Here is a 108,358-nt window from a genome sequence, read left to right on the forward strand (position 1 = left end):
CGGTCAAGGGCACCGAGTTCATCGACGTGCTGCAGATGTTCCTGGACGATCCCGAGACCGAGTCGATCATCATGATCGGCGAGATCGGCGGCTCGGCCGAGGAAGAAGCCGCTGAGTTCATCAAGAATTCAGCAATCAAGAAGCCTATGGTCGGCTTCATCGCGGGTCGTACGGCGCCTCCGGGCCGTCGCATGGGCCACGCGGGCGCGATCATCTCCGGCGGCAAGGGCGGGGCCGAGGACAAGATCGCCGCGATGGAGGCCGCGGGCATCCGCGTGTCGCCGTCTCCGGCGAAGCTTGGCGAAACCCTGCTCGAGGTGCTGAAGAGCGCCTGAGGCACATAGTTTTTCAGCGTATGGGCGGTCCGCGCTCGGCTCCTTGATCAGAAGCTCCGCGGTCCGACCGGGAAGCGGACGAAATGGCGGACGACGCAGGTCTGATCAACGAGGTGCTCGCCGAGACCTCCTTCCTCTACGGCGGCAATGCCGCCTTCGTGGAGGACCTCTACGCGAAGTGGGCCTCTGATCCCGGTTCGGTGGAGCCCTCGTGGCAGGCGTTCTTCGCCTCCCTCGCCGACCGCGCCGACGAGGTGAAGCGGTCGACGCAGAAGCCCGCCTGGACACGACCCGCCGCGCCGGCCGCGCGCCCCGACTGGCTGTCCGCCATCGACGGCATGTGGCCCGCCGTCGAGGCCAAGCTGGGCGCCAAGGTCGCCGAGAAGAAGCCTGCCGCCACCCAGGACGAGGTGCGCGCCGCGACCCTCGACAGCCTGCGCGCCATCATGATGATCCGGGCCTACCGGATGCGCGGCCACCTGAAGGCCAACCTCGACCCGCTGGGCATCGCCGCCACGCCGGGCGACGCCTCCGAGCTGGATCCGGCCACCTACGGCTTCGCGGAAGCCGACTACGACCGGCCGATCTTTCTCGACTTCGTGCTTGGGCTGGAGACCGCCACCCTGCGCGAGATCCTCGGCATCCTGCGCCGCACCTACTGCGGCAACGTCGGCGTGCAGTACATGCACATCTCCGATCCCAAGGAGAAGGCCTGGCTGCAGGAGCGTATCGAGGGCCGCGACAAGGAGATCGCCTTCACCAAGGAAGGCAAGGTCGCCATCCTGAAGAAGCTGGTCGAGGCCCAGGGCTTCGAGCAGTTCCTGCACCGCCGCTTCCCCGGCACCAAGCGCTTCGGCCTCGACGGCGGCGAGAGCATGGTTCCGGCCCTGGAGCAGATCATCAAGCGCGGCGGCGCCATGGGGGTGAAGGACATCGTCATCGGCATGCCGCACCGCGGCCGCCTGAACGTCCTGGCCGCCGTGATGGGCAAGCCCTACCACGTGATCTTCCACGAATTCCAAGGCGGCTCGTCCGTGCCGTCGGACGTGGAAGGCTCGGGGGACGTGAAGTACCACCTGGGCGCCAGCTCGGACCGCGAGTTCGACCAGAACAGCGTCCACCTGTCGCTGACCGCCAACCCCAGCCACCTGGAGATCGTCAACCCGGTGGTGATCGGCAAGGTGCGCGCCAAGCAGGCCTTCACCCTGCGCGAGCAGCCCACCGCCGGCCGCGGCCACGTCCTGCCGCTGCTGCTGCACGGGGACGCCGCCTTCGCCGGCCAGGGCGTGGTGGCCGAGTGCTTCGCCCTGTCGGGCCTCAAGGGCTATGGCGTCGGCGGCACCATGCACTTCGTGGTGAACAACCAGATCGGCTTCACCACCAGCCCCAAGAACTCGCGCTCCTCGCCCTATCCGTCCGACGTGGCGCTGATGGTCGAGGCCCCGATCTTCCACGTGAACGGGGATGACCCGGAGGCCGTGGTCTTCGCCGCCAAGGTGGCCACCGAATACCGACAGCTGTTCGGCAAGGACGTGGTCATCGACATGTTCTGCTACCGCCGGTTCGGCCACAACGAGGGCGACGATCCGACGATGACGCAGCCCTTGATGTACGCGAAGATCAAGGACCATCCGTCGGTGCGCGACCTCTACGCCCGCAGGCTCGTGGGCGAAGGCGTCGTCTCCCAGGACGAGGTCGACGCCTGGGTCGCCGAGTTCAACGACTTCCTCGACAAGGAATTCGACGGCGGCAAGTCGTACAAGCCGAACAAGGCCGACTGGCTGGACGGCAAGTGGTCAGGCCTGAAGCTGCCCACCGCGGACGAGAAGCGCGTCACCGGGGTGCCGAAGCAGAAGCTGCTGGACCTCGGCCGCAAGATCACCACGGTCCCCGAGCGGATCAGCATCCACAAGACCGTGGACCGGGTCGTCCAGGGCCGCCGCGAGGCGATCGAGAGCGGCCAAGGCCTGGACTGGGCCACGGCCGAGCACCTGGCCTTCGCCACCCTCCTCGATCAGGGCTACCCGGTGCGCCTGTCCGGCCAGGACAGCGTGCGCGGCACCTTCACCCAGCGCCACTCGGGCCTGATCGACCAGAAGACTGAGGAGGTCTACTTCCCGCTCCGCAACCTCGGGCCCAACCAGGCGCACTTCGAGGTGCTGGACTCGGCGCTGTCCGAAGAGGCGGTGCTGGGCTTCGAGTACGGCTTCTCGCTGACCGACCCCAACACCCTGACCATGTGGGAAGCCCAGTTCGGCGACTTCGTGAACGGCGCCCAGGTGGTCATCGACCAGTTCATCTCCTCGGGCGAGCGCAAGTGGCTGCGGATGAGCGGTCTAGTGATGCTGCTGCCGCACGGCTACGAGGGCCAGGGTCCGGAGCACTCCTCCGCTCGCCTCGAACGCTTCCTCCAGCTCTGCGCCGAAGACAACATGCAGGTCGTCAATCCGTCGACGCCGGCCAACTACTTCCACATGCTGCGCCGCCAGGTGCTGCGGGAGTACCGCAAGCCGCTGATCGTCATGACGCCCAAGAGCCTGCTGCGCCACAAGCGCTGCGTCTCCACTCTCGCCGACCTGGCGGAGGGCACGACCTTCCACCGCGTGCTGGTGGACGGCGCCGAGGCGGGCTGCGACGTGGGCGGCGTCACGCTGAAGGCGGACGCCGAGATCAACCGGGTGATCCTCTGCTCCGGTAAGGTCTACTACGACCTCATTGAGCAGCGGGCGAAGACCGGCCGCGACGACGTCTACATCCTGCGCCTCGAGCAGTTCTATCCCTGGCCGATGAAGTCGCTGTCCAGCGAGCTGAAGCGCTTCAAGAACGCCGAGCTGGTCTGGGTGCAGGAAGAGCCGAAGAACATGGGCGGCTGGCAGTTCGTCGACCCGTGGCTGGAGCTCACGCTGGAACGCCTGAACGTCAAGTCCAAGCGCGCCCGCTACGTGGGTCGCCCGGCCTCGGCGTCCACCGCCGCCGGCCTGATGAGCCGCCACCTCAAGGAACTGGAAGCCTTCCTCACCGAAGCCTTCGCCTAGACCACCGAGACCTTAAGCCCCCCTCCCTCACTGTTTGTGTTGAAGACCTAAGGAGCGCACCGGCAATGGCCGACATCATGACCCCCGCCCTGGGCGAGTCCGTCACCGAAGCGACGGTGGCGCGCTGGACCAAGAAGGCCGGGGAGCCGGTGCGCAAGGACGAGATCCTCGTCGAACTGGAGACCGACAAGGTCAGCCTGGAAGTGGCCGCGCCGTCGGACGGGGTGCTGGAGAGCATCGCCTTCGACGAGGGCGCCACCGTCGAGCCGGGCGCCATCCTGGGCAAGATCTCGGAAGGCGGCGCGGCGGCCAAGCCGACCTCCTCGCAGGGCTCGGTGACCCCGACCGCTGCGCCGACCTCCAGCCCGGCGCCGGTTCCGGCCGGCGAACTGCAGCCGGAAGCCACGCCCGGCAAGGCGGCGCCGACCTCCTCGCCGGTCCCGGACATGAGCCCGTCCGCCAAGGCGAAGTCCGAGGCCGTCCTGGCCCCCTCCGCCCAGCGGATCGCAGCCGAGAACAATCTCGACGCCGGCGCGATCTCCGGCACCGGCAAGGACGGCCGCATCACCAAGGGCGACGCCCTGGCGGCGCTCGAAGCCCGCGCCAAGGCTCCGGCCCAGGCGCCGGCGCCGGCGGCTCCACGCGCCACCCACGAGCGCGAGGAGCGGGTCCGCATGACCCGCCTGCGCCAGACCATCGCGCGCCGGCTGAAGGAGGCCCAGAACGCGGCGGCCATGCTGACCACCTTCAACGAGGTGGACATGACCAACGTCATGGCCCTGCGGAACCAGTACAAGGACGTGTTCGAGAAGAAGCACGGCGTGAAGCTCGGCTTCATGAGCTTCTTCGTGCGCGCGGTGATCTACGGCCTGAAGCAGGTGCCCGAGGTCAACGCCGAGATCGATGGCCAGGACATCATCTTCAAGAACCACTACGACATCTCGGTCGCGGTGGGGACGGAGCGGGGCCTGGTGACGCCCGTGGTCCGCGACGCCGACCTGATGAGCCTGGCCGAGATCGAGAAGGAGATCGGCGCGCTCGGCAAGAAGGCCCGCGACGGCCAGCTGGCCCTCGAGGACCTGCAGGGCGGGACCTTCACCATCTCCAACGGCGGGGTCTACGGCTCGCTGATGTCGACCCCGATCCTCAACGCCCCGCAGTCGGGCATCCTGGGCATGCACAAGATCCAGGAACGTCCGATGGTGGTGAACGGCCAGATCGTCCCGCGCCCGATGATGTACCTGGCGCTGAGCTACGATCACCGGATTGTCGACGGAAAGGGCGCGGTGACCTTCCTGGTGCACGTGAAGGACGCCATCGAGGATCCGCAGCGCCTGCTGCTCGACGTCTGACCTGCGAACCGCACGCAATGCCTAGAGGCCGGCGGGGCGCGTGCTCCGCCGGCCTTTTTCGTGCGTCGTCAGGCGGCGCGTGACGAAGCCGCCGCAGCGCTGTCTTCGGACAGCCGAAAGGCCCCCATCTGGCCCGCGAGGCTGTCGGCCTCGGCGACCAGCGACTGCACGGATAGCGCAAGCATCGGCCGTCTCCACGCTGCTGCGGGTCAGCCGGTCGGCCCGCTCGATGGTCTCGGTCATCGCCCCCACGTTGCGCACCTGGGTGCGGGCGGCCTCCGAGATGTCGGCCACGCGCTCGGCGGCGAGCCGGACGCTCTCGATGACGTTGCGCATGAACTCCCCCGCCTCGTTCACATAGGCGACGCCGGACTTCACCTCGTCGGCCGAGGCGGTGATCAGGCCGCGCACGTCCTTGGCTGCGTTGGCCGAGCGGGTGGCGAGGTTGCGGACCTCGGTCGCGACGATGGCGAAGCCACGGCCCTGCTCGCCGGCCCGCGCGGCCTCGACCGCGGCGTTCAGCGCCAGCAGGTTCGTCTGGAACGCAATGTCGTCGATCAGGTCGATGATCTCGCCCACCTGCCGGGAGCGCTGCTCGATCTCGCCCATCGCCTGCACGGCGCGCTCGGCGATGCCCTCGCCCGAGATCGCCATGTCGGCGGCCTCGCGCGCGGCGGTGGCGGCGGCCTCGGCGTTGGTGGCGGTGGACTGCACGGCCGCGTCCATCTGCTGAACGGCGGCGGCGGTCGCCTGCAGCTCGTTCGCCTGCTGCTCGGCGCGGTGGGCGAGCTCGGTGGCCGAAGCCGCCAGCGCGTGCGCCGAGCTGCGTGTGGCGTCCGAAGAGGCGGAGGCTTCCCCAAGCGCGCCCGCCAGCTGGTCGGCCGCCCGGTTCAGGTTCTCCGCGACTGCGGCGAAGCGCCCGTCGTAGCGGTCGCTGGCGCGGCCTGTCAGGTCCCGCTCCGCAAGGGCGCCGGCGAGCTGGTCGATGTCGCCCAGGAAGCGGTCGGTGGAGTCGCAGAGCGCGTTCAACGCCACGCCCACGTTGGCGAGCTCGCCCAACTCCGGCCCGGTGGGCGCGCGGACGGAGAAGTCGCCGCGGCGCCCAGCTTCCGCGATGGCCGAGATCGCCTGGATCAGCTGCTCGGCCTGCCGGGCGCGGCGGCTCGCGCCGTCGGCCAGGTCGGCGTTCTCCGAACGCTGCCGGTGGATGGTGGCCTGGGTTTCCAGCAGGTCGCGCATGAGCTCGGCGATCTCGCCGCGGCCCTTGACCGTGACGTCGCGGGGCGGCGCGCCGGCGGCCATTTCGCGCGTCAGATCCTGCAGCCGACGGATGTGCCGGCGGACGTTATAGGACACGAAGAGCGCCACGAGGCCGCCCAGCAGGATGGTGGGGCCAAGGGAAATGAGGATCAGATCGTGCGCCTGGGCCGAGGCGTTCTCCATCTGGGTGCGCGCCTCGAAGGCGCTGGCGGTCAAGGCCATGACCGTGTCCTCCAGCTTGACGTCCAGCGCGCGGAGCGCGGCCGCATCGCCAGCGACCGGCGCTTGCAGGGCCTGGATGATCTCGGCTGCGCCGGCCTTGGCTTCGGGGTCGCCCTTTTCCACCACCACCTGCAGGTCGCTGATGGCGGCGTCCACCAGCTCGGTCTGCCGGGCGAGCGAAGCCGGGTCGCCGGCGGCGACCAGGCCGATCAGCTCCTTGAGCGAGGCCTGGCCGCTGCGGGCGTGGGAAAGCGAGGTGAAGGCGCCATCGTAGGTCTGCTTGCCGACCTCGGAGACCTCGCCGTTCTTGGCCATGCCGTAGAGGCCGACCGACACCGCCACGATCACCAGGGCCGCGCAGGCGCCGGTGACCTGCGCCCACAGCGGCAAGCGCTGGCGGAAGACCTCGTCGTGGGTCTCCGGCATCATCCGCTGCAGCACGTCCTTCCTGCGGATCAGGGCGTTGAAGACCACCGCGGCAAGGTGGGTCACGATCAAGACAATCAGGCTGTAGGCGGCGGCGCGGTGGCAGGTCAGCAGGACGTCCGCTAGGTCGAGGTTCGCCTCGATCATCGGCGGGACAGCGATCAGTCCCAGAACCTTGAACGCGTCCCCCCGCGCCCAGGCGAGCGCGATCCCGAGCGCCGGCAGGCCCACGATGATGGCCAGCATGCCCCAATGCACGAGGCGCGCGGCCCACACCTGCCAGGCGGGGGTGCCGGCGAGCGGGGGCGGAGACCGGTGGCGGGGCGCCACCGCCAAGCGCAAGCTACCCATTAGCAGGATACCGAGTCCACAATTTGCGTGGACCGCCAGTACCGCCTGGCCGTATTCCAGAGACGCCATCTGCTTGAAGAGCAGCATGACGGCGAGCTGCAGCCCAATCAGGCCGGCGACCGTCCAATGGATGAGCCGCAGCAGCCGCGGATAGCGCACTTCGTCCACGCTATTGATCCCCCGAGACAATCTCCCGAACCGAGTAGGAGCCGATGAGGGTTAACGACGCATAGCGCGTTCTGCGACAGGTTGCCGCATTTCGCATTTCACCGGTCGTTAAAAGCCTCCGCCCGACCTTCCACGGAAACGGACGGGGGGAGACCGCATGTTCAAAATCCGACTCCAGAGGGTCGCTCGATCGCTCTTGTTGGTGGCCGGCGCCAGCGTTCTGGCCTGGGCGTCCAAGGGCGTTGCAGACAGCTTGCCGTCGGAAGAGCTCGGCGCCCTGAAGAAGCAATACACGCGCCCGGCAGCGGTCCCCGCCCCCGACGACAATCCGATCACCCCCGCAAAGGTGGAGCTCGGCCGCAAGCTGTTCTTCGACCCGCGGATCTCCGGGTCGGGCGTCATCTCCTGCGGCAGCTGCCACAATCCCAGCCTCGGCTGGGAAGACGGCCTCGCCTTCGGGGTCGGCCACGGCGGCGGCAAGCTGGGTCGTCACACGCCCACCATTCTGAACGTCGCCTGGGGCGGCCCCTATTTCTGGGACGGCCGCGCTGCGACTCTCGAGGACCAGGCGAAGGGACCCATCGAGTCGCCGGCCGAAATGAACATGAGCCACGGAGACGCCGTGGCGCGGGTGAAGGGCATCGCAGGCTACCAGGCCGCCTTCGCGCAGGTGTTCCCAAACGAGGGCGTCACCATCGACACCGTAGCCAAGGCGATCGCCACCTATGAGCGCACGGTGGTGTCTGGCGAGGCGCCCTTCGACCGCTGGATCAACGGCGACGAGGACGCGATCTCCGAGAAGGCCAAGCGCGGCTTCGTGCTGTTCAACACCAAGGCGAACTGCGCGGTCTGCCACACCGGCTGGCGCTTCACCGACGACGGCTTCCACGACATCGGCATCTCCGGCACCGACGAGGGCCGCGCCAAGGTCGCGCCGCGGATCGAACAGCTGCGCTTCGCCTTCAAGACGCCGACGCTGCGCAACATCGCCGACCGCGCACCCTACCTGCACGACGGCTCCGCCCGCACCCTGGAGGCCGTCGTCGACCTCTATAACAACCCGACCCTGGAGCGCGGCAGCCGCTCCACGGAGGTGAAGCCGCTGGGCCTCACCGCCGAGGAGAAGGGCGAGCTGGTGGCCTTCCTCAAGACGCTGAGCAGCGAGGACCCGCCGCAGCCCTTCCCGAACCTGCCGAAATGACCCGACCTAGGACCCGCCCCATGACCAAGACCCGCACCGCCCTGGCCGCCGCGGCCATCATCCTGCCCAGCATCCTGGCCGGCGCCGCCGTCGGCGCGGCCTCGACGACCGTCGACCAGGCAGGGCTGGCCTTCAACATGCCGGCCCTGACCGTCAAGCGTGGCCAGTCGGTGGTGTTCCAGAACAGCGACCGCACCGTCCACAACATCACCGTGTCCGGCCCCGGCATGACCTTCAACGGCGGGCTGCAGAAGCCCGGCGACAAGGTCAGCGTGCTGTTCACGAAGGCTGGCGCCTTCAATGTCAGCTGCGGCATCCACCCCAAGATGAAGATGACCGTCACCGCCAGCTGAGCTGGAAATCGCGTCGCAAGCCTCGCCTCGGCGGCCCAAAACCTATATCTGGGCCGCACTTTTCCTTCGACACCTGCAGGCGAGTTACATGGCCCAGTACGACGTCGTCATCATCGGGGGCGGCCCCGGCGGCTACAACGCGGCGATCCGCGCCGGACAGCTGGGATTGAAGGCGGCGTGCGTCGAAATGCGCGGGACCCTGGGCGGCACCTGCCTCAACGTCGGCTGCATGCCGTCCAAGGCCCTGCTGCACGCCTCCGAGCTCTACGACGCTGCGAACACCGAGTTCGCCACCCTCGGCATCGAGGTGAAGCCCAAGCTGAACCTGGTTCAGATGATGAAGCAGAAGGCGGACTCGGTCGCCCAGCTCACCAAGGGCGTCGAGTTCCTCTTCAAGAAGAACAAGGTCGACTGGGTGAAAGGCCGCGGCCGCATCGCCGGCCCGGGCAAGGTCGAAGTCACCGGCGAAGATGGCGCGACCCAGACCCTTGAGACCCGCAACATCGTCATCGCCACGGGCTCCGAGCCGGCCGGCCTGCCCGGCGTCATCGTCGACAACGAGCGCATCGTCGACTCCACCGGCGCCCTCTCCCTGCCGGAAGTGCCGAAGCACCTGGTGGTGATCGGCGCGGGCATCATCGGCCTCGAACTGGGCTCGGTGTGGCGGCGGCTCGGCGCGAAGGTCACCGTGGTCGAGTTCCTCGACCGCATCTCGCCCGGCATGGACGCCGAGATGGCCAAGACCTTCCAGCGGGCGCTGACCAAGCAGGGCATGGCGTTCAAGCTTGGGACCAAGGTCACGGGGGCCAAGGCGTCGAAGAAGGGCGTCACCCTCTCCATGGAGCCGGTCGCCGGCGGGGCGGCCGAGGAGCTGGAAGCGGACTACGTCCTGCTGGCCATCGGCCGCAGGCCCTACACCGAGGGGCTGGGGCTGGAGACCGTCGGCGTGGCGCCGAACGCCCGCGGCTTCATCGAGACCGACCACTGGCGGACGACCGCGGCCGGCGTCTGGGCGATCGGCGACGTGACGCTCGGCCCGATGCTGGCGCACAAGGCCGAGGAAGAGGCCGTGGCGTGCATCGAGACCCTCGCCGGCAAGGCGGGACACGTGAACTACGGGATCATTCCCTCGGTCGTGTACACCGCGCCGGAAGTGGCTTGGGTCGGCAAGACCGAGGAGGAGCTGAAGGCGGAAGGGCGCGCCTACAAGGCCGGCAAGTTCCCGTTCACCGCCAACAGCCGGGCGAAGATCAACCACGAGACCGAAGGCTTCGTGAAGGTGCTGGCCGACGCCCAGACCGACGAGATCCTGGGGGCGCACCTGATCGGACCGTCCGTCTCCGAGATGGTCGGCGAGTTCGCCGTGGCCATGGAATTCCGCGCCGCGTCGGAGGACGTGGCCCGCACCTGCCACCCGCACCCGACGCGCTCCGAGGCGCTGCGTCAGGCCTCCATGGGGGTCGAAGGTTGGACGATGCAGGCCTGAGCCAGCAACGGGCGGGCGGCCTGACGGTGCGCCCCGCACGCCTGGAGGAGCTCCCGGCGTGCGCTGACCTCTATGTGAAGGTGCTGCGCGAGACCTTCACCTGGCAACGGCCCGAACGCCACCGCCGAGAGGATTTCGCCCGCGCCGCGCGCGAGGAGGAGATCTATGTGGCGGTGCTGGAGGACCGGCTGGTCGGGCTCGCCGGCTTCTACCGGCCGCAGAATTTCCTCCACTCGCTCTATGTGACCGAGCGCGGGCGGGGCATTGGAAAGGCCTTGATCGACTACGTCAGCGGCGTCGCCGACGGTCCCGTGTCGCTGAAGGTCCAGGAGCCCAACGTCCGCGCCCAAAGGTTCTACGCCCGCGAGGGTTTCGTCTGCACAGAACGCGGCCGAGACCCCGGCTCCGACGTGCGCTGGCTGCGGCTGGAGCGGCGGGTAGCGCAATCTTGACGTGACCCGCTCCGGTTGCGGCCGCATGCTCCGGGCCTCGTCCGAGAAGGAGGTTTCGTCACATGATCGCCCTGCTCATGGCCGCCGCCGTCTCTTCGGCCGCAGCCGACCTCCCCGTCCGCATCTCCCCACGGATGATCGCGCGCTCTCAGCTGAACTGCGGCCTCTGGAACGCCGAGCCTGTAAACCGCCGTGGACCGAACCCGCCGCGTGTCCAATCGCTGGGCGAGCTGCCGCCGGCGGACCAGGAACTCACAGTCCTGCGCATGGGACCTGACGGTTGCTCGCAGGCGGTCGTCGTTCGCCGCAACGTCCAGGGCGATGGTCGCTTCCCGGCGCCCCGCCGCTAGCTACGCCCGCGGGTGGGCGCTGGCGTAGGCGCTGAGCAGCGCCGCGGCGTCCACTTCGGTGTAGCGTTGGGTGGTCGACAACGAGGCGTGGCCCAGCAGTTCCTGGATTGAGCGCAGGTCGGCGCCCGCCCCCAGCAGGTGGGTGGCGAAGGAGTGCCGCAGCGCGTGCGGCGTGGCGCTGTCGGGCAGGCCTAGCCGACCGCGGAGCGACTGGACGGTCGCCTGCACGTGCCGCGGCGACAGCGGTCCGCCGCGCCGGGCTCGAAACAGCGGGGCTTCGGGTCCCAGGACAAAGGGACACTGGGCCAGATAGGCGTCCACGGCTTCGCGCACCGCCGGCAACACGGGCACGATCCGCGTCTTCGCACCCTTGCCGGTGATCCGCAGGCTGTCGCCCAAGGGCGCGTCGCAGCGTTTCAGGGACAGGGCTTCCGAGATCCGCAGGCCGCAGCCGTAGAGCAGGGTCAGCACCGCCTCGTCGCGGGCGGCCTCCCAGCCGTCGCGATCGGGATCGAGCGCCGGTTCCGCGATCAGGCCGCGGGCCTGGTCCTCGGTGACCGGCCGCGGCGCGCCGGGCTTCACCCGCGGCCCGCGCACCAGGGCGATGGCCGGGTTCGGCGCATCCAGCCGGCGATCGAGAAAGCGATGAAAGGTGCGGATGGCGCTCAGCGCCTGGGACAGGGACCGTGGCGACAGCGGCTTGTCGCCCTGCCTCAGGTGGGCGAGCCAGGCCCGCACCTCGCCCGCCGTCACCTCGGACAGACCCTTCACCGTCAGCGTCTCTCCGCGGTGCTGACACAGAAAGGCGATGTAGCGGTCCACCGCGAAGCCGTAGGCCTCCAAGGTGCGCGGCGAGGCGCGGCGTTCGTGCGCCAGATGCTCCAGCCAGAGCGCCCTGGCCGCGGCGGCGTTCAGAGGACCGGCCACCGCTCGGCCGTGCGCTCCACCACCCGGGCGAGGAAGGCCACCAGCTCGGCGCCCATGTCCGGGGTGAAGCCGTCGGGATCCTCAGAGCCGAAGGCGATCAGCCCCTGGCGTGCGGGCTCCCAGATCGCCAGCCGCACCATGGCCATAGACTGCACCCGCTCGGCGCGGCCTTCGAAGAGCCCCAGGGCGGTCGGCGCGAAGCCCATTCGATGCAGCGACTGGTGTCCCCCGAGCAGGAGGTCCACCTGGCCTTCCACCAGGGCCCGCCAGCCGGCCGGCGTGTTCTCCGGACCCTCCAGCGCCACGACGCCGGCGGTCAGGCCGAAACGCCACTGCGCCAGGTCGTCCACCCGGCGCGCAAGGTCGGCGTGGTTGCGGCTCTCGAGCAGGTCGATGACCGCCCCGTGGGTCTGGCCCTGGGCGGCGTAGTTCTCCCGCGCGGTGGCTTCGAGCTGCTGCCGGGCGCTCGCCTCGCGGCGGTGGGCGGCGTGCACCCGGGCGAGGGCCGCCGGCCCGAAGTCGACCACGTTCTCGGCGGCGAGCTTCAGGCCGAGCTCTGCGAGCAGCTCGCCGTCGGCGCGGACCAGCTCCGCGTTGTCCACCAGGTAGCGCCGGACCCCGGGCTCCAGCTGCGCGTCGTCCGCTCTCGCCTCGGCCCCGTCCATGCCCGTCCCTGGTTCTAGAGGATGGACTGGCCCGTCTTCGCCCAGTCCTTGAGGAATTGATCAAGCCCCTTCTCGGTTAACGGGTGCTTGAAGAGCGCCTGGAAGACGTCCGGCGGGATGGTGGCGCAGTCGGCGCCGACCATGGCCGCCTGGGCCACATGGCCGGGGCTGCGGATGGAGGCGGCCAGGATCTCGGTGTCGAAGCCGTAGTTGTCGTAGATCGTGCGGATCTCGGTGATCAGGTCCATGCCGTCGGCGCCGTGGTCGTCCAGCCGGCCGATGAACGGGCTGATGTAGCTGGCGCCGGCCTTGGCCGCGAGCAGCGCCTGGGCCGCCGAGAAGCACAGGGTCACGTTCGTGAGGATGCCCTCGCGGGCGAACTCGCGGGTGGCGATCAGGCCGTCACGGGTCAGCGGCACCTTCACCACCACATTGGGGGCGATGGTGGACAGCCGGCGGCCCTCGTCCAGCATGCCGGCGGTGTCGGCGGCGGCGACCTCGGCGCTCACCGGGCCTTCGACGACGGCGCAGATCTCGCCGATGACGTCCAGCATGTTGCGGCCGGACTTGGCGATCAGCGAGGGGTTGGTGGTGACGCCGTCCACCAGGCCGGTGGCGGCGAGGTCCTTCAGGACCGCCACGTCGGTGGTGTCGAGGAAGAGCTGCATGAGATGACCTTGCGAATGCGGGAGACGCTTGTAGCCGCCTTCCGGTCCGGCGCAAAAGGTCCCCGATGAGCCGTATCGCGTCCGTCCTGCTGCCCATGCCGCTTCCGGAGGCGTTCGACTACGCCGAGCCGGAAGGGCTGGACCTCGCCGTGGGCGACCAGGTGGCCGCCCCGTTGGGTCCCCGGCTGGTGCGCGGCGTGGTCACGGCAGTGCGCGACGCGGCCGGGGGCAACCGCCCGCTGAAGCCGGTGGCCGAGCGCCTGGACGAGCCCCGCCTCCCGCCGGGCACGATCGCCTTCGTGGAGTGGGCGGCCCGCTACGCCGTCGACTTTCCCGGCGGCCCGCTGGCCATCGCGCTCCGCGGCGCCCGCTGCCCCAAGCCCAAGCCCGTGCGGCTCGTGGAGCGCACCGGGGCTCAGCCCGCCAATCCGACGCCCGCCCGCCTCAGGGTGGTGGAGGCCGCCGCCACGCCCATGAGCCCCGCCGACCTGGCGCGGGCGGCCGGCGTCTCCTCGGGCGTGGTGAAGGCCCTGCTGGAAGAGGGCGTGCTGGCGCTGCGCACGGTGGCCCCGGTCGCCCGCTTCGACGAACCCGACCTGGCCCGCCCCGGCTCGGAGCTGAACGCCAGCCAGCGCGCCGCCGCCGACGCCCTGAACGGCCTCCTGGACGAGCAGGGCTTCGGCGTCGCCCTCCTCGACGGCGTCACCGGTTCGGGCAAGACCGAGGTCTACCTCGAGGCCGCCGCCCACGCGCTGGCGGCGGATCCAACGGCCCAGGTGCTGGTCCTGCTGCCCGAGATCGCGCTCACGCAGGCGGTGATCGGCCGTGTCGCAGCTCGCTTCGGCGCGCAGCCCGGCGAGTGGCACTCCGACGTGGCCCCGCCGGCTCGCCGGCGCGTCTGGGAGGCGGTGGCGAACGGCCGCTGCCGGATCGTGGTGGGCGCCCGCTCGGCGCTGTTCCTGCCGTTCGCCAACCTGCGCCTGATCGTCGTCGACGAGGAGCACGACAGCTCGTTCAAGCAGGAAGAGGGCTTCATCTACCACGCCCGCGACCTCGCCGTGGTCCGTGGCCGGATCGAGAAGGCGGCCGTCGTCCTGGCCTCGGCCACGCCGTCGCTCGAGAGCCTGCGCAACGCCGAGACCGGCCGCTACCGCTGGCTCAGGCTCGGCGCGCGCCACGGGACCGCCCGGCTTCCGGACATCGAGCTGATCGACCTGCGCACCACCCCGCCCGAGAGCGGCCGCTGGCTCTCGCCGCCCCTGGTCACGGCCATGGAAGAGACCTGGAAGCGCGGCGAGCAGACCCTGCTGTTCCTCAACCGCCGCGGCTACGCCCCGCTGGTGCTTTGCCGCGCGTGCGGCGAGCGGATGACCGCCCCCGACACCGACAGCTGGCTGGTGGAGCACCGCTATTCCGGACGCCTCGTCTGCCACCTGACCGGCTTTTCCATGCCCAAGCCCGAGCGCTGTCCGCACTGCGGCGCCCAGGACAGCCTGGTCTCCATCGGCCCTGGCGTGGAGCGGGTGGAGGAGGAGGCGCGCGCCCTGTTCCCGGAGGCCCGGGTGGCCGTCTTCTCCTCGGACACCGTCTACGACGCCCGCGAGGCGAAGCGGCTGGTGGAGAGCATGGCCGCCGGTGAGATCGACATCCTGGTGGCGACCCAGGCGGCCGCCAAGGGCCACAACTTCCCGAAGCTGACCCTGGTGGGGGTCGTCGACGCCGACCTCGGCCTCCGCGGCGGCGACCTGCGCGCAGCGGAGCGCACCTACCAGCTGCTGGCCCAGGCCACCGGCCGGGCGGGTCGACGCGACCGGCCGGGCAAGGCCCTGCTGCAGACCTACGCCCCCGACCACGCGGTGATGCAGGCGCTGGCCGCCCAGGACCGGGACGCCTTCGTCGCCGCCGAGATGGAGGAGCGGGCGTTCGCCAAGCTGCCGCCGTTCGGCCGCCTCGCGGCGGTGATCGCCTCAGGCGCGGACCCTGCCCAGCTCGACGCCTTCGTCCGCGCGATGGCCGAGGCTGCGCCCAACGCCGAAGGGGTGGAGGTCTATGGCCCGGCGGACGCCCCGCTCAGCCTGGTGCGCGGCCGTCGCCGCAAGCGCTTCCTCGTCCGCGCCGACCGTACGGTGGACCTGTCGGCCTACATGGCCACCTGGCGCGCCCGGGTGAAGCCTCCCGCAAGCGTCCGCCTGGCCATCGACATCGACCCCTACAGCTTCCTGTAGGACCGCTAGCTCGGCGCGAGGCCGCAGCCTAGCGGTCGCCGCCTTGGCCGGTGGCGGCGGCGATGAGGGCGCCGATGCGGTCGGTGGAGTCGGCGGCCTGGGTCAGCAGGGCCAGCGGACCGGCGCCCGGGCGGACGGCGGCGGAGACCTGGTTCGCGGCGGTCTGGGCCATGGCGAGCGCCTTGTTGCCCACCTGGTTCCAGCCGTTGACGGCCAGCTTCTGGGCCTGGGCGTCCTGGTAGATGAAGCCGTAGGTGGGGTAGGTGGAGCCGCCGAGGTCCCGGCTCGGGTCGTACCAAACCTTCACCTGGCTCCAGTCGCCGGCCGGCGAGACGTCGACGATGGTGACGTCCTTCTCGACCTTGCCGCGCGAGCCGTCGATGGGCGACCAGTTGGCGTGGGTGATCTGGACCACGCGGTCGGTGAGCACCTGGGACACCACGGCCACGTGGCCAAGGCGCATCCGCTCGGTGGGCTTGAAGCACAGCACGGCGCCGGTCTTCGGCTGGAAGCCGGTCTCGTACTTGCCGATCGCCTGCTGCCACCAGGTGCGGGCGTCGCCGAAGATCTGGATGCCCGACAGGAGGCGGGCGAACGGCACGCACTGCCAATAGGTGTCGGCCGCGGCGGTCACAGGCGTCATGCCGACGAACGCGGCGACGGCCAGGGAACCCAGCAGGGTCCTCAGCTGTTTACGCATGCTTGGGCACTCCCCGACGCTACGAGCGAAGGGATAACCCTAGCCCCCCGGCAGTGAAAAGAGGGTTTACGCGGCTGCGACCGCCGGTCGCCAGCCGTCATCGCGAGTCGGGCGGGCTCCGCGGGCGGCAATATCTGCCGGCGGCAAGAGCTTAGGAAGACAAAAGCGTTAACCGGCGGCCCGGCCATTAAGACAACTATGCCACAGGGGGTGTGGCGCCGCCCGAACCTAAGCTGTCGCCGCGCCGATACATCCCGCGTCTATACTGGTCCCGCGCCGCGAACACCTGACATCACGCGCTTGCAACGATCTGAAACAAGTGCTCGCCCGCTCGCCTGCGACGCGAAGGCAAGTCTTCGGCGGCCGAAGGCTGCGCCGTTCACGAAACCGCGAGCGCCGTGATCGCCTGTGGATAAGCGGCAAGTGACGGCCAAGCCCTAGCCGTGGCCGCGCGCCTTCCTAGATATGGCTTCGCCATAACTGGGAGAGAACGACAGCCGATGGACGCCATCACCCCCTTGCTCAGCGACCCGGCCGCCTGGGCGGCTCTGATCACCCTGATCGTGATGGAGGTGGTGCTGGGGATCGACAACCTGATCTTCATCTCGATCCTTTCGAACAAGCTCCCCGAGCACCAGCGCAGCAAGGCGCGGCGGGTGGGCATCTCGCTCGCCCTGATCATGCGGCTGGGGCTGCTGTCGACCATCGCCTTCATCGTCACCCTGACCCAGCCGGTCTTCTCCCTGCCGTGGCAGGGCCCGCTGAACAGCCATGGGGAGCCCTCGTTCGAGCTGCAGTTCTCGTGGCGCGACCTGATCCTGATCGCCGGCGGGCTGTTCCTGGTCTGGAAGGCGACCACCGAGATCCACGAGAAGACGGCGCCCGCCGACGGCCACGGGGTGATGGACACCGGCGGCCGCATGGTCGCCAACTTCGGCGCGGCGATCTTCCAGATCCTGCTGCTGGACCTGGTGTTCTCGATCGACTCGATCCTGACTGCCGTGGGCATGACCGAGCACCTGCCGATCATGGTCACGGCCGTCCTGGTGGCCGTGCTCGCCATGATGCTGGCCGCCGACCCCCTGGCCAACTTCATCCACAACAACCCGACCGTGGTGATGCTGGCGCTCGGCTTCCTGCTGATGATCGGCGCGGTGCTGATCGCCGACGGCTTCGGCGTGCACGTTCCCAAGGGCTACATCTACGCCGCCATGGCCTTCTCGGCCCTGGTGGAAGGCCTGAACATGCTGGCCAGGCGCGCCGCCAAGCGGCGGGCCGGCGGCGGGACCGATCCCACGTTGCATTAGGCCGCACCCGCGCGGGGAGGTTTTCGTTAAGCCTCCCCGTGCGGCTTATCTTAAGCTCGGCGTGCGAATCACTCCGCGCGCCGGCAGAGCGGCGCCGGAGGCCAGGCGCCAGGGGCCACCATGCCGATCAGCTATCTTTCGGCCGCGCAGATCACCAACCTTTCGACCACGCGGCTGCAGTCGCTGAACGACACCAAGCTGGGCGACCTGAAGTCGACCCAGGTGGCGGCGCTCACCACCACCGCCATCGAGGGCCTCTCGGCCACCCAGGTGAACGCCCTCTCTGCGACGGGGGTGAAGGGTCTCTCCACCACCCAGATCCAGCACATCACCACCGGGGTGGTGTTCGACACCGACCAGCTGATGGCGTTCTCGGGCGCGCAGTTCAATGCGCTGACCACCACGCACCTGGCGGCCTTGGACGAGACGCGCCTGGACGCGCTCGCCTCCACCCAGCTGGGGGCGCTGACGCTCTCCAAGTTCTCCGGCCTCACCTCGACCCAGGTGGCCTCGCTCACCACCACCCAGCTGCGCGGCCTGTCCTCGGCCCAGTTCATGGGCCTGAGCGACACCGACATCGGCGAGTTCACCACCACCCAGATCGCCGGTCTGGCCGCCACCCAGGTCGCCGGCCTGGGATCGGCCCAGGCGGCGGCCCTCACCACCACCCAGACGGCGGCGTTCAGCAGCCAGCAGATCGGCGCCCTGAGCACCACGGCGCTTTCGGCGCTGAACGGGACGCAGGTGGCGGGCCTGACCACCACCCAGCTCTCCGGCCTCAGCACCACCCAGCTGAAGAGCCTGACCACCACCGACTTCCAGGAACTCACCCAGACCCAGGTGGCGGCGCTGAACGCGACCCAGCTGGGCGCGCTGTCCGGAACGAACCTGGGGTCGCTCACGTCCACCCAGATCCAGGCGCTCACCTCCACCCAGGTGGCGGGCCTGACCACCAGCCAGCTGGGCGTGCTGACCACCACCGAATTCGGCAAGTTCAGCACCACCCAGATCGACCTTTTGACCTCGACCCAGCTGAGCGGCCTGTCGGTGGAGAACCTGTTCAGCCTCTCGGACACCCAGCTCCAGTCGCTCAGCACGACGAAGATCCAGGGGCTGACGGGCTACCAGGTCAGCAGCTTCTCCACGACCGACTTCCAGCGGCTGACCGACACCCAGGTCCGCGCCTTCACCGCGACCCAGATCGGCTCGCTGTCGGTGGAGAACTTCTCCTCGCTGGACTCGACCATGATCCGCTCGTTCGGCACGGCGCAGATCAAGGGCATCTCGGCCTACCAGGCCTATAGCCTGAGCGCGACGGACGCGACGGAGTTCACCTCCACCCAGCTGGCGGCCCTGTCGTCGGATCGCATCGGCGCCTTCTCCACCACGGCGCTCTCGGCGCTCAGCACCACCCAACTCTCCGGGCTCACCGCCGTGCAGCTCGGCGCCCTGACGCCCACCAAGTTCTATGCGCTGAACGCCACCCAGGTGGGCGTCCTGAACGCCACCCAGGTGAAGGGCCTGTCGTCCCCGGTGCTCAGCGCCATGTCCGCCGCCGACTTCCAGAAGTTCAGCGGCCTGCAGATCGCCAACTTCTCCATGGGCCAAATCGGCGCGCTCTCCACCACGGTGATCTCGAGCCTCGACGCCACCCAGATCCAGGCCATCTCGCCCCTCCAGATCCCGGCGCTCACCGTCACCCAGATCCAGGCGATGAGCACCACCCAGATCGGCCAGATGACCGCGGCCCAGCTCAACGCCATGACCGCCACCCAGGTCCAGAGCCTGCCGAGCTAGCGCTCGCCGCTCACCCTCAGGTGGAAGAGCGCGGCCTCGCCGGCGAGGGAGCCGCCCAGCAGGACGTCGTCGGGGCGGCTGGCCTCCAGGGCCGTGACCAGGACGTTTGAGCCCGAATCCAGGAGCCGCGGCGCGCCGGCCCGGCCGTCTCGCTCCAGCACCACCAGCATGCCCGAGGCCGTCAGGTCGGTGCGGCGCCACCGGTAGGGGTCTGGCTTGGCGCCCGCGGCCAGCGGCGGGGCGTAGTCGGTGACGTTGAACTTGCTCGCGGCCAGCAGCGTGCGCCCGTCCGGAAGCGCTGCGAGCGCCCGAACCTCCGACGCCCCGAGGCTGGGGTCCGTGTAGATCGGCTGCGTGGCGAGATCAGTCCCCACTGTGAGCACGTTGGCTTGAGCGTCCTCTCCGCAGCGGGCCGCGGCGGCGCCGCCCAGCAGCACCCGCCCGCCCGTGGCGAGCACGCGCGTCACCACCTGGCCCGGCAGCTCGCGGCGCGCCTTCAGGGCGCCCGTCCGGCCGTCACGCAGCTCGATCCAGGTCACCGGCCACACGCTGCACAGCGGTTCCTGCCAGTCGTCCAACGCCGCGGGCGGGCGGTCTGGCGGAGCCGCCGCACGATCGGTGTAGGTCAACAGGAGGTCGTCCCCGAACGGGCTCACCGTGGCCTCGGCGATATTCCCGCCGCTGGGCGGCGCCAGCTCCGCCATCACGCGCGGGTTCAGGGCGGCGTCCGTCTCGAAGAGCCTCAGCCGGCCCCCATGGCCGGCGGCTTGGCCCCGCAGGCTGAGATCGCCCACCACGAAGGCCGCCCGCCCGCCGCCGAGGGCGCCGCCGCCCAGGGTGAACGAGTCCAACCCCTCGGGCGGCTGGGCGCGCCACGTGGCCACCAGCTCTCCGGCGGGCGAGAGGGCTTCCAGCACCGGCGCGAAGCGGCCGCTCGAGCCCGCCGCATAGCCCGCCACGAGGACCGGCCCGCCGAGGTCGACCATCATCTGCGACGCGCCCACCTCGACGCTCTCGCGCCGCCAGGCGCCCCCCGCGCCCGAGAGCTGGCGCACGGCCCCAGCGTGGCGGCCGCGCGGGTCCGCATCCGAGATCAACCTCGCGACCGTGGCTCCGCCGGCGCGGACCAGGCCGATCACCTCTCCGCCGCGGGCGGTCAGAACCTCCACCTGACGCACCGTGGGGTTGGGCGCCCGGGCCGGGGGCTCGCGAAGGCCGCCGTCGCCCAGGATCACGAAGGGCGCCCAGAACCTCGGATGCAGCCAGGCGCGGCCGGGCGGCTGTTCGAGGAAGAGCTGCTGGGCGGCGGCGAGCGCATCCGACGGGGCCAGCCCCTCCGCCCGCAACCGCTCGAAGGTGGCGGCCACGACCCGGCGGCCGGTTTCGGAGTCCACCGGCCACAGGGTGGCGAGCGTCGCCGGTACGCCGGCGACGGCGAAGGCGGAGGACAGCGCCGGCAGGTCCTGGGCCAGCGCCTCCAGGTCGAAGTTGGCGGTGTTGCAGGCCGAGAGCGCCACGAAGCGGGCTCGAAGGTTGAGGTCGGCGATCTCGCTGGCCGTCAGCAATCCGTCGTCCAGGGGATCGTCGCCGGACACGGGAGTCAGCACGAGCGCCGGCTCCGCCAGCCCCTGCAGGTCCTCGCGGATCAGGCCGTGAGTTGCGAACGAGACATAGGCATAGGCGCCCAGCACCTGAGCGCGCAGACGCCGCTCCGTGGCGTCTGCGCCGAGCAACACCTGGCTCGACGCGAAGGCGCGGGCGGAGGCCAGCAGTTCTGGCCGGGTCTCCGGAAGCGGCGCCAGGCCCGCCACCCTTGCGCCCCGCGTGGCCAATGCCTCGCGGCGTTCGCCCGTCGGTGTCTCTCCCGAGAGCACCGGGTCGCCGACCCCGAGGAAATCGAAATCCCGACCGTTGGCGGGCGCCTTGCGGGCGGCGACAATCAGCGCCGCCGAGCCGGCGTAGCTGATCGCGTGCGAGCGGGCGACCCAAGGCGCCTGGGCAAGATCGTAACCACCGTCCTCGCGCTTCGGCGGGGCCGCGGGCAGCATCACGGAGAGGGGTGCGGCGAGGTTGGCGAGGCCCGGGAGCCAGACGATCCGGTCCCTGGCCCGAACGCAGCCGTCGAACGGGCGGAGATAGAGATCGTAGAGCCGGATCGCCGCCTCAACCGGGAACTGGCTGTCCAGTTGGTCCGAAGGGGCGTGGCCGGAGGTCAGCGCCTGCTGCACCAGCCGGCTGTCGAGCCTCGCCTTCTGAACATCGACCGCGGCCACACGCCACTCGGCCCGATCGCGCCGAACACAGGCATAGGCGAGGCCCTGCGGCGTGCGCGCCACGGCCAGCACCGCTTCGGCGTCGCCCAACACGCTCTGCAGGCGGCGCAGCGGCGTCACGACGCCGGGCCACGTCACGCCAGGCTTGCCCCCGGCCGCATCCGCCCGCGAGATCCGCACGGCGAAGTCGCGCAGCAGAAGCCTCGCGGCGGGGTCATGGGTCAGCGCCCCGCCCGATTCGGCGGCGGCCACGGCCCGCTCCGTGACGGCCTGGATCTGCTCCCGTTCCAGCCGATCGCGACGGGCGCGGAGCCGCAGCGCCTGATGCACCGCCCGCCGCTGCAGCTCGCCTTCTGCCCGGCTGAGCGCAGCCACGGCCTCCGCGTCAAAGGCGGAGGCTCCTCGTCCCGCGATCTGCATCAACCCGAAGGCGGCGTCCTTGTCCCCGGCCCCGCCGCCGATCTGCAACAGCAACGCGACCAGCAGCGGCTCCAGGGCCGCGTGGCCGCCGAAGCCACGCTCGGCGCCGAGCACCGCGCGGGCCGCGGCGTCGAACCGGGCGGCGCGCGCGGGCCCCGGTGCCGTCCGCAGCGCTGCGGCGACGAGGCTGTAGGGATCCGCCTCGACGGCGGCGGGAGGCGGTGCGGCGGGGTCACCGGCCAGAGCCGCCACCGCCGCTACGGTGGCCAGATATTCCGGCGTCTCGGAGGCCACCGGCTGGGCTTCCGCCAGGGCTCCGCGGGCGCAGGCGAGGTCGGACTCAGCCGCGCAGGTGGCGGCCTGGAGAAGCAAGGCCTGGGCGAGCAGCTCGGCGCGCGTGGCGGGCTCCAGCTCCAGGTCGCGGAGCAGGGACAGGGCGGCGTCGGCCGCCGCACGCGCGCCCGGCAGGTCGGCGCGGGCGCCCAGCAGCCGCGCCTCGGAGATGCGGTACAGCGCCAGGTCCAGGCTGCGGGCCGGCATGGCCTTTGGCAGGGTCTCTCGGGTGGCGCGATAAAGCCCGTAGGCGCGCTCGGCCTGGCCGGCGTCGAGGAGCGTCGTGAGACCACCCGCCAGAGCGCGGGCCACCGTCGCCGGCGACGCCTCGGGGTTGCGAAGCGAGGCGATCATCGACAGCAGCCGGTCCGCGCTCGCGGCGGCCTCGACCGGCCGCCCCAGGGCCAACTGCACCCGCCCCGCCAGCAGCTGTCGCTTCAGATAGAGTTCGCGGGCATAGGAGATCTCGCTCGCCCATCCGGGACCGGCGGGGATTTGCGCCGTCACGTCAGGCCGTCCGAGCGCCAGTCGGGCCTCGTCGACGTAGTAGGTGGCGGTCTGACCGAGCAGGGCGGACGCTGCGCCGTCCGGCACGGGTGCAGCCTTGGCCGCCGCGATGTAGTCCGGGATTCGCTGCGTAAGGCAGGTCCGCGAGCGGCTCTCGACGCAGACGTCGAGCAGGCGGCTGAGGATGAGCAAGCGCACGGCCGGATCGCGTGCTTCGGCTGTCTGCAGCGCCGCCCCTAACGCCGCCTGCGCGGCGAGGCTCCGCCCTTCGGCGTGCAGGGCGCCCGCGGTCTGCAGCGCCGCTGCAGGCGCGTCCGCGATGGCCCCCGCCCGCCGACAGAATGCAACTTGCGGTTAGCCACAGCCCAGCTAGGGTCCGGAGTAACAATGCTCTAGGGGGGCGCAAGGCCATGAAATCGTTCCGGATCGCCGCGATCGCGGCGGCCTTGTCGCTCGCATCATACGCGCAGGCGACCGCGCAGGAAGACCTGCTCGGCCGCAAGGCCCAGCTTTCGGGCGCGACGCGCGCCGCCAGCCAGCCGTCCCTGCCGGACATGCCGGAAAGCAGCGGGGTGGCGGTGGGCAAGGCGCTAGGCCGGCTTAAGCCTGAAGGCCGCGCCAACACACGCGGCGCCAAGGAGACCGGCATCTACCAACGCGCGGCGCCGGCGGTCGTCCTGGTCGTCGCGGAGGACGCCGTGGGCTCGGGCGTCCTGATCGGCGCCGATGGGCGTATCGTCACCAACCTGCATGTGGTCGGCGACGCCAAGGAAGTCGGCGTGGTGTTCAAGCCCAGCATGGAGGGCGCGGCGGTCGGCGACGCCGACGTGCGCGTCGCCAAGGTGATCCGTCGCGACGATGTGGCGGATCTGGCGCTGCTCCAGGTGGAGGCCGTTCCGCCCGGCGTGACCCCACTGGAGCTTGGGAACTCCACGACGCTGGAGGTGGGCGCCGATGTCCACGCCATCGGCCACCCGACCGGGGAGGCCTGGACCTACACCCGCGGCATCGTCAGCCAGATCCGTCGCGCCTACGGCTGGAAGGCCGGAGACAAGGTGCAGCACGAGGCGACGGTCATCCAGACGCAGACCCCGATCAACCCCGGCAACTCGGGCGGGCCGCTGATCGACGACAACCTGAAGGTGGTCGGCATCAACAGCTTCAAGGGTGAGGGCGAAGGGATGAACTACGCGGTGTCGGCGGAGGACGTGAAGTCGTTCCTGGCCCGCACCCAGGACCGGGTGAGCCAGACGCGCCAGGCGGCGGCGGAGACCTGCAAGGCCCAGGCGGTGGAGGAGGAGCCCTACGACAAGCCGAAGGGCACGCGCTTCCTGATGGACACCGACTGCGACGGCGAGGGCGACAGCGTGCTGATCGTGCCGAAGAGCAAGCGCGACCCGATAGTGGTCATCACCGACGAGGACGGGAACGGCGACCTCGACACGATGTATTTCGACGACAACCAGGACGGCGACTTCGAGACCGCCCTCTACGACACCGACGGCAACGGCAAGCCCGACCTGCGCGGCGACTTCCGCAACGGCGAGGACGAGCCCTACCGGATGGAGAAGATCTCCGAGAAGTAGCCCTAGAGGTCCTCGATCCCGCAGCCCAGGGCGTCGCAGATGCGGTCGGCGACGATGGCGCGGTGGCAGCCGCGGGCGTCGGCCTCGTAGCAGAGCAGGGCCGCCTTCTTCTGCCGGGCGATCTCGGTGGCCTTGGCGAGCTCCAGCTGGGCGGCGGGCTCGGCCAGGTGGTCCTCGAAGATGGCCCGCATCTCGGCGACCCGCCCCTTGCGCGCGGCGTCGCGGCCGGACTTGGGCGTGCCGAGCTGGCGCAGGTGGACGTAGTCGATGCCGGCGTCCTTCAGGCTGGCGGCCAGCAGGGTCTTGGAGAAGCCGGCCCGGCGGGAGGCGGCCACGGCGCGCACGTCGATCAGCACCTCGACGCCGGCCTGCTTCAGCCGCTCGATCACCTGGGCCTGGGTTTCGCTCTCGTAGCCGATGGTCGCCAGCTTCATGTCTTCTTCCGTGGGGTGAGGCCGCTATATGGGGCGTCGGAGGGATCCATGGACGCCAGGGTGGAGTACGAGCCGCAGGCGCGGTTGATCGAGCTTGCGCAGCGCGGGGGCGCCATGGCGGCGCTCGACTTCGGGCCGCCCGAGCGTTCGGTCGACATCGTCTTCTCCCACGCCAACGGTTTCAACGCCCGCACCTATCGCACGATCCTGGCGCCGCTGGCCGCCGAGCTCCGGATCCTGGCCATCGACCTGCGCGGCCACGGCGCCTCCACCCTGCCGGCGACCGTGGAGGGCCGAGCGGGATGGGACGAGTTCCGGGACGACCTGCTGGCCCTGCTCGAGGCGGCGACGGACGGCGCCGTGGTGCTGGCCGGCCATTCCATGGGCGGGACGTCCAGCCTGCTGGCGGCCGCCGCGCGTCCCGAGCGCGTCCGCGCGCTGGCGCTGTTCGATCCCGTGCTGGTGCATACGCCCGGTCAGCGCTCGGAGGACGACCCTGCCGTCGCCAATTCGCCGCTGGTCCAGGGGGCGCTGCGCCGTCGGGCCGAATTCCCGAGCAAGGCCGCCGCGCTCGAGGCCTACCGCGGGCGCGGGGCCTTCCGCACCTGGTCGGAGGCCCAGCTCGCCGACTATGTGGAGGCCGGCTTCCGCGACACCGCGGACGGCGAGGCGACCCTGACCTGCCGGCCCGAATGGGAAGCCTCCAACTTCCGTTCGCACAACTACGATCCGTGGGGCGCCTTCCAGGCCACCCGCTGTCCCGTGCGCATCCTGCGGGCGGAGCAGGGCAGCACGGCCAGGCTCGACGATCGCCTGCCGGAGCTCGAGGCGACCGGCCGTATCCGAGTGGAGACCGTCCCCGGCACGAGCCACTTCCTGCCCATGGAGCGGCCCGATCTCGTGCGCCAGACGCTGCGCAGCCTGACCAGCTAGAGGCTCAACCCGGGCGCAGCTTCGGCGTTGGCGGCCGCCAGCGCCTCTTCGCTGAGGGTGATGATCTTGCGGGTCTCCAGGTCGAAGGAGACGGCGATGGCCTCGGCCGAGCCCCAGGCCCTTCCGGTGTCGGGGTCCAGCAGCCAGTGCACCAGCCGCCGGAAGCGTGCGTCGCCGCCGGCCGGAGCGGAGCGCAGCTCCACGCGGTCGCCGGCTCGCGGCCAGTCGAAGTGCAGCAGGCGGTACTCCAGGGCCGCGCCGCCCACCTTGCCCTGGTGCTCGCCCTCGCCCGGACGGCGGCCGCCGAAGAAATGCGGGATGCCGTCCGAGATGCGGGCCATCATCAGCTCGGTGCGCATCCGGCCGAAGGTGTCGCAGTCGGAGGCCCGCACCGCGCCCAGCGCCGTGCGCTTCAGGCCAAGTTCGTTGGCCCGGGCCAGGCTCGCCTGGCTTTCCACGGGGGCGAGGCCGATGCTGCGCGGGGCGGCCTTGTCTGGAACGGTGATGGCGAGCTCCGCGGCGCGCCGCCGGATCCGCTCGGGCCAGCTGAAGGCGCAGCCGTCGCGGGGCGTGGCGTGCGCCACCACGGTCTGGAAGCTGGCCGCGACGTCGCCGTTCTGGTGCAGCAGGAGCAGCAGCAGCCGAGCGGTGTCGTCTCCGATCTCCACCACCCCGCCCATCATGTGCAGCGGCGCGCCGGGACGGGCCTCCTTGATGAAGCGGATGTGCTGCTCGCGGACGATCAGCGTCGCGCCCGCATGAGGCGCGAAGGCGTGCGGCATGCCGAGCTCGGCCGCGAGGCCGACGAGGCCTTCCATGGACTTGGCCACGTAGAAGCCGACGTTCAGGTGGCCCATGGCGTCGCATTCCCAGGTGGCGACGCTGCCCCGCCAGACTTCCACGCCCTCGCTCAACGCCTCGCTCCCCGGTTTGCGGCCGGGGAGCTTAGGGGCGAGCGCGGTCCGCGGCTAGCGCTTGCCCTCTACGGGATCGGCGCCCGGCCCGAGGCGGCCTTCGTTGGCCGAGGCGGGGGCGGTGGTGTCGCCTGCGCCTTGACGGGTCGGCGCGTCGGCCGCCGGATCGAAGCTGCGGCTCTCGCCGCCCTCGCCCGTGACGGCCTCCGTGCGGCCCGTGCGCTCCACCGAGTCGTCCTGCCGGACAGAGGGGTAGCGCTCGGCGCCGGCGTTGTCCTCGGCCGCGTTCAGCGGCTGGGCGGCGTTGCCTTCGCGGCCTTCGGTGTTCATCTCGTCGCGTCCTTCGGACATGTGCGGCTCCTTGGATGTCTCGCCATCAGAAGCGCCGGCGCGCGGCGGGTGTTCCCGTGTGGCCGCTCGCCCCCGCGCCGGGCGCGTGCGAAGATCGGCCGGGTTGGGCGAGGAGCGGCGATGGCGGACGGACGGGCGGGTAAGGTGCTCTACAAGCGGCACTCGGGCCTGGTTCGGCTCACCCACTGGCTGAACGTGCTCGCCATCAGCCTGCTGCTGATGAGCGGCCTGCAGATCTTCAACGCCCACCCGGCGCTCTACTGGGGCCAGAAGTCCACGTTCGCCGAGCCCTGGCTCTACATGGGCATGGCCGAGGTCAGGGGCGAACCGGTTGGCGTGACGCTCCTGGGGGACCGCGCCTATCGGACCACGGGCGTGCTCGGCTACTCCGGGGCGGAGGGCCGACGCGAGCCGCGCGGCTTCCCGGCCTGGGCGACGATCCCAAGCTACCGGGACCTTGCGAGCGGCCGGCGCTGGCACTTCTTCTTCGCCTGGCTGTTCGTCATCAACGGCCTCGTCTACCTGTCCGCCGCCCTGATCTCCGGCCACTTGCGCCGCGACCTGCTGCCCACCCGCGAGCAATGGCGGCTGAGGCACGTCTGGCGCGACGTGCTCGACCACGCCCGTCTGCGCTTCCCCAGGGGCGAGGCGGCCCGCACCTACAACGTTCTCCAGAAGCTGACCTACCTGGCGATGATCGGCGTGGTTCTGCCGCTGATCCTGCTGACCGGGCTCTGCATGTCGCCGGGTTTCAACGCCGGCGCGCCCTGGCTCGTCGACCTGTTCGGCGGCCGGCAGTCGGCGCGATCCATCCACTTCATCTGCGCCGCCCTGACCGTCCTCTTCGTGCTGGTGCACGTGGCGCTGGTGGCGCTGTCGGGGTTCTGGAACAACATGCGCGGCATGATCACCGGCCGCTACGCCATCGAGACCGAGGGGGTTCGCCCATGAGCGCGCCTGACCGCCGCCGCTGGCTGGCGGGCGCAGGCGCCTCGCTCGCCGGCCTTGCGCTCACCGCCTGCGACCGGCTGAACGCCCATCCCGGCTTCACCCGCGTGCTGGCCAGCGCTGAGGGGCTGACCCGGCGCGCCCAGCGGTTGGTCGTCGACCGAAAGGCCCTGGCCCAGGAGTTCACGCCGGAGGACCTCTCGCCCGACTTCAAGGCCAACGGCACCATTCGGCCGAGCTCCCCCGCCTATGCCGCCCACGCCGCAGCAGCCTTCGCCGACTGGCGGATCCTGGTGGACGGGCTCGTGGAGCGGCCGCAGTCGCTCAGCCTGGACGAACTCCGCGCCCTGCCCGCCCGCACCCAGATCACCCGACACGACTGCGTCGAGGGCTGGTCGGCCATCGGCAAGTGGACCGGCGCGCGCCTCGGCCCGCTGCTCGACCGCGCCGGGCTGAAGCCTGAGGCGCGCTACCTGGTCTTCCACTGCGCCGACCACCTGGGACCGAACCAGGACGAGAGCGACCGCTACTACGAGAGCATCGACCTGATCGACGCCTACCACCCCCAGACCCTGCTGGCCTACGCCATGAACGATCAGCCCCTGCCGGTGGCCCATGGCGCGCCGGTGCGGCTGCGGGTGGAACGGCAGCTCGGCTACAAGCACGCCAAGTACGTCCAGCGGATCGAAGCGGTGGCCGACTTCGCCCACATCCGCGGCGGCAAGGGGGGCTTCTGGGAGGATCGCGGCTACGAGTGGTACGCCGGCATCTGACGGCGCTTGGCGGCCGCCGGGTAAGCGGCCGATGATGCCCGCCTTCGGGAGGAGACAGCCATGAACGCCCCAGCCCAGTTCGACGCCACCAGCCGCGCCTGGACCTGCTTCGACGTCACCATCGAGGACCACGTCGCCCACATCCGGCTGAAGCGGCCGGAGGCGATGAACACCATGGTGCGCCCGTTCTGGAACGAGCTGCCGGCCATCGTGAACGAGATCAACGCCAAGGCGCTGGCCCGCTGCATTGTCATCTCCTCCACCGGCAAGCACTTCTGCGCCGGCATGGACCTGGCGGTGTTCCAGGGCGGCGGCTCCACGTCCGACCCGGCCTCCGAGGACCGGCACGTGAACGCCGAGGCGATGCGGTTTCACGTGAAGCTGCTGCAGGACGCCTTCTCCTGCCTGGACGAGGCGCGCATGCCGGTCATCGCCGCCATCCAAGGCGGCTGCGTCGGCGGGGCCGTGGACATGACCAGCGCCTGCGACATCCGCTACTGCACGTCGGACGCCTTCTTCGTGATCCAGGAGATCAACATCGGCATGACCGCCGACGTCGGCACCTTCCCCAGGCTGTGCAAGCTGATCCCGGAGGGCTGGGTGCGCGAGCTGGCCTACACGGGCCGCCGTCTGCCGGCCCAGCGGGCGAAGGAGATCGGCCTGGTCAACGAGGTGTTCGACACGCACGAGGCCGTCGTCGAGCACGCCCTGGCCACGGCCCGCGAGATCGCCTCGAAGGCGCCGTTGGCGGTCACCGGCTCCAAGGTGATGATCAACTACGCGCGCGACCACAGCATCAAGGACGCGCTCGACTACATCGCCGTGTGGCAGACCGCGATGTTCTCCGGCCCGCACATGGCCGAGGCTTTCAAGGCCAAGGCCGAGAAGCGCGACGCGAACTTCCCCGACCTCGCGCCGCTCCGCGGCGAAATGTGAGGCTAGGCCATGTCCTGGGCGAGCAGCTCGACCTCGGCGCCCGTGAGGTCGCAGCCGGCCATGCGGGCCTGGCCGAGGTCGGCTTCCAGGAAGCGGGCCCGAGGGGCGGAGGCTCCGCGAAAATCAGCGTGGCGTAGGGAGGCCCGGGTGAAGTCGGTGCGCACATAGCGACCTTCGGCGATCATCAGCGGCCCCATGCGGGCGCCGCGCAGGTCGGCGCGGGCGAGCTGGGCGCCCGTGAGCTTGGCCCCGCGCAGGTCGGCGTCGCGCAGATTGGCCCCGCGCAGATCGCAGCTGGACAGGTCGGCCCCCTGCAGCTCGACGCCCTGGAGATCCATGCCGAACAGCACCGACCGCGGGGCGACCAGGGCGGTCAGCTTGCGCTGGCGCAGGTGGCGCAGCGGACGGAAGTCGATCTCGGGCAGGTTCATCACCCGCCCGCGCGACCCGTCGCTCTGGCAATACGCTTCGTGCTCGGCCAGCACCTGATCGAGGGGGCGGTCATCGATGTAGACGAGCGGCGGCGGCGCGCGCAGCACGTCGGTCAGATCGGCGTCATCGAGCCGCGCGTGCTCCAGGTTCACCCCGGCCAGCACCGCCCGCTTCATAGAGGCGCCGGTGAGATCCGCTCCGCCGAGGTCGGCGCCGGACAGGTCGGCCCCGTCCAGCACCGCCTTGTGCAGGCGCGCCCCGGCCAGCAGGGCGCCAGCGAGGTTGGCGTCCGTGAAATCCACCGCCATGGCGATGGCGCCGGCCATCTGGGCGCCGGCGAGATTGGCGCCGGAGAGGATCGCGTAGTTCAGCTCGCCGGGCCGGTGCTCGTGGCGCAGCACGCGGAAGCCGTCCAGCTTGTCCTGCAGGGCGATGCGGCCTTCGCGCAGGTCGCAGCCGGCGAGGTCCGCGCCCGCCAGGTTGGCGCCGCGGAGACAGGCGCCCCGCAGATCGGCGCGCTTGAGATTGACCCGCCGCATGTCGGCTTCGCGGAGGTCTGCGCCGAACAGGATGGCGCGGGAGAGATTGGTGCGCGACAGGATGGCGCCGTCCAGCCGGGCGCCGGCGAGGTCCGCCTCGCGCAGGTCCAGGCCCTCCAGCGAGCAGTTGGAAAGATCGGCGTGGGTGAGCGACAGCCGTCGCCCGCCCGAGCGGCCGGCGAGATAGCGCTGATGAGCCTCCACCGCCTCGCGGAGCACATTGGCGTCCAGCGCCACATGGTGGGGTACGGCTTGGGTCGACATCGGGCCTGCTCGGGAAGCACCGTGCGCTCCGCCGGCTTAAGGAACGGTTGCGCGGTTAAGCATCACGAGCGCTTCCCTCCACGCCCGGAGTGGCCGAGAGGAACGGCGCATGAGCGTGGAACTTCCCCGGCCGCTGCGGGCGGCGCTGGAGCAGGAGCTCGAAGGCGTGTCCCGTCGCGGCCTCGCCGAGCGGGCGGCGCGGACCTCCGCCGCCTACCGCGCAGGTCAAGGATCGGCCGGCGTGATCCGGGATGTCGAAGACGCCCTCGCCTATGCCCTGGCGAGGCTGCCGGCCACCTACGCCGCCTGCGCCACGGTGTTCGCCGAGGCGGCGCGGATGGCGCCGGAATTTGCGCCGGCCGAGATGCTGGACGCGGGATCCGGCCCCGCGGCCGCCAGCTGGGCGGCGCTGCAGGCCTGGCCTGTTCTGCAGCAGGTCACCTGGCTGGACGCCAGCACGCCGTTCCTCGACTCCGCCGGGCGGCTGGCGGTGGAGGCGCCCCCGCCGCTCCGCGAGGCGCGCCGGCTGCGCGCGGACCTGACGGCGCCCGGACCTTGGCCCTCCGCGGATCTGGTGGCGGCGAGCTACGCCCTCGCCGAGATCCCGCCGGCCAAGCAGGTCGCCGTGGTGACCGCCCTTTGGGCGGCGGCCCGCGGCCTCCTCGTGCTGGTCGAACCCGGCACGCCGGCCGGCTTTGCTCGACTGCTGCAGGCCCGAACGGCGCTGGTCGCGGCCGGCGCGGACCTGCTCGCCCCCTGCCCGCACGCTCGCAGCTGTCCCCTCGCTGCACCCGATTGGTGCCACTTCTCGGTCCGCCTGCCGCGCAGCCGCGATCACCGTCTGGCCAAGGGCGCCGAGGCGCCGTTCGAGGACGAAAAGTTCGCCTACCTGATCGCGGCGCGGCCGGGGGTGGCGGCCGGCCCCCGGTCCGCCCGGGTGCTGCGCCACCCCAGGGCCAGCAAGCCCGGCCTTGAACTCAGGCTCTGCGGGGAGGCGGGCCTGGAGACCCGCCTCGTCGGCAAACGCGACAAGGTCGCCCACGCCCGCGCCCGGCGGCTGGGCTGGGGCGACGCCTGGGAGACCTGAGCCGCCTCAGGCTTGCTCGGCCGCGTGCCGGTTCTTCACCAGGTCATCCACGACGCCGGGGTCGGCGAGGGTGGAGGTGTCGCCAAGGTTGGAGAGGTCGTCCTCGGCGATCTTGCGCAGGATCCGGCGCATGATCTTCCCGGACCGCGTCTTCGGCAGCCCTGGGGCGAACTGCACGACGTCGGGCGCGGCGAACGGCCCGATCTCCCGGCGCACCCATCCCTTCAGCTCGGCCTCCAGGATATCGGTGGGCTCCACGTCGGCCTTCAGCGTCACGTAGCAGTAGATGCCCTGGCCCTTCACCGGATGGGGGAAGCCGACCACTGCGGCCTCCGCGACGTTCTCGTTCGCGACCAGGGCGCTCTCGATCTCGGCGGTGCCGAGGCGATGCCCCGAGACATTGATCACATCGTCCACCCGGCCGGTGATCCAGTAGTAGCCGTCCTCGTCGCGGCGGGCTCCGTCCCCGGTGAAGTACTTGCCGGGATAGGTGGTGAAGTAGGTGGTGATGAAGCGCTCGTGGTCGCCGTACACCGTCCTCATCTGGCCGGGCCAGGAGTCGGTCAGGCAGAGGTTGCCGGAGACGGCGCCCTCCAGGACCTTGCCGTCCGCGTCCACCAGCTGCGGCTTCACGCCCGGCAGCGGCTTGGCGCAGGATCCGGGCTTGGCGGCATGGGCCCCCGGCAGGGGCGTCATCAGGCAGGCGCCGGTCTCCGTCTGCCACCAGGTGTCGACGATCGGACACCGCCCTTCACCCACGACCCGGTGGTACCAGAGCCAGGCTTCCGGATTGATCGGCTCGCCCACCGTGCCCAGCAGGCGCAGCGACGATCGGGAGGTGCGGGTCACAGGCTCGTCACCCTCCCGCATCAGGGCGCGGATCGCCGTCGGCGCCGTGTAGAAGATCTCCACCTGGTGCTTGTCGATCACCTCCCAGAAGCGGGAGGAGGTCGGATAGTTCGGCACGCCCTCGAACATCACGGTCGTGGCGGCGTTGGCCAGCGGGCCGTAGACCACATAGCTGTGCCCGGTGACCCAGCCGATGTCGGCGGTGCACCAGAAGACTTCGCCGGGGCGGTAGTCGAAGACGAGCTCATGGGTGTGAGCCGCCCAAGTCAGGTAGCCGCCGGTGGTGTGAAGCACGCCCTTGGGCTTACCCGTCGAGCCTGAGGTGTAGAGGATGAACAGCGGGTCCTCGGCGTTCATCGGCTCGGGATCGCACTGGTCGGAGACGGTGGTCTTCAGGTCGGACCAGTAGGCGTCGCGGCCCTGCGTCATCGGCACGTCGCCCCGGGTGCGGCGGACCACGATCACGTCGGTCACGCCGGGGCAGGTCTTCAGGGCCTCATCGACGTTGCGCTTGAGAGGGACCACCCGGCCGCCCCGCAGCCCCTCGTCAGCGGTGATCACCACCTTGGAGTCACAGTCCTGGATGCGTCCGGCCAGGCTGTCAGGCGAAAAGCCGCCGAACACCACCGAGTGCACCGCGCCGATCCGGGCGCAGGCCAGCATCACCGCCGCCGCCTGCGGGATCATCGGCAGGTAGATGGTCACGCGGTCGCCCTTCCGGACGCCCTTGGCCTTCAGGACGTTGGCCCAGCGGCAGACCTCGGCGTGGAGTTGCTTGTAGGTGAGGACGTCGTAGACCTCGGGGTCGTCGCTCTCCCAGATGATCGCCGTTTGGTCGCCGCGCGTGGCGAGGTGCCGGTCGAGGCAGTTCACCGAGACGTTCAGCACCCCGTCGGCGTACCAGCGGATGCGGAAGTCCTCGCGCCGGAAGGACACGTCCTTGATCTCGGTCGGCGCCTTGATCCAGTCCAGCCGGCCCGCGACGTCGCGCCAGTAGGCCTCGGGGTCCTGCGCCTCGCGGCGCACCGCAGCCTCATAGCCGGCCTCGTCCATCCGGGCCCGCTTGGCCCACGCCTCCGGAACCGGGAAAGCCTCGCTGTCGGACATGGGTCGCACTCCCCGAAAAGGTTGTGGATCACTATGCGACCAGGCCCTTCCGGCGCAACACGCCGCAGCATGGGCGGTTGAGGCGACTCAGGGCGGCCGCCATGTTCGCCCGATGCATCGAACCGGTCGAACCCTGCTTGCGGTGGCCATGCTGGCGGCGATCGGCGGCTGCGGCCGCGGCGTCCCCGAGGAGGCGATAGCCAGCGCCGACGCCCTGTTCGACGCCGTCGTCGCCCGCGACCGAGTGGCCTTCGAGGCGGCGGTGGACCGACGGGCGGTGCGCGAGGATCTCCGCGCCCAGCTGGTCCAGGTGGCGCGGGCGAACGGCCTCGAGGTCGATGGCGGCCCCTCGGAGTTCGCCCTGGACAGGATGATCGCGCCCGAAGCCCTCCGCCTCGTGGACGGTGATGGGCGGCGCGTGTTCGAGGCCCCGAAGCCGGAGCAGGTGGCGGAGATGTTGCAGCCGGCCGGCAAGGGCCGGGTCTGCGTGCCGGGCGCCGGGACCGATTGCGTGCTCACCTTTGCGCGGCAGAAGGGGGAGGACGGACCTCGCTGGCGGCTGGTCGCGATGCGCGCCCAGGATCTGACGATCCGCGTTCCGAACAAAGAAACGCCCGGCGAGACGGCTCGCCGGGCGCAAGGGCGCTCAGGGGAGGGCTGAGACTAGAACTCTTCCCAGTTGTCGATCTGGGCCGCCGTCGCTGCGCCGGAGGCGTAGGCCAACTTCTGGCGGACCGTGCTCGTCGCGGGTGCGGGAGCCGGCGTTGCGGCCGGCGCCGAGGCCGCCCGCGTCGGTTTCTGCGCCGCGTCGCCCGTGTCGAACTCGCCGATCAGGCGGCGAAGCTCGGCGGCTTCCTTGCGGAGCGCGTGGGTGGCGGCGGTCGTCTCCTCCACCATCGCGGCGTTCTGCTGGGTGACCTGGTCCATGTTGTTCACGGCCACGTTGACCTCGTGCAGACCCGCCGACTGCTCCTGAGCCGAGGTGGCGATGTCGCCGACCAGGGAGTCGATGGCGTCCACCTGGCTGACCATCTGCTGCAGCGCCTCGCCGGTCTCGCCGACCAGGGCGACGCCCTGGCCAACCTGTTCCGTCGACGCGCTGATCAGCGTCTTGATCTCCTTGGCGGCGTCGGCGGAACGCTGGGCCAGCGCCCGGACTTCCGAGGCCACCACGGCGAAGCCCTTGCCGGCGTCGCCGGCGCGGGCGGCTTCCACCCCGGCGTTCAGGGCCAGCAGGTTGGTCTGGAAGGCGATCTCGTCGATCACGCCGATGATCTGGCTGATCTGGCCGGCTGACTTCTCGATTTCACCCATGGCGGAGACGGCGCGACGAACCACTTCCTCGCCCCGGGAGGCGCCGGACTTGGCCGTCTGCACCGCGGCGCGCGCGGTCTGCGCCCCCTCGGCCGACTTCTTGACGGTGGTGGTGATCTGCTCCAGCGCGGCGGCCGTCTGCTCCAGGCTTGCGGCCTGCTGCTCGGTGCGGCGGGAGAGGTCGTCCGAAGCGTTGGCGATCTGATCCGCGCCCACGCCGATCTGGCCGGCGTTGGCGGTGATGATCTGCATCGCCTCCTGCAGGCGCTCCATGGCGGCGTTGAAGTCCGAGCGGAGCTGTTCGTACTCCGGCGAGAACGGCGTCTTCAGCCGGTGCTTCAGGTCGCCCTGGCTGAGCCGCGCCAGGCCGTCCGCGAGGGCGTGGACCACCGCGACCTGCGCTTCCTGGGTCTTGGCGCGTTCGGCCTCCACCTCTTCGCGCATCGCCGCTTCGCGGGTCTGGCTCTCCTCCTGCTCGCGACGCATGGCGTCGATGCGCTGGAGGTTCTCCTTGAAGACGTCGAGCCCGCGCACGATGGCGCCCAGCTCGTCGCCCCGCTGGTGAGGGGCGAGGTCGACGGCGTAATCGCCGCCCGCCAGGATTTCGGTGGCTTGCGCGATGCCGTTGATCCCGCGGCGCACGCCCATGATGATCGCCACCGACAGCCAGGCCACCGCGATCATGGTGAGCACCGAGGCGCCCATCACGATCTTGCCGGTCAGGGCCGCCTGGGCGGCGCTTTCCTTGGCCCGCTTGTCGGCGTCGGCCTGAACGGTGTTGCGCGCCTGGGCGAGCGTGTCGGTCATGCGAGCGTAGTGTTCTTCGAAGGGCTGGACGAAGGCCACCGCGGTGGCGAAGTCCACGCCCATCATCGAGCCCACGACCTCGATCCCACCGCGGTAGTCGGTCAGGTCCTTGGCCACCTGGGTGAAGCGGGCCTGCTGAGCCTTGGGCAGCTCCTTCTTGAGCTTCTCAAGGTCGGCCTTGATGGCGTCGACATCGCCCATCAGCGCCTGCAGCTTGGCCGGAGCATCGGAAGGGCCGCCGGCGACAGCGCCGGCTTGGCTGGTCATCGCCTGGTAGATCTGCAGGTGGGCGCTGGTGATGCGGTTCGACAGCGCGGCGACGCGCAGGCTAACCGCCATGTCGTGCTGGACGATCTTGTCCAGGGCCTTGGCCTGCTGCTGCTGGCTATAGAATGCGCCGCCCGAGACGAGGGCAAGCACGACGACCGCGACCACCGGGGCGATCGCCATCTTCACGACGAGAGACAGGTCGGTGAAGCGAAGCATCTTCATGTTCGAGCTCCGGAAAGGAGGTGCGGCCCCGCTTCTGCGGGGCCGCTAGGGATCACCAGGCCTTGCTGACCGAGACGAAGACCCGACGTTCGGCTTCGAAGCCGTTGGTCTGCTTCTGCCGCTCGTGCAGGAGGTTCTGGCCGGCGACCGCGAAGGTCAGGCCGTTGTCGAGCTTATGGGCGACGCGGCCGCCGAGGGTGGTGAAGGCGTCCACCTCGGCGAGGCCGGTGCCGACCACGCGCGGGGAGTCGAACTTGCCCACGTAGTGAAGGAAGGCGTCCGCTTCCCAAGCCTTGTTCGACCAGCCGGCCGCGACGTTGCCGCGGTGCTTCGGGCTCATGCGCTCGAAGGCGGTGCCGCGGGTGGCGGGGTTCACCCCCCGGAAAGCCTCGTCCTTCACGTCGGTGTAGGTGTAGTCGGCGCTCCAGCGGAAGCCGGTCTTGGCGCGGCCCGAGGCCGAGAGCTCGAAGCCCTGCATCTCGGAGTCCGAGGTGTTGATGAACTGCACGCCCGGGAGGGTGGTGCGGGTCGGGGCGACGTCGAAGCTGCCGGTGCCCGGCAGGCCCTTGATGTCTTCCCACTGCTGCCAGAACACCCGGACGCCGGCCTTGGCGTTCAGGACCGGCAGGTTGCGGTCATAGGAGACCTGATAGTTCTCGACGATGCTGGGGCGCAGCGTCGGGTTGCCCACGAAGGCGAGGTTCACGCCCGGGCCGACCGGGATGATGCCGGACAGGCCGCCCAGCTCCACCAGGGTCGGGGCTTGCACGCCGCGGCCGTAGGAGAGGCGGATGGTGTCGTCCGCCGTCGGACGGAAGACCACCGCGGCGTTGACGCTGAGCTCCTTCACCTTGCGGTCCCAGAGCGCGTTGTTGGCGAGCGGCGCGCCAGGCGGGAAGGTCCCCGTGCGCTCGATTTCCATCGTGTCGTGGCGCAGGGCCACCGTGGTGGCCAGCTTGTCGCTGACCTGCCAGTTCCACATGCCCGACAGGGCGAACACGTCGTAGCCGATCTCGCCACCCTTGAGCGGAGCGGTGTTCAGCGTGTTGTTGCGGTACTCGGCGCCGACCCGGAAGGTGTGCGCCGCGCCGATCTTGAACAGGTCCTGGGCGCTGACGACGCGGATGCGGTTCTCCCACTCCGTGCGGCCGAGGATGATGTACTTGGCGGTCAGGTCGTTCTGGTAGGCGGAAACCTGCACCAGTCCGAGCTTGGTTTCAGAGGCGAGGGTCGCCTTGACGGAGGACACGAAGCTCTTGGTCGGCGAGTAGGCCGCACCGGCGATCGTGCTCTGCTGCACGTTCGAGTAGGAGCCCTCGACCCGCAGCTCGGTCTTGTCGCTCAGCTGGGCGACCGTATCGATCGCGGCGCTGACGTTCTCCGGCGCGTGCGTGCGCGTCATGTCGGTCAGGCCGATGGTGTTCTTCCACTCGTCCTGCTTCTCGGCGCCCAGCGAAATCCGAGCCGAAAGCCTCTCGCCGAGCTTGCCCGTGGCGACCAGGGACGCGCCCTTGTAGTCGTTGGTGCCCACCCTGACGCTGAAGGCGTCGACGTCATCGAACTTCGGGTTGAAGGTGATGATATTCACCACGCCCGACACGGCGTTGAAGCCGAACAGCGCGGTGTTCGGGCCCTTCACGACTTCGATCTGGCGGATTTCCTGCAGCTGGACGGGGATGTTCCGCCAGAAGGTCAGGCCGTAGTGGTCCATGTAGACCTGGCGGCCGTTGACCAGCACCAGGAGGCGCGGCGAGCTCGACTGGTTGTAGCCGCGGACGTTCACGTCCGTGTGGCCCGCGGAGAAGTTCAGCACGTCGACGCCCGCGACACGGCTGATGATCGTCGGCAGGTCGGTCGCGCCCGAGCGACGGATGTCCTCCTGCGAGATGATCTGCATGTCGGCCGGGGCTTCCGGCGCACGCTGCGGCGACCCGGTCGCGCTGGTGGTGACAGGCTCGTTGAACAGCTGCTCGAGCGAGCCGTAGTCAATGGATTGGGCGGCGGCCGGGAGGCCCGCCAGCGCCAGGCCGGCAAAGCCGGCGGCAAAGAGAAATTTCTTCATTGTTCCCAACTTTCTAGGCCGCTCAAATTTCTTTGATCATCATGCGGAACGCCGCCTTGAAGGCGGCCCCGACCGACGCTGCCGCCGCCCGGTTCACGGTGATCTCGACCTTGGGTGCAGTGGTGACGCCCATCACGCAGGCGCCGGAGCGGACGCAGGCCAGGTCGGAGCTGATCGTCACCAGCTTCTTGCCCTTGGCGGCCGAACCGACGGCGGCGTAGTTCACGCCCTCCGTGACGTAGAGCGCGTTCACACCGGCGACGCCGCCGACGTCGCCGGCTTCCACCGGCTTGCCGACGAGGGTGACGGTCCCTGCGCTGTACCCGCCGCCGATAGCGGCCATCACGGCGTTCTTCTCGGCGACGGACGCCGGCTTCGACGGATCGAAGACGACGCCGAGCGTCGCGCGGCCCGTGGGGCCGTTCTCGAGGAACGTGAGCGCACGGCCGGCGACCTGAAGGTCCTTGGCCGCGTCGGCCGACGCGACCCCGGGGCCGGCGAGAACGCCGACGGCCGTGATCAACGCGGCAGACTTACTTAGCGCGCTAAAAGTATTCCCTTGAATAAATCGCATTGCTTTCCTTGCCCCCCTCGGGCTGATCGCATGTGAAAAGGCATCTCCATGACTAAAAGGAAGGTTAATGACATGCACTTAGCAGGCTATTAGCAAGTCACGTCGCGAAGTGAGTCTTTGGTACGAAGGTATTACCTTGAGATCAGCGGCAGATGACTACCGCCGCACTACCCAGATCATTGGCGCTACATCTTGGTTTATCTCTTCAGAAACACAGTGTTTGCGCGCCCATGGTCAGGCGCTAGCAAGCTCTCGGGGGTCACAGCTGGCGCGAGGTCCGGCCCTACCGCGGGCCTACTGAGGTCCAGTCGACGCGATCCACCCGACGGATACCGCCGGTCGCCACTGTCGCGGACAGAATGTCGCATCCGTCCCCAGAGGCGTTGACCGGGCCCTCTGGCCGCAGGCTGAGGGGCGCTCCCCTACCGCCCGGCCGCCGGACCCGCTATCGACCGGCGGAACGGAAGGATTCCCCGCATGCTCCTGCACCTGTCCACCTGGGCCGAGATCGAGGACCAGCTCACACGTTCGCGCGCGGTGGTGATTCCGATCGGCTCCAACGAACAGCATGGCCCGACAGGCCTGCTCGGCACCGACTGGCTGTGTCCGGAGATCATCGCCCATGAGGCGCAGCGCCGGGCTCCTGACCTCCTGGTGGCTCCGACCTTCAACATCGGGATGGCGCAGCACCACCTGGACTTTCCGGGGACCATCGCCCTGCGGCCCTCGACCTTCATGCTGGCGATCGGCGACTGGTGCCGCAGCCTGGCGCACCATGGCTTCACGCGCCTGTACTTCCTGAATGGCCACGGGGGGAACGTCGCCACCATCGAGGCCGCCTTCTCAGAACTCTACGCCGAGGCCAGCTACGCCGGCCGCCCCCGGGGCTTCGCCTGCAAGCTCAAGAATTGGTGGGAATTGCGGGGTGTGATGGGCATCGCGAATCGGCAATTCCCCACGGGCCACGGCAGCCACGCCACCCCCTCGGAGATCGCTGTGACCCAGTGGGGCTATCCGGAGAGCATAAAGGCGGCGAATTACGCGCCGCAGGTCGCCCCCACAGGCCCGATCCGCGAAGCCCGGGACTTCCGCGCCCGCTACGCCGACGGCCGGATGGGCTCGGACCCCGCCCAGGCGACGCCGGAGAAGGGGGGCGAACTCGTCGCGGCCGCCGCCCAGGCGCTGATCGAGGAGGTGGCGGAGTTCGGCGCGGAGGATGCGCCGGCCTAGGCCTCAGAAGGGCGCGCCCATCCGCGACGGCATAGCGATGCGAGGCGGGCCCTTCGCCTTCGGACGGCCAGCCCAGTCGAGATCCTCCGGCTTGGTGATCGCCTTGGGGTCGGCGGGGGCCACATCCGCGGCGACCACCAGGTCCGGCTCTCCCTTCACGGCCTCGGCCGGCGGAGCGGCTTCCTCGACCGCAGCGGGCGCCTCAGGCGCGGCCGTCACTTCGGTGAGGCTGGCCGCGAGCGCGAGCTTGGCGTTGTCCTGCGGCAGACCCTCGAGCTTGGCGAGTTGCACCCCGAAGGACTCGCCGCCGGCATACCGCCCCCCGAAGGCGGGGGGCAGACCGGTAGCGCCGGTCCAGCGGTAGAAGATATGCGCGCCGATGGTGGCCACCTTCACGAGGGATGGGCTCCAGTAGGGCGCGACGTACTCGGCGTGGTAGTGCGTGGCGTTACCGACCTTCTTCATGACGTAGCCGTTGAGCGCCGCGATTGCGATCTTGCGCGCGCGTTCCCAGCCTTCATCGGCCGGCTTGCGCGCAAGCGCGCCGTCGCAGGTGAAGGTGAACTGGCAGCCCGAGGTTCGCTCCGACCCCTGGAACACCACGCCACATACCGTCTTCGGGAAGGCAGGGTGCCGCATCCGGTTCAGGACCACCTGCGCCACGGCGCGCTGTCCGTCCGCACTTTCGTAGGCGGCCTCGTAGTAGATCGCGGCGGTGAGGCAGTCGATGGCTCGCGCCTCGTCGATCACACCCTCGGACTTGAGGAAGAATGGCCGCGCCGCCGGGTTCGGCAGGTCCGACACCGGGTTCGACGCATTCCAAAGCCGCGCGGCCTCAGGCGAGAGGTCCTGCAGGCGGATCAGGCCCTCGGCCTCGGCCCCGACCGGCTGCGGATCGATCGCCAGGGCGGCCTGCTGCAGGCCCGCCGGCGGCTGCCCGGCCGTCAGCACGGGCTGGCCGCTGGTCGAGCGGGCGGCGAAGGTGAAGCCGGAAAGGGCGAGCACGGATAGTGCGATCACCGCGCCGAACGCCGCCACGATGACGAGCTGGCCGCGGTCGAGCGGCAGGCGCGAGGCCAGGATACGAATACGGGAAAGCAAGCGCCAACGCCCCCTACAGCTCGGCATGAGGCGCGACCCGATAGGCGAACGCCGCTCGAAACGCGAGTCTTTTCTTTAACCCGTGGTTAACCGTCTCGCGACGAAGGCTAGCAAATCCAGAGAGTTAACGCAGCGAACGAGAGTCCGTGAACTCGCCTAGGCGGTGAACACCTCGTGCCCGCGCAGCTCGACGGGCCAGGCCGCGAGGTGATCGCCCACACATGGCCCAGCCACGCATTTGCCGGCGAGATCGAACAGGGCTCCGTGTCCGGCGCAAAGGATGTGTTCGCCCGAGCGGGTCAGGTAGCGGTCGTCCATGGGCGCGAGCGGCCAGCCGGCGTGCGGACAGGAGTCGACCCAGCCGTCCACCCGCTCCCCCCGCCGGATGACGAAGCCGGCGAACAGCTTGCTCTCGGCGCGGAAGCGGAAGCTCTTGCCGCCCGGGTCCTGGATGTCGGCCAGGGCGCAGAGCCGGACCCCCGGGGGCGGTCGAGCCGGGTTGCCGCTAGAGGGGTTGGCCAAGGGTCGAGCGGAAGCGCTTGATCTCGACGCGGTCGAACAGCCCCGCCCTGGTGTAGGGGTCGTCGGCATTGAAGGCGCGCACCTCGGCCTCGCTCTCCGCTTCGAGGAAGAAGAGCGACCCGGCCATCTGGTCGTTCTCGTCCAGCATCGGCCCGGCCATACGGATGCGGCCGTGACGGTCGCGCGCCCAGGCGAGGTGCGCCTCGCGCGTGGCCATGCGCAGGTCGAGGCTGTCGGCCTTGTCGAAACAGGCCAGCATGTAGAGGGGCATCAGTTCTCCTCGCGCAGGGGACGGGACAGGAGGCCGCGGATGGCGTCGTCGACGCCCGCCTCGCCGGCCAAGATCGCGGCGACGGCCTCGCAGATCGGCACGTCGACGCCCAGGCGGGCGGCGAGCTGGCGCACGGCCGGCGCCGAGGCGACCCCTTCGGCCACCGAGAGCTTGCCGGAAAGCGCCTGCTCCAGGGTCTGGCCCTGGCCCAGCGCAAGGCCGACGCTCATGTTGCGCGACTGCGGACTCGAGCAGGTGAGCACCAGGTCGCCCAGGCCGCAGAGGCCGGCGACGGTCTCAGCTTTCCCGCCCAGGGCGACCGCCAGCCGGGTCAGTTCGGCGAAGCCGCGGGTGATCAGGGCCGCGTGAGCCGACCGTCCGAGGCCCCGGCCTTCAACGATGCCGCAGGCGATGGCGAGCACGTTCTTCACGGCGCCGCCGGCCTCGGCCCCGATCATGTCGGTGGCGAAGTAGGGCCGGAACTCGGGCGTCGCGATGGTCTCCGAAAGGTCGCGCGCGCAGCCCTCGTCAGGACAGGCGAGCGTGACTGCCGTGGGCAGGCCGCGGGCCACTTCACCCGCGAAGGAGGGACCCGACAGCACCGCCGCCCGCGCCTGCGGGAGCGTCTCGGCGAGCACCTCGGTCATCAGCTTCAGCGAGCCCTGCTCCACGCCCTTGGAGCAGAGCACCACCTGCAGGCCCTCACGGACGTGCGGCGCGAAGGCGGTCAGGGTGGCGCGCATGTGTTGGGCGGGCGGTACGGCGAGCACCAGGTCGCAGCCCGCCAGGTCGGCGAGTTCGCCCGTCGCCCGGAGGCCGTCTTCCAGAGCCACGCCCGGGAGGAATAGCCGGTTCTCGTGAGCCCCGTTCACGTCGGCGACCACCTCAGGTTCCCGGGCCCAGAGCGTCACGTGCAGACCGGCGCGCGCGCAGACCTGGGCCAGGGCGGTTCCCCAGGCCCCGCCGCCGATGACCCCCGCCGACCTCATGCCTTGGCTCCCTTGCGGCCCGCCACGTGCGTCGGGCTCGCCGCCGCCGCGGCTGCGTCGAGCGGCCATCGCGGCCGCGCGGCGGCGTCCAGGGGATCGGTGAGGCCGAGCGCCAGACGCTCGGCGCCGGCAAGCGCGATCATGGCGGCGTTGTCCGTGCAATAGGCGAGCGGCGGGGCGGCGAAGCTGAACCCGCGGGCGGAGGCGGTCTCCTCCAGCTTCTTCCGGACCGTGCGATTGGCCGCCACGCCGCCCGCCACCACAAAGCGCAGGCCGCGCCCATGGTGCTCGATGGCGTAGGCGTGCATGGCCCGGTCGCTCTTCTCCGCCAGTTGCCGGGCGATCGCCGTTTGGACGGCCGCGGCGAGATCGCGGCGATCGGCCTCGTCGCTCAGCCCCTCCGCCAGGCGGGCGGCGGCGGTCTTCAGCCCCGAGAATGAGAAGTCGCAGTCCTTGCGGCCGAGCAGCATACGGGGCAACGGGAACCGGTCTGGGTCTCGGCCCTCGGCCAGCGCCTCCAGGGCGGGGCCGCCGGGATAGGGCAGGCCGAGCGACTTGGCGATCTTGTCGAACGCCTCGCCAGCCGCGTCGTCGATCGTGGAGCCGAGCCGACGGCAGGCCCCGACGCCGTCCACCGCCAGCAACTGGCAGTGGCCGCCGGAGACCAGCAGCAGCAGGAAGGGATACGGGAGTTCGGCGCCCAGCCGGGCTGAGACCGCGTGCCCCTCCAGGTGGTTCACGGCCACCAGCGGCAGGCCGCGCGCCAGGGCCACAGCCTTGCCAAACGACAGGCCGACCATCACCCCCCCAACGAGGCCGGGGCCCGCCGTCGCGGCGACGCCCGTGAGCTCGTCATAGCCCACGCCCGCATCGCGCAGCGCGCGGCCGGCAATCGCCTCGATGCTCTCCACGTGGGCGCGCGCTGCAATCTCCGGGACCACCCCGCCGTAGGGCGCGTGTTCGGCGATCTGGCTGCCGACGACCGACGACAGCACCTCCACCTGGCCGGCGGCCAGGCGCACCACCGCCGCGGCGGTCTCGTCGCAACTGGTCTCCAGGCCCAGGACCAGGTGAGGAACGGTGGGGGTGTCGGTCATCCGGTTGCCGGGGGGCGCCCGCTCCTGTAGCAGGCGCTTCTTGTCTCGGCCTAGCAGGTAGACCGCCCACCGTGCCCACGCAACCGCCCGCCCCCTCAACCCAAGTGCGGATCGGCGCCCGCGGCTCGAAGCTCTCGCTGGCTCAGGCGGGCATGATGCAGCGCCGGATCGCCGCCGCCCTGGGCGCCGACCCCGAGAACCCGGCGGAGGTGGAGCGGGTGGCGCCGCTGATCGTCATCACCACCACCGGCGACCGGGTGCAGGACCGCCGCCTGCTGGAGATCGGCGGCAAGGGTCTCTTCACCAAGGAGATCGAGGAGGCGATGCTCGAAGGACGCATCGACTGCGCGATCCACTCCATGAAGGACATGCCGGCCGAGCTGCCGCCGGGCCTGTGCATCTCCGCCGTCCCGGAGCGCGAGGATCCCAGGGACGCCTTCCTCTCGCGCGGCCCGGAACGGCTGGAGGACCTGACCCAAGGGGCCCACCTCGGCACCGCCAGCCTGCGTCGCCAGGCCCAGATGCTGCACCGGCGGCCGGATCTGAAGGTCTCCATGTTGCGCGGCAATGTGGACACCCGCCTCGCCAAGCTGGAGGCGGGCGAAGCTGACGCCATCCTGCTGGCCTACGCCGGGCTCCGCCGTCTCGGCCTCGGCCACCTGCCCAAGAGCCTGATCGACCCGATCGAGTGCCCGCCCGCGCCCGGGCAAGGCGCGCTGGCCATCGAGACGCGGGAGCGCGACCGCGATCTGCCCTGGGTGCAGGCGCTCCGCCACGCCCCGACCGAAATCGCGGTCACGGCCGAGCGCGGGGCGCTCGCCGCGCTGGAGGCGTCGTGCAAGACCGCGGTGGGCGCGCACGCCTGGTTCGAAGGCGGCGCCCTCAAGCTCATCGTCGAGGCGCTGAGCGCCGACGGCGCCGAACGCTTCCGCCACGCCGGCGAGACCGAGATCTCCCAGCTGGCCGACCCGCGCGCGTCCGCTCGCGACCTGGGCTGGTCTCTTGGCCTGGCGGTGAAGGCCGAGGGCGGTGATCGGATCATCCTCTAGCGGCGGGATCGCCGCGCCTGCGGTGTTGATCCGAACGCTTCGCAGGCTCACCCTTTGCCTGGTCGTCAAAGCTTAAGATCGTTCCTGTAGGACCGCCGGATGCCCGGCCGCCGCCAACGTATCTGGATCACCCGCGCCCAGCCTGGCGCGGACGCCACCGCCGAGCGCGTGCGCGCCCTCGGGCACGAGGCGCTGGTCGCGCCCCTCCTCGCGGTCAAGACGCTGGACGACGTGGAGATTGACCTGACCGGCGTCGCCGCCCTCGCCTTCACCAGCGCCAACGGGGTCCGCGCCTTCGCCGACAAGTCTGGCGACAGGAGCCTGAAGGTGTTCGCGGTGGGCGCCGCGACGGCCTCGGCCGCCCGCGCCGCCGGCTTCCGCTCGGTGCTGTCGGCCGACGGCGATGTCGAAGCCCTGGCGGAGGGCATCGCGGCTCGGCGGGGCGAGCTGAAGGCCGCGGTGCTGCATCCAGGCGCGGCCGAACCGGCCGGCGACCTCGCAGGCGCCCTGGAAAAGCATGGAGTCGAAGCCCGCCGCCTGGTGCTCTACGAGACAGGACCCGTGGAGCTGACCGCCGCCCAGGCGCAGACCCTGACCCGCGCCGACGCCGTCCTTCTGCACTCGCCCCGCGCAGCCCAGGTCTTCGCCAAGGTCCTGAAGGCCCATCCCGCGCCGAAGCTCAGGGCGCTCGGGCTGTCGAAGGCGGTGATCAAGCCCCTGAGCCGCACGCCCCTCGCCGCCAAGGTCTTTCCGCCGTTCCCGCTCGAGGCGGCCCTGCTCAACCTGATCGAGCGGGCCCCCTAACCGCGGCCTTTCGGCGGAGGATGACCCAACCCAATTCCGCGCCCAGAAAACTGAGCGGCGCAACGTGACGCGGCGGCGCTTGGCGAGCGCGACGAGACCCGCTAAATAGGCGCCTCCCGGCGGTCAGGCCCCCTGCCCGCACCGTGGGCCGCCTTAGCTCAGCCGGTAGAGCGGCGCATTCGTAATGCGTAGGTCAGGTGTTCGAGTCACCTAGGCGGCACCACTCTTCTCCCCACAGGAAACACTGCGGCGACGGGCCGGTCCTTGACTGGCCCCGGGAAGGCAGGCTCGCATCCGGCATAAGGTCGAGGCGGGTCGTCACATAGGCCCGCACGGCGCCACACAACATGGGGAGAGCTCAGATGGCCGGACGGGTCGCAGGCAAGAAGGCCTTCATCAGCGGCGGGGCTCAGGGGCTTGGCGCGGCCATGGCCCGGCGCCTGGCCGAGGAAGGGGCGAAGGTCACCGTCGCCGACATCAACGCCCAGGGCGCGGCCGCCGTCGCCGGGGAGATCAACGCTGCGCAGGGCGAGGGAACGGCCTTTTCCTTCCCGCTCGATGTCACTCGCGAGGATCAGTGGATCTACGCCCTGGAAGAGGCCGACGCGGCGATGGGCGGGATCTCGGTGCTCGTGAACAACGCCGGCATCAGCCGCGGCGGCCACATCGAGGAGCTCAGCTTCGAGGACTGGAAGCTGGTGATGAGCGTCAACGTCGACTCGGTGTTCCTCGGGACCAAACACGCCCTGAAGTACCTGCGCCAGAACCAGCCCGGGTCGATCGTCAACGTCAGCTCGATCGCGGGCCTGATCGCCGCCCACAACACCCCGGTCTACAACGCCTCCAAGGCCGCGGTCTGGCTGCTCTCGAAGGGCATCGCCCTGCACTGCGCCAAGCAGGGCCTCGACGTCCGCTCGAACTCGATCCATCCCACCTTCATCGACACCCCGATCCTCGACCCGCTGCGCCAGCGGTTCGGCAAGGAGGAGGCCGAGGCCAAGCTCGCCCGCCAGGTGCCACTGGGCCGGATCGGCCACACCGACGACATCGCCAATGCGGTGCTCTATCTCGCCTCGGACGAGAGCCGCTTCATGACCGGGGCCGAGCTCAAGCTGGACGGCGGGATCAGCGCCATGTGACCGCTCCCCCGCGGGAGAGCTTCCGGCTCAGTTCACCAGGATGGCGCCGAGCAACAGCTTAGCGCCCGGCTTGCCGAGCACCAGGTCGGTCTGGCGCTGGAGGTTCTGGGCCAGGAAGTCCGCGTTGGGGGCGGTGGCCGGCGGCAGGCCGGCGGCGTAGCTCTGCACCACCTGCGAATAGGCGGCGCGAAGGCGGGGCATGCTCTGCTCCGCCCGTGTGCGCAGGGCGCCGTCCTGGACGTCGAGGCCGCATTCCACCGTGAACACGCCCCGCCGACCGCCGCCCTTGTTCGTCGTGCCGGTCAGCGTCTGGACGACGAGATAGCTCGCGCCGCCGGAGCGCTTCTTGGGGTCGCCCTCCTCCTTCTTCTTGCCGGAGGCCAGCGCCGCGCCGGGCGCGGCGGTGGCGAGGAGGATGAGGAGCGTGCGGCGTCGCATGCGGCATTGCTGCCCGATTATGGTTAGCGCTCTCTTTACGCCCCGGGCCGGAAGCTGGCGCGCGAGAGATTCGCCTGCCATCCGGAGCGCCCCTTGGGCCGATTTGCGCCGACCACCCTGGACCTCGACGGCAAGGTCATCCTGGTCACCGGAGCCACCGGCTCGTTCGGCCGTCGGTTCGTGGAGACGGTGCTCGCCCGCAGCCGTCCACGGAAGCTGATCGTCTATTCCCGGGACGAGCTGAAGCAGAGCGAGATGCAGATCGATCTCGCGGACAAGTTCAGCGCCGAGCAGCTGGCCTGCATGCGCTTCTTCCTGGGCGACGTGCGCGACCGCGAGCGGCTGACGCTGGCCCTTCGCGGGGTCGACGTGGTGATCCACGCCGCCGCGCTGAAGCAGGTGCCGGCCGCCGAGTACAATCCCTCGGAGTGCATCCACACCAACGTCACCGGCGCCGAGAACGTGGTCTGGGCCTGCCTGACCAACCGCGTGAAGCAGGTGGTGGCGCTGTCCACCGACAAGGCCTGCAACCCGATCAACCTCTACGGGGCCACCAAGCTGGCCTCGGACAAGACCTTTGTCGCGGCCAACAACCTCTCCGGCGACATCGGCACCCGCTTCGCGGTGGTGCGCTACGGCAATGTGGTGGGCTCCCGCGGCTCCGTGGCCCCGCTGTTCCAGCGGCTGGTCGCCAAGGGTGCCACCGAGCTGCCGATCACCGATCCCCGGATGACCCGGTTCTTGATCACCCTCGACGAGGGGGTGGACTTCGTCCTGTCCTCCCTGGCCACCATGCGCGGCGGCGAGATCTTCGTGCCCAAGATCCCGTCGATGAAGGTCGTCGACATGGCCGCCGCCATGGCGCCCGGCCTGGCTACCAAGGTGATCGGCATCCGGCCGGGCGAGAAGCTGCACGAGATGATGATCTCGGCCGACGACGCGCGCTACACCGTCGACCTTGGAGATCGCTACGCCATCGAGCCCGCCTTCGCCGACTACACCCGCGAGCCGCTGGCCGGCGGCCGGCTGGACGAGGGGTTCTCCTACGCCTCGGACACCAATGACGACTGGCTGAGCACCGACGGTTTCCTGGCGATGCTTGGCCACGCCGCGGCCCCGCAGCGGCGCCGCCGGGCCACCGACTGATGCTGCCGTACGGCCGCCAGACCATCGAGGACGACGACATCGCCGCGGTGGCGCAGGCGCTGAAGGCCGACTTCCTCACCACTGGTCCCACCGTCGAGGCCTTCGAGCAGGCGTTCGCCCGAGTGGTCGGCGCGCGCCACGCGGTCGCCTGCGCCAATGGCACCGCGGCCCTGCACCTGGCGATGCTGGCGCTGGAGGCAGGTCCCGGCGACCGGGTGGTCGCTCCCTCCATCACCTTCCTGGCCACCGCCAACTGCGCCCGGTACGTGGGCGCCGACGTCGCGTTCGCCGATGTCGACCCCGACACGGGCCTGATGACCGCGGACACCTTGCGCGAGGCCCTGGCGCGGGCCGACGGACCGGTGAAGGCGGTGCTGCCGGTCCACCTGCGCGGCGACGCCTGCGAGCTGCCCGCCCTCGCCGCCGTGGCCCGGGACGCCGGCGCCCTGCTGGTCGAGGATGCGCCCCACGCGCTCGGCACCCGCGCCAGCTTCGACGGCGTGACGGAAACCATCGGCGACGGCCGCCACGGGGCTATGGCCACCTTCTCCTTCCACCCGGTCAAGACCATCGCCACCGGCGAGGGCGGCATGGTCACCACCAACGACCCCAGGCTCGCCGAGCGCCTGCGCACCCTGCGCAGCCACGGCATGGTGCGGCCCGAGGGCTGCGAACCCTGGTGGTACGAGATGCCGGAGCCGGGCTTCAACTACCGCCTGCCGGACATCCTCTGCGCGCTCGGGCTGTCGCAGCTGGCCAAGCTCGACCGCTTCGCCGCCCGCCGCCGGAGGCTGACCGCGGCCTACCTGGACGGGCTGGCCCCGCTCGCGCCGCTGGTCGTTCCGGCGCGCAGCCCGGCGTGGAGCGACCCGGTGCTCCACCTGATGACGGTGCTGATCGACTTCCCGGCCGCCGGCCGCACCCGTCTGCAGGTGGTCGAGGCGCTGAAGTCGCGGGGGGTCGGCAGCCAGGTGCACTACATCCCCGTCCACCGGCAGCCCTACTACCGTGAGCGGTACGGCGCGCTCGACCTGCCCGGCGCCGAGGCCTGGTACGCCCGCTGCCTCTCGCTGCCGCTCTATCCGGGCATGGCGGACGAGGACGTGACCGCCGTCGTCCGGGCGCTGTCCGAGGCGCTGGGCCTCTAGGCGGCGACCGCGGCCTTTTCCACCAGCTCGCGCACCGCCGCCATCTGGTCGGGCGCCCTCGCCAGCTCCTGGCGAACGGAGTCCTCCCGCACCAGGCGCATGGCCTCGCCGCGGGCGCGATCGGCGGCCGGTCCGAGCGGCGCTGTCTCTCCGCAGGCGAGCTTCAGCAGGAAGGTCAGCTTTTGCAACGGCGGAGCGCCGGCCCTGACGAGGGCGGCGATCAGCCGGGCCTCGGCCTCCACCTTGCCGCCCACCTCGCCTATGCGGGCCTGCAGGGGCTGGGTGTCCTCGGGCGCGAGCCCGCAGCGGCCCACCGCGCGCTGCAGGGCCGCCAGGCTCGCCAGGCGCACCGGCGGGGTCTCGACCCCGCCCATGACGTCCTTCTCGAACCGCTGGGCGCCGATCACGCCCTTCAGCCAGCGTGCGGCGTGGCGCTTGTTCTGCGGGCCGATCACGTTCTCGGTCAGCCAGACGAGCATCTCGGCCTCCTCGCGGGCCGTCTTGCCCGGGCCGAGGTAGGCGTCCACGAAGTCGCCGGTCACGAGCATTTTCGACCGGTGCGAGAAGGCCGGCTGTACGTCGTCGAGCGGCAGCAGCTTGCCGGCCGCCGCGGTCAGCGACATGGCCAGCGCCCGCAGGATGTCGATCTCGAGCGAGGCGTCCAGCGGCGCGAGTCGCCGTTGGCCGTTCAGCTCCGTCAGGATCCGCTTGCCCAGCGCGGTGCGCACCTCGATGAAGTCCTCGCCGCCCAGCCAGCGGCCAAGCCGCTTGGCCTCGGTGGAGAGCTCGGGCATCACCTTGGCGACCGACTTCTCGACCTTGACCAGCATGTCGACGCTGTCCGCGGCGGCCAGTCGGGTGAGCGCCGTCAGAGAGCCGCCCAGGTGTTCGGTCTTGCCGACAATGGCGTCCAGGCCGGCGCGGGACTCCAGGATCTCGGCGATCGGCTGCTGCAGCACGGTGATGGCGAGCTTTCGCGCGGGGCCCTGCGCCGGCGGCGCCGCGGCGGCGAAGTCCATCAGCCGGGACAGCTTCTCGTTCCAGTCCTTGCAGCGGACCAGGCTCATGGCCACGCCGCAGCCCAGCAGGTAGCCGCCATCAGGGTCGCCCGCCAGCCGCTCGGAGGCGGCGGCGAATGTCTCCTTCGCGAGGTCGGGCAGCCGCCCCTGCCGCCAGTCGCGCATCAGCCGTTCCACGGTCCGGTCGATCAGGCCGTGGAAGGTTCGCATCATCTCGTGCACGTTGCCGCCCCGGGCCTGGGCCTCAGGGACGGCGATCTTCTGGATGGCGTGCTGCAGCTCGTTGCCTGAGGCCTCCAGCTGCTCCACCAGGTCGGGCCGGTGCAGCAGCTCAAAGGGCGTCGCGGACTTGCGGGCGAGCCAACCCTCCAGCAGCCGCCCGATGCGGTCGCGGGCGTGCAGGCTGTAGAGGTCCTGCGGCGTCACGCAGAGCGGCTCGAGGTTTTCCTTAGGCGCGCGCCGCTTCGACAGCGGCTCCGGCATGCCCAGGTTGAGGATCTGCACCGACTGGAATTCGCCGCTGGCGGGGTCCTGCGTCTCCTTGCTGACCTTTACGGCGTGAACGCCGCCATCCTGGAAGGTGGCCTCGGCGGTGGAGACGGCGTGGGCGCGGTTCTCGGTCGCGAGCTCCAGGGTCCACCCGTCGCCCGGCTTTCTTCTGACGAAGACCTCGAAATGTACGCGCGCTCCGACCATCTGTACTCAACCCCCGGGACGGTCGCCAAGGTGCCGCAACAACCTTAAAGCCGCGTTTCGGCGCCCGTATTCCTCGCCGCCCCATTGAGGCCATGGACCGCGGCGACTAGCTTCACCTTCTTCGACGGAGACATCGACCCCACATGGCCAAGATCACCCTGGTGGACGACGACGAGAACATCGTGACGTCGGTCAGCCTGGCGCTGGAGAGCCACGGCCACACGGTTAAGGCCTACTTCGACGGCGCCGCCGGGCTGGCGGCGCTAGAGAACGATCCGCCCGATCTCGCCATCCTGGACGTGAAGATGCCGCGCATGGATGGGATGGAAGTGCTGCGCCGCCTGCGCCGCACCTCCGACCTGCCGGTGATCATCCTCACGTCCAAGGACGAGGAGATCGACGAGATCCTCGGCTTCAACCTCGGCGCCGACGACTACATGCACAAGCCGTTCAGCCAGCGCCTGCTCATCGAGCGGGTGAAGGCGCTATTGCGCCGCGCCGGCGTGGACGCCGAGGAGAACGGCGTGCCTCCCGCGCAGGCGGCGGCCGAGGCCGGCGCCCGGGCGATCAAGCGCGGCAAGCTCACCCTGGACCCGGCCCGCCACGACTGCCTCTGGGACGGCAAGCCGGTGAAGCTCACCGTCACCGAGTTTCTGCTGCTCCAGTCCCTGGCCCAGCGCCCTGGGTTCGTGAAGAGCCGCGACAACCTGATGGACGCCGCCTACGACGATCAGGTCTATGTGGACGACCGGACGATCGACAGCCACATCAAGCGCATGCGCAAGAAGTTCCGCGACGTGGACCGCGAGTTCGACGCGATCGAAACCCTCTATGGCGTCGGCTATCGATACCGCGAGAGCTGAGCGGCCGGCGCGCCGCTCCGGCCTCTCGCGGCTGCCGGGCACCCGGCTCGGCCGACTGATCATCGCGCTCAACGTGCTGAGCCTCGCCATCCTGATCGGCGGGGCCCTCGTCATGAACGAGCTGCGCCGTGGCTTGGTTGAGGCGCGGATCGACAGCCTGACCACCCAGGGCGAGCTGATGGCCTCGATCATCGAACAGGCCGCCACGGTGGGCGAGCCGGTTCCGGCCATGGACGCGGCCTATGCCAACGACATCGTGCTGCAGCTGCTCGCCAACCCCAAGGGCCAGCGGGCCCGGCTGTTCGACGCCCGCGGCAATGTCGTGGCCGATAGCGACTGGGTCGTCGACCGGGTGGAAAGCCAGCCGCTGCCGCCGGCCAAGCCGCGCGAGGAGGCCGAGCGCTTCCACCTGGAGATGCCTCAAGCCGACAAGCCGACGCCGGAGTCCGCCAGTCGGGCGCTCCGCGCCGAGCTCGGCCGCGCCCTGCGCGGCGAGCACGTCTCGGGCCTGCGCCGCACCGGCGGCGGCGACCGCGTCGTCTCGGTGTCGATCCCCATCCAGCACGTCCAGGCGGTGCTGGGGGTCCTCACCCTGGAAGCCCGTGACGTGGACGAGATCATCGCCCGCGAGCGCGCCTCCCTGATCCCCTTCATCCTGATCGCCGTGGGCGTGACCCTGCTGTCGTCCCTGCTGCTCAACCGGCTGATCGCCCAGCCAGTGCGGCGGCTGGCGCGCGCGGCGGACAGCGTCAAGCAGGCCCGCGCCCGGGCGATCTCCCTGCCTGACCTCGCCGACCGCGACGACGAGCTTGGCGACCTGACCCGCAGCCTCGAGGGCATGACCCAGGCCCTCTCCGAGCGCATGGACGCCATCGAGAGCTTCGCCGCCGACGTGGCTCACGAGATCCGCAACCCGCTGACCTCCATGCGCTCGGCCATCGAGACCCTGGACCTGGTCAAGGACGAGGCGCCGCGCGAGCGCCTGTTCAAGGTGCTGAAGAATGACATCCAGCGGCTCGACCGGCTGGTCACCGACATCTCCAACGCCTCGCGCCTCGACGCCGAGCTGTCGCGCGACAACCCGCGGGTGATCGACCTCGAGCGGCTGATCTTCGATATCGTGAACCTCTACGACGCCACCCTGAAGCCGGAGGACGTCCGGGTCCGCTTCCAGGCCGCGGGCGGCCTCGAGCCGGTGACCGTATCGGGCCGCGAAGGCCCCCTCGGCCAGATTTTCCGCAACCTCATCGACAACGCCCGTTCGTTCTCGCCCCCGGGCGACGAGGTGGTGGTCTCGCTCATCCGCGGTCGCGACCAGGTGATCGCCACCGTCGCCGACAATGGCCCCGGCATCCCGCCCGAGAACCTCGAGACCATCTTCCAGCGGTTCTACACCTCCCGCCCGAAGGGCGCGGCGTTCGGCGGCAACTCGGGCCTCGGCCTTTCCATCGCCCGCCAGATCGCCGAGGCGCACGGCGGGACGCTCCACGCCGAAAACCGCCTCGGCAAGGACGACAAGGTCCTGGGCGCCCTGTTCATCCTGACCCTGCCGGTGGTCCCGGGGTGATTGTCCACGCTGGCCTGGTCGCGGCGCGAGGATCGGAGGGCGCCTGGCGAGGGGTCCTGGTGGAGGGCGCCTCCGGCTCCGGAAAGAGCGACCTCATGCGCCGGGCGCTGGACCACGGCTTCCGGCTGGTGGCCGACGACCGCGTGATCCTCTGGACCTCCGCCGGGCGGCTGTTCGGCCGCGCGCCCGACACCCTCGCCGGCCTGATCGAGATTCGCGGCGTGGGCGTGCTGCGCATGACCGCCTTGCCGCTGGCCGAGGTGGCGCTGGTGGTCCGCACCGGGGAAGCCGACCGCGCGCCAGAGCCCGCCTTCGCCGACATCCTCGGGTTGCAGGTCCCGCTGGTCGTTCTCGCGCTGAGCGAAGCCTCGGCGCCTGCGAAACTCGGTCACGCGCTCGCCGCCTTTGACGCCGGCTCCAAGAGGCGTATTTAGCAGCGCTCGCGGGACCGCGTCCGGGTGGGGATACCCCTTGAGAGACATTTCATGATCGGGCTCGTGATCGTCACGCACGGCCGTCTGGCGGAGGAGTTCATCTTCGCCATGGAGCATGTGGTGGGGCCGCAGACCGCGGTCGAAGCCATCTGCATCGGGCCCGAGGACGACATGGAGCGCCGGCGGCAGGACATCCTGGCGGCCTGCGGCCGGGTGGACTCGGGCGGCGGGGTCATCCTGCTCACCGACATGTTCGGCGGCACCCCGTCCAACCTGGCCATCTCGGTGATGGAACAGACCAAGGCCGAGGTGATCGCCGGGCTGAACCTGCCCATGCTGATCAAGCTGGCCAGCGTGCGGACCCGCCAGAGCCTGGAGGACGCGGTCGCCTGCGCCCAGGAAGCGGGCCGCAAGTACATCTCCGTCGCGTCCTACGTGCTCGCCGGGGAAAAGTGACCGACACCGCCGCCCGCACGGTCGAGATCTGCAACAAGCGCGGACTCCACGCGCGCGCCTCGGCCAAGTTCGTGAAGACGGCCTCGGCCTTCGACGCCGAGGTCCGGGTCAGCAAGGACGGCCAGACCGTGGACGCTCGCTCGATCATGGGCCTGATGATGCTCGCGGCCGGTCCCGGCTCCGAGATCCACATCGAAGCCGAGGGCGACGAGGCGCCCCAGGCGCTGGCCGCCCTCTGCGCCCTCGTCGAGTGCCGCTTCGAGGAAGACGAGTAAGGCGACAGCCTCCTCTCCCCACTGTGCGGGGAGAGGAGGCAAACCCCTACGTCTTCAGCCGCCACCCCGTGCGGAAGATCCAGGTCACCGCGACCAGGCACGCCGCCAGGAAGCCGGCGGTCGCCGCCAGGCTCACCCCGACACCGACGTCGGACACGCCGTAGAACGCCCAGCGGAAGCCGCTCACCAGGTACACCACGGGATTGAACAGGGCGATCGTGCGCCAGATCCCCGGCAGCATGTCGATGGAATAGAAGCTGCCGCCCAGGAAGGTCAGCGGCGTCACCACCATCATCGGGATGATCGACAGCTTCTCCCAGCCGTCCGCCCAGATGCCGGTCAGGAACCCGAACAGGCTGAAGGTGACGCTGGTCAGCACCAGGAAGGCCAGCATGACCAGCGGGTGCTCGATCTCGTAGGGGACGAAGATCCTGGCCGTGGCCATGATGATCAGGCCCAGCACCACCGACTTGGTGGCCGCCGCGCCCACGTAGCCCAGCACGATCTCGGCCACCGAGATCGGCGCCGAGAGCACCTCGTAGATGGTGCCGGCGAACTTGGGCATGTAGATGCCGAACGAGCCGTTGGAGATGCTCTCCGTCAGGATCGACAGCATGATCAGGCCGGGGATGATGAAGGCCCCGTAGCTGACGCCGTCGATCTCGGGCATGCGCCGGCCGATCGCGGCGCCGAAGACGATGAAATAGAGCGAGGTGGTGATCACCGGGGCGGCCACGCTCTGCACGATGGTGCGGAACCAGCGGCTCATCTCGAACCGGTAGATGGCCTGGACGGCGTGCAGGTTCATGCGCGGGCTCCCCGGACCAGGCTGACGAAGATCTCTTCCAGCGAGCTCTGGCTGGTCTGCAGGTCCTTGAAGTCGATCCCGCGCTTGGAGAGTTCGCGCAGCAGCTCGGCGATGCCGGTGTGAGCGGCCTGGGTGTCGAAGGTGTAGATCAGCTCCTGCCCCTCGTTCGCCAGCGCCAGGGAATAGGCGCCGAGTCCGTCCGGCAGAGCGGCCAGCGGCTCCTGCAGGTGGAGCATCAGCTGCTTCTTGCCCAGCTTGCGCATCAGGGCGTGCTTCTCCTCGACCAGGATCAGCTCACCGTTGGAGATCACGCCGATCCGGTCGGCCATCTCCTCGGCTTCCTCGATGTAATGCGTGGTCAGGATGATGGTCACGCCGCGCTCGCGCAGGCCGCGGACCATCTCCCACATGTCCTGCCGAAGCTCCACGTCCACGCCGGCCGTGGGCTCATCCAGGAACAGGATCTCCGGCTCGTGGCTGAGCGCCTTGGCGATCATCACGCGGCGCTTCATGCCGCCCGACAGCGCCATGATCTTGGCGTCTTTTTTTTCCCAGAGGCTGAGGTCCTTCAGCACCTTCTCCAGGTAGACGGGGTCCGGCCGCTTGCCGAACAAGCCGCGGGAGAAGTTCACCGTGGCCCAGACCGTCTCGAAGGCGTCGGTGGAGATCTCCTGGGGCACCAGACCGATCTTGGACCGCGCCGCACGATAGTCCCGGACGACGTCGGCGCCGCCCGCCAGCACCCGCCCGCCGGTGGGATTGACGATGCCGCACGTGATCCCGATCAGCGTCGTCTTGCCCGCGCCGTTCGGGCCCAGCAGGGCGAAGATCTCGCCGCGGTTGATCGTCAGGTCGACGCCCTTCAGCGCCTGGAAGCCCCCGGCATAGGTCTTCGACAGACCCTCGATTTGGATAATCGGATCCACGCGTCCCCCTCTTCGCGCCCTCAGATAGGACCCCAAGGACGGTTCAGCTAGACCACGGCCCACGGCGCAAGCGCGCGTCGGGTGAAGACGCCTATGCCAGCTCCGCCGCCTTGGTCCCCATGGGCCGCATCTTCAGGTCCGCGAGCAGCGCCTCGTCGGCGGTCTTCTCGGGATTGTTGGTGGTGAGCAGTCGGCCGCCCACGAAGATGGAGTTGGCGCCCGCCAGGAAGCACAGGGCCTGCAGCTCCTTGGTCATGTGCTCCCGGCCGGCGGCGATGCGCACCACCGACTTTGGGCAGACCAGGCGGGCCACGGCGATCATCCGCACGAACTCCAGCGGGTCGACGGCCTTGGAGTCGCCAAGCGGCGTGCCGGGGATCGGCATCAGGTCGTTGATCGGCAGGCTTTCCGGATGGCTCGGCAGCACCGCCAGCTGATGCAGGAGGCCGGCGCGGTCGCGGCGGGTCTCACCCATGCCGACGATGCCGCCGCAGCAGGTGGACATGCCGGCGTCGCGCACGGCCGCGAGGGTGTCGAGCCGCTCCTGGTAGGTCCGGGTGGTGACTACCTGGTCGTAGTAGTCTGGGCCGGTGTCGAGGTTGTGGTTGTAGAAGTCGAGACCGGCCGCCTTCAGCGCCTTGGCCTGGCCGGGCGTCAGCATGCCCAGCGTGGCGCAGGTCTCGAGCCCCAGCGCCTTCACGCCCGAGATCATGGCGGCGACCTTCGGCAGATCGCGGTCCTTCAGGTCGCGCCAGGCCGCGCCCATGCAGAAGCGCTGGGCGCCGCCGGCCTTGGCCTCGCGGGCCGCGGCGATGACCGTCTCGGCCTCCATCAGCTTGGTGGCCTTCACACCGGTCTTGAAGTGCTGGCTCTGGGCGCAGTAGCCGCAGTTCTCGGCGCAGCCGCCGGTCTTCACGCTGAGCAGCTGGCTGATCTGCAGCTCGGTGGGGTCGAACCAGGCCCGGTGCACCTCGGCGGCGCGGAACACCAGTTCGGTGAAGGGCAGCTCGAACAGCGCCTCGACCTCCTGGAGAGTCCAGTCGTGGCGGGGTTGGGCCGGGTCGGCAGGACGGAAGGGGGCGTTCATCGGCGCGGCTCCTCTGGCTCGCTGGCGTTTAGAGCCGGTGACGCGGCGCCGGGCAAGCGGGCGCGGCCTGAGAAAATTTTAGCGATTGTTGAGCGCGCGCATGTTCCCGCCGCGGCGTTGTGCTAGGCGCCAAGGGAGCTTGGGCCACAGAAGGGCGCCTGGATGAGCGGGTCTCACGAGATCGAGCTGAAGTTCCTGTGCGCGCCGGACGATCTAGCCGCCGTGCTGGCGGCGGCTCCGGCAGGCGACGACGAGACCCGCGAACTCCACAGCACCTACTTCGACACCCCTGACCTCAAGCTCCAGAAGCAGGGCGTCTCGCTGCGCGTGCGCGAGAGCAAAGGGGGCCGCGTCCAGACCCTGAAGCGCGGCTCCGGCCTATCCCGGGAGGAGCACGAGGCCCCCGTGGCCGGCGAGCGGCCGGATCCGGAGGTGGGCCCGCTGAAGGAGATCCTGCCTGACGGCGAAGCGCTCGCCCTCGATCCGGCGTTCGACGTGCAGGTCACCCGGCGCCAGCGGCTGGTGCGCTACGACGGCGCGGAGATCGAGCTGGCGCTCGATCAGGGCGAGGTGCGTGGCGGAGATCGGGCCGCGCCGATCAGCGAGGTGGAGCTCGAACTCAAGTCCGGCGATCCGCGGGCGCTGTTCGCCCTCGCCCGCGACCTGGACAAGGCCGCCCCCCTTTACCTCTCCTTCGACAGCAAGTCGGCGCGCGGCCAGGCTCTGGTGGCCGACGCCCCGCTGCAGGCGCGCCGCCGCGAACGGGTGGAGCTGCGGCGCGGCGCCACGGCCGCCGAGGCCTTCCAGGCCACCGCCCGCAATGCGCTCGGCCAGATCGCCGCCAACGCCGAGGTGCTGCGCGAGGCCCCGCAACCCGACGCCGTCCACCAGTTGCGGGTCGCGGCGCGGCGCCTTCGCAGCGCGATCGCCACCTTCGGTCCCCTGCTCAGCGAGGCCGAAGCCGAGGCGGTCAAGACCGAGCTGCGCTGGCTGGCGCACGCCTGCGACGAAGCACGCAACCTCGATGTGCTCGCCGAGCGGATCGCCGACGCGGCGCGCCGGATGAAGGCGCCGCCGGCCGGCCTCGACGAACTGGTGGCCGGCGTGGACGCGGCGCGCGCCCGGGCGTCGGCGCAAGCCGCCCAGGCGGTCCGCTCCGAGCGGTTCCGAACGCTGATGATCGACGCCACCGCCTGGATCGAAACCGGCCGCTGGCTGACGGACGACGAGGGCCGCGACGTGCGTGAGCAGAAGGCCGCAGCCTTTGCGGCCGCCGCCCTGGACCGCCGCCGCCGGAAGCTGCGCAAACTGGCCCGGGATCTCGCCGGCCGGTCCGACGAGGCGCGCCACGACGCCCGCATCGAGGCCAAGAAGCTGCGCTACGCAGCCGAGACCTTCGCGAGCCTCTTCAATGACAAATCTGTTTCCAAATTCATCGGCCGCTTGAAGGACCTGCAGGAGGAACTGGGGGCGCTGAACGACGCGGCCACCGCCGCGCCGCTGCTCGCTGAGCTGGTGCTATCGCCGGAGGCCGCGGCGGCGGCCGACGCCCTGGTCGGCCTGCAGTCGAAGGAGAAACCCGGTCGCATCGACCGGGCCGTACGCGCCTTCGCGAAGCTGGAGGAGGCGCCCCGCTTCTGGCGCTAGCTGCGGCGCGTGACGGTCTCCACGGCGTAGTCCACCCACTGGCCGTTGCGGTACGCGGCCCAGACGGCCTCAAACTTCTGCGGCGAGATGCGGGTGATGGTTTCGCGCACGCGAACCGTGCCGCCGGCCGAACGGGTCTCGCCCTCGAGGACCAGACGCTCGCCGGCCCAGCCCTTGGACCGGACCGTTCCGAAGGCCCCGTCGCTGAAGATCACCCGGATGAGTTCGCCCGTCAGCGGGTCGCGACCCCACATGTCGCGGGCGCTGTACGAACCGTCCACCGCCGCGCCCGCCCCGGCGAGCCAGGCTCCGCCCAGCGTCGGCTCCACGACGTAGGTCATGGCCAGGGTCTCTCCGCTGGCCGGATCTTTCGAAGCGACGTCCCACTTGCCCGCAAAGTAGCTCACGCCCTCCTGCGCTGCGGCTTGCGCCGCCCCCGCCGCCAGCAGCATCAGACCCAGGATCACCGCACGCATAGGCCACCTCCGTCCGGCGTGATCCTGACCCACCCGCGGCCGCCCTTCACCTTAAACCTGCGTAACCCCCGCGCCCGCGACATATAAAGCTTTCTTTATGTCCCGGTTGCGACCCAGGCCCGCGGCGGGTATACGACGCCGAAACCAGACAGGACTCTAAGCCCCATGACCGACTACGTCGTGAAGGACCTCTCGCTGGCCGAATGGGGCCGCAAGGAACTCGACATCGCCGAGACCGAGATGCCGGGCCTGATGGCCGTGCGCGCCGAGTTCGGCAAGGACCAGCCGCTGAAGGGCGCCCGCATCGCCGGCTCCCTGCACATGACGATCCAAACGGGCGTGCTGATCGAGACCCTGCAGGCCCTGGGCGCCGAAGTGCGCTGGGCCTCGTGCAACATCTTCTCCACCCAGGACCATGCCGCCGCCGCCATCGCGGTGAAGGGCACGCCGGTGTTCGCCATCAAGGGCGAGACCCTGATCGAGTACTGGGAATACGCCCACAAGATCTTCGAGTGGCACGACGGCGGCTACCCGAACCTGATCCTCGACGACGGCGGCGACGCGACCCTGCTCTGCGTCCTTGGCCCCAAGGCCGAGAAGGACCCCTCGGTCCTCTCCAACCCGCAGAACGAGGAAGAGGAAGCGCTCTTCACCGTGATGAAGCGCTACCTGAAGGAGAAGCCGGGCTTCTATTCGGGCATCCGGGACGCCATCAAGGGCGTGTCGGAAGAGACCACCACGGGCGTCCACCGCCTCTACCAGATGGCCGAACGCGGCGAGCTGCCATTCCCGGCGATCAACGTGAACGACAGCGTCACCAAGTCGAAGTTCGACAACCTCTACGGCTGCCGCGAGAGCCTGGTCGACGCCATCCGCCGCGGCACCGACGTGATGCTGGCCGGCAAGGTGGCCGTGGTCCTGGGTTACGGCGACGTGGGCAAGGGCTCGGCCGCCTCGCTGCGCAATGGCGGCGCCCGGGTGATGGTCACTGAGGTCGACCCGATCTGCGCCCTGCAGGCGGCCATGGAAGGCTATGAGGTGGTCACCGTGGAGGACGTCGCCGACAAGGCGGACATCTTCGTCACCGCCACCGGCAACAAGGACGTGCTCACCGTCGACCACATGCGGCGGATGAAGAACAACGCCATCGTCTGCAACATCGGCCACTTCGATTCCGAGATCCAGATCGCGGGCCTTCGCAACTTCAAGTGGGACAAGATCAAGGACCAGGTCCACCACGTGGAGTTCCCGGACGGCAAGAAGATCATCGTGCTGTCGGAAGGCCGCCTGGTGAACCTCGGCAACGCCACGGGCCACCCGAGCTTCGTGATGTCGGCGTCTTTCACCAACCAGACGCTGGCGCAGATCGAACTCTGGCAGAACGGGGCCAAGTACGAGACCAAGGTCTACACCCTGCCCAAGCACCTCGACGAGAAGGTGGCCATGCTCCACCTCGAGAAGCTGGGCGCCAAGCTGACCACCCTCAGCAAGGAGCAGGCGGACTACATCGGGGTGACGCCGCAAGGTCCGTTCAAGCCGGAGCACTACCGCTACTAGTCGCCGCTGAGCGATCGTACTGAAAGGGCCCCGCGGCGATCCGCGGGGCCCTTTCTCGTTGCGCGGGAGAATGGTGGTTTGCGCCCCTCCCCTCCGCTACACCTCCGCCATGCCCCTGGCGCTCGTCATGTCGTCCTTCGTGGCCGCCTCGCGGATCGGCGGCGCAGCCCAGCAGTACGTGCTGGCGCAGCACCGGATCGACCCGGTTCTCGCCCCTACGGTCCTCTTCGGCCGCACGCCGGCGCGCGGCAGCCAGGGGGAGCCCACCCCGCCCGATGTCTTTCGGCGGATGCTGGCGGACATCGAGGCCGACGCCCTGTTCGGCCTGGTGGATCTGGTCATCACCGGCCACTTCTCCTCGGCCGAGCAGGTGGAGATCGCCGCCGGGGTGCTTGAGCGCGTGCGGGCCGCCGCCGAGCGCCAGCCCGTGGTGGTGGTCGATCCGATCATGGGCGACGAGCCCAAGGGCCTCTACGTCCACCCCCAGGTGGCCGAGGCGGTGGCCAGCCGCCTGACGCCCCTCGCCGACTGGATCACGCCGAACCTCTGGGAGCTGGCCCACCTGGCGGGCCGGCCCGTTGCGGACGCCGGCGACGCGGCCGCTGCGGTGCGCGCGCTCGGCCGCCGCGCCCTGGTCACGTCGGTCCCGGCGGGTCCCGACCGCATCGGCCTTCTGCTGGTCGATGGCGACATGGCCGTCCTGTTCACCCACCCGCGGCTGGAGCGGGCGCCGAACGGGACCGGAGACCTCGTGGCGGCCAGCTTCGGCGCAGGGCTGGTGGAGGGGCTGTCGCCGGAAGCGGCAGCCCGGCGCGCGGCGCAGGCGGCCGCCGAGATCGTGCAGGCGGCTCAGGCGTGGCGAGCGCAGGAGCTGCCCATCGTCGCGCTCGCCGACCGCCTGGTCAGTCCTCAGGCGCCGGTTGAGGTGGAGCGGCTTTAGCCGAGCTGGCGTCGGCGCCGCGCGGGCGTATAGAACCGGGCCATGGCGAGGCTCGTCGTCCGGCTGCAGATCGAAGGTCGCGTGCAAGGTGTCGGCTACCGCTGGTGGGCGGTCGGCGAAGCGCGCCGGCTGGGGCTCGCCGGCTGGGTGCGCAATCGGCGGGAGGGTTGGGTGGAACTGCTCGCCGCCGGAGAGGCGGACGCGGTGGACGCCCTGGTTCAGGCCTGCCATCACGGGCCGCGTGGCGCACAGGTGACCGCCGTGACTCCAGTTGCAGCGACGGACGACGTCGGCGACGGGTTCGAGGAAAGGGCGACGCTCTGATGGTGGACATCTCCGGCTTCGCGCCGCCTCGCTTCGCCCAGGTCAAGGACGCCTTCGCCGCAAACTTCGCGGCGGGAGAAGAGCTCGGAGCACGCTTCACCCTGGTCGAAGCGGGCGAGGTGGTGCTCGACCTCTGGGCTGGCCACGCGGACCGCAAGCGCACCCGCCCGTTCGACGAGCGCACCCTGGCGTGCATCTTCTCCACTACCAAGGCGCTGGCCGCCCTGCTGGTGGCCCGGCAGGTGGACGCCGGCAAGCTGGCCTACGACCAGCCGGTGGCCAGCGTCTGGCCGGAGTTCGCTGAAGCCGGCAAGGCTGCGATCACCCTCGAGCAGGCCCTGTCGCACCAGGGGGGGCTGCCGGGCTTTCCCGATCCCATGGAGCCCAGCCTCTGGGCGGAGTGGGATGCGATCTCGCGGAAGCTCGCGGCCATGGGGCCCATGTGGCCGCCCGGGACCGCGAGCGGCTACCACCCGATCACCTTTGGCTTCCTGGCCGGCGAGGTGTTCCGGCGGACCGACGGCCGAATGATGGGCGACGCGCTCCGGGAGGATTTCCACGACCCCTTCGGGCTCGACCTGTGGATCGGCCTGCCCGAGAGCGAGTTCGATCGCCTGGCGGAGCTGCAGCGGCCGAGCGCCCTGCCCGACTTCGGCGAGGTGAACGACGCCACCCGCGCCGCCTTCCTGACCCCCTGGGCCTCCGTGGGCGGCATCCCGGCTGCGCAATGGCGCAAGACCCAGGTGCCGTCGGCCAACGGCTACGCCACTGCGGAGGCGCTGGCCCGCCTGATGGGGGCGTTGGCCGACGATGGCTGGCTGGAGGGCGAGCAGATCCTCTCCCCCGCCCTGATCGAGGAGATGGCCCGCGAGCGCATCCGCGGCCAGGACCTGGTGCTGCCCTTCGAGATGAGCTGGGGGGCCGGCGTCATGCGCAACGCGCCGAACCATCCCTGGGGGCCGGGGCCGCGCACGTTCGGCCACTCCGGCTGGGGCGGCTCCTGCGCCTTCGCCGATCCGGACCGCCGCCTCGCCGGCGCCTATGTCATGAACAAGCAGGGCACGGCCCTGATGGGCGACCTGCGCCCCCGCCGCCTGATCGAAGCGGCCTACGCAGGGCTGTAGCCAAATCTCCTCTCCCGGGCCGCAGGCGTGGCTCTGCGGGAGAGGAGCGATGGCGCTACTCCGCCGGCGCTTCCACCAGCTTCTCGGCCGCCAGAACTGCGCGTGAGCGCCGCCAGGCGCCAAGGGCGAACACCGCCGCCCCGCTCCAGATGAAGGCGAAGCTGGCGGCCCGCAGGGGCGTAAACGGCTCGCCCTGCAGCACGCCCATGAAGAAGGTCATGGTGGGCGCGATGAACTGCAGGAAGCCCATGGCCGACAGCGGCACCCGGCGGGCCGCCCAGGAGAACAGCATCAGCGGCAGGGCCGTGGCCGGGCCGCAGGCCAGCAGCCATAGGAAGGTCGTGGGAGAGCCTGTCCCGACGCTGTCGCCGCGGCTCATCAGCCACAGCACGAACACGCTGCTGGGGATCGCCAGCAGCAGGCACTCCACCAGCAGCCCGGTCTGGGCGTCGGCCGCCACCCGCTTCCGGACGATGCCGTAGCCGCAGAAGCTGATGGCCAGGGTGAGGGAGACGAAGGGCAGGTGGCCGAGCGCGAGCGCCTGAAGGACCACGCCCACCACCGCCAGGGCGATGGCCGCCTGGCCGATCCGGTCGATGCGCTCGCGGAAGATCAGCGCGCCGGCCGCGATGTTGAGCAGGGGGTTGATGTAGTAGCCGAGGCTGGTCTCCAGCACGCGGCCCGAGTTCACCGCCCAGATGAACACCAGCCAGTTAATGGCGATGAGAACGGCCGACAGGCTCAGCCAGGCCATGGTCCGGCCGGTGCGCAACACCGCAAGGGACTGCCGGCCCTGCCTGGCGAGCCAGACGAAGACCAGGGCAGTCGGCACGGCCCAGATGGTGCGGTGGGCGAGGATCTCCCATGGGGAGACCCCCATCCGGCCGATCACCTGGAAGGCCAGGGGCACCAGCCCCCAGATCACGTAGGCCGAGATCCCCGCCCCGAGCGCCAGGCGGGAGGAGTCTCCGCCGGGCGCCGAGGCGGGAGACATCCTTAGGCCAGCGCCTTCTGGCGGATCAGGCCGCGCGCGTGCAGCAGCTCGGCGATCTGCACGGCGTTCAGCGCCGCGCCCTTACGCAGGTTGTCGGCCACCACCCAGAGCGAGAGGCCGTTCTCCACCGTCGGGTCCTTGCGGATGCGGCTGACGAAGACCGGGAATTCGCCCTGGGCTTCCTTGGGGGTCATGTAGCCCTTGTCGTCGCGCTTATCGATGACGATCAGGCCGGGGCTCTCGCGCAGGATTTCGCGGGCCTCGTCCTCGTCCAGCGGCTCGTGGAACTCGATGTTCACCGCCTCGGAGTGGCCGACCATCACCGGCACGCGCACGCAGGTGACCGTGAGCTTGATCTCAGGGTCGATCATCTTGTGCGTCTCGTTCCACATCTTGGCTTCCTCGTCGGTGTAGCCGTCGTCGAGGAACGAGCCGATGAACGGGATCACGTTGAACGCGATCTGCTTCGGGAACTTCTTGGGCGGCGTGGCGCCGAGTACGAAGACGTTCTTCGTCTGGTCGAACAGCTCGTCCATGCCTTCCTTGCCGGCGCCGGAGACCGACTGGTAGGTGGCCACCACCACGCGCTTGATCTTGGCGCGGTCGTGCAGGGGCTTAAGCGCCACCACCAGCTGCGCCGTCGAACAGTTCGGGTTCGCGATGATGTTCTTGCGGTTCGCCCACTCGACGTCGTCGGGATTCACCTCCGGCACGACGAGCGGGACATCAGGGTCCATGCGCCAGGCGGACGAGTTGTCGATGACGATGGGGCCGGCCGCGCCGATCTTCGGCGCCCACTCCTTGGAGAACGAACCGCTCACCGACATGAGCACGAGGTCGACCTTCGAGAAGTCGAATTGCTCGACGTCCTCGCAGGGAATGGTCTCGTTCCCGAAGGAGACGAGCTGGCCGATGGATTTGCGCGACGCGATCGCGTGAATTTTCTCCACGGGGAAGTTCACTTCCTCGAGGATGTTCAGCATCTCGCGGCCCACATTGCCCGTGGCGCCGACAACGGCCACCCGGTAACCCATCGCATTTCTCCTAAGACTGGGGAGCGTTCCCGTACGCTTCGGAACGTCCACTGGCAAGGCGAGCAGATCTCACAGCCGCATCAGAACGGCTGCCCGCCCGGTGCTGCGACAAATGGCGGGCGCTCCCGGCGGGCGCAAGCGGCGCTTCGGCGGATTGGGCGTGCAGGCGCGGTGCAGCCCTCGCTGTCCTTTCCCGGAGACCCACAGGGGCCCAGCCCCTCCCTCCGAGAACCCGCTTCGCACGAGCCCGAGCTGCCCCTACCCTGCGCCGCTGAACGGGGAGAGGAGCACCCAATGTCCGAGGGCGTGATCACCGAGACGGGCATGCCGTTCTCGAACCTGATGGGTGTCGAGATCCTCGAGCGCTCGAAGGCGCGCGTCCGCGGCCGGCTGGCGGTTCGCCCGGAGCTCTGCACCGCCGGCGGCATCCTGCACGGCGGGGCGTACATGGCCTTCGCAGACGCGCTGGGCGCCATCGGCGGGGCCATGAACCTGCAGCCGGGGACGCGCACCACCACGCTGGAGTCCAAGACCAACTTCCTCGGATCGGCCAAGGTGGGCTCGGAGGTGTTCGGCGAGGCGACCCCGCTACATGTGGGCCGCCGCTCGAGTGTCTGGCAGACCCGCATCACCGCGCCCGAGGGCAAGCTGCTCGCCCTGGTGCTGCAGACCCAGATGACGATCCAGGATTAGGCCGCGGCGAACCGCGCGCTGACCTGCTTCAGCCCGTCGACCACGGCCGAGGCGCCCGGCTGGTCGCCCATGCCCATCAGCACGCGCCAGGCCTGGACATGGACGGCGATGGCGCTGCGGTCGTAGCGCCGCGCGGTGCGCAAGTGGTCGAGCAGGTCGCACAGGCTGGTCAGCGCTGCGTCCACCGCCGGCACGCCGCTCACCTCGCCGCCGCCGATCCCCCGCACGGCGATGCCGTAGAGGTCGGCCAGGCCCGCGTCATCGTAGGCCTCGCCCATGTCCTGCAGCCGCGCCTCGGTGAGGTCGAGGAGTGTCTCCAGTTCGGCGATGCAGGTCGGCCGGATGGTCTCCAGGTTGACCTTGGCCCGCGCCACCGCCTCCGCCACCGGCAGGCCGCCAGGCAGCTTCAGCAGCTTGCCGAGGCGCGGCTTGGGGAAGACGAAACGGACGGCGCTCATGATGCGAGCCTTGGCTGGAGTTCGGCATCTTGCGCGGGAGCGTTCGCGGACCCGGTGTCGGCATTCAGATCTTCGCGTCGCCGCCCGCCGCCCTTGGGCGGGCCGACGTCTCTGAAGCGCCGATCAGGCCCGACATAATCAGCCGAGAACAGGAAGGGACGGCCCTCGCGCGCGACCCAGATGATCCGCTCCAGCATCGCGATGGGCGAGAACGGCTTCTTGACGATGATGTGGCCGCCGCAATCGCGCGCACGGGCCACGTCGGTCACAGGCGTGTGGGCGGTGGTGATGATCACCGGGGTGTAGCAGTTGGGCTCCTGGCAGTTCGTGCGCATCCAGCGGACGAAGTCGTAGCCCATCCCCGAGGGCGCCATGCCGTCGACAATGGCGAGGTCGAGCTCGTGCCGCTCGGCGACCTTCTTGGCGGCTTCGACGTCCGAGCAGCGATGGAGGTTCTTCGCGCCCAGGCCGGTCACGATCTGCACCAGGATCGCCATGCCCATGCTGGTGTCGTCGAGGAGCAGCACCGTGGCATCCTCGAGGTTGTAGCGAGACCGGGAGGCGGGATCGAGCGCCATGGCGGGGCAGTCCGACGGGCCAACGGCCCTGCTTGTCGATGCATGGCGGTGACGCGGTTAACGGAGCCTTTCCTCGGCCGAAGATCAAGCGGCCGCGCCTGCAGATAATTGACTCCGTCAAATATCTGGCCTCTCCTTCTGCCCGGGAGGGGCCCCATGGTCGAGAACGCCGCCACCGTCGCCGCAGTCCGGCGCTTCAACCGCTTCTACACGCGGGCTATCGGGGTCCTGGACAAGGGTCATCTGGGCGGTCCCTACACCCTCGCCGAGAGCCGCGTGCTCTATGAGATCGCAAGCCGCGATGGCGTCACCCCAGGGTTCATCGCCGCCGAGACCGGCCTCGATCCCGGCTATCTCAGCCGCATCGTCCGACGGTTTGAGCGGGACGGTTTGGTCGCCCGCGAGCGGTCTCTGAACGACGGCCGCAGCGTGGTCCTGCGGATCACCGAGCCGGGGCGCGACGTCTATGCCGAGTTGCACCGCCGCACCCTCGCCCAGGTGCAGGGCCTGATCGCCGGCCTGGGCGGCGCCGAGCGCGAGCGGCTGGAGACGGCGCTCGCCGATGTTGAGCATCTCCTGGGAGGCTCACAGGCGGATCGCGGCTATATTCTCCGGCCCCACCGCGTGGGAGACATCGGCTGGGTCACCCAGGCGCACGGGGTGATCTACGGCCGCGAGTACGGTTGGGATCACCGTTTCGAAGCCCTCGTCGCCCGGCTTGCTGCAGACCTAGTGGAGAACTTCGATCCCGAACGGGAAGGCAGCTGGATCGCGGAGCGGGCGGGATCCAGCGTCGGATGCATCTTCCTGCAGCGGCAGGACGACAAGACGGCGAAGCTTCGCCTGCTGCTGGTTGATCCCGCGGCCCGAGGCTTGGGCCTCGGGCGGGCGCTGGTGGACGCCTGCGTCGCCCGGGCGCGCGCGATCGGCTACCAGGAAATGACGCTGTGGACGCAGAGCATCCTCACGGCTGCGCGGGCGATCTACCAGGCCGTCGGGTTCGAACTTGAGGAGAGCTGGCCCAATGAGGACTTCGGCGGCTACGGGCTCACCAGCGAGCGCTGGCGACTGAAGCTCTAGCCTGCTCGCGCCATCTGGAGGATCGCCGCCCACTCGTCCGCCTTGACGGGCGAGACGGAGAGCCGCGACTGCCGGAGCATGGCCATGTCGGCGAGGGCCGGGTTGGCCTTCATCGCCGCCAGGGTGACGGGCCGCTCCAGGGCCCGCACCGGCTCCAGCTCGACCGCCACGAAGCGAGCGGACGGGTCGCTGGGATCCGGAAAGGCTTCCCTGGACACCCGCGCCACGCCCACGACCGCCAGGCCTTCCTGCGAGTGGTAGAACAGCACCTCGTCGCCGAGCTTCATGGCCCTCAGGTGCAGGGCGGCGGCGTTGTTCCGCACCCCGTCCCAGACGGTTCGGCCGTCCTTCTGCAGGTCCTCGAAGCTGTAGGTGTTGGGCTCAGACTTCACGAGCCAGCCGGCCATCCGCGTCCCTCCCGCCGTTGCGGACGCCGAGCCTAGAGCGCGGCCAGGACCGCGTCACCCATCTGAGCTGTCGAGAGCTTGCCGCCCAGATCGGGCGTGCGCGCGCCCTGTTCCAGCGCCCGGTTCACCGCCGCCAACAGCCGGTCGGCCAGCTCTGGCCGTCCCAGCGACCAGCGCAGCGCCATCTCGAAGGACAGGATGGCGGCGAGGGGATTGGCGATGCCCTGGCCGGCGATGTCAGGCGCCGAACCGTGGATGGGTTCGTACAGGCCCGGCGTCCCGGGGGCGCCCAGGGCGGCCGAGGGCAACATGCCCAGCGAACCCGTCAGCTGCGCGGCGGCGTCGGAGAGGATGTCGCCGAACAGGTTGTCGGTCAGCATCACGTCGAACTGCTTGGGGTTCTTGACAATCTGCATGGCCGCGTTGTCGGCCAGGATGTGCTCGAGGATGACGTCCGGGTACTCGCGCCGGTGCAGCTCGGTGACCACCTCCCGCCAAAGCAGGCCAGAGTCCATGACGTTGGACTTCTCGGCGCTGGTCACCTTGTTGCGCCGGCCTCGCGCCAGTTCGAAGGCCACGCGCGACACCCGCTCGATTTCGGCCGTGGTGTAGACCTGGGTATCGACGGCCCGTTTGCCCCCGGCCGGCAGGTCTTCGATGTAGCGCGGCTCGCCGAAGTAGATCCCGCCGGTGAGCTCCCGGACGATCATGAAGTCGAGGCCTTCCACAAGCTCACGCTTCAGCGAAGACGCGTCGGCCAGCGGCTGGAAGCAGAGCGCCGGGCGCAGGTTGGCGAACACGCCCATGCCGGCCCGCAGGCCCAGCAGGCCGGCCTCGGGGCGCTTGTCCCGCGGCGCGCTCGCCCACTTCGGCCCTCCGACCGCGCCCATCAGCACCGCCTTGGACGCCTTCGCCGCTTCAAGGGTTTCGGCCGTCAGGGGCTCGCCGTGCAGGTCGTAGCTGCGGCCGCCGAAGGGCCGCTCGTCGAGCGCGAGGTCGGGGCAAAGGGCGGCCGCCACCTTGCGCACCTCGGCGATCACTTCCGGGCCGATCCCGTCGCCGGGCAGGAGGAGCAGGTCGGTCACGGCAGGACGTCTCCGGAGCTAGAGCGGTCTTTCGGAGGCGACCTCGTAGGCGATGAGCCGCCGGTCGGAAACCCCGAATTCCGGCCATGAGGCCCGCCACTCGGCCAGGTGCGGGGTGCGGAAGTGGGCGTCCAGCGCCGCCTGGTCGCGCCAGCTCTCGAAGACGCGGACGAGGCCCGGGTCCTCCACGTCGATCGCGTAGGAATATGCCAGGCAGCCGTCCTCGGCCCGGCTGGCGGCGAGCATCTTCTCCATGTGCGGCCGGAACAGCTCGAGGTTCTCCGGCGGGACGCGCACCGTGCCGGCGATGATCAGGCTCACGCGTCCTCCAGCCAGGGCTGGGCCAGCGCGCGCTTCATCTCGTAGACGTCGATGGCGTTCGCCTTCTGCAGGGTCTCGCCGATCGCATCGAGGCCCTTCAGCATCTTTTCCTTGCGCTTGGGGTCGATCTCGAAGCGGAAGACGGCGCCCGACGGAGAGGTGACGGTCTGGGCCTCCAGGTCGACGCTGACCACGTGGTTGCCGCCGCGGGCCTCGTCCATCAACTGCTGGACCTCCTCGGCCTTGAGCACCACCGGCAGCAGGCCGTTCTGGAAGCAGTTGTTGTAGAAGATGTCGGCGAAGCTGGTGGACACCACGCAGCGGACGCCGAAGTCCATCAGCGCCCAGGGCGCGTGCTCGCGCGACGAGCCGCAGCCGAAGTTGTCGCCGGTCACCAGGACCCCGGCGCCCTTGTACTCGGGCCGGTTCAGGACGAAGTCCGGCTTCTCCTGGCCCGCCTCGTCGAAGCGGAAGTCGTAGAACAGCCCGCGGCCCAAGCCCTCCCGCTCCACGGTCTTCAGGAACTGCTTGGGGATGATCTGGTCGGTGTCGATGTTGGCGAGCGGCAGGGGCGCGGCCCGGGCGTCGAGGCGGGTGAAGGCTTGCATCAGGCGGGTTCCAGGGCAGGCGACGGCTGGAGCATCAGGGTGGGGATCCCGGCCGGGGCGTCGCGGACGGTGAAGACCTTGGTGCCGGGCTTGCGGCCGGTCCTGACCTCGGAGACGTCGAAGCCGGCGGCGGTGAGGCGGGCCCGGGCGGCCTCGGCGTCGTACACACGCCAGGCGAGGCCGCCGAAGGAGTCCGGATCGTCCGTAGGCGGAACAGCGAGGCGGGCGCCGACCTCGACCACGGCCTGGCCGCAGCGGAAAAACAGCTGGCGGGCGTTCCAGCGCAGGTTCTCGCGGTCGAGGCGGAGGTCCAGGCCGAGCTTGGCGCCGAACACGGCCAGGGCGCGATCGGGATTGGGCGTGTGGACGACCACATGGTCGAGGGCGTCCACCCCGGCGGGCGCGGGCGTGACCGTGATCGCCGCCGTGGCGGCGTGCAGCGAGAAGATCAGGCCGGCGGCGCGCACGAGCGTCTCGCCGTCCGCACGCTCAACGGAAAGGCCGCGGCGCTCCAGGAGCCGCGCGGCGGCGTCCAGGTCGTCGACGGCGAACCCGAGGCGGACGAGACCCTCGGCCTCTCCCGGGATCAGCCGCAGGGCGGTGTTGGCCAGCTGGAACCGGCCCTCGGCGTCGGGCTCGCGACCCAGCAGGCGGCGGTAGCCGTCGGCCGCGGCCGGAACGTCGGCCACGGCCACCGCCACGTGGTCCAGGCCGGTGATCACCTGAGGAAGTCCCGCACGTCGGCGAGGTGGCCGGCGATGGCCGCCGCGGCCGCCATGGGGGGGCTCACCAGGTGGGTGCGGCCGCCGCGGCCCTGACGGCCCTCGAAGTTGCGGTTCGAGGTGGAGGCGCAGCGCTCGCCCGGCGCCAGCCGGTCGGGGTTCATGCCCAGGCACATGGAGCAGCCGGGCTCGCGCCACTCGAAGCCGGCGGCCTTGAAGACCTCGTCCAGCCCCTCTTCCTCGGCCTGGGCGCGCACCAGGCCCGAGCCCGGCACGACCATGGCGCGGACCCCGGGAGCGACCTGGCGGCCCTCGGCCACCTTGGCCGCGGCGCGCAGGTCCTCGATCCGGCTGTTGGTGCAGGAGCCGATGAACACCACGTCCACCTTCGCCTCGGTGATCGGCTGGCCGGCGGAGAGGCCCATGTACTCCAGCGCCCGCTCGGCGGCCGCGCGCTTGTCCGGCGTGGCGAAGGCCGCCGGATCCGGGACGGTGTCGGTGATGGCGATCACGTCCTCGGGGCTGGTGCCCCAGGTAACCAGGGGCGCGATCTTCGTGGCGTCCAGCACGATCTCGCGGTCGAACACCGCGTCCTCGTCGGTGAAGAAGGTCTTCCAGTACTCCAGCGCCATCTCCCAGGCGCCGCCCTTGGGCGCCGCGGGCCGGCCGCGCAGGTAGTCGAAGGTGGTTTGGTCGGGGGCCACCAGGCCGGCGCGCGCCCCGCCCTCGATGGTCAGGTTGCACAGGGTCATGCGGCCTTCCATGGAGAGGCCGCGGACCGCGGAGCCCGCGAACTCGATGACGTAGCCGGTGCCGCCGGCGGTGCCGATCTCGCCGATCACCGCCAGGGCGAAGTCCTTGGCGCCCACGCCCGGCGCGGGCTCGCCCTCGATGCGGACCCGGAAGTTCTTCGCCTTCTTCTGGCGCAGGGTCTGGGTGGCCAGCACATGCTCGACCTCCGAGGTGCCGATGCCGTGCGCCAGCGCCCCGAAGGCCCCGTGGGTCGAGGTGTGGCTGTCGCCGCAGACGATGGTCATCCCGGGCTGGGTGCGGCCCTGCTCGGGCCCGACCACATGGACGATCCCGTTTCTGAGGTCGCCCATCGGGAAGAACTCGATGCCGTTGTCGGCGACGTTGCGGGCCAGGGTCTGCAGCTGCAGGCGGGCCTCCTCGTCGGCCACGGCGTCGACGCCCAGGGCCTGGCCCACGGTGGGCACATTGTGGTCGGCCACGGCCAGGGTCCGATCCGGCCGGCGCACCTTGCGGCCGCTGGCCCGGAGGCCGGCGAAGGCCTGCGGGGTGGTCACCTCGTGGATCAGGTGCAGGTCGATGTAGAGGATCGCCTCGCCGTCCTGTTGGTCGACGACGTGCGCGTCCCAGATCTTGTCGTAGAGGGTCTTGCCGGGCATGCGAGCCATGTAGGTCCGCGATCCCGCGCACGTCTAGTGCTGCGACGCCGCAATTCGCCCGCAGTTGCAGCAATTTCCTTGCGCAGCTTTGGTCCGCGCCGCTTCCACACATCTCGTCATCCCCGGCCTTGTGCCGGGGACCCATGAACACCCCCCCTTTTCAGGTCCGATGCAGCGGCGCCGCCCCATTCCGGCCGGCCGCGCGGAGATCATGGGTGGCCGGGACAAGCCCGGCCATGACGAGCAAAAGAGAGGGTGAGCTAGGCCGGGGCAGCGGGAGGGGCTATTCATCCGTGCATGACGTCCTATGCCGACTGGGATCTTCTGCAGAGCCTGCACGCGGTGCTGGAGGCCGGCAGCCTTTCGGCGGCGGCGAAGCGGCGGCGGCTGACGCAGCCCACGCTGGGGCGGCACATCGACCAGCTGGAGCGGCAGCTCGGGGCGCCCCTGTTCCTGAGGAGCCCGCGGGGCATCCAGCCGACGGATCTCGCCCTTTCGCTGCGGCCGCACCTGGAAGACATGGCGGCCGCGGCGGGCGCGGCCATGCGCGACGCCTCGGGCTCGGCCGATGGCGTGGGCGGGGTGGTGCGGGTCACCGCCAGCGAGATCGTCGGCATCGAGGTGCTGCCGCCCGTCCTCGCCCGCTTCCGAGACAAGCACCCCGAGATCGAGATCGAGCTGGTCACGTCCAACAGGCTGGAAGACCTGTCGCGTCGGGACGCCGACATCGCCGTCCGGATGGGCCGGCCGACCCAGAACAACCTGGTGGCGCGCAAGGTCGGAGAGGTCGGCTTCGGCTTCTACGCGACCGCCGGCTATCTCGAGCGGAACCCGGCGCCGACCTCGTTCGAGGACCTCGAGAAGCATGCGATCATCGGCTTCGACACCCAGGGGCCGTCGCTGATCGACGACCTGGACATCGGCCGGCCGATCACCCGCGACCTCTTCACGTTCCGGACGGACAACGATGCGGCCCAGCTCGCGGCGCTCAGGGCCGGGCTGGGGATCGCCGCCTGCCAGCACGGGATCGCCCGCGCCGCCGGCCTCGTGCAGGTCCTGCCGGATCGGTTCGCGTTCAAGCTCGACGTGTGGATCGCCATGCACGAGAACCTGAAGGGCTCGCGGCGCATGCGCCTGATGTTCGACCACCTCGCCGAGGAGCTCGGCCGGATGGCGCAGCCCGCCTAGCGGCGCGGCGTGTGCAGCAGGTTGGAGCCGCCGGTGGCCACCAGGCGGCCGTCCTCGGTCCAGAGACGGCTGTGGCCGTGGATCAGGCCAGCCCGGGCGACATCGGCCACCCCGTCCACCAGCAGCCATTCCGCCGGCCCGGGCGGCTCGTGGAACCACACCGTCAGGTCAAGGCTGGGGGCGATGTAGTCCGGCTCGGTCGGCAGGCCGCGATGGTGGGTCGGCCAGATCAGGGTGTCGAGCAGGATCACCGCCCGTCCGAAGTCGCAGAACGGGTCGGTCGTCGCCTCGAAGCCACGGAAGCGGAACCACTCGTGCAGCACGGCGGGGGCCGGCTCGCGCGGCGCCTCCATCGGCCGCCAGGCCAGGGGCTTGCCGTCGAAGTTGGTCCAGAACACGTGCGGCGGCGGGGCCTTGTCGCCGTAATGCTCGCGGGCGTGCGCCTCATAGGTCTTCAGCGTCGCCGGCGGCGGCACGTGGGGCATGGCCGCCTCGGACACGCGGGGACCGTCCTCCCGGGCCACCGTCCAGACCTGGGCCTGGAGGAAGACCTTGTCCGCCTGCACCAGCTCGACGGTCAGCAGCCAGGCGCTGCGGCCCTGCTTCACCGGCCGCACCCGGCATTCGGTCTCGCCGAACCCGCCGACGCCCACGTACTGCACCGTGAGCGTGGCCGGCCGATGCCCGGCTGGCGCCGCCGCCCCTGCGGCGCGCAGGGCGACGGCCGAGACATAGCCGCCGTTCGGGCCCCAGATTTCCCAGTCCCGCGACAGGTCGGCCACGAGGCGCTCGCCCTCGCGGCGGATGGCGGTGTCGACGTGCAGCTGGCCCATGGCGGCTCCCCCCAAGCGGACCGGCTGCGTAGCCAAGCTCAGCTGCGCGCGCTAGGTCTGGGAGAACACAGGTCGGCGGGAATGCGATGGACGGCGTGGCGTACAGTGGAGGCTGCCTCTGTGGGGCGGTGCGGTGGGCGGCGAAGGCCGAGCCGGTGAACGTGCGGCTGTGCCACTGCCGCCTGTGCCGGCGCGCCACCGGCGCGCCCTACTTCGCCCGGGCGCTGTTCCCCGCCGACGCGGTGACCCGCACCGGCGAGACCACCGGCTTCGCCTCGTCGCACCGGCTGGTCCGCCGATCGTGCGCGCGCTGCGGGACGCCGGTGTTCGCCGAGCCCAACGACGCGCCTTACCTGGCGGTGGCGCTGGGCACCCTGGACCAGCCGGAGGCCCTGGCGCCGGGGTCGCACATCTGGGTCAGCCAGAAGGTGCCGTGGGTGCGGCTGGACGACGGCCTGCCGCAGTACCCGGAGGGCGCATGAGCGGGATGGACCTGCCACTGACCGGCGGCTGCCTGTGCGGCGCGGTGCGGTTCGAGGTCGCCGCCGAGCCGCTCGTGGCCTTCGCCTGCTGCTGCACGGAATGCCAGCGGGCGTCGGGCTCGGCCTTCAGCATGTCGGTGCTGGTGCGCAAGGACGCCTTCCGGCTGGTCGCCGGCGAGCCGAGGCGCTGGCTGCGGCCGGGGCCGTCGGGCAAGCCCAGCGCGCAGTACTCCTGCCCGACCTGCAGCGCCCGCACCCATGCCGAGCCTGGCTATTCGGACGAGGTCGTCTCCATCCGCGTCGGCGCGCTGGACGCCGCGCGGCAGATCGCACCGGGAGCCTTCTTCTGGCTGCGCGAGGCGCCCGCCTGGTTCAGGCCGCCGAAGGACGTGCTGGCGTACGAAACCAACCCGGCCGACCTGACGCCCGTCGGCGAAGCCTGGCGCGCGGCGCAGGCGACCTGATAGCGTGCCTGCCCGCAGAAGCAGCCCCTGAACCGCCCTCAATCCACCCTTGGCTGACCTTCGGAACGGCCGGTATCGGCAGCGATGCCGACGTCCGATTTCGACCCACGCTGGCGTTGTGCGGAGTAGTTCTTGATGCGCTGAAGCGGCCGTCGAGCGTTGACCATATATGCGAACGGCTGAAGCAGCCCGAGGAGCCCTGGCAATAATCGCCGGGTTGAGTGGCGCAACGGCGATCTGCTTGGTTCTAATTTGGCTGGTAACAGCAGTCGCGATCCGGCGTGGACCAAAGCGTTTATCGCTGGTCCTTGTGGTGTTCCTGATTTTTGTCTCGCGGTTCACCCTCGGGCTCGCTTCGGGGCTGTCCGCTGATGGCTTGCTACGAAGGGTCTGGACACCGCCGTCAGATATGGCCGCTTTTGCCTTCGTCCTGCCCGTGTTCTTCGGGGGACAGTGGGTCGCCTGGCTTACCGCCCAGAGGATCATCCGGGCTGTCCAAGTCCGGAGCGGGCAAGAACCCACGCCGATGAACTGGTCGTTCTTCCTGTAACCACCATTCGATCTTCTGAGCGTCTGTCTTGGGCGGATCGGGCGAATGTCCGCTCAGCGGACCGACGAGGGTGTCTGCCTTCGACCCATAGCGGACGCGCTGGATGATCCCGGCTAAGCTTCATTCATGAGAACAACCGTCGTCGTCGTGCCCACCGACGCAATCGTTGATTGGGACACCTTTCACTCGGTCTTTGAGCATCGCCTCGAGTTCCCGTCCTACTACGGGAGGAACATGGACGCGTGGATAGACTGCCTCACGTACGCGGATGACGCGGGGATGCTGGGGCAGGCCGTGGCCAAGGGCGGGCTTCTAACGCTGCGCCTGGAAGGTCATGCCGCTTTCAAAGAGCGGTGTCCGGCGCAATATGAAGCGCTGGTCGAGTGCACAGGCTTTGTGAACAGCCGTAGGATTGAAATCGGCGAAGAACCCGTTCTCGCGCTTCTTCTTACCTAGCGGCGCTTAGCGTCCGCTTCCGCTTTCCACCCCTAGCTCACGTTGAAAAAACGTCTGCTTCGGGCCGCGAGCTCGAAGATCCGGTTTGTGGACGCGAGCCAATGTCGGCTCGCGACCCATAGCGGACCCTAAGAAGCAAGGTCGGCGAGCACAGATTCGAAGAAAGCCCGCGTGTCAGGCTCGGCCTTCGAAAGGTCGTGCGCAGGGACCGTGGCGATCCTTGCGCGTGCTTCCGCCTCGCGCCCCGACCGACCTACAAGCGTTACCACAGTGATGTCCGCTATCCACCCATAGCCGACGTCCGGAAGGTCCGCTCGGGGCGCGCCTGCTGGATGTCCGCTCTCCGGGGCCGCTCCAACCTCCGCTTCCCACCCATAGCCGACCTTCGGAAGGTCCGGTCGCGGCGTCTGCCCAAACAGCTTTGTGCGCCAGTTGTCGTTGACGCATTGGACGCGTCGCAAGCCGAACAAAAAACGGCGGCCGCATCGCTGCGGCCGCCGCTGGGAATTCGTCGCTCCGGGACCTTAGGCTTCCGGGGTCTCGGAGGGCTCGTCGGCGGCGGCGCGGGTCATGGCGCGCTCGGCGATGCGGGCCGACTTACCGCGACGGTCGCGCAGGTAGTACAGCTTGGCGCGGCGGACGACGCCGCGGCGCTTCACTTCGATGCTCTCGATCATCGGCGACAGGACCGGGAACACCCGCTCCACACCTTCGCCGAAGGAAATCTTACGGACGGTGAACGACTCGTCGATCCCCTGGCCGCCACGGGCGATGCAGACGCCCTCGTAGGCCTGGACGCGCTCGCGCTCGCCTTCCTTGATGCGCACGTTGACGCGCACGGTGTCGCCCGGCTGGAACTGCGGGATCTTCTTGTCGGCCAGGAGGCGGTCGGCCTCTTCCTTGCGGAGCTGTTCGATCACGTTCATCGGTCTTGGTCCTTTGGATACTGGGCTTTACCCGCCCTTTGCCTGTTGATTGGCGGAGAACTTCGCCCAGAGGTCCGGACGCCGCTCCCGCGTGGTCTCTTCCCGCTGCGCCTGCCGCCACTTGCGAATGTTCGCGTGGGCGCCGCTCAGCAGCACCTCGGGGATGTCGAGCCCTTCGAACGTCCGCGGTCGGGTGTACTGCGGATGCTCCAGGAGACCGTCCTCGAAGCTTTCTTCACTCAAGCTCTCGGCCTGGCCCAACACACCCGGGACAAGCCGTACGCACGCCTCGATCGCCACCATCGCCGCCGCCTCGCCGCCGGCGAGGACCGCGTCTCCGACCGAGACCTCCTCGAACCCCCGGGCGTCGAGCACCCGCTGGTCCACCCCCTCGAAACGACCGCAAAGGACGATCAGGCCGGGCGCTTGCGCCCATTCCTTCACGCGCGCCTGGGTGAGGGGACGACCCCTGGCGCTCATGTACAAAAGCGGCCGTCCGCGCCGCTCCACGCTGTCCAGCGCGGAGGCGATCACGTCCGCCCGCATCACCTGCCCCGGACCGCCACCCGCAGGGGTGTCGTCGAGGAAGCCGCGCTTATCTGTGGAAAAGGCCCGGATGTCCACCGTTTCCAGACTCCACAGGCCGTGCTCGCGCCAGGCGGTTCCGATCAGCGAGACGCCGAGCGGGCCGGGGAAGGCCTCGGGAAACATGGTGAGAACGGTGGCGTCGAAGGGCATGCGCCCCTTCTGCGCGGCTGGGGCGCCTCGTCAAGCGGGCGTGGGCGGTTTATGGCGGCGGTGATGCTGCGCCCCTTGGCCGCCCTGCTCGCCGTCCTGCTGCTCGCCGCGCCCCTGGCGGCGGCCGCTCAGCCGCAACCCGCCCAGGCCACCGTCGCCCACGCCACGCCGTTCGAGTTCCTGCAGGAGCGGCAGATCCTGTTTCCGATGGTGATCAACGGCCGCACCGTCGAGGCCTGGCTGGACTCCGGCGCAAGCTCGACGGTGATCGACGCCCGGCTGGCCGCCGGCCTGGGGCTGCCGCTGGGACGCGAGATCCGCGCCCAGGGGGTGGCCGGCAAGGTGGAAGGGGTGCGGCTCGCCAAGGCGGACCTGCAGCTCGGCGGGCTGCTGCTGCGCGAGCGGACGGTGGCGGTCATGGACCTCTCCGTGCTGACCGAGGTGGCGCCCCGGCCGGCGCAGGTGATCCTAGGGCGCGACGTGTTCGACGCCACCGTGCTCGACATCGACTTCGCCGGCCGCGAGATCGCCTTCCTGGCGCGCGCGGACTTCCAGCCGCCCCCCGGCGAGGCCCTGCCGCTGACGCGCGCCGGCAACCTGCGCAGCTTCCCGATCCGGCTGGCCGGCGAGGCGGTTCCGGCCATCCTCGACCTCGGCAACTCGGGCGCCCTGCTGGTCGACCGCGACTGGGCCGACGCGCGGGGCCTGCTGCGCGGCCGCCGGGTCTCCACCCAGCTGGCGGTGGGGGTGGACGGGCCCCGGGAAAGCGCGGTCACCAGCCTGGAAGCCGTCGAGGTGGGCGGCGTGCGGTTCGACGGCGTGCCCACCTCGGCCACCGCAGGCGTCGTCGCCCGGGCCCCGGCCAACGTGGGCCTCGCCCTGCTCAGCCGCTTCCACGTGACCATCGACTTCGCCGGCGAACGGCTGTGGCTGCAGCCCTACGCCGGAGCGGCGCAGGCGCCGTTCCGCAAGAACCGGGCCGGGCTGTCGGTGGTGGCGGAGGGCGACCGCCTGCGGGTGACACACGTGGCGCGCGGCAGTCCGGCGGCCGCCAGCCGTTGGCGGGTCGGCGACCTGATCACCGCCGTGGACGGCCAGCCGATCACCCCCGACTACGCGCTCAGCCCGCTGTTCCGCTGGACGAACGGGCCGGCGGGCAAGGTGGTGGCCCTGACCCTGGCCGGCGGCGGCCGGCGGCTCCTGCGGCTGGCCGACTACTACTGAGCCGCACCGGGCGCCGGCGTTCGACGCTTGTCGCGCGCGCCTGCGCCGCGTACCAGCCTGCGGCCATGAGCGAGACCGAAGCGCCGGAAACCCACGCCCAGGACGAGACCCTGGTCGAGACGCTGCAGCTGGAGCGGATCGAGGAGAACCTGTTCCGCGGGACATCCCCCGACACCCAGCCCGGCCGGATCTTCGGCGGCCAGGTGATCGCCCAGTCGCTGCTCGCCGCCTACGAGACGGTGGAGAGCCGGGTCTGCCACTCGCTGCACTGCTATTTCATCCGGCCTGGCGACCCGACGGTGCCGATCGTGTTCGAGGTGGACCGTTCGCGCGACGGGGGCAGCTTCACCACGCGGCGCGTGGTGGCCGTCCAGCACGGCAAGCAGATCTTCAACCTGGCGGCCTCGTTCAAGGATCCGGAGGAGGGCTTCCGCCACCAGGCGGCCATGCCCGCCGGCCCCCACTGGAGCGAGTTGAAGGACCAGATGGAGGTGATGCGCGAGCTGATGAAGAACGCGCCGGAGCAGGCCAAGCGCTGGCTCTCCCGCCCCATGCCCATTGAGATGCGCTCCAAGGACGCCCGCACCTACTGGATGGACGGGCCGAAGGAGCCGGTGTCGCAGAACTGGTTCCGTTGCCGCACGCCCATCGGCGAGGATCCGCGCATGCACCAGGTGATCCTGGCCTACGCCTCCGACATGAACCTGCTGTCCACAGCCATGCGGCCGCACGGGGTGCACTGGCAGACGCCGGGCTTCCAGTCGGCGAGCCTGGACCACGCCATGTGGTTCCACACCCCGACCAACTTCAACGACTGGCACCTCTACGCCCATGACAGCCCGTCGGCGAACGACGGGCGGGGCCTGATCCGGGGCGCGATCTACGCCGAGGACGGCACCCTGGTGGCCAGCGTGGCGCAGGAAGGCCTGATGCGGATGCGCGCCCCGAAGTAGACGCGGGCGCCGCCAGGCTCTAATCCACCCGCCTTCGCAGTTGCAGCAAAGGCGGGCGCTCCATGGACGTCGACACCCTCGCCCAGACCCTCGAGCTCGAGCGGCTGGAGGTGAACCTGTTCCGCGGCACGACGCCGGACAAGGAACAGCGCCAGCGGATCTATGGCGGCCAGGTGATCGCCCAGTCGCTGCTGGCGGCCTATGCGACCGTCGAGGACCGCATCTGCCACTCCCTGCACTGCTACTTCATCCGGCCGGGCGACCCCACGATCCCAATCGTCTTCGAGGTGGACCGCTCGCGCGACGGCGGCAGCTTCACCACGCGGCGGGTGATCGCCGTCCAGCACGGCCAGCAGATCTTCAACCTCGCCGCCTCGTTCCAGAACGTCGAGGAAGGCTTCGAGCACCAGGCCGACATGCCGGACGCGCCGGCTCCCGAGGAGGTGGAGGACGACCAGGCCATGCGCCGGCGCCTGGCCGGCGAGATTCCGGCCGCCGACATGGACTGGATCGACCGCCACCAGCCGATCGAGATGCGGACCGTGAACGGCCGCTTCGACGTGGCCAAGCCGGAGCCGCGCGAGCCCAGCCAGCAGGTCTGGTTCCGGGCCAAGGACAAGATCGTGGGCGGCGAGCCGATGCAGCAGGTGATCCTGGCCTACGCCTCGGACATGAGCCTGCTGGGCACCTCGGTGCGGCCGCACGGGGTGAGCTGGCGGACGCCCGGCTTCCAGTCGGCCAGCCTGGACCACGCCATGTGGTTCCACCGGCCGACCGACTTCAACGAGTGGCACCTCTACGTCCAGGAAAGCCCCTCGGCCTCCGGCGGCCGCGGCTTCAACCTGGGCTACATCTACCGCGCCTCGGACGGGGCGCTGGTGGCCAGCTGCGCGCAGGAGGGCCTGATGCGCATGCGGCGGCCGAAGGGGCAGGGTTAAACACGCACATCCGCTCTCCCCGGCGAAAGCCGGGGTCTAGGCTGAGCTGGGTCGTGAAGCTCGGAGCCCGCTTGGGTCCCGGCTTTCGCCGGGATGAGCGGGGTCTTTCGGCCTACTCCGTCTCTTCCGGCTTGATCGCCACCACCTTGCCGTCCGCGAGGCGCACCTCGGGGACCGCTTCCCTGGTGAAGGGCAGCCACCAGCTGGCGCCTTCGGGCGGCTGGACCTCGAGCAGGTCGCCGGCGCCGAAGTCCTGGACGGTGCGGATGCGGCCGAGCGGCTCGCCCTCCGGCGTCTCCACGGAGAGCCCGATCAGGTCGGTGACGTAGAACTCGTCCTCCTCCGGCTCGGGGAGGGCGTCTCTGGGGATGAAGAGCTTGAGGCCGCGCAGGGCCTCGGCCTGTTCGCGCGTCTCGATCTCGACGGCGCGGGCGACGACGCCGGCCTTGTCCGGCCGGCCGGACGTCAGGGTGAGGGCCGCCGAGCCGTCCTCGCGCTGGAGGGTGCGGTATTCGAGCAGGGCCATGGGATCGGCCGTGTAGCTGGTGATGCGCACATCACCCTTCACGCCGAACGCCCCGGCCACGCGGCCGACGAGGATCAGGTTGGGTTTGTCCATCGGCGCTAGGCTTGGCCCGCCCGCCCCGGGCTGTCCCGGAGCGGGCGGAACCGGAGGGTCTTAGGAGGCCTGCTCTTCGCCTTCGGCGGCCGGAGCGGCCTCGGCGGCGGGCTCTTCGGCGGCCGGAGCGGCCTCTTCAGCCGGAGCGGCGGCTTCGGCGGCCGGAGCCTCCTCGGCGGCCGGGGCTTCTTCCGGGGCCGGCGGCGGGGCGGCGGCGGCTTCGGCGGCGGCGGCGGCGCGGTCAGCTTCGCGCTGGGCCTTCTCCTCGGCGCGTTCCTTGGCCTTCGTGCCCGGCTCGCCCTTCTTCGGGTTGTTGCTGTTGGTCCAGGTCCCGATGCCCTGCTTGGCCAGCTCGCGCTGCACGCGCTCGGTGGGCTGGGCGCCCTTGCTCATCCACTCCTGGATGCGCTCGACCTTGAGCACGACGCGGTTCGGGTCGTCCTTCTTCAGCAGCGGGTTGTAGCTGCCCACCTTCTCGATGAAGCGGCCGTCGCGCGGCGAGTGGCTGTCGGCGATGACGATCGAGTAGTAGGGGCGCTTCTTGGCGCCGCCACGGGCGAGACGGATCTTCAGCATTTCAGTAAGTCCTTGGTCTTCCAGGTCTATTTCTTGAAGGGGTTGAAGCCGGGGGGCAGTCCGCCGCCGCCCAGGCCGGGTAGTTTCAGGCCGCCCCCAGGGCCGCCCCCGAGGCCGGGCAGTTTGGATGCGGCCTCCTCGATCTCTTGTTGGGTCGGCATCTTGCCGCCGCCCAGGGCCTTCAGGCGGTCCATGCCGCCGGCCCCGCCGCCGCCGAGCATCTGGGCCATCTGGGCGAAGCCCTTGCCGCCGCCCTTGCTCATCATCTTGAAGGCGTCGGCCATCTGCCGATGCTGCTTCAGCAGACGGTTGACCTCGGCCACGTCGACGCCGGCCCCGGCGGCGATGCGGCGCTTGCGCGAGGCCTGCAGGATGTCGGGCTTCTTCCGCTCCTGCTTGGTCATGGACGAGATGATCGCCATCTGGCGGTCGAACACCTTGTCGGTGATCCCGGTCTCGGCGATCTGCTTCTTGATCTTCTGGACGCCGGGCAGCAGGCCCATCAGGCCTTCCATGCCGCCCATGCGCTTCATCTGGGTCAGCTGGTCGGCCATCATGTCGAGGTCGAACTGGCCCTTGGCCAGGCGCCGGGCCATGGCCTCCGCCTTGGCCGCGTCGATGTCCTGGGCGGCCTTCTCCACCAGGGCCACCACGTCGCCCTGGCCGAGGATGCGGCCGGCCACGCGGCGGGCGTCGAAGGCGTCGAGGCCCTCGATCTTTTCGGAGACGCCGAGGAACTTGATCGGCAGGCCGGTGACGGCGCGCATGGAGAGCGCCGCGCCGCCGCGGCCGTCTCCGTCGGCCCGGGTCAGCACCAGGCCGGTGAGCGGCAGGCGCTCATGGAAGGCCTTCGCGGTGCGCACCGCGTCCTGGCCGGTCAGGCTGTCGGCGACCAGCAGGGTCTCGGACGGGGTGGCGATGCGGGCGATCTCGGCCGCCTCGCTCATCATCGCCTCGTCGAGCGTCGTGCGCCCGGCGGTGTCGAGGATCAGGACGTCGTAGCCCTGCAGCTTGGCCGCGCTCATGGCGCGGCGCGCAATGTCGGGCGCGGCCTGGCCCGCGACGATCGGCAGGCTGTCGACGCCCGCCTGCTTGGCCAGCAGGGCCAGCTGCTCCATGGCGGCCGGCCGGCGCGTGTCCAGCGAGGCCAGCAGCACCTTCTTGCGGTCCTTGGCGAGCCGCAGCGCCAGCTTGCCGGCCGTGGTGGTCTTGCCCGAGCCCTGCAGGCCGGCCATCAGGATGACGGTGGGCGGGTTCAGGGAGAGGTTCAGCCCCTCGGGCTCGCCCTCCCCGCCGAGCATCTCCACAAGGCCGTCGTAGGTGATCTTCACCACCTGGTCGGCCGGGCGCACCGAGCGGATCACCGCCTCGCCGGTGGCGCGTTCCTTGGCCTTGCCGATGAACTCGCGCACGACCGGCAGGGCCACGTCGGCCTCGAGCAGCGCGATGCGGACCTCGCGCAGCGCCTCGTCCACGTCCTTCTCGGACAGCACGCCCTTGCCGCCGAGGCGGTCGAAGACGTTGGACAGACGATCTGTCAGTGCGTCGAACAAGACCAACTCCTATGACCCAAACGCGATCGACCCCCGTGGACGATTGCGTCGACGGGGGGCCTCGCCGCCCTCGTCCCATATGGTGATGGGGGTCGTGGCGGTGGAGGGCGCTGATCGAGATCAGGCCGGAAGCGCGCGCTTATGCGCCTGTGGATGGATCAGGTCAAGGATCGCGCTGCCCAACGCCGGTGGAGCCTGCGGGTCCGAAAGCCGCCAGCGCTTTTCGGCGAACGCCCCTATGTAGGCGGCATGACACACTACGCCCTCTTCGAGACAGCCATCGGCTCGGCGGGGATCGCCTGGAGCGAGGCCGGGCTCGTCGCCTGCCACCTGCCGGAGGCGAACGCAGAGACGGCGCGGCGGGGATTTCTGCGACGTTTCCCTGAAGCCCTAGAGGCGGAGCCGCCAGCGGCGCTCGAACCGACCATCTCCGGCATCCAGGCGCTGATGCGGGGCGAGAAGGCGGACCTGTCCAAGGCGCCGCTGGACCTCACCCGCACGCCCGAGTTCCACGCGCGCGTCTACGAGATCGCCCAGGCCATCCCGCCAGGCGAGACGCTCACCTACGGCGAGGTGGCGGTGAGGCTCGGCGACAAGCTGCTGGCCCAGCAGGTGGGCCAGGCGCTCGGCAAGAACCCCTGGCCGATCGTCGTGCCGTGCCATCGCGTCACCGGCTCGGGCGGCAAGCTGGGCGGCTTCTCGGCGCGCGGAGGGGCGCAGACCAAGCTGAAGCTGCTGGCGATCGAGGGCGCGAAGGCCGCGGCCCAGGGCGACCTCTTCGCATGATCGCAGCACGGCTGGAGCGCCGGCTGCTGCAGGCCGCGGTGGCCGCGGGCGGCGTCGTGCCGGTCTGGGCGGGCGGCGCCGGCGCACTCGGACTGCTGAGCGACAGCGAGCATTTCCGCTACCTGTCGGGGCTGCTGCTGGGCGTCGGCCTGGCGTTCTGGTGGACCCTCCCGACGATCGAGCGGCGCGGGGCGGTGTTCCGCGTCCTGGCCGCGATCGTGGTGCTGGGCGGGCTGGCGCGGCTTCTGGCGGTCATCCAGCACGGGCCGTCGCCCGGGGACGGCCTGCCGCTGGTCATGGAACTGGCGGTGACGCCGCTCCTGGCGCTCTGGCGCGAGGGCGTGGAGCGGCGCCTGGCGGCCTAGGTCGTCGGGAAGCCCTTGGCGCGCAGGTAGGCCTTCACATCCGGTTCGCGCCCGCGGAAAGCGCGGTACTGCTCGCGGGGGTGCACAGAATTGCCCTTGGACATGATGGTGTCGTGCAGGCGCTTGGCGACGGCCTTGTCGTAGAGGCCGCCGGGCGCTTCCCGGAAGGCCTCCACAGTGTCGAGCGCGATCACCTCGGCCCACAGATAGGAGTAGTAGCCCGCCGAGTAGCCGTCGGAGGAGAAGACGTGGCCGAACTGCGGGGTGCGGTGGCGCATCACGAGCTCCTCCGGCATGCCCAGCTTCTTCAGCTCGTCGCGCTCGAAGGCGTCCGGATCGATGTCGGCGTCGCCGGCCAGGTGCAGCTTCATGTCGATCAGCGCCGAGGCGAGGAACTCGGTGACGTCAAACCCTTGGCGGAAGGTAGCGGCGCGATCGATCTTGGCGACCAGGTCGGCCGGGATCGGCTTGCCCGTCTGGTGATGCAGGGCGAAGCGGTTCAGCACCTGCGGCGTCGACAGCCAGGACTCGTTCACGGTTGAGGGGAACTCCACATAGTCGCGGAACACCCGGGTGCCGGAGACGGTGGGATAGGTCACCTGGGAGTTCAGGCCATGCAGGGCGTGGCCGAACTCGTGGAACATGGTCTCCGCGTCGTCCCAGGAGATCAGCACCGGCTGGCCGGGCGCGCCCTTCACGAAGTTCGAGTTGTTCGAGACGATGGTGGTGACCTTGCCGTCGAAGGTCTCCTGCGTCCGATAGGCGTTCATCCAGGCTCCCGAGCGCTTGCCGGGCCGGGCGTAGGGGTCGAAGTACCAGAGGCCCACATGCTGGGGCCCGCGCTTCACCTCCCAGACCCGCACGTCGGGATGCTGGACGGGGACGTTGGTCACCGGGTGGAAGCTGAAGCCGTAGAGCTCGCCGGCGGCCCAGAACATCCCCTCGCGCAGCTTCTCCAGCTGCAGGTACGGCTTGGCCTCGTTCATATCGAGGTCGTAGCGGGCCTTGCGCACCTTCTCGGCGTAGTAGCGGTAGTCCCAGGGCGCGATCCTGATCTTCGCGCCCTCCTTTTCGGCGATGGCCTGCATCTCGGCCACCTCTTCGCGGACGCGAGCGATGGCCGCGGGCCAGACCCGTTCCATCAGGGCCGTGGCGGCCTCAGGGGTCTCGGCCATGGAGTTGTTGCGCAGCCGCCAGTGGGCGTGGGTGGGGAAGCCCAGCAGCCTGGCGCGCTCGGCCCGGAGCTTGAGGATCCGGCGAATGGCGGCGTTGTTGTCGTGGGAGTCGCCGTTGTCGCCGCGGCTGTAATAGGTCTTCCAGACCCTCTCGCGCAGGTCCCGCCGCGCCGAGTAGGTGAGGAACGGGTCGACCGAGGAGCGGGTGTTGGCGATCGCGTACTCGCCCGCCCGGCCCCGCTCCTTCGCGACGGAGGCGGCGGCCGCGCGCACGTCGACCGGCAGGCCCTCGAGGTCGGGCTCCTTCAGGTAGAGAACATAGGCGTCCTCGTCGTGCAGCAGGTTCTGGCTGAAGGTGGTGAAGAGGCCCGCCAGCTCCTGGTTGATCGCTGCAACCCGCTGCTTCTGCTCAGGGGTCAGCTTGGCGCCCGCGCGCACGAAGGCGTTCCAGCGCAGCTCGGTCAGCCGCTTCTGCTCGGACGTCAGGTTCAGGTGCTCGCGGCGCTGGTAGACGGCGTCGATCCGTTGGAACAGGCGGGCGTTCTGCAGGATGCGATCCGAGTGGGCCGACAGCTTCGGCTCCATCTCCGTCTGGATGCCCCGGACCTCCGGCGTCGACAGCGTCGCGCCCCAGATCCCGTAGTAGGTCTGCACGCGGTTCATCGCCCGTCCGGCGCGCTCCAGCGCGGCGATGGTGTTCTCGAAGGTGGCGGGCTGTGGATTGGCGGCGATCGCCTCGACCTCGGCGAGTTCCTCCGCCATCGCCGCTTCCAGCGCCGGCTTGAAGTCGGCCACCCTCACCTTGTCAAAGGCCGGCACGCCTCCGTAGGGCCCGCTCCACTCGGCCAGCAGCGGGCTCTTCGCCTGGCCCAAGGCGGCGCCCGCGACCAGTGACGTAGCCGCGGCGGCCGAGGAGGCGGCAAGGAAGGTGCGCCGGCGCATGGGAACTCCAACAAGACTGACCCGAGGCGGCGACCTTAGGCAGGCCAGCCCTGAACGTCACATGACACGGCGGTAATGTTACGCTCCGCCGCCGCTGCACCGAAAAGCCACAGGCGCGCCCCTAGCCGACGCAGGCGCCGGTCGCTAACACCAGCACATGGCGATTGGCGTGTTCGACTCCGGCGTGGGCGGCCTGACCGTCCACCACAGGCTGGTAGAGCGGTTCCCTGCCGCGAACTTCGTCTATCTGGCTGACCAGGCGAACGCCCCCTACGGCGGCAAGGCCGGCGAGGAGATTGTCGCGCTGACCCGGGCTGGCTGCGAGCGACTGTTCGCCGAGGGCTGCAATCTGGTCGTCCTGGCCTGCAACACGGCGGCGAGCGTCGCGCTGCGCCGCCTCCAGCAGACCTGGCTGCCAGGCCATCGGCGGGAGCTCGGCCGGCCCGTGAACGTGCTGGGCATCGTCGTGCCGACCATCGAGGCGGCCACCGGCCTGCCCTGGGAGCATGAGGCCGAGCGGCGCGGCGAGAAGGTCGAGAAGCTGGACATACTGGGCGTCTTCTCGACCCCCGCCACCACCGCCAGCCGGGTCTATGAGATCGAGGTCGACAAGCGTCGGCAGGACGTCGCCGTCTTCTCCGAGCCGTGCCCGGAGCTGGCCCGGATGATCGAGGCGGGCGCGCCACGGGACGAGCTGCGGAAGGTCGTCGAGGGTCACGTCCAGGCGCTGAAGAGCCGCGTCGGTCGCCCGCCGGACAGGGCGATCCTCGGCTGCACCCACTACGAGATCGTCGCCGACCTGTTCCGAGACGCCTTGCCGCCCGGCACCCCGCTGATCCACCAGCCCGACGCCACCGCCGATGCGCTCGCCCGCTACTTCGAGCGGCATCCCGAGTTCGATGCGGGCTCGGGCGCCGTTCGTCGCTTCCTGACGACCGGTCAGCCGGGCGCCCAGCACAGCCTGGTTGAGACCTTCTGGGGAGGCCCTCTAAGCTTCGAGCGGGCTTAGGGAGGGTTCCTTGATGAGGATCATGCTGGCGGCGGCCGCCGTGCTCGCCTGCGCGGGGGCCGCGCACGCCGAGGTGGTGCGACAGGACGAGACGAGCTTCCAGCTGCGCAACGTTGCGCAGGCGAAGGCGACGCCCGCCCGCGCCTATGCGGCCCTCGGCGAGATCGGCCGCTGGTGGAACGGCGCCCACAGCTACTCCGGCCAGGCCGCCAACCTGCGCCTCGAGCTGAAGCCCGGCGGCTGCTTCTGCGAGACCCTGCCGGACGGCGGGGGCGTGGAGCACGCCCGGGTGGTCATGGCGTGGCCGTCCCAGGGCACAGTGCGCCTCGACGGCGCCTTGGGCCCGCTGCAGCAGGAGGGGGTCGCCGCCGCCCTCACCTTCGAGATCAAGGCCAACGGGGATCGGGTCGAGATCGTCCAGACCTACGCCGTCGGCGGGGCCCGTCCGGGCATGGCAAAAGCCTTTGCGGGACCGGTCGACGCGGTGATGCGCGAGGCGCTGACGCGTTACGCCCGCTACCTGGACACCGGCAAGCCGGAGTAGCGCGAGGCGCGCGCCGCGGTGCGGCGGCAGCTGCGCGTTCGCGGGCCACAGTTCCGCAGTCGCCCAAGCGCAGTCGATTGCCTTTGAGAACATCATAGAGCGGGCCTATGTTCGCCAGATGCTCCCGACGCTCCGCCAGCTGCACTACCTGAAGCTCCTCGCCGAACACGGCAGCTTCGGCCGAGCGGCGGAGGCGGCTCACGTCACCCAGCCGACCCTGTCCGCCGGGATCCAGGAGCTGGAGCGGACGCTCGGCGCCCCGGTGGTCGATCGCGCCCGCTCCGGCGTGATCCTCACCGCCGTCGGCGAGGAGGCGCTGCGGCGGGCCACGGTGATCCTCAACGAGGCCGAGGAGCTGGTGGAGGCGGCCAAGAACGCCGGCCAGCCGCTCACCGGCCGCTTTCGGCTCGGGGTGATCCCGACCATCGCGCCGTTCCTGCTGCCCAAGGCGCTGCCGGCGCTTCGGGAGCGCTTTCCCAAGCTCAGGCTGTTCCTGCGCGAAGACCTCACCCATCGTCTGATCGCATCGCTGAAGGCCGGCCAGCTCGACGCCGCCCTGATCGCCCTGCCCTACGACATGGGCGGGCTGCAGTGGGCGCATGTGTCGGACGACGAGCTGCTGGCCGCCATGCCGGCCGGGCACCCGCTGGCCGCCCAGGCGTCGGCCACGCCGGAGGCGCTGGAGAAGGAGGGGCTCATCCTGCTGGAGGACGGCCACTGCCTGCGCGAGCACGCGCTGTCGGCCTGCGGGCTGAAGCCGCCCAAGGCCTCGCCTGACGAAGAGGCGTTCGCCGCCACCTCACTTCCGACCCTGGTGCAGATGGTGGGTTCGGGCCTGGGCGTCACCTTCCTTCCGAAGATGGCGGTCAGCGCCGGCCTGGCGGAGGCGGCGCCCGTCGCGGTCCGCCCCATCGACGCCGAGCACCCGAGCCGCGAGATCGTCATCGCCTGGCGGGCGGGCTCCAACCGCGCGGTGGAGGGGCGCCTGCTCGCCGAGGTCTTCCGCCAGGCCCAACTCTAGAAAGCGTAGCTGTATCAGTGTTGTCTTAACCGAGCGGCCGGCATTCTACCCAATCTGGGGGGCAGATGCCGACACGGGCCAGCCATCACAATCTCGCCGTGACGCGAGCGAAGGAGCTGTGGAGCCGCGTGCTCTGCGGCCTGATCATCGCCCTCGCCGCGTGGGCGGTGACACGCACGGTCTGGCCTGCCGTCTGGTTCGCCGCGGTGCTGGCGGTGCAGATGCTCGACCACTGGCTGGCCGCCCCGATCCGGCGCGACCCGAACCACGTGCCGACCCGGTTACGCGAGGGGCTCTATGTGGCCTCCTTCGCCCTGAACACCGCCGTCTATTCGTCCATCTCGGTGCTCTGCTGGCTGCAGGGCGGGCTTGAAGGGCACCTGTTCGCCTTCTTCATCCCAACCGGCGGGCTGCTCAATGTGGCGCTTCAGGCCCAGTCCTCGCCTCGCCTGCTGCTCGCTGGGTGCCTGCCGCACGCGCTCTACCTGATCGCCCTGCCGCTGCTGTCGATCGTTTTCGAAGCCTCGGCCAATCCGCTGGGCATGGGTTTCGTGGTGGTCGGCGGCCTGCTCTACCTGATCCACCTGGCGGTCGCCGCGCGACGCAATGACAGGGCCGCGGCCGAACTTGGCGGCGCGTTGAAGGTGGCCAAGCTCGAGCGGCTGCGCGCCGAGCAGGCGAACGCCGCCAAGAGCGAATTCCTGACGGTGATGTCCCACGAGATCCGCACGCCCCTGAACGGGGTGCTCGGCATGGCGCAGGCGATGGCGGCCGACGAGCTGCCGAAGCGTCAGGCGGAGCGGCTGGAGGTGGTCCGCCAATCCGGCGAGGTGCTGCTGACCCTGCTGAACGACCTGCTGGACATCTCCAAGATCGAGGCCGCCAAGCTGGAGCTCGAGGCCAGGGACGTGGATTTCGTCGATCTCGCCCGCCACGCGCAGGCCGCCTTCGCCCCGCTTGCCGAGGCCAAGGGCGTGACCATGAAGGTCTGGGTGGCCGACGCCGCCAAGGACCTGCGCACGGGCGATCCCATGCGGGTTCGCCAGATCCTGTTCAACCTGATCGGCAATGCGGTGAAGTTCACCGACTCCGGCCGCGTCACCGCGCGCGTGACTTCGGTTGGGGACGAGGTCGTCATCGAGGTGGCCGACACCGGACCGGGCATTCCGCCGGAAGTGCTGTCCACCCTCTTCGAGCGCTTCACCCAGGCCGACGCCTCCAACGCACGCCGCTACGGAGGTTCCGGCCTTGGGCTGTCGATCGCCCGCGGACTGGCCCGCCTGATGGGCGGCGACATCACTGTGCACTCGGTGGTCGGTCACGGCTCCACCTTCACAGCCCGCCTGCGGCTGCCTTCCAGCGGCGAGACTCGCGCCGCCCCGCCGGCCCCGTCCGCCACGGCGCGTGCGGCGGCTCCCGCCCCGGCGCCTGAACCGGCGCAGGACGGGGCGCAGGATGGCCTGCGCATCCTCGCCGCCGAGGACAACGCGACCAACCGGCTGGTGCTGAAGACCCTGCTGGAGCAGGTGGGTCTCGCCGCCCACTTCGTGGAGAACGGCCGCGAGGCGGTCGACGCCTGGCGCGCCGGCCGGTGGGACGTGATCCTGATGGACATCCAGATGCCGGAAATGGACGGGGTCACCGCCACGCGCGAGATCCGCCGCCTTGAGGCCGAGCTCGGGATGGCGCGCACCCCGGTGATCGCCCTGACCGCCAACGCCATGGCGCACCAGGTCGCCGAGTACACCGCCGCCGGCATGGACGCCCTGTCGCCCAAGCCCATCCAGCTGCCCCAGCTGATCGCCACCCTGCAGGGCGTGCTCGCCGCGCCGGCCGAGGACGCCGGCCTTGCTAACGGCGCCGGCGAGGCGGCGGCCTGAGCCCGACCCCGCCCTTGAAGAACATCTATCACCAGCTGGCGGTGGCCCGCGCGCGCGAGCTGCCCAGCCGCATCGCCTTCTCCATCGCCATCGCCGCGGGCGCGGCCTACGTCACCCACACGCCCTGGCCGGCGCTCTGGTTGGCGGTGAACGTCGGCTGCCAGCTGCTGCACCACCTGGTCTCGGCCCCGATCCGCCGCCAGGCGGACCGTCCCGTGACCCGGCCCCAGGAGGTCGCCTACCTCGCCACCCAGGCGATCAACGGGGTGGTGTTCGCCGCCATCGCCCTGTTCTGCTGGTTCGCGGGCGGCGAGACGGGCCGGCTGGCGGCCCTGGTGATCCTGCTGGGCGGCGTTTTGAACGTGGCGGTGCTCGGCAACGCCTCCCTGATGTTCGTGCTGATCGGGATGATGCCGGTGACGCTGGTGGTGCTGGCGCTGCCGCTGCTGACCTGGTGGCTGGAGCCGGGCGCCTCGCTGGGGGGCATGCTTTTCCTGACCCTGGGCGTGGTGCTGTTCGTCGCGCACCTGGCGATCGCCGTACGCAAATGGGAGTCGAGCGAGCGCGGCCTGCGCACGGCCCTGCACAGCTCCAAGCGCGAGCGCCTGCGGGCCGAACAGGCCAACCGCGCGAAGAGCGAATTCCTGGCGGTGATGTCGCACGAGATCCGCACCCCGCTGAACGGGGTGCTCGGCATGGCCCAGGCGATGGAGGCGGGCCGGCTCGACCCGGACCAGCGTGAGCGCCTGAGCGTGATCCGCCAGTCCGGCGAGGTGCTGCTGACCCTCCTGAACGACCTCCTCGACCTGTCGAAGATCGAAGCCGCCAAGCTGGAGCTGGAGGACGGCCGCGTCGACATCGCCCAGCTCGCGAAGCAGGCGCAGGCGACCTTCGCCCCGATCGCCGACGCCAAGGGCGTGGGCGTCAAGGTGTGGGTGTCCAGCGACGCCGGCGCGACGCGGCGCGGCGACCCCATGCGGGTCCGCCAGATCCTCTACAATCTGATGAGCAATGCGGTGAAGTTCACCGACCAGGGCCGCGTCACGGCCCGGATCACCGCCTCCGACGACGAGCTGGTGGTCGAGGTGGCCGACACCGGGCCGGGCATCGCCCCGGAGGTGCTCTCCACCCTTTTCGAGCGGTTCACCCAGGCTGACGCCTCCAATGCGCGCCGCTATGGCGGCTCGGGGCTGGGCCTCTCCATCGCCCGCGGGCTCGCCCGGATGATGGGCGGCGACATCACCGTCCACTCCGCCGTGGGCCACGGCTCCACCTTCACCGCGCGCCTGCGGCTGCCGCAGGCCGACGAGGCCGCCGCTCCCGCGCCGGCCGCGCCCCCCGAGCCAGCCGCCCCGCCCGCCGCGCCCTCCGACGTGGGGCTGCGCATCCTGGCCGCCGAGGACAACGCCACCAACCGGCTGGTCCTCAAGACCCTGCTGGAGCAGGTCGGCCTGTCCGCAGACTTCGTGGAGAACGGACGCGAGGCGGTGGAGGCCTGGCGCGCCGGCGGCTTCGACCTGATCCTGATGGACGTGCAGATGCCGGAGATGGACGGCGTCGCGGCCACCCTCGAAATCCGGCGCCTGGAGGCGGAGCAGGCTCTGCCGCGAACGCCCATCGTGGCGCTCACCGCCAACGCCATGGCCCACCAGGTGTCCGAATACACCGCCGCCGGCATGGACGCGCTCTCGCCCAAGCCCATCCAGCTTCCGCAGCTGATCGCCACCATCCAGGATGTGCTGGCCAGAGCCGAGGCGTCCGGCGCCGAGGCGGCGGCGTAGGTTCCGAGCTCCTTCCCACAGGGGAGAAGCGCCCTCAGTCCATCAGCTTCTGCGCCAGGTACACATAGTGCCGGGCCCAGCGGCGGGCGTTCAGCTCCGGGTCGGCGTCGTTGGCGTGGCCGCCGAAGGTCTGCTCATAGTAGAGGTAGGGAGCCCCAAGCTCCTTCAGGCGCGCGGCGTACTTCCGCGCATGGCCCGGGTGCACCCGGTCGTCGCGGGTGTTGGTGGTGATGTAGGCCTCCGGATAGCGGACGCCGGCCTTGAGGTTCTGGTAGCCGGAGTACCTGGCGATGAAGGCGCGGTCCTCCGGCACGTCGGGGTCGCCGTACTCGCCGACCCAGGACGCACCCGCCGACAGCTTGTGGTAGCGCAGCATGTCGATCAGTGGGCTCTCGATGACGACGGCGTTCCACAGCTCCGGATGCTGGGTCATGGAGACGCTGGTCAGCACGCCGCCGTTGGAGCGGCCATAGATGCCCAGCCGCCGCGGCGAGGTGATCTTGCGAGCCGTGAGGTCGCGAGCCACGGCGGCGAAGTCGTCGAAGGCCAGCTGGCGCTTCTCGCGCAGCACCGCCTGGTGCCAGGCCGGGCCGAACTCGCCGCCGCCGCGGATGTTGGCGATGACGTAGGCGCCGCCGCGTTCCATCCAGAGCTTGCCCGCCTCGGGCATGTAGATCGGCGGCTTGGCCACTTCGAACCCGCCGTAGCCGTACATCAGGGTGGGAATGGACCCGTCGAGCTTCGCCGCCTTCGGGCGGACCACGAAATAGGGGATCTTGGCTCCGTCCGAGGAGGTGGCCCAGAACTGCTCCACCAGATGGGTGTCCGGCTTGAAGCGCGGCGGCAGCGCCTTCACCCGGGCGGCCGCCCCGCTGGCGCCGTCGGCGAGCCACAGCGCGTTGGGGATGAGGAAGCCCTCCACATTGACGAACAGCTGGTCGTCCTTCGGCGAGGCGTCCACCAGGGTGATGTTGGCGTCCCTCGGCAGCGGCATGCGCTTGGCGGTCCAGCGACCGCCGACGTGGTCCCAGACGTCCACAGCCCCCTTCACGTCGTCCAGCAGCACCACGGCCAGCCGGCCGTCGGTGGCGGCCACCTGCTGGATCGCCTGGCGCGGGCCGGGCTGGAAGATCAGCTGCGGCTTGGCCGTCCCGGCCTTCAGGGCGGCCAGGTCGTAGGCGATCAGCGCGCCGGGCTGGAAGCCGCCCCAGGCTTCCTGCAGGGTGAACACCACCTGGCCGTCCACATAGTCCTGCTGCTGGGCCTTGCGGGGCAGCGGAATGCGGACCAGCCCCTTGTCGGTCAGCAGGCTGTATTCGCTTTCGTAGAAGGTCAGCCCGCGCTGGACGACGACGCCCTCGGTGCGGCCGCCCTCGCCGCGCAGCACGATCGGCTGGGCCCAGACGTCGCTCTTCTGGCCGCGGAAGACCTCCTTCGCCTGGCCCGACCGGGACACGATCTTCAGCACCATGGGATAGCCGGACTGGGTCAGCTCGCCCGGCGTCCATTCGCGCCCGACGATAAGGCTCTGCGGATCCAGCCACTCCACGTACTGCTTGCCCTCCGGGAAGCGGAAGCCGCCGTCGAGGAACCGCTTTGTCCGGGTGTCGAACTCGCGGACCTCCACGGCGTCGCCGCCGCCATTCGACAGCCGCACCAGGCAGGTGGTCTCCGCAGGCTTCAGGCAGGCCGCGCCCTTGTAGAACCAGCGCTTGCCCTCGGCCTTAGCCAGGGCGTCCACGTCCAGGATCGTTTCCCAGGCCGGAGTCGCGGACCGGTAGCTGGCCAGGGTCGCATGGCGCCAGACACCGTTCGGGTGGGCTGCGTCCTGCCAGAGGTTGTCCACGCCGCCGGCGCGGAAGTGCGGGACCGGGATGCGGTCGGTGGCCGTGAAGATCGCCCGGGCCTCATCGAGGAACGTCTTGTAACGCGGGTCCCGCTCCAGCCGGTCAGCCGTGCGGGCGTTCTCCGCCTCGACCCACTGCATGGCGCGAGGGGCGTCCACCTCCTCCAGCCAGATGTACGGATCGGCGTCCTGGGCGAGCGCTGGAACGGAGACGGCGAGCGCAACGAGCGTGGCGGCGAGGGATTTCATGCCGGCTTTTCTAGACAGGGCGGGATGCGGCTGTCTCCCCCGGCGTGCGTCCGGGGCGGTTCTCGCCTATATGTCCCCGCCCATGAGCCGTCCGTTCCTGAAGATGAACGGGCTCGGCAACGACTTCGTCGTGGTCGAGGCCCGCTCCGCCCCCTTCGCGCCGACCGCGGAGGAGGTGCGCGCGATCGCGGACCGGGCCACGGGGGTCGGCTGCGACCAGCTGATCTCCATCGAACCGCCGGACGCCGCCGCCCAGGACGCCGGCGTGGACGCCCGCGTCCGCTTCTGGAACGCCGACGGCGAGGAGGTCTCCGCCTGCGGCAACGGCACGCGCTGCGTGGGCTGGCTGCTGATGCAGTCGTCGGGCAAGGACGACGCGGTGATCGAGACCAGGGCCGGACGGCTGTTCGCCACGCGGGCGGGCGAGCGGCTGGTCAGCGTCGACATGGGCGAGCCGGGGCTCGACTGGCGCGAGATCCCGCTGGCGGCGGAGCAGGACACCCGCGAGCTGGACCTCGTCCTCTACGAGCACGCCGACCTCATGGCCCCGGCGGGCTGCGTCTCCATGGGCAATCCGCACGTGGTGTTCTTCGTCCCCGACGCCGAGCAGGCTCCGGTCGCCGAGGCCGGCCCGGCGGTGGAGAAGCACCCCCTGTTCCCCGAGCAGGTGAACGTCGGCTTCGCCCAGGTGGTCGGGCGTGACCGTATCCGCCTGCGCGTCTGGGAGCGCGGCGCCGGCCTCACGAAGGCGTGCGGCACGGGCGCCTGCGCGGCCCTGGTGGCCGCCTCCCGCCGCGGCCTCGTGGACCGCGCCGCCACCCTGCAGCTGGACGGCGGCGAGCTGTTCGTCGAATGGCGCGACGACGGCCACGTGATCATGACCGGCCCCGCCGCCGTCGATTTCGCCGGAGAGCTCCCGTGACGGAGCTGCAGGCCGCCTTCGTGACGCCGTTCCTGCTGCACTTCGCCCTGGTGCTGGCGCTCTACGCCGGCCTCACGGCGGCGCGGGCGCTGGCGGTGCGCGGAGGCGAGGCGGCCTACAATGATTTCGCCCGGGCGGACGGCGACCCGCCCGCCGCCGCGCGGATCGCCCGCAACCTCGGCAACCAGTTCGAAGCGCCGCTCTTCGCCTACTTCGCGGCTCTGTTCCTGCTCTGGCGCGGGGAGGTGAACGCCTTCGATGTGGGCGCCGCCTGGCTGTTCTTCGCCGGCCGGCTGGTCCACACCCTGGTGCAGACCCTGACCGACAACGTGCGCCTGAGGGGGATGGTCTTCACGCTCAACTTCCTCGGGATCGTTGGGCTCATGTCGCACGTGACCTTGGTGGTGCTCGGATGACCAAGGACGTCGACATCGTCACCTTCGGGTGCCGGCTGAACGCCTACGAGAGCGAGGTCATCCGTAAGCGGACGGCCGAGGACGGCCTTTCAGATGCGGTGGTGTTCAATACCTGTGCGGTCACGGGCGAAGCCGTCCGCCAAGCCCGGCAGGCGATCCGCAAGGCGCGCCGGGAGCGCCCCGGCGCCAGGGTGATCGTCACCGGCTGCGCGGCGCAGATCGACCCGGCGGCTTTCGCCGCCATGCCCGAGGTCGACCTGGTGCTCGGCAACGCCGAGAAGGCCCAGGCGGGCGCCTACGCCCCCCAGCCCCTGGCCGCGGGAGCCGAGCCCCTGCGCGTGCGGGTCAACGACATCATGAGCGTGCGCGAGACCGCGGGCCACCTGATCGACGGGCTGAAGGACCGCGCCCGCGCCTATGTGGAGGTGCAGAACGGCTGCGACCACCGGTGCACCTTCTGCGTCATCCCCTACGGCCGCGGCAACTCGCGCTCGGCGGCCGCCGGCGAGGTGGTGGAGCAGGTGCGAAGGCTCGCCGCCCAGGGCTACCAGGAGGTGGTCCTGACGGGGGTGGACGTGACCAGCTGGGGCGCCGACCTGCCCGGCCAGCCCACCCTGGGCCAGCTGGTCGCCCGCATCCTGAAGCTGGTGCCCGAGTTGCCCCGGCTGCGGCTCTCCTCCATCGACGCCGCCGAGATCGATCCCGACCTGCTCCGCTGCCTGGCGGAGGAGCCGCGGCTGATGCCCTACCTGCACCTGTCGCTCCAAGCGGGCGACGACATGATCCTTAAGCGCATGAAGCGCCGCCACAGCCGGGCGGACGCCCTGAAGCTGGTGGGCGAGGTGCGCGCGGTGCGCCCGGACGTCGCCTTTGGGGCCGACCTGATCGCCGGCTTTCCCACCGAGACCGACGAGATGTTCCAGAACACCCTGCGGCTGGTGGACGAGGCCGGCCTCGCCTTCCTGCACGTCTTCCCGTTCAGCCCGCGTCCGGGCACGCCGGCCGCCCGCATGCCGCAGCTGGCCCGACCGGTGGTCAAGGATCGCGCCGCACGGCTGCGGGCCGCGGGCGAGGCGGGCCTCGCCCGCCACCTGGAGCGCCAGGTGGGTCGCACCCTGATGGGCTTGGTGGAGCGACCCGGCGTCGCGCGCGCCGAGGACTTCACGGAGATCGCCTTCGAGGGCCCTGCGGCGGACGGCGCGGTGGTGGCGCTGTCCGTCACCGGCCATGACGGCAAGCGGGCCCTGGCCCGGGTTCCCATCCTGGAGGCGGCGGAATGAGCGTGACGGGCGGGTGTCAGTGCGGCGCGGTGCGCTACGAGGCCGATAGCCTCGGCGCCTCCAGCATCTGTCACTGCCGGATGTGCCAGAAGGCCACCGGCGGTTTCTTCGGGCCCTATGTGGACACGCCCGGCCTGACCTGGACACGCGGGCAGCCGAAGTACTTCGCCAGCTCGCAGTCGGTGCGCCGCGGCTTCTGCGAGGCGTGCGGCACGCCGTTGACCTTCGAGTCGCACGGCGAGAGCGGGGTCATGATCGGCACCCTGGACGATCCGGAGCGCGCCCCGCCGACCACCCAGCTGGACTTCCCCGAGAAGCTGTCCTTCGTCGATCGCCTGGGCGAACTCAGGCCATGGAAGAGCAAGGCGGGCCTAAGCGCGGCGGAAGCCTTCAAGGACGTCGCGTCGAACCAGGCCGGCTGACGCTCGGTCCGGCCGACGCTCAGTCTGGGGGCGCGCGGCCCGGGAAGCCCGGCATGCGCCAGCCGAACAGGATCGCCCCGGCGCGGACCCCGAACGCCGCCAGGAACCCCAACGCCACCGCCAGCTCCGGCTGCCCCACGGCCCGCACCGCCACGAAGAGGGTGGCCCCGAGCAGCGCCGGCGTCACGTACAGCTCGCGCTTCAGGAGCACCGAGGGCTCGTGGGCGAGCACGTCGCGCAGCACGCCGCCGAAGGTGGCGGTAAGCACGCCCATCACCACGGCGGCCAGCGGCGCCACGCCCAGCGAGATAGCCTTCAGAGCGCCCACCACGGCGTAGGCGGCCAGGCCCAGGGCGTCGAGCCACAGCAGCAGCCGCTCGCGCCCCCGGCCCCAGCCGAACACCCAGATCGCCGTCGCCGCCGCCAGGCAGACCACCAGGTATTCCGGTCGCAGCACCCAGAACACCGGCGCATCGATCAGCAGGTCGCGCAGCGTGCCGCCGCCCACGCCGGTGACCGCCGCAAAGAAGCCGAAGGTGATGATGTCGTGCTTGCGCCGCGCGGCGGCGAGCGCCCCGGACGCGCCGAACACGGCGACGGCGGCGTAGTCCAGTACGGTCAGGGTGAGCGCGAGCCCGTCCATGCCGCTCTTCTGCGCCGCGCAGGTGACGGGCCGCAAGCGCCCCGCTAGAAGGCGGCCCCATGGCAGACCCCAAACGCGGCTGGTTCCAGCGGCTCACCGAAGGCCTAACGCGCTCGTCGAAGCAGATGGGCGACCAGATCGCCTCGGCCTTCGTCCAGAAGGCGCCGCTGGATCAGGCGAAGCTCGACGAGCTCGAGGAGATGCTCATCGAGGCGGATCTCGGGCCGCACTCCGCCGCCCGCATCACCCAGCGCTTCGCCGACGAGAAGTTCGGCAAGACGGTGTCCGAGGAGGAGATCAAGGAGTCGCTGGCCCAGGCCATCGGCGACGAGCTCTCCAGCCGCCAGGGCGACTTCGACCCGCTGTCGGGCCCCAGACCCTATGTCGTCCTCTTCATCGGGGTGAACGGCTCGGGCAAGACCACGACGCTCGGCAAGATCGCCTCGGACCTGACGAGCCGCGGAGCCAAGGTGCTTGTGGTCGCCGGCGACACCTTCCGCGCCGCGGCGGTGGAGCAGCTGAAGGTGTGGGCCGAGCGGTCGGGGGCCGACTTCATGTCGCGGCCCACGGGCTCCGACGCGGCCGGGCTCGCCTTCGACGCCGTGGAGCGCGCGAAGGCGGAGGGCTACGACGTGGTGCTCATCGACACCGCCGGCCGGCTGCAGAACAAGCAGGGGCTGATGGACGAGCTCCACAAGATCATCCGCGTGGTCAAGAAGCTGGAGCCGGAGGCGCCGCACGAGACACTGCTGGTGCTCGACGCCACCGTGGGCCGCAATGCGCTCGCCCAGGAGAACATCTTCGGCAACCAGATCGGCGTCTCAGGGATCGTCATGACCAAGCTGGACGGCACCGCCCGCGGCGGCGTGCTGGTGCCGGTGGCCCAGGCCTCGGACTCGCCCATCAAGCTGGTCGGCGTCGGCGAGGGGATCGAGGACCTGCAGCCGTTCGACGCGCGGGCCTTCGCCCGTTCCCTGGTTGGCCTTGCGGAGCCCGTGCGATGAGCGCCGAAAGCCGCCGCAAATGGGTGCGCTGGTTCGTCGACTACTCCGCGCCCATCGCCTTCGCCGTCGTCTACTTCGGCTTCGGGCGCGACTTCATGAAGGCCACGGTGGCCATCGTCGTCGCCTCCGTGGTGGCCCTGCTGGTGGGGGCCGTGGTCGAGCGGCGCCTCGCGCCCATGCCGCTGTTCGTCGGCCTGATGGGCGCCCTGTTCGGCGGTCTCACCCTCATCTTCCACGATCCGCGGATCATGAAGGTGAAGCCCACCGTCCTGAACTTCGCCCTGGGCGCGGTTCTGCTGGGCGGGCTGGTGGCGCGCAAGAACCCGCTGAAGGCGGTGCTCGGCCAGGCCCTGGTCCTGCCGGACGAGGTCTGGCGCAAGCTGATGCTGCGCTTCGGCCTGTTCTACTGGTCGCTCGCCGTGTTGAACGAGGCGGTCTGGCGGACCCAGACCGAGGCGACGTGGGTTGCGTTCCGTTCCTTCGGCCTGCAGGCCCTCACCATCGCCTTCGTGTTCACCCAGCTGCCGCTGCTCATGCGCTACATGAAGGCCGAGGACCTTCCGCCCCCGCCCACGGAATAAATTTTGCGGCTCTGACACAATTTACGTCGCCCGCCGGACCTAGACTCTCGTATAACGATGTTACCGTATTGGGCGGGGCTCGGCGGGTCGGGAATGGTGAAGGCGAAATCAGTAACGAAGGGCGTGGCGGCGCTCGACAAATCGCCCAGTCACCTCCTCCACAGGGCGCAGCAGGTGGCGGTGGACATCTATGCCGAGGTGTTCGGCCCCGAGGGCGTCACCCAGCGGCAGTACGCCGTGCTGGCCGCCGCCGCGGACCACGAGGGCGCCACCCAGACCGACCTCGTGCGCATCACCGGGATCGACCGGTCCACGCTGGCGGACATGGCCGCCCGCATGATCCGCAAGGGGCTCCTCGAGCGGGAGCGATCCGCCGCCGACGCCCGCGCCAACACCGTGCGGCTGACAGAGCAGGGTCGCGCCACCCTCGAAGCCGCGCGACCCCTGATGGCGGAAGCCGACGCGCGCCTTCTGAAGCTGATCGCCGGCGGCGGGCGGCGAACGGCCCTGGTGGGCCTGTTGCGGGATCTGGTGCGGGAGCAGGAGGCTGCACAGCGACCGGCGCCGGCGGCCCTCAAGCCCAAGGCGAAGGACGTTGCGGCTGCTAAGGCCAAGACGACCAAGACCGCCAAAGCCAAAACCGCGGCGCCGAAGCGGAAGAAGCTGGCCTAGTGGCCCGCGAAGCCCTGGTGCGGCAGGGCGATCTGCGACGGCCGCAGGTACGGTGAGCTCAGCCGCTCATAGCCCTTCTCAGGCAGGCTCCGCATGATGATCTCCAGCATCATGCCGCCGTCCGCGCGAATGGGCGGGGGTTCGCCGAAGAGTTCCCGCCACAAGGCGTCGGCTTCATCCCGGACGCGCGCGTCCCTCTCGCTCGTCACATCATTTGCCATCACGGCGCAAGAACTCGCGCCGCGAGCGAGCCGTTCCGCCTTAAAATAAGGTAATTTTTTGAAAAGCTTAACAGCAGAGCCGCGTTCGCTCAGATGCGGATGTCGAGCAGCGAGCCTGGGCGCAGAATTTTAGTCGGCGGTTCGCCAGCGGCGGCGGCAAGCCTCTCGGGACGCGGGGTCGCAGCGCTCGTTTCCGCAGATGCGGAAGGCGCGGCCGCAGCCGCTGGGGACTTGCCGGCGATCATCTCGAAGAAGGCCCGCTGCCCGGCCGACCGGGCGGCGTCGGGCTTCGGAGCCGGCGCGGCGGGGGCGGTGGGCGCAAGGCCGACGGGGCGGATCGGGTTCACGGCCGCAGCGTGGCCAATCATGGTTAACGTCGCGTTGACCATGTTGCGGCGCCCCGGCGAAGCGCCGCTCTAGGGGACGCTGGGACGCGCCTGGTCGGCCAGCTTGCGCGCGGCCTCGAGGGTCAGGGGTCCGGTGTGCTTGGCCAGGATCGTGCCGTCGGCGCCCACCACATAGGTCTCTGGCACGCCGGTGACGCCGAACTCGATGCCCGCGCGGCCGTCCCGGTCCACCAGCACCTCGGAGAACGGATCGCCCAGGCGGGTCAGGAAGGCCTGGGTGTTCTGCGGCGCGTCCTTGTAAGCCACGCCGACCAAGCGCACGCGGTCCTGCTTCAACTGCATCAGCACCGGGTGCTCGATCTCGCACGGCGCGCACCAGGAGGCGAAGAAGTTGACCAGCATCGGCCCCTCGGCCGCGGCCTCCCGCAGCGGCGCCGGCTGGCCTTCGGCCAAGGTCACCAGGGTGACGTTGGGGACCTGCTTGCCCACCATGGCCTCGGGCTGCACCTGCGGATTGCGGTTCAGGGCGTAGAGGCCGAAGAGGGCGCCGAGCGCCACCAGGACGATCAGCGGCAGAAGCGCCAGCCAGCGGCTCATGGCTCGCTCCGATCCTGCGCCCGCCGCTTCCAGCGGCGCGCGTGGCCCAGCGAGCTCGCCACCATCCAGGCGAACACGCCGGCGGTGATCGCGAACGCCGGCCAGACATAGGCCGCGTAGGGACTGGCGTCGAAATCCGGCATCAGGCCCTCGCCGCCCTGAGCGCCGCCGCCTCGGCCCGTCGGCGCCAGACCTCGCCGCGGATCCGCACCAGCCACAGCGAGCCGAAGGCGGACATGTAGGCGAGGCTCATCAGGTAGAACGGCGGCCGGTATACGGGGGCGAGCCCCCGGCCCTCCCCGGCGAAGGTGGACGAGCCCTGGTGGAGGGTGTTCCACCACTCCACCGAAAAGTAGACCACCGGCAGGTTGATCAGCCCGACCAGCGCCAGGATGGCCGCCGCGCGCCCGGCCTTGGCCTCGTCGTCCAGGGAGGCCCGCAGAGCGATATAGGCCACGTAGAACAGGAACAGCACCAGGACCGAGGTGAGCCGCGCATCCCACACCCACCAGGTTCCCCACATCGGCTGGCCCCACAGGGAGCCGGTGACGAGCGCCAGGAGGGTGAAGGCGGCCCCCAGCGGGGCGGCGGCCTGGGCGGCGGCGTCGGCCAGCACGTGCCGAAACACCAGCGCCAGGAAACTCGCTCCGCCCAGGCAGGCGTAGACGAACAGGCCCAGCTGCGCGGCCGGCGCATGGATGAACATGATCCTGACCGTGTCGCCCTGCTGGTAGTCCTCGGGCACGGAGAAGGTCAGCCACAAGCCGGCGGCGGCCAAGCCCACGGCCACGGCGCCGAACAGCGGCGCGGCCCATCGCGAGAACGCCATGAACCGCTCTGGATTCCGCAGAAAGGCGGGCGCCGGGATCATGGCCTTGGCTCTAGAGCCCGCCGGCCCGCCTCGCAAGCCGCGCTAGAGGTCGGAGGGCGGCGTCGGCGGCGTCGGTGGGACTGGGGGAGCGGGCGAGGCGGGCGGGAGAGGCGGCGGCGGCATGAGGCCGTGGTGGAAGTCCGCGCCCGGGAAGCCCGGCCCGTCGTGGAAGATGCGCATGGCCCGCACCGGCATCGGCCCGAACTCGCCTGGCCCCATCATCAGCGGCAGCTCGTCGAAGGCCTTCTTCTGCCGCTCGTCCAGCTGAGCGTAGAAGCGGCGCGTGGCGTCGATACGGGCGCGGCCGGCGGCTTCGCGCTCGGCGATGCGCGTCTCCATCTCGGCCAGCCGCTCGGGCGTGGACTTCTTCTCGTCGGCCGCATCGAACCGGATCAGCTGGTCGTGCTTCGGCTTCATGGCGTCCACGTAGGCGGTCAGCGCCGCCTCCTGGTTGGGCCGCAGCTGCAGGATGTTGCGCAGGTGCTCGGCCCGGTCGCCCTCGTCGCCGAGGCGGCGCACCATGACGCGGTGGACGCGGTCGCGGCCGCGGTCTGCGTCCCGCTGCGCCTTGCGGGCCAGGGCGGCGGTGGTGTTGCTGTCACGCTCCGCCTTGCGGGCGTCGCGCTGGGCCTGGCGGATCGCCTCTTCGGCGGGCTGGGTCTGGGCGTAGGCCGCGGCCGCGCCGCCGGCGAGCAGGGCGGCCATGGCGGCGGCCAACGCGGGTCTGATCATTCGTGACATGGCGTCCTCCGGAAGCTTGGGCATGGAAGCTAGCCGGAAGCTCACGCGGAAAATGGGCGAAATGGCGCCGTTCTCCGTGAAGCTTTGTTCATCTTGCGGCGCCTTTAGGGGCCTCAGCTCAGCGCGTTGCGGCAGGCCGCAGCCATCGCCACCGGTCCCAGGGCCAGGGCGGCCAGCGCATAGGCGCCCAGCAGGGCGAACCCCGGCTGCCACGCCACGCCGGTGGCAAAGGCGTCCAGCGCGCCGCCGCCGAAGATCACCGGCGGCGTGAACAGCGGCAGGACGATCACCGCGGTCAGCAGGCCGCCGCGCCGGGCCCCCAGGCTCAGCGCCGCCCCGATCCCGCCCACGAAGGCGAAGGCGAGGCCGCCCAGCAGGGCGCAGGCGAAGATCAGCGGCGCCAGCGCAGGGCTCGCGCCCAGGGCGATGGCCGCGACGGGCGCAGCCAGCGCCAGCGGGGCGCCGGTCGCCAGCCACTGGCCCAGGCACTTGACCGCGCAGGTCAGTTCCAGCGGGGTTTCCGAGAGCAGCAGCAGGTCCAGGGCGCCGTCCTCGTAGTCGCGCTCGAACAGCCGCTCGAGGGAGAGCAGCGAGGCGAGCGCCAGGGCGACCCAGGCCAGGCCGGGCGCCACGGCCGCCAGCCTCGCCGGCTCCGGCCCGATGGCCAGCGGCAGCAGGGTGGCCACCCCCGCATAGAATCCCACCGCCACCAGCGGCCCGCCGCCGCGGCCCCAGGCCAGGGTCGTCTCCCGCACCAGCAGGGCGCCCAGCCGGCTCATGCGGCCAGCTCCAGGCTGCGGGTGGCGACCGGGAGGGGATCGTGCACGGCGGCCAGGATCAGGCCCCCGCCCGCCAGGTGCTGCTGCATCAGCGCCCCGGCGCGGGCGCGCCAGCGGGCGTCCAGCGGGCTCAGAGGCTCGTCCAGCAGCCACAGCGGCCGGGGCGCGGCCAGCAGGCGGGCCAGCGCCACCCGCCGCCGCTGCCCCGCCGACAGCCGGCGAACCTCCAGATCGAGCAGGGGCGCGAGCTCCAGCGCCTCGACCGCCGAGGCGATGTCGGCGCCGCCGCACCAGCGGGTCCAGAAGGCCAGCTCCTCGCGGGCGGTGCGGGCCGGCTTCAGCCCGTCGTGGTGGCCGACGAAGTGCAGGCCTGCGCCGCGCGCCTCGGCGGGCTCGACCTCGCCGAACGCCACCTCGCCGGCCTCGGGCCGCACCAGTCCCGCCACGCACCGCAGCAGGCTGGTCTTGCCGGCCCCGTTGGCGCCGGTCAACGCGCACGCCTCGCCGGCGGAGAGCGCCAGGTCGACTCCCTCGAACAGCAGCCGCCCGCCGCGCCGGACGGCCACGCCGCGCAGCTCCAGCGTGCGAATCATTCGCACACGCCCATCGCATGGACCTTGCAGGCGGTTCGGCCTATGAAGCGCCCGGCCGCCGTCGCTCTGGGGGACGTACGCCGCGCGGAGACGGAACCTGTGCGTCCGCCTCTAAAGACGCGCGATCCTCGGGAAAGACTTGGGGCGGCCGCGAACAGAGAGAGGATCTCCGAAAATGGCGTCAGTGGACAGCCTGAAAACCCGCCGCGAGCTCGTGGTGGGCGACAAGACCTACGCTTACTACAGCCTCCGCGCGGCGGAGGAAGCGGGACTTTCGGGCGTCTCCCGCCTGCCGATCTCGATGAAGGTGCTGCTGGAGAACCTGCTCCGCAACGAGGACGGCGACACCGTCACCGAAGCCGACCTCAAGGCCATCGCCGCCTGGATCGAGAACAAGGGCGCGGTCGAGCACGAGATCAGCTTCCGGCCTGCCCGGGTGCTGATGCAGGACTTCACCGGCGTGCCGGCGGTGGTGGACCTCGCCGCCATGCGGGACGCCATGACCCAGCTCGGCGCCAACCCCGAGAAGATCAACCCGCTGAACCCGGTCGACCTCGTGATCGACCACTCGGTGATGGTGGACTACTTCGGCACCGGCAAGTCGTTCGCCGCCAACGTCGAGCGCGAGTACGAGCGCAACATGGAGCGGTACCGCTTCCTGCGCTGGGGCTCCTCGGCCTTCAACAACTTCCGCGTCGTCCCGCCCGGCACCGGCATCTGCCACCAGGTGAACCTCGAGTACCTGGCCCAGACGGTCTGGACGAACACGGATGAGGGGGTCGAAGTCGCCTATCCCGACACCGTGGTCGGCACCGACAGCCACACCACCATGGTCAACGGCCTGGCCGTGCTGGGCTGGGGCGTGGGCGGCATCGAGGCCGAGGCGGCCATGCTCGGCCAGCCGATCCCGATGCTGATCCCCGAGGTCATCGGCTTCCGCCTGGACGGCGTCCTCCCGGACGGCGCGACGGCCACGGACCTGGTGCTCACCGTCACCCAGATGCTGCGCAAGAAGGGTGTGGTCGGCAAGTTCGTGGAGTTCTACGGCCCCGGCCTCGCCAACCTGACCCTGGAAGACCAGGCGACCATCGCCAACATGGCTCCGGAATACGGCGCCACCTGCGGCTTCTTCCCGGTCACCCAGGCGACCATCAACTATCTCGCTGCGACCGGCCGTGACCCGGCCCGCGTGGCGCTCGTCGAAGAGTACGCCAAGGCCCAAGGCATCTGGCGCGACGCGTCCGATCCGGACCCGGTGTTCACCGACACCCTCGAGCTCGACCTCGGCACGGTGACGGCCTCGCTGGCCGGCCCGAAGCGGCCGCAGGACCGGGTGGTCCTGACCGACGCGGCGGCCGAGTTCCGCACCGCGCTCGCCAACGACTTCGGCAAGGCCGACGCCATGGCGGCGCGCTTCCCGGTGGAGAAGGAGAA

The 108,358-nt window shown here is 70.3% G+C and carries 109 protein-coding genes and 1 tRNA gene (2 of these 110 cut by a window edge); 59 read left to right on the plus strand and 51 right to left on the minus strand.

Translation table 11 applies throughout. The annotated features are described in order from the left end of the window. The 3 genes from sucD to odhB all read left to right on the plus strand — a co-directional run. Window positions 1–335 carry the 3' portion of a succinate--CoA ligase subunit alpha gene (gene sucD / locus VIL67_RS03040; protein WP_332047363.1) on the plus strand. It extends 544 nt beyond the left edge of the window, so 335 of the gene's 879 nt are visible here — the last part of the coding sequence; its start codon lies off the left edge, out of view; its stop codon occupies window positions 333–335. Window positions 336–418: 83 nt separating this feature from the next. Next, window positions 419–3,370, plus strand: coding sequence for a 2-oxoglutarate dehydrogenase E1 component (locus VIL67_RS03045; protein WP_332047364.1), 2,952 nt, complete (start codon window positions 419–421; stop codon window positions 3,368–3,370). A gap of 65 nt (window positions 3,371–3,435) precedes the next feature. Further along, window positions 3,436–4,722 (plus strand): 2-oxoglutarate dehydrogenase complex dihydrolipoyllysine-residue succinyltransferase, encoded by a 1,287-nt coding sequence (gene odhB / locus VIL67_RS03050; RefSeq protein WP_332047365.1) that lies wholly within the window; start codon window positions 3,436–3,438, stop codon window positions 4,720–4,722. 21 nt (window positions 4,723–4,743) lie between these two features. Here odhB and VIL67_RS03055 read toward each other — a convergent pair whose 3' ends face one another. Continuing rightward, window positions 4,744–7,149: a methyl-accepting chemotaxis protein gene (locus VIL67_RS03055; protein WP_332047366.1), complete on the minus strand. Its 2,406-nt coding sequence runs from the start codon at window positions 7,147–7,149 to the stop codon at window positions 4,744–4,746. 157 nt (window positions 7,150–7,306) lie between these two features. Between VIL67_RS03055 and VIL67_RS03060 the strand changes: the two genes are divergently transcribed. The 5 genes from VIL67_RS03060 to VIL67_RS03080 all read left to right on the plus strand — a co-directional run bounded on the left by VIL67_RS03060 (window position 7,307) and on the right by VIL67_RS03080 (window position 10,991). Then, window positions 7,307–8,350: a cytochrome-c peroxidase gene (locus tag VIL67_RS03060; RefSeq protein ID WP_332047367.1), complete on the plus strand. Its 1,044-nt coding sequence runs from the start codon at window positions 7,307–7,309 to the stop codon at window positions 8,348–8,350. Window positions 8,351–8,370: 20 nt separating this feature from the next. Further along, window positions 8,371–8,703 carry a cupredoxin domain-containing protein gene (locus VIL67_RS03065; protein ID WP_332047368.1) on the plus strand — a complete coding sequence of 111 codons (333 nt, stop codon included), beginning with the start codon at window positions 8,371–8,373 and terminating at the stop codon, window positions 8,701–8,703. Between the two features lie 88 nt (window positions 8,704–8,791). Beyond that, on the plus strand, window positions 8,792–10,189 hold the full coding sequence (gene lpdA, locus VIL67_RS03070) for a dihydrolipoyl dehydrogenase (protein WP_332047369.1): 1,398 nt from the start codon (window positions 8,792–8,794) through the stop codon (window positions 10,187–10,189). Continuing rightward, entirely contained in the window at window positions 10,171–10,641 is a 471-nt protein-coding gene (locus VIL67_RS03075; RefSeq protein ID WP_332047370.1) for a GNAT family N-acetyltransferase, read from the plus strand. Before lpdA ends, VIL67_RS03075 begins: the two co-directional genes overlap by 19 nt. Before the next feature lie 62 nt (window positions 10,642–10,703). Next, the gene (locus tag VIL67_RS03080; protein ID WP_332047371.1) at window positions 10,704–10,991 is read left to right on the plus strand and encodes a hypothetical protein; all 288 of its coding nucleotides are present in this window, start codon (window positions 10,704–10,706) and stop codon (window positions 10,989–10,991) included. On the opposite strand, the gene VIL67_RS03085 is transcribed toward VIL67_RS03080, so the two are convergent. The 3 genes from VIL67_RS03085 to fsa are packed head-to-tail and all read right to left on the minus strand — an operon-like array spanning window position 10,992 to window position 13,251. Further along, window positions 10,992–11,918: a tyrosine recombinase XerC gene (locus VIL67_RS03085; RefSeq protein ID WP_332047372.1), complete on the minus strand. Its 927-nt coding sequence runs from the start codon at window positions 11,916–11,918 to the stop codon at window positions 10,992–10,994. Beyond that, complete coding sequence (locus tag VIL67_RS03090) at window positions 11,903–12,583, minus strand: DUF484 family protein (protein WP_332047373.1); 681 nt, start codon at window positions 12,581–12,583, stop codon at window positions 11,903–11,905. Before VIL67_RS03090 ends, VIL67_RS03085 begins: the two co-directional genes overlap by 16 nt. Before the next feature lie 14 nt (window positions 12,584–12,597). Then, a complete protein-coding gene (fsa, locus tag VIL67_RS03095; protein WP_332047374.1) occupies window positions 12,598–13,251 on the minus strand; it encodes a fructose-6-phosphate aldolase in 654 nt (217 codons plus the stop codon). A gap of 65 nt (window positions 13,252–13,316) precedes the next feature. Here fsa and VIL67_RS03100 point away from each other — a divergent pair, with 65 nt between their 5' ends. Then, window positions 13,317–15,476, plus strand: a complete 2,160-nt coding sequence (locus VIL67_RS03100; RefSeq protein ID WP_332047375.1) for a primosomal protein N' — start codon at window positions 13,317–13,319, stop codon at window positions 15,474–15,476. Window positions 15,477–15,504: 28 nt separating this feature from the next. Here the strand turns inward: VIL67_RS03100 and VIL67_RS03105 are convergent, their stop codons facing one another. Beyond that, the gene (locus VIL67_RS03105; RefSeq protein ID WP_332047376.1) at window positions 15,505–16,176 is read right to left on the minus strand and encodes a CHAP domain-containing protein; all 672 of its coding nucleotides are present in this window, start codon (window positions 16,174–16,176) and stop codon (window positions 15,505–15,507) included. A 500-nt stretch (window positions 16,177–16,676) separates the two neighbouring features. Between VIL67_RS03105 and VIL67_RS03110 the strand changes: the two genes are divergently transcribed. Further along, on the plus strand, window positions 16,677–17,483 hold the full coding sequence (locus VIL67_RS03110) for a TerC family protein (protein WP_332047377.1): 807 nt from the start codon (window positions 16,677–16,679) through the stop codon (window positions 17,481–17,483). 120 nt (window positions 17,484–17,603) lie between these two features. Next, a complete protein-coding gene (locus tag VIL67_RS03115; protein ID WP_332047378.1) occupies window positions 17,604–19,280 on the plus strand; it encodes an ice nucleation protein in 1,677 nt (558 codons plus the stop codon). On the opposite strand, the gene VIL67_RS03120 is transcribed toward VIL67_RS03115, so the two are convergent. After that, entirely contained in the window at window positions 19,277–23,011 is a 3,735-nt protein-coding gene (locus VIL67_RS03120; protein ID WP_332047379.1) for a CHAT domain-containing protein, read from the minus strand. The genes VIL67_RS03115 and VIL67_RS03120 overlap by 4 nt on opposite strands. A gap of 212 nt (window positions 23,012–23,223) precedes the next feature. Here VIL67_RS03120 and VIL67_RS03125 point away from each other — a divergent pair, with 212 nt between their 5' ends. Beyond that, entirely contained in the window at window positions 23,224–24,399 is a 1,176-nt protein-coding gene (locus VIL67_RS03125; protein WP_332047380.1) for a S1C family serine protease, read from the plus strand. Window positions 24,400–24,401: 2 nt separating this feature from the next. Here VIL67_RS03125 and VIL67_RS03130 read toward each other — a convergent pair whose 3' ends face one another. Beyond that, a complete protein-coding gene (locus VIL67_RS03130; protein WP_332047381.1) occupies window positions 24,402–24,833 on the minus strand; it encodes a DUF488 domain-containing protein in 432 nt (143 codons plus the stop codon). A 48-nt stretch (window positions 24,834–24,881) separates the two neighbouring features. On the opposite strand from VIL67_RS03130, the gene VIL67_RS03135 reads away from it, so the two are divergent. Beyond that, window positions 24,882–25,766, plus strand: a complete 885-nt coding sequence (locus VIL67_RS03135; RefSeq protein WP_332047382.1) for an alpha/beta fold hydrolase — start codon at window positions 24,882–24,884, stop codon at window positions 25,764–25,766. On the opposite strand, the gene VIL67_RS03140 is transcribed toward VIL67_RS03135, so the two are convergent. Together VIL67_RS03140 and VIL67_RS03145 are read right to left on the minus strand one after the other, a co-directional pair. Beyond that, window positions 25,763–26,680 carry a thioesterase family protein gene (locus VIL67_RS03140; RefSeq protein WP_332047383.1) on the minus strand — a complete coding sequence of 306 codons (918 nt, stop codon included), beginning with the start codon at window positions 26,678–26,680 and terminating at the stop codon, window positions 25,763–25,765. The genes VIL67_RS03135 and VIL67_RS03140 overlap by 4 nt on opposite strands. 54 nt (window positions 26,681–26,734) lie before the next feature. After that, window positions 26,735–27,031: a hypothetical protein gene (locus VIL67_RS03145; RefSeq protein ID WP_332047384.1), complete on the minus strand. Its 297-nt coding sequence runs from the start codon at window positions 27,029–27,031 to the stop codon at window positions 26,735–26,737. 120 nt (window positions 27,032–27,151) lie between these two features. On the opposite strand from VIL67_RS03145, the gene VIL67_RS03150 reads away from it, so the two are divergent. The 3 genes from VIL67_RS03150 to VIL67_RS03160 are packed head-to-tail and all read left to right on the plus strand — an operon-like array spanning window position 27,152 to window position 29,688. Next, the gene (locus tag VIL67_RS03150) at window positions 27,152–27,982 is read left to right on the plus strand and encodes a cytochrome b/b6 domain-containing protein (protein WP_332047385.1); all 831 of its coding nucleotides are present in this window, start codon (window positions 27,152–27,154) and stop codon (window positions 27,980–27,982) included. Beyond that, window positions 27,979–28,752, plus strand: coding sequence for a molybdopterin-dependent oxidoreductase (locus VIL67_RS03155; RefSeq protein ID WP_332047386.1), 774 nt, complete (start codon window positions 27,979–27,981; stop codon window positions 28,750–28,752). The genes VIL67_RS03150 and VIL67_RS03155 overlap by 4 nt, the downstream gene beginning before the upstream one ends. A 60-nt stretch (window positions 28,753–28,812) precedes the next feature. Further along, entirely contained in the window at window positions 28,813–29,688 is an 876-nt protein-coding gene (locus VIL67_RS03160) for a crotonase/enoyl-CoA hydratase family protein (protein WP_332047387.1), read from the plus strand. Window positions 29,689–29,690: 2 nt separating this feature from the next. On the opposite strand, the gene VIL67_RS03165 is transcribed toward VIL67_RS03160, so the two are convergent. Beyond that, window positions 29,691–30,923, minus strand: a complete 1,233-nt coding sequence (locus VIL67_RS03165; RefSeq protein WP_332047388.1) for a pentapeptide repeat-containing protein — start codon at window positions 30,921–30,923, stop codon at window positions 29,691–29,693. 109 nt (window positions 30,924–31,032) lie between these two features. Between VIL67_RS03165 and VIL67_RS03170 the strand changes: the two genes are divergently transcribed. Further along, window positions 31,033–32,010 carry a small ribosomal subunit Rsm22 family protein gene (locus VIL67_RS03170; RefSeq protein ID WP_332047389.1) on the plus strand — a complete coding sequence of 326 codons (978 nt, stop codon included), beginning with the start codon at window positions 31,033–31,035 and terminating at the stop codon, window positions 32,008–32,010. Window positions 32,011–32,016: 6 nt separating this feature from the next. On the opposite strand, the gene acs is transcribed toward VIL67_RS03170, so the two are convergent. Next, window positions 32,017–33,966 carry an acetate--CoA ligase gene (acs, locus tag VIL67_RS03175; protein ID WP_332047390.1) on the minus strand — a complete coding sequence of 650 codons (1,950 nt, stop codon included), beginning with the start codon at window positions 33,964–33,966 and terminating at the stop codon, window positions 32,017–32,019. Between the two features lie 112 nt (window positions 33,967–34,078). Here acs and VIL67_RS03180 point away from each other — a divergent pair, with 112 nt between their 5' ends. Then, window positions 34,079–34,627 carry a hypothetical protein gene (locus tag VIL67_RS03180; protein ID WP_332047391.1) on the plus strand — a complete coding sequence of 183 codons (549 nt, stop codon included), beginning with the start codon at window positions 34,079–34,081 and terminating at the stop codon, window positions 34,625–34,627. A 2-nt stretch (window positions 34,628–34,629) separates the two neighbouring features. On the opposite strand, the gene VIL67_RS03185 is transcribed toward VIL67_RS03180, so the two are convergent. Genes VIL67_RS03185 through VIL67_RS03195 form a run of 3 tightly spaced genes read right to left on the minus strand, consistent with a single transcriptional unit; the run spans window position 34,630 to window position 39,164 of the window. Beyond that, window positions 34,630–36,579 (minus strand): methyl-accepting chemotaxis protein, encoded by a 1,950-nt coding sequence (locus VIL67_RS03185; RefSeq protein WP_332047392.1) that lies wholly within the window; start codon window positions 36,577–36,579, stop codon window positions 34,630–34,632. Between the two features lie 52 nt (window positions 36,580–36,631). After that, entirely contained in the window at window positions 36,632–38,641 is a 2,010-nt protein-coding gene (locus tag VIL67_RS03190) for a TonB-dependent receptor plug domain-containing protein (RefSeq protein ID WP_332047393.1), read from the minus strand. A 22-nt stretch (window positions 38,642–38,663) separates the two neighbouring features. Next, the gene (locus tag VIL67_RS03195; protein WP_332047394.1) at window positions 38,664–39,164 is read right to left on the minus strand and encodes a hypothetical protein; all 501 of its coding nucleotides are present in this window, start codon (window positions 39,162–39,164) and stop codon (window positions 38,664–38,666) included. 528 nt (window positions 39,165–39,692) lie between these two features. Here VIL67_RS03195 and VIL67_RS03200 point away from each other — a divergent pair. Next, a complete protein-coding gene (locus VIL67_RS03200; RefSeq protein WP_332047395.1) occupies window positions 39,693–40,445 on the plus strand; it encodes a creatininase family protein in 753 nt (250 codons plus the stop codon). Between the two features lie 3 nt (window positions 40,446–40,448). Here the strand turns inward: VIL67_RS03200 and VIL67_RS03205 are convergent, their stop codons facing one another. The 5 genes from VIL67_RS03205 to tsaD form a co-directional block, all read right to left on the minus strand. Next, window positions 40,449–41,546: a cell wall hydrolase gene (locus VIL67_RS03205; protein WP_332047396.1), complete on the minus strand. Its 1,098-nt coding sequence runs from the start codon at window positions 41,544–41,546 to the stop codon at window positions 40,449–40,451. Between the two features lie 156 nt (window positions 41,547–41,702). After that, a complete protein-coding gene (locus tag VIL67_RS03210) occupies window positions 41,703–42,068 on the minus strand; it encodes a Rieske (2Fe-2S) protein (RefSeq protein ID WP_332047397.1) in 366 nt (121 codons plus the stop codon). Next, window positions 42,052–42,339 carry a YciI family protein gene (locus VIL67_RS03215; RefSeq protein ID WP_332047398.1) on the minus strand — a complete coding sequence of 96 codons (288 nt, stop codon included), beginning with the start codon at window positions 42,337–42,339 and terminating at the stop codon, window positions 42,052–42,054. Before VIL67_RS03215 ends, VIL67_RS03210 begins: the two co-directional genes overlap by 17 nt. Further along, window positions 42,339–43,328, minus strand: a complete 990-nt coding sequence (locus VIL67_RS03220; protein ID WP_332047399.1) for an NAD(P)H-dependent glycerol-3-phosphate dehydrogenase — start codon at window positions 43,326–43,328, stop codon at window positions 42,339–42,341. The genes VIL67_RS03215 and VIL67_RS03220 overlap by 1 nt, the downstream gene beginning before the upstream one ends. After that, a complete protein-coding gene (gene tsaD / locus VIL67_RS03225) occupies window positions 43,325–44,425 on the minus strand; it encodes a tRNA (adenosine(37)-N6)-threonylcarbamoyltransferase complex transferase subunit TsaD (RefSeq protein WP_332047400.1) in 1,101 nt (366 codons plus the stop codon). Before tsaD ends, VIL67_RS03220 begins: the two co-directional genes overlap by 4 nt. Window positions 44,426–44,496: 71 nt before the next feature. Here tsaD and hemC point away from each other — a divergent pair, with 71 nt between their 5' ends. From hemC to VIL67_RS03245, 4 genes are all read left to right on the plus strand, one after another. Then, window positions 44,497–45,474 carry a hydroxymethylbilane synthase gene (gene hemC / locus VIL67_RS03230; protein WP_332047401.1) on the plus strand — a complete coding sequence of 326 codons (978 nt, stop codon included), beginning with the start codon at window positions 44,497–44,499 and terminating at the stop codon, window positions 45,472–45,474. Between the two features lie 99 nt (window positions 45,475–45,573). Then, a complete protein-coding gene (locus VIL67_RS03235; RefSeq protein ID WP_332047402.1) occupies window positions 45,574–46,278 on the plus strand; it encodes a uroporphyrinogen-III synthase in 705 nt (234 codons plus the stop codon). A 147-nt stretch (window positions 46,279–46,425) separates the two neighbouring features. Next, a tRNA-Thr gene (locus VIL67_RS03240) sits at window positions 46,426–46,501 on the plus strand. Between the two features lie 124 nt (window positions 46,502–46,625). Further along, on the plus strand, window positions 46,626–47,417 hold the full coding sequence (locus VIL67_RS03245; RefSeq protein WP_332047403.1) for an SDR family oxidoreductase: 792 nt from the start codon (window positions 46,626–46,628) through the stop codon (window positions 47,415–47,417). A gap of 27 nt (window positions 47,418–47,444) precedes the next feature. Here the strand turns inward: VIL67_RS03245 and VIL67_RS03250 are convergent, their stop codons facing one another. Next, window positions 47,445–47,855, minus strand: a complete 411-nt coding sequence (locus tag VIL67_RS03250) for a Tat pathway signal protein (RefSeq protein WP_332047404.1) — start codon at window positions 47,853–47,855, stop codon at window positions 47,445–47,447. A 93-nt stretch (window positions 47,856–47,948) separates the two neighbouring features. On the opposite strand from VIL67_RS03250, the gene pseB reads away from it, so the two are divergent. Further along, window positions 47,949–49,001, plus strand: a complete 1,053-nt coding sequence (gene pseB, locus VIL67_RS03255; RefSeq protein ID WP_332047405.1) for a UDP-N-acetylglucosamine 4,6-dehydratase (inverting) — start codon at window positions 47,949–47,951, stop codon at window positions 48,999–49,001. Next, window positions 49,001–50,149 (plus strand): UDP-4-amino-4,6-dideoxy-N-acetyl-beta-L-altrosamine transaminase, encoded by a 1,149-nt coding sequence (gene pseC, locus VIL67_RS03260; RefSeq protein WP_332047406.1) that lies wholly within the window; start codon window positions 49,001–49,003, stop codon window positions 50,147–50,149. Before pseB ends, pseC begins: the two co-directional genes overlap by 1 nt. On the opposite strand, the gene VIL67_RS03265 is transcribed toward pseC, so the two are convergent. Continuing rightward, window positions 50,146–51,864, minus strand: coding sequence for a hypothetical protein (locus tag VIL67_RS03265; RefSeq protein WP_332047407.1), 1,719 nt, complete (start codon window positions 51,862–51,864; stop codon window positions 50,146–50,148). The genes pseC and VIL67_RS03265 overlap by 4 nt on opposite strands. A gap of 143 nt (window positions 51,865–52,007) precedes the next feature. On the opposite strand from VIL67_RS03265, the gene VIL67_RS03270 reads away from it, so the two are divergent. The 5 genes from VIL67_RS03270 to VIL67_RS03290 are packed head-to-tail and all read left to right on the plus strand — an operon-like array spanning window position 52,008 to window position 55,459. Then, entirely contained in the window at window positions 52,008–52,727 is a 720-nt protein-coding gene (locus tag VIL67_RS03270; RefSeq protein WP_332047408.1) for a response regulator transcription factor, read from the plus strand. Next, window positions 52,696–54,294, plus strand: coding sequence for an ATP-binding protein (locus VIL67_RS03275; RefSeq protein ID WP_332047409.1), 1,599 nt, complete (start codon window positions 52,696–52,698; stop codon window positions 54,292–54,294). Before VIL67_RS03270 ends, VIL67_RS03275 begins: the two co-directional genes overlap by 32 nt. 59 nt (window positions 54,295–54,353) lie before the next feature. After that, entirely contained in the window at window positions 54,354–54,728 is a 375-nt protein-coding gene (locus VIL67_RS03280) for an HPr kinase/phosphorylase (RefSeq protein WP_332047410.1), read from the plus strand. A gap of 51 nt (window positions 54,729–54,779) precedes the next feature. Beyond that, the gene (locus VIL67_RS03285; protein ID WP_332047411.1) at window positions 54,780–55,184 is read left to right on the plus strand and encodes a PTS sugar transporter subunit IIA; all 405 of its coding nucleotides are present in this window, start codon (window positions 54,780–54,782) and stop codon (window positions 55,182–55,184) included. Beyond that, a complete protein-coding gene (locus VIL67_RS03290; protein WP_332047412.1) occupies window positions 55,181–55,459 on the plus strand; it encodes an HPr family phosphocarrier protein in 279 nt (92 codons plus the stop codon). The genes VIL67_RS03285 and VIL67_RS03290 overlap by 4 nt, the downstream gene beginning before the upstream one ends. 46 nt (window positions 55,460–55,505) lie before the next feature. On the opposite strand, the gene VIL67_RS03295 is transcribed toward VIL67_RS03290, so the two are convergent. The 3 genes from VIL67_RS03295 to bioB form a co-directional block, all read right to left on the minus strand. Next, window positions 55,506–56,267, minus strand: coding sequence for an ABC transporter permease (locus VIL67_RS03295; protein WP_332047413.1), 762 nt, complete (start codon window positions 56,265–56,267; stop codon window positions 55,506–55,508). After that, window positions 56,264–57,217 carry an ABC transporter ATP-binding protein gene (locus VIL67_RS03300; protein WP_414696187.1) on the minus strand — a complete coding sequence of 318 codons (954 nt, stop codon included), beginning with the start codon at window positions 57,215–57,217 and terminating at the stop codon, window positions 56,264–56,266. Before VIL67_RS03300 ends, VIL67_RS03295 begins: the two co-directional genes overlap by 4 nt. Before the next feature lie 67 nt (window positions 57,218–57,284). Continuing rightward, entirely contained in the window at window positions 57,285–58,280 is a 996-nt protein-coding gene (bioB, locus tag VIL67_RS03305) for a biotin synthase BioB (RefSeq protein ID WP_332047415.1), read from the minus strand. A gap of 162 nt (window positions 58,281–58,442) precedes the next feature. On the opposite strand from bioB, the gene VIL67_RS03310 reads away from it, so the two are divergent. After that, window positions 58,443–59,927: a CYTH and CHAD domain-containing protein gene (locus VIL67_RS03310; RefSeq protein WP_332047416.1), complete on the plus strand. Its 1,485-nt coding sequence runs from the start codon at window positions 58,443–58,445 to the stop codon at window positions 59,925–59,927. On the opposite strand, the gene VIL67_RS03315 is transcribed toward VIL67_RS03310, so the two are convergent. Beyond that, complete coding sequence (locus tag VIL67_RS03315) at window positions 59,924–60,403, minus strand: hypothetical protein (protein ID WP_332047417.1); 480 nt, start codon at window positions 60,401–60,403, stop codon at window positions 59,924–59,926. The genes VIL67_RS03310 and VIL67_RS03315 overlap by 4 nt on opposite strands. 165 nt (window positions 60,404–60,568) lie before the next feature. On the opposite strand from VIL67_RS03315, the gene ahcY reads away from it, so the two are divergent. The 4 genes from ahcY to VIL67_RS03335 all read left to right on the plus strand — a co-directional run bounded on the left by ahcY (window position 60,569) and on the right by VIL67_RS03335 (window position 64,348). After that, on the plus strand, window positions 60,569–61,960 hold the full coding sequence (gene ahcY, locus VIL67_RS03320) for an adenosylhomocysteinase (RefSeq protein ID WP_332047418.1): 1,392 nt from the start codon (window positions 60,569–60,571) through the stop codon (window positions 61,958–61,960). A gap of 127 nt (window positions 61,961–62,087) precedes the next feature. Further along, window positions 62,088–62,900 (plus strand): PfkB family carbohydrate kinase, encoded by an 813-nt coding sequence (locus VIL67_RS03325; protein WP_332047419.1) that lies wholly within the window; start codon window positions 62,088–62,090, stop codon window positions 62,898–62,900. A gap of 42 nt (window positions 62,901–62,942) precedes the next feature. Further along, entirely contained in the window at window positions 62,943–63,224 is a 282-nt protein-coding gene (locus tag VIL67_RS03330) for an acylphosphatase (RefSeq protein ID WP_332047420.1), read from the plus strand. Then, complete coding sequence (locus VIL67_RS03335) at window positions 63,224–64,348, plus strand: serine hydrolase domain-containing protein (RefSeq protein WP_332047421.1); 1,125 nt, start codon at window positions 63,224–63,226, stop codon at window positions 64,346–64,348. Before VIL67_RS03330 ends, VIL67_RS03335 begins: the two co-directional genes overlap by 1 nt. A 55-nt stretch (window positions 64,349–64,403) precedes the next feature. Here the strand turns inward: VIL67_RS03335 and rarD are convergent, their stop codons facing one another. Both rarD and VIL67_RS03345 read right to left on the minus strand, forming a co-directional pair. Next, window positions 64,404–65,342, minus strand: a complete 939-nt coding sequence (gene rarD / locus VIL67_RS03340; protein ID WP_332047422.1) for an EamA family transporter RarD — start codon at window positions 65,340–65,342, stop codon at window positions 64,404–64,406. 2 nt (window positions 65,343–65,344) lie between these two features. After that, complete coding sequence (locus tag VIL67_RS03345; RefSeq protein ID WP_332047423.1) at window positions 65,345–66,376, minus strand: aspartate-semialdehyde dehydrogenase; 1,032 nt, start codon at window positions 66,374–66,376, stop codon at window positions 65,345–65,347. 294 nt (window positions 66,377–66,670) lie between these two features. Here VIL67_RS03345 and VIL67_RS03350 point away from each other — a divergent pair, with 294 nt between their 5' ends. Beyond that, window positions 66,671–67,069 carry a PaaI family thioesterase gene (locus VIL67_RS03350; protein WP_332047424.1) on the plus strand — a complete coding sequence of 133 codons (399 nt, stop codon included), beginning with the start codon at window positions 66,671–66,673 and terminating at the stop codon, window positions 67,067–67,069. Here VIL67_RS03350 and VIL67_RS03355 read toward each other — a convergent pair. Next, entirely contained in the window at window positions 67,066–67,527 is a 462-nt protein-coding gene (locus tag VIL67_RS03355) for a hypothetical protein (protein ID WP_332047425.1), read from the minus strand. The two genes, VIL67_RS03350 and VIL67_RS03355, sit on opposite strands and share 4 nt — an antisense overlap. Further along, window positions 67,524–68,105 carry a response regulator gene (locus VIL67_RS03360; RefSeq protein ID WP_332047426.1) on the minus strand — a complete coding sequence of 194 codons (582 nt, stop codon included), beginning with the start codon at window positions 68,103–68,105 and terminating at the stop codon, window positions 67,524–67,526. Before VIL67_RS03360 ends, VIL67_RS03355 begins: the two co-directional genes overlap by 4 nt. A 156-nt stretch (window positions 68,106–68,261) precedes the next feature. Between VIL67_RS03360 and VIL67_RS03365 the strand changes: the two genes are divergently transcribed. Beyond that, window positions 68,262–69,185, plus strand: coding sequence for a bifunctional helix-turn-helix transcriptional regulator/GNAT family N-acetyltransferase (locus VIL67_RS03365; protein WP_332047427.1), 924 nt, complete (start codon window positions 68,262–68,264; stop codon window positions 69,183–69,185). Here the strand turns inward: VIL67_RS03365 and VIL67_RS03370 are convergent. The 6 genes from VIL67_RS03370 to leuC are packed head-to-tail and all read right to left on the minus strand — an operon-like array spanning window position 69,182 to window position 73,737. Then, a complete protein-coding gene (locus VIL67_RS03370) occupies window positions 69,182–69,592 on the minus strand; it encodes an EVE domain-containing protein (RefSeq protein ID WP_332047428.1) in 411 nt (136 codons plus the stop codon). The two genes, VIL67_RS03365 and VIL67_RS03370, sit on opposite strands and share 4 nt — an antisense overlap. Before the next feature lie 32 nt (window positions 69,593–69,624). Then, on the minus strand, window positions 69,625–70,677 hold the full coding sequence (gene leuB / locus VIL67_RS03375) for a 3-isopropylmalate dehydrogenase (RefSeq protein ID WP_332047429.1): 1,053 nt from the start codon (window positions 70,675–70,677) through the stop codon (window positions 69,625–69,627). Between the two features lie 18 nt (window positions 70,678–70,695). Then, window positions 70,696–70,998 carry a putative quinol monooxygenase gene (locus tag VIL67_RS03380; protein WP_332047430.1) on the minus strand — a complete coding sequence of 101 codons (303 nt, stop codon included), beginning with the start codon at window positions 70,996–70,998 and terminating at the stop codon, window positions 70,696–70,698. Beyond that, window positions 70,995–71,606, minus strand: coding sequence for a 3-isopropylmalate dehydratase small subunit (leuD, locus tag VIL67_RS03385; protein ID WP_332047431.1), 612 nt, complete (start codon window positions 71,604–71,606; stop codon window positions 70,995–70,997). The genes VIL67_RS03380 and leuD overlap by 4 nt, the downstream gene beginning before the upstream one ends. Beyond that, a complete protein-coding gene (locus tag VIL67_RS03390; protein WP_332047432.1) occupies window positions 71,606–72,328 on the minus strand; it encodes a VOC family protein in 723 nt (240 codons plus the stop codon). The genes leuD and VIL67_RS03390 overlap by 1 nt, the downstream gene beginning before the upstream one ends. Next, window positions 72,325–73,737, minus strand: a complete 1,413-nt coding sequence (gene leuC / locus VIL67_RS03395) for a 3-isopropylmalate dehydratase large subunit (protein ID WP_332047978.1) — start codon at window positions 73,735–73,737, stop codon at window positions 72,325–72,327. The genes VIL67_RS03390 and leuC overlap by 4 nt, the downstream gene beginning before the upstream one ends. Before the next feature lie 297 nt (window positions 73,738–74,034). Here leuC and VIL67_RS03400 point away from each other — a divergent pair, with 297 nt between their 5' ends. Beyond that, window positions 74,035–74,925: a LysR family transcriptional regulator gene (locus VIL67_RS03400; protein ID WP_332047433.1), complete on the plus strand. Its 891-nt coding sequence runs from the start codon at window positions 74,035–74,037 to the stop codon at window positions 74,923–74,925. Here the strand turns inward: VIL67_RS03400 and VIL67_RS03405 are convergent. Then, window positions 74,922–75,758 carry a thioesterase family protein gene (locus VIL67_RS03405; RefSeq protein WP_332047434.1) on the minus strand — a complete coding sequence of 279 codons (837 nt, stop codon included), beginning with the start codon at window positions 75,756–75,758 and terminating at the stop codon, window positions 74,922–74,924. The genes VIL67_RS03400 and VIL67_RS03405 overlap by 4 nt on opposite strands. Window positions 75,759–75,844: 86 nt before the next feature. Here VIL67_RS03405 and VIL67_RS03410 point away from each other — a divergent pair, with 86 nt between their 5' ends. The 3 genes from VIL67_RS03410 to VIL67_RS03420 all read left to right on the plus strand — a co-directional run bounded on the left by VIL67_RS03410 (window position 75,845) and on the right by VIL67_RS03420 (window position 77,710). Beyond that, window positions 75,845–76,240 (plus strand): GFA family protein, encoded by a 396-nt coding sequence (locus tag VIL67_RS03410; protein WP_332047435.1) that lies wholly within the window; start codon window positions 75,845–75,847, stop codon window positions 76,238–76,240. Beyond that, window positions 76,237–76,704, plus strand: coding sequence for a GFA family protein (locus tag VIL67_RS03415; protein ID WP_332047436.1), 468 nt, complete (start codon window positions 76,237–76,239; stop codon window positions 76,702–76,704). Before VIL67_RS03410 ends, VIL67_RS03415 begins: the two co-directional genes overlap by 4 nt. 676 nt (window positions 76,705–77,380) lie before the next feature. Further along, complete coding sequence (locus tag VIL67_RS03420) at window positions 77,381–77,710, plus strand: barstar family protein (protein WP_332047437.1); 330 nt, start codon at window positions 77,381–77,383, stop codon at window positions 77,708–77,710. A gap of 524 nt (window positions 77,711–78,234) precedes the next feature. Here VIL67_RS03420 and rplS read toward each other — a convergent pair. Both rplS and trmD read right to left on the minus strand, forming a co-directional pair. Next, complete coding sequence (rplS, locus tag VIL67_RS03425) at window positions 78,235–78,636, minus strand: 50S ribosomal protein L19 (RefSeq protein ID WP_332047438.1); 402 nt, start codon at window positions 78,634–78,636, stop codon at window positions 78,235–78,237. 27 nt (window positions 78,637–78,663) lie between these two features. Further along, window positions 78,664–79,374 carry a tRNA (guanosine(37)-N1)-methyltransferase TrmD gene (trmD, locus tag VIL67_RS03430; RefSeq protein WP_332047439.1) on the minus strand — a complete coding sequence of 237 codons (711 nt, stop codon included), beginning with the start codon at window positions 79,372–79,374 and terminating at the stop codon, window positions 78,664–78,666. A 63-nt stretch (window positions 79,375–79,437) separates the two neighbouring features. Between trmD and VIL67_RS03435 the strand changes: the two genes are divergently transcribed. From VIL67_RS03435 to VIL67_RS03445, 3 genes are all read left to right on the plus strand, one after another. Further along, window positions 79,438–80,598 (plus strand): aspartyl protease family protein, encoded by a 1,161-nt coding sequence (locus tag VIL67_RS03435; RefSeq protein ID WP_332047440.1) that lies wholly within the window; start codon window positions 79,438–79,440, stop codon window positions 80,596–80,598. A 65-nt stretch (window positions 80,599–80,663) separates the two neighbouring features. Then, window positions 80,664–81,551 carry an acyl-CoA thioesterase gene (locus VIL67_RS03440; RefSeq protein ID WP_332047441.1) on the plus strand — a complete coding sequence of 296 codons (888 nt, stop codon included), beginning with the start codon at window positions 80,664–80,666 and terminating at the stop codon, window positions 81,549–81,551. A 62-nt stretch (window positions 81,552–81,613) separates the two neighbouring features. Next, window positions 81,614–82,489: an acyl-CoA thioesterase gene (locus VIL67_RS03445; protein WP_332047442.1), complete on the plus strand. Its 876-nt coding sequence runs from the start codon at window positions 81,614–81,616 to the stop codon at window positions 82,487–82,489. A 112-nt stretch (window positions 82,490–82,601) separates the two neighbouring features. On the opposite strand, the gene rimM is transcribed toward VIL67_RS03445, so the two are convergent. The 3 genes from rimM to ffh are packed head-to-tail and all read right to left on the minus strand — an operon-like array spanning window position 82,602 to window position 85,237. Then, window positions 82,602–83,108, minus strand: coding sequence for a ribosome maturation factor RimM (gene rimM / locus VIL67_RS03450; RefSeq protein ID WP_332047443.1), 507 nt, complete (start codon window positions 83,106–83,108; stop codon window positions 82,602–82,604). Between the two features lie 60 nt (window positions 83,109–83,168). Continuing rightward, the gene (gene rpsP, locus VIL67_RS03455; protein WP_332047444.1) at window positions 83,169–83,684 is read right to left on the minus strand and encodes a 30S ribosomal protein S16; all 516 of its coding nucleotides are present in this window, start codon (window positions 83,682–83,684) and stop codon (window positions 83,169–83,171) included. A gap of 26 nt (window positions 83,685–83,710) precedes the next feature. After that, the gene (gene ffh, locus VIL67_RS03460) at window positions 83,711–85,237 is read right to left on the minus strand and encodes a signal recognition particle protein (protein ID WP_332047445.1); all 1,527 of its coding nucleotides are present in this window, start codon (window positions 85,235–85,237) and stop codon (window positions 83,711–83,713) included. Between the two features lie 249 nt (window positions 85,238–85,486). Between ffh and VIL67_RS03465 the strand changes: the two genes are divergently transcribed. Together VIL67_RS03465 and VIL67_RS03470 are read left to right on the plus strand one after the other, a co-directional pair. Continuing rightward, window positions 85,487–86,023, plus strand: coding sequence for a methylated-DNA--[protein]-cysteine S-methyltransferase (locus VIL67_RS03465; protein WP_332047446.1), 537 nt, complete (start codon window positions 85,487–85,489; stop codon window positions 86,021–86,023). Then, window positions 86,020–86,388: a DUF4345 domain-containing protein gene (locus VIL67_RS03470; protein ID WP_332047447.1), complete on the plus strand. Its 369-nt coding sequence runs from the start codon at window positions 86,020–86,022 to the stop codon at window positions 86,386–86,388. The genes VIL67_RS03465 and VIL67_RS03470 overlap by 4 nt, the downstream gene beginning before the upstream one ends. Here the strand turns inward: VIL67_RS03470 and VIL67_RS03475 are convergent. Then, the gene (locus VIL67_RS03475) at window positions 86,385–88,505 is read right to left on the minus strand and encodes a M3 family metallopeptidase (RefSeq protein ID WP_332047448.1); all 2,121 of its coding nucleotides are present in this window, start codon (window positions 88,503–88,505) and stop codon (window positions 86,385–86,387) included. The two genes, VIL67_RS03470 and VIL67_RS03475, sit on opposite strands and share 4 nt — an antisense overlap. 157 nt (window positions 88,506–88,662) lie before the next feature. Between VIL67_RS03475 and VIL67_RS03480 the strand changes: the two genes are divergently transcribed. From VIL67_RS03480 to VIL67_RS03500, 5 genes are all read left to right on the plus strand, one after another. Beyond that, window positions 88,663–89,514 carry a glutamate racemase gene (locus tag VIL67_RS03480; protein ID WP_332047449.1) on the plus strand — a complete coding sequence of 284 codons (852 nt, stop codon included), beginning with the start codon at window positions 88,663–88,665 and terminating at the stop codon, window positions 89,512–89,514. Between the two features lie 13 nt (window positions 89,515–89,527). Continuing rightward, entirely contained in the window at window positions 89,528–90,058 is a 531-nt protein-coding gene (locus tag VIL67_RS03485) for an SRPBCC family protein (protein ID WP_332047450.1), read from the plus strand. Between the two features lie 118 nt (window positions 90,059–90,176). Continuing rightward, complete coding sequence (locus VIL67_RS03490; RefSeq protein WP_332047451.1) at window positions 90,177–91,079, plus strand: hydrogen peroxide-inducible genes activator; 903 nt, start codon at window positions 90,177–90,179, stop codon at window positions 91,077–91,079. Between the two features lie 65 nt (window positions 91,080–91,144). Then, window positions 91,145–92,959: an ATP-binding protein gene (locus VIL67_RS03495; protein WP_332047452.1), complete on the plus strand. Its 1,815-nt coding sequence runs from the start codon at window positions 91,145–91,147 to the stop codon at window positions 92,957–92,959. A 14-nt stretch (window positions 92,960–92,973) separates the two neighbouring features. Next, window positions 92,974–94,740, plus strand: a complete 1,767-nt coding sequence (locus VIL67_RS03500) for an ATP-binding protein (protein ID WP_332047453.1) — start codon at window positions 92,974–92,976, stop codon at window positions 94,738–94,740. A gap of 34 nt (window positions 94,741–94,774) precedes the next feature. On the opposite strand, the gene VIL67_RS03505 is transcribed toward VIL67_RS03500, so the two are convergent. Beyond that, window positions 94,775–96,835 (minus strand): prolyl oligopeptidase family serine peptidase, encoded by a 2,061-nt coding sequence (locus tag VIL67_RS03505; protein ID WP_332047454.1) that lies wholly within the window; start codon window positions 96,833–96,835, stop codon window positions 94,775–94,777. A gap of 82 nt (window positions 96,836–96,917) precedes the next feature. Here VIL67_RS03505 and dapF point away from each other — a divergent pair, with 82 nt between their 5' ends. The 4 genes from dapF to VIL67_RS03525 are packed head-to-tail and all read left to right on the plus strand — an operon-like array spanning window position 96,918 to window position 99,875. Beyond that, window positions 96,918–97,757: a diaminopimelate epimerase gene (gene dapF, locus VIL67_RS03510; protein WP_332047455.1), complete on the plus strand. Its 840-nt coding sequence runs from the start codon at window positions 96,918–96,920 to the stop codon at window positions 97,755–97,757. Beyond that, window positions 97,754–98,173 carry an MAPEG family protein gene (locus VIL67_RS03515; RefSeq protein ID WP_332047456.1) on the plus strand — a complete coding sequence of 140 codons (420 nt, stop codon included), beginning with the start codon at window positions 97,754–97,756 and terminating at the stop codon, window positions 98,171–98,173. Before dapF ends, VIL67_RS03515 begins: the two co-directional genes overlap by 4 nt. Then, window positions 98,170–99,453 (plus strand): tRNA (N(6)-L-threonylcarbamoyladenosine(37)-C(2))-methylthiotransferase MtaB, encoded by a 1,284-nt coding sequence (gene mtaB, locus VIL67_RS03520; protein ID WP_332047457.1) that lies wholly within the window; start codon window positions 98,170–98,172, stop codon window positions 99,451–99,453. The genes VIL67_RS03515 and mtaB overlap by 4 nt, the downstream gene beginning before the upstream one ends. Further along, window positions 99,450–99,875, plus strand: a complete 426-nt coding sequence (locus tag VIL67_RS03525) for a GFA family protein (protein WP_332047458.1) — start codon at window positions 99,450–99,452, stop codon at window positions 99,873–99,875. Before mtaB ends, VIL67_RS03525 begins: the two co-directional genes overlap by 4 nt. A 19-nt stretch (window positions 99,876–99,894) precedes the next feature. Here VIL67_RS03525 and VIL67_RS03530 read toward each other — a convergent pair whose 3' ends face one another. Then, window positions 99,895–100,518 carry a trimeric intracellular cation channel family protein gene (locus VIL67_RS03530; RefSeq protein WP_332047459.1) on the minus strand — a complete coding sequence of 208 codons (624 nt, stop codon included), beginning with the start codon at window positions 100,516–100,518 and terminating at the stop codon, window positions 99,895–99,897. A 59-nt stretch (window positions 100,519–100,577) separates the two neighbouring features. Between VIL67_RS03530 and ftsY the strand changes: the two genes are divergently transcribed. The 3 genes from ftsY (at window position 100,578) to VIL67_RS03545 (ending at window position 102,775) form a co-directional block, all read left to right on the plus strand. Beyond that, entirely contained in the window at window positions 100,578–101,522 is a 945-nt protein-coding gene (gene ftsY / locus VIL67_RS03535) for a signal recognition particle-docking protein FtsY (RefSeq protein ID WP_332047460.1), read from the plus strand. Beyond that, window positions 101,519–102,103, plus strand: coding sequence for an inner membrane-spanning protein YciB (locus VIL67_RS03540; RefSeq protein WP_332047461.1), 585 nt, complete (start codon window positions 101,519–101,521; stop codon window positions 102,101–102,103). Before ftsY ends, VIL67_RS03540 begins: the two co-directional genes overlap by 4 nt. 93 nt (window positions 102,104–102,196) lie before the next feature. Continuing rightward, window positions 102,197–102,775 (plus strand): MarR family winged helix-turn-helix transcriptional regulator, encoded by a 579-nt coding sequence (locus VIL67_RS03545; protein WP_332047462.1) that lies wholly within the window; start codon window positions 102,197–102,199, stop codon window positions 102,773–102,775. Window positions 102,776–103,085: 310 nt separating this feature from the next. On the opposite strand, the gene VIL67_RS03550 is transcribed toward VIL67_RS03545, so the two are convergent. The 7 genes from VIL67_RS03550 to ccmA all read right to left on the minus strand — a co-directional run bounded on the left by VIL67_RS03550 (window position 103,086) and on the right by ccmA (window position 106,924). Beyond that, a complete protein-coding gene (locus VIL67_RS03550) occupies window positions 103,086–103,364 on the minus strand; it encodes a hypothetical protein (RefSeq protein ID WP_332047463.1) in 279 nt (92 codons plus the stop codon). A gap of 48 nt (window positions 103,365–103,412) precedes the next feature. Next, complete coding sequence (locus VIL67_RS03555) at window positions 103,413–103,940, minus strand: DsbE family thiol:disulfide interchange protein (protein ID WP_332047464.1); 528 nt, start codon at window positions 103,938–103,940, stop codon at window positions 103,413–103,415. After that, window positions 103,937–104,083, minus strand: coding sequence for a heme exporter protein CcmD (gene ccmD / locus VIL67_RS03560; protein WP_332047465.1), 147 nt, complete (start codon window positions 104,081–104,083; stop codon window positions 103,937–103,939). The genes VIL67_RS03555 and ccmD overlap by 4 nt, the downstream gene beginning before the upstream one ends. Further along, complete coding sequence (gene ccmC, locus VIL67_RS03565; protein WP_332047466.1) at window positions 104,083–104,811, minus strand: heme ABC transporter permease CcmC; 729 nt, start codon at window positions 104,809–104,811, stop codon at window positions 104,083–104,085. Before ccmC ends, ccmD begins: the two co-directional genes overlap by 1 nt. 42 nt (window positions 104,812–104,853) lie before the next feature. Beyond that, window positions 104,854–105,543 carry a Spy/CpxP family protein refolding chaperone gene (locus VIL67_RS03570; RefSeq protein ID WP_332047467.1) on the minus strand — a complete coding sequence of 230 codons (690 nt, stop codon included), beginning with the start codon at window positions 105,541–105,543 and terminating at the stop codon, window positions 104,854–104,856. Between the two features lie 122 nt (window positions 105,544–105,665). Further along, complete coding sequence (gene ccmB / locus VIL67_RS03575; RefSeq protein ID WP_332047468.1) at window positions 105,666–106,331, minus strand: heme exporter protein CcmB; 666 nt, start codon at window positions 106,329–106,331, stop codon at window positions 105,666–105,668. After that, on the minus strand, window positions 106,328–106,924 hold the full coding sequence (gene ccmA / locus VIL67_RS03580; RefSeq protein WP_332047469.1) for a heme ABC exporter ATP-binding protein CcmA: 597 nt from the start codon (window positions 106,922–106,924) through the stop codon (window positions 106,328–106,330). The genes ccmB and ccmA overlap by 4 nt, the downstream gene beginning before the upstream one ends. Before the next feature lie 175 nt (window positions 106,925–107,099). On the opposite strand from ccmA, the gene acnA reads away from it, so the two are divergent. Beyond that, window positions 107,100–108,358: the start of an aconitate hydratase AcnA gene (gene acnA, locus VIL67_RS03585; protein ID WP_332047470.1), read on the plus strand. Its footprint extends 1,429 nt past the window's final position; the window shows 1,259 of its 2,688 coding nt (coding positions 1–1,259); the start codon lies at window positions 107,100–107,102; its stop codon lies beyond the right edge, outside the window.

Source organism: Phenylobacterium sp. (genome assembly GCF_036563385.1).
GTDB lineage: Bacteria > Pseudomonadota > Alphaproteobacteria > Caulobacterales > Caulobacteraceae > Phenylobacterium.

Bases quoted from the DNA above. Each gene is read 5' to 3' on its own strand.
- VIL67_RS03415 (WP_332047436.1), top strand. From the start codon at position 76,237: ATGAGCGGGATGGACCTGCCACTGACCGGCGGCTGCCTGTGCGGCGCG.
- VIL67_RS03405 (WP_332047434.1), bottom strand. From the start codon at position 75,758: ATGGGCCAGCTGCACGTCGACACCGCCATCCGCCGCGAGGGCGAGCGC.
- VIL67_RS03550 (WP_332047463.1), bottom strand. From the start codon at position 103,364: ATGATTGGCCACGCTGCGGCCGTGAACCCGATCCGCCCCGTCGGCCTT.
- rimM (WP_332047443.1), bottom strand. From the start codon at position 83,108: ATGGACAAACCCAACCTGATCCTCGTCGGCCGCGTGGCCGGGGCGTTC.
- VIL67_RS03060 (WP_332047367.1), top strand. From the start codon at position 7,307: ATGTTCAAAATCCGACTCCAGAGGGTCGCTCGATCGCTCTTGTTGGTG.
- VIL67_RS03265 (WP_332047407.1), bottom strand. From the start codon at position 51,864: ATGGTCGGAGCGCGCGTACATTTCGAGGTCTTCGTCAGAAGAAAGCCG.
- VIL67_RS03135 (WP_332047382.1), top strand. From the start codon at position 24,882: ATGGACGCCAGGGTGGAGTACGAGCCGCAGGCGCGGTTGATCGAGCTT.
- bioB (WP_332047415.1), bottom strand. From the start codon at position 58,280: ATGAACGCCCCCTTCCGTCCTGCCGACCCGGCCCAACCCCGCCACGAC.
- VIL67_RS03310 (WP_332047416.1), top strand. From the start codon at position 58,443: ATGAGCGGGTCTCACGAGATCGAGCTGAAGTTCCTGTGCGCGCCGGAC.
- VIL67_RS03485 (WP_332047450.1), top strand. From the start codon at position 89,528: ATGAGGATCATGCTGGCGGCGGCCGCCGTGCTCGCCTGCGCGGGGGCC.
- VIL67_RS03555 (WP_332047464.1), bottom strand. From the start codon at position 103,940: ATGAGCCGCTGGCTGGCGCTTCTGCCGCTGATCGTCCTGGTGGCGCTC.
- VIL67_RS03110 (WP_332047377.1), top strand. From the start codon at position 16,677: ATGGACGCCATCACCCCCTTGCTCAGCGACCCGGCCGCCTGGGCGGCT.
- tsaD (WP_332047400.1), bottom strand. From the start codon at position 44,425: ATGACCGACACCCCCACCGTTCCTCACCTGGTCCTGGGCCTGGAGACC.
- VIL67_RS03410 (WP_332047435.1), top strand. From the start codon at position 75,845: ATGGACGGCGTGGCGTACAGTGGAGGCTGCCTCTGTGGGGCGGTGCGG.
- VIL67_RS03355 (WP_332047425.1), bottom strand. From the start codon at position 67,527: ATGAGCGCCGTCCGTTTCGTCTTCCCCAAGCCGCGCCTCGGCAAGCTG.
- VIL67_RS03185 (WP_332047392.1), bottom strand. From the start codon at position 36,579: ATGAAGATGCTTCGCTTCACCGACCTGTCTCTCGTCGTGAAGATGGCG.
- VIL67_RS03165 (WP_332047388.1), bottom strand. From the start codon at position 30,923: ATGTCGACCCAAGCCGTACCCCACCATGTGGCGCTGGACGCCAATGTG.
- VIL67_RS03420 (WP_332047437.1), top strand. From the start codon at position 77,381: ATGAGAACAACCGTCGTCGTCGTGCCCACCGACGCAATCGTTGATTGG.
- fsa (WP_332047374.1), bottom strand. From the start codon at position 13,251: ATGCAGCTCTTCCTCGACACCACCGACGTGGCGGTCCTGAAGGACCTC.
- VIL67_RS03365 (WP_332047427.1), top strand. From the start codon at position 68,262: ATGGTCGAGAACGCCGCCACCGTCGCCGCAGTCCGGCGCTTCAACCGC.
- VIL67_RS03545 (WP_332047462.1), top strand. From the start codon at position 102,197: ATGGTGAAGGCGAAATCAGTAACGAAGGGCGTGGCGGCGCTCGACAAA.
- VIL67_RS03275 (WP_332047409.1), top strand. From the start codon at position 52,696: ATGGCGTCGGCTATCGATACCGCGAGAGCTGAGCGGCCGGCGCGCCGC.
- VIL67_RS03465 (WP_332047446.1), top strand. From the start codon at position 85,487: ATGACACACTACGCCCTCTTCGAGACAGCCATCGGCTCGGCGGGGATC.
- VIL67_RS03160 (WP_332047387.1), top strand. From the start codon at position 28,813: ATGAACGCCCCAGCCCAGTTCGACGCCACCAGCCGCGCCTGGACCTGC.
- VIL67_RS03080 (WP_332047371.1), top strand. From the start codon at position 10,704: ATGATCGCCCTGCTCATGGCCGCCGCCGTCTCTTCGGCCGCAGCCGAC.
- VIL67_RS03345 (WP_332047423.1), bottom strand. From the start codon at position 66,376: ATGGGTTACCGGGTGGCCGTTGTCGGCGCCACGGGCAATGTGGGCCGC.
- VIL67_RS03525 (WP_332047458.1), top strand. From the start codon at position 99,450: ATGAGCGTGACGGGCGGGTGTCAGTGCGGCGCGGTGCGCTACGAGGCC.
- leuC (WP_332047978.1), bottom strand. From the start codon at position 73,737: ATGCCCGGCAAGACCCTCTACGACAAGATCTGGGACGCGCACGTCGTC.
- VIL67_RS03285 (WP_332047411.1), top strand. From the start codon at position 54,780: ATGATCGGGCTCGTGATCGTCACGCACGGCCGTCTGGCGGAGGAGTTC.
- ccmC (WP_332047466.1), bottom strand. From the start codon at position 104,811: ATGATCCCGGCGCCCGCCTTTCTGCGGAATCCAGAGCGGTTCATGGCG.
- ftsY (WP_332047460.1), top strand. From the start codon at position 100,578: ATGGCAGACCCCAAACGCGGCTGGTTCCAGCGGCTCACCGAAGGCCTA.
- VIL67_RS03065 (WP_332047368.1), top strand. From the start codon at position 8,371: ATGACCAAGACCCGCACCGCCCTGGCCGCCGCGGCCATCATCCTGCCC.
- VIL67_RS03370 (WP_332047428.1), bottom strand. From the start codon at position 69,592: ATGGCCGGCTGGCTCGTGAAGTCTGAGCCCAACACCTACAGCTTCGAG.
- VIL67_RS03315 (WP_332047417.1), bottom strand. From the start codon at position 60,403: ATGCGTGCGGTGATCCTGGGTCTGATGCTGCTGGCGGCGGGGGCGGCG.
- VIL67_RS03350 (WP_332047424.1), top strand. From the start codon at position 66,671: ATGTCCGAGGGCGTGATCACCGAGACGGGCATGCCGTTCTCGAACCTG.
- VIL67_RS03130 (WP_332047381.1), bottom strand. From the start codon at position 24,833: ATGAAGCTGGCGACCATCGGCTACGAGAGCGAAACCCAGGCCCAGGTG.
- rplS (WP_332047438.1), bottom strand. From the start codon at position 78,636: ATGAACGTGATCGAACAGCTCCGCAAGGAAGAGGCCGACCGCCTCCTG.
- VIL67_RS03400 (WP_332047433.1), top strand. From the start codon at position 74,035: ATGACGTCCTATGCCGACTGGGATCTTCTGCAGAGCCTGCACGCGGTG.
- ahcY (WP_332047418.1), top strand. From the start codon at position 60,569: ATGACCGACTACGTCGTGAAGGACCTCTCGCTGGCCGAATGGGGCCGC.
- VIL67_RS03170 (WP_332047389.1), top strand. From the start codon at position 31,033: ATGAGCGTGGAACTTCCCCGGCCGCTGCGGGCGGCGCTGGAGCAGGAG.
- VIL67_RS03335 (WP_332047421.1), top strand. From the start codon at position 63,224: ATGGTGGACATCTCCGGCTTCGCGCCGCCTCGCTTCGCCCAGGTCAAG.
- VIL67_RS03270 (WP_332047408.1), top strand. From the start codon at position 52,008: ATGGCCAAGATCACCCTGGTGGACGACGACGAGAACATCGTGACGTCG.
- VIL67_RS03215 (WP_332047398.1), bottom strand. From the start codon at position 42,339: ATGCCCCTCTACATGCTGGCCTGTTTCGACAAGGCCGACAGCCTCGAC.
- VIL67_RS03155 (WP_332047386.1), top strand. From the start codon at position 27,979: ATGAGCGCGCCTGACCGCCGCCGCTGGCTGGCGGGCGCAGGCGCCTCG.
- VIL67_RS03470 (WP_332047447.1), top strand. From the start codon at position 86,020: ATGATCGCAGCACGGCTGGAGCGCCGGCTGCTGCAGGCCGCGGTGGCC.
- VIL67_RS03235 (WP_332047402.1), top strand. From the start codon at position 45,574: ATGCCCGGCCGCCGCCAACGTATCTGGATCACCCGCGCCCAGCCTGGC.
- rarD (WP_332047422.1), bottom strand. From the start codon at position 65,342: ATGTCTCCCGCCTCGGCGCCCGGCGGAGACTCCTCCCGCCTGGCGCTC.
- VIL67_RS03220 (WP_332047399.1), bottom strand. From the start codon at position 43,328: ATGAGGTCGGCGGGGGTCATCGGCGGCGGGGCCTGGGGAACCGCCCTG.
- dapF (WP_332047455.1), top strand. From the start codon at position 96,918: ATGAGCCGTCCGTTCCTGAAGATGAACGGGCTCGGCAACGACTTCGTC.
- VIL67_RS03475 (WP_332047448.1), bottom strand. From the start codon at position 88,505: ATGCGCCGGCGCACCTTCCTTGCCGCCTCCTCGGCCGCCGCGGCTACG.
- VIL67_RS03505 (WP_332047454.1), bottom strand. From the start codon at position 96,835: ATGAAATCCCTCGCCGCCACGCTCGTTGCGCTCGCCGTCTCCGTTCCA.
- VIL67_RS03440 (WP_332047441.1), top strand. From the start codon at position 80,664: ATGAGCGAGACCGAAGCGCCGGAAACCCACGCCCAGGACGAGACCCTG.
- VIL67_RS03150 (WP_332047385.1), top strand. From the start codon at position 27,152: ATGGCGGACGGACGGGCGGGTAAGGTGCTCTACAAGCGGCACTCGGGC.
- VIL67_RS03540 (WP_332047461.1), top strand. From the start codon at position 101,519: ATGAGCGCCGAAAGCCGCCGCAAATGGGTGCGCTGGTTCGTCGACTAC.
- VIL67_RS03480 (WP_332047449.1), top strand. From the start codon at position 88,663: ATGGCGATTGGCGTGTTCGACTCCGGCGTGGGCGGCCTGACCGTCCAC.
- VIL67_RS03435 (WP_332047440.1), top strand. From the start codon at position 79,438: ATGCTGCGCCCCTTGGCCGCCCTGCTCGCCGTCCTGCTGCTCGCCGCG.
- trmD (WP_332047439.1), bottom strand. From the start codon at position 79,374: ATGCCCTTCGACGCCACCGTTCTCACCATGTTTCCCGAGGCCTTCCCC.
- VIL67_RS03100 (WP_332047375.1), top strand. From the start codon at position 13,317: ATGAGCCGTATCGCGTCCGTCCTGCTGCCCATGCCGCTTCCGGAGGCG.
- VIL67_RS03200 (WP_332047395.1), top strand. From the start codon at position 39,693: ATGCTCCTGCACCTGTCCACCTGGGCCGAGATCGAGGACCAGCTCACA.
- VIL67_RS03045 (WP_332047364.1), top strand. From the start codon at position 419: ATGGCGGACGACGCAGGTCTGATCAACGAGGTGCTCGCCGAGACCTCC.
- ccmD (WP_332047465.1), bottom strand. From the start codon at position 104,083: ATGCCGGATTTCGACGCCAGTCCCTACGCGGCCTATGTCTGGCCGGCG.
- VIL67_RS03295 (WP_332047413.1), bottom strand. From the start codon at position 56,267: ATGAACCTGCACGCCGTCCAGGCCATCTACCGGTTCGAGATGAGCCGC.
- VIL67_RS03180 (WP_332047391.1), top strand. From the start codon at position 34,079: ATGCATCGAACCGGTCGAACCCTGCTTGCGGTGGCCATGCTGGCGGCG.
- VIL67_RS03090 (WP_332047373.1), bottom strand. From the start codon at position 12,583: ATGGACGGGGCCGAGGCGAGAGCGGACGACGCGCAGCTGGAGCCCGGG.
- VIL67_RS03325 (WP_332047419.1), top strand. From the start codon at position 62,088: ATGTCGTCCTTCGTGGCCGCCTCGCGGATCGGCGGCGCAGCCCAGCAG.
- VIL67_RS03115 (WP_332047378.1), top strand. From the start codon at position 17,604: ATGCCGATCAGCTATCTTTCGGCCGCGCAGATCACCAACCTTTCGACC.
- VIL67_RS03570 (WP_332047467.1), bottom strand. From the start codon at position 105,543: ATGATCAGACCCGCGTTGGCCGCCGCCATGGCCGCCCTGCTCGCCGGC.
- VIL67_RS03125 (WP_332047380.1), top strand. From the start codon at position 23,224: ATGAAATCGTTCCGGATCGCCGCGATCGCGGCGGCCTTGTCGCTCGCA.
- VIL67_RS03105 (WP_332047376.1), bottom strand. From the start codon at position 16,176: ATGCGTAAACAGCTGAGGACCCTGCTGGGTTCCCTGGCCGTCGCCGCG.
- mtaB (WP_332047457.1), top strand. From the start codon at position 98,170: ATGACCAAGGACGTCGACATCGTCACCTTCGGGTGCCGGCTGAACGCC.
- odhB (WP_332047365.1), top strand. From the start codon at position 3,436: ATGGCCGACATCATGACCCCCGCCCTGGGCGAGTCCGTCACCGAAGCG.
- rpsP (WP_332047444.1), bottom strand. From the start codon at position 83,684: ATGCTGAAGATCCGTCTCGCCCGTGGCGGCGCCAAGAAGCGCCCCTAC.
- lpdA (WP_332047369.1), top strand. From the start codon at position 8,792: ATGGCCCAGTACGACGTCGTCATCATCGGGGGCGGCCCCGGCGGCTAC.
- ccmB (WP_332047468.1), bottom strand. From the start codon at position 106,331: ATGAGCCGGCTGGGCGCCCTGCTGGTGCGGGAGACGACCCTGGCCTGG.
- VIL67_RS03245 (WP_332047403.1), top strand. From the start codon at position 46,626: ATGGGGAGAGCTCAGATGGCCGGACGGGTCGCAGGCAAGAAGGCCTTC.
- acs (WP_332047390.1), bottom strand. From the start codon at position 33,966: ATGTCCGACAGCGAGGCTTTCCCGGTTCCGGAGGCGTGGGCCAAGCGG.
- VIL67_RS03445 (WP_332047442.1), top strand. From the start codon at position 81,614: ATGGACGTCGACACCCTCGCCCAGACCCTCGAGCTCGAGCGGCTGGAG.
- VIL67_RS03495 (WP_332047452.1), top strand. From the start codon at position 91,145: ATGCCGACACGGGCCAGCCATCACAATCTCGCCGTGACGCGAGCGAAG.
- VIL67_RS03190 (WP_332047393.1), bottom strand. From the start codon at position 38,641: ATGAAGAAATTTCTCTTTGCCGCCGGCTTTGCCGGCCTGGCGCTGGCG.
- VIL67_RS03250 (WP_332047404.1), bottom strand. From the start codon at position 47,855: ATGCGACGCCGCACGCTCCTCATCCTCCTCGCCACCGCCGCGCCCGGC.
- VIL67_RS03530 (WP_332047459.1), bottom strand. From the start codon at position 100,518: ATGGACGGGCTCGCGCTCACCCTGACCGTACTGGACTACGCCGCCGTC.
- VIL67_RS03490 (WP_332047451.1), top strand. From the start codon at position 90,177: ATGCTCCCGACGCTCCGCCAGCTGCACTACCTGAAGCTCCTCGCCGAA.
- ccmA (WP_332047469.1), bottom strand. From the start codon at position 106,924: ATGATTCGCACGCTGGAGCTGCGCGGCGTGGCCGTCCGGCGCGGCGGG.
- pseC (WP_332047406.1), top strand. From the start codon at position 49,001: ATGCTGCCGTACGGCCGCCAGACCATCGAGGACGACGACATCGCCGCG.
- VIL67_RS03145 (WP_332047384.1), bottom strand. From the start codon at position 27,031: ATGTCCGAAGGACGCGACGAGATGAACACCGAAGGCCGCGAAGGCAAC.
- leuD (WP_332047431.1), bottom strand. From the start codon at position 71,606: ATGCAAGCCTTCACCCGCCTCGACGCCCGGGCCGCGCCCCTGCCGCTC.
- VIL67_RS03330 (WP_332047420.1), top strand. From the start codon at position 62,943: ATGGCGAGGCTCGTCGTCCGGCTGCAGATCGAAGGTCGCGTGCAAGGT.
- VIL67_RS03360 (WP_332047426.1), bottom strand. From the start codon at position 68,105: ATGGCGCTCGATCCCGCCTCCCGGTCTCGCTACAACCTCGAGGATGCC.